The organism is Ruegeria sp. HKCCSP346, assembly GCF_017872595.1.
In the GTDB taxonomy this organism is placed as follows: Bacteria; Pseudomonadota; Alphaproteobacteria; order Rhodobacterales; family Rhodobacteraceae; genus Ruegeria.
Map to the genome: position 1 here is coordinate 1 of NZ_JAEDOT010000002.1, position 114,944 is coordinate 114,944.

Here is a 114,944-nt window from a genome sequence, read left to right on the forward strand (position 1 = left end):
GGCGACAACGAAGGCGGCGACGATAACGAAAGCGGCGGCGACAACGAAGGCGGCGGCGATAACGAAAGCGAAGGCACGGAAACCAACGCAGGAAACTCAGAAGTTGACGCTATGCAGGGTGAAAATCGCTGACCCACACAGAGCGTTCGTCTGAGCCAGGACACAATCTCAGGACAGGCTCTGACCAAGGTGCGGTCGCATAAGTCAAACACCCCAAAAAACGGAAAGGCCGGAGCGGGTCAGCTCCGGCCTTTCTGTACAACCGGGGCGATCAGTCCCGCAGCAATTCGTTGATGCCGGTTTTCGACCGGGTCTTTTCATCCACCCGCTTCACGATCACCGCGCAATACAGGCTGATGTTGTTCTTTGACGGCATCGAACCCGCGACGACCACGGAATAGGGCGGGACTTCGCCATATGTCACTTCGCCGGTTTCCCGATCCACGATCTTGGTGGATTTGCCGATGAACACGCCCATCCCCAGAACCGAGCCTTCGCGGACGATGCAACCTTCGACCACCTCGGAGCGCGCGCCGATAAAGCAGTTGTCCTCGATGATGGTCGGGCCGGCCTGCATCGGCTCCAGCACGCCACCGATACCTACGCCGCCCGACAGGTGGACATTTTTGCCGATCTGCGCGCATGAGCCGACGGTCGCCCAGGTGTCGACCATGGTGCCTTCATCCACATAGGCGCCAAGGTTGACAAAGGATGGCATCAGCACCACGCCCGGCGCGATATAGGCCGATTTGCGGACAACGCAGTTGGGAACCGCGCGGAACCCGGCCGAGCGCCATTGATCTTCACCCCAACCGGCGAACTTGCTGTCAACCTTGTCCCACCAGCCGCCGTCCTGCGGACCGCCTGTCTGAATTTCCATGTCCTTGATGCGAAAGCCCAGCAGAACCGCCTTTTTGGCCCACTGGTTCACGTGCCAGTCGCCGTTTTCCAGCTTTTCGGCAACACGCAGCGACCCGCTGTCCAGCGCGTTCAGCGTGTCTTCGATCGCTTCGCGTTGTTCACCTGCCGTGGCAGGTGTGATCGTGTCGCGCGCCTCCCAGGCGGCTTCGATGGCGGCTTCCAGTTGCGCGTTGGACATGGGGCGTCTCCCTACAGAATCTGTTCATGTTGGTTTGGCCTATACGCAAGCCGGGCCCATGGCGCAATGCGACGAACACGGGCCGTTTTGCGTCTGAAAGGCCCGCAATCAGCTGGCGCGGCGTATATGTCGGGTCAGAATACCTTTTGCCGTGCTCAGGTCCTTCCGCCTGAGTGCCTGAACAAGTGCGGCGTGATCCTTGTCAGTTTGCTGCACCCATTTCGACCGCCAGTGCGCAAACAAGTGGCGTGCGCTTGCGATATGCAGATCGTCGATGGTGTGCAACAGACGGGGCAGCCCGCAAGGTGTCAGGATGGCGCGATGGAATGCTCTGTTCAACGCCTCCCATTGGGGCATCGTCTGCGCCTCGTCACAGGCGATGCGTGCGCGATCGATCTTGTCCAACGCGACCGGAGACATGTTCTGCACCGATTGCTGCAACGCCAGTGTTTCCAGCGCCACGCGCATTTCGATGACCTCTCGCACCTCTGCCGGGTCCAGCGCCGTGACCCGCATGCCCCGGCGCGGCTCGTGCCGGGCCAGTCCATGCGCCTCAAGCCGCAACAGGGCTTCCCGCACCGGAACATGGCTGGTGTCGAAGGTGCGGGCAATATGATCCTGCCGCAGCTTTTCCCCGGCGCTCAGCTCTCCGGTTATGATTTGCTGGCTGAGGTTCTGGTAAATCGTGTCCGAGATCGTAGCGGTCATAAATTATAGATAAAATCTACGACAGCTATCCTCAACCAGATAATTCACCCCGCAAGCGGGTCCGGCGCGACATTCGCACCACACACCAGAACGGCCACGCGCTCGCCCGGTTCGGGCCGATACACGCCCGAGGTCAAGGCTGCCAACGCCGTGGCGCCCGCCGGCTCCACCAGAATACGATGCGCCTGCCACAACGTCTTCTGAGCCGCCGCGATGGCATCATCCGACACCAGGACCGACGTCATCCCCTGTGCCAGGCCGAAACAGATCTGCCCTATCCGGCGCGCGCCCAGCGCATTTGCCGCGATGCCGGATACGGAAACATCCACCGGCTCACCGGCCTGCAACGCCGCATTCAATGCACAAGAGGTCTGGGGTTCGACCGCCACGACCTTGCGCGCTCCGTCAAACCAGGCCAACGCCCCGGCGATCAGCCCACCCCCGCCCACGGCGACCAACACCGTATCTGCCTGTAGGCCCTGCGCATCCCATTCCGCAAAGCAGGTCCCCTGCCCCGCCACGGTAGCCGGCGCATCATAGGCGTGAATCTGCATCGCGCCTGTCTCCGCTTCATGCGCCTGCGCCTGTGTCAGCGCATTGGCGTATTCGCCGGGCACAACGCTCAGATCCGCGCCGGTTTGCCGGATCAATGCAATCTTGGATGGCCCCGCCAGTTCGGGCACGAAAATCTTGGCCGGATAACCAAGCGCCTGCGCCGCAAAGGCCGCCGCTGCACCATGATTGCCACCGGATGCAGCCACGACACCTGCATCGGGCACGTCGAGGCTCAGCAACGTATTGAACGCACCGCGCGCCTTGAAACTGCCCGTGTGCTGCATGTGCTCCAGCTTCAGCTCAATGGGATGGCCCGGAACTCGGCTCTCGATCACCGGCGTCACCTGCGTATGCCCGGCGATACGATCCCGCGCCGCTGATATTTCGCTCTTCCAATTCATTCTTGTCTTTCCGTGACTGGCACTCTGCCCGCGAACCCTATAGCTGTTTGGAAAACACGCAAGCAGGGATCGATCACCCATGAGAGAAGACCGCCACAATCCGTTTCGCGATGCGCAGACAGATCGTTCGACCGCGAGCGAAGTGCCGGACACGCCGCAAACGCGATCGTCCGCCTATCGCCTTGCCTTTGCCGATGACGAATTCCTGTGCCGCGACGAGCTGCGCCCGGTACGTCTGCAACTGGAACTGCTGAAACCCGAGATGATCATGAGTGAGCGCGAGATCACCTCGACCATCGTGATGTTCGGCGGCGCGCGCATCCCTGAACCATCGCAGAAACACACCGCACGAACGGAAACGCTGGCTGGTCTGTCGGCCTATTACGACGAGGCGCGCGAGTTCGCGCGGCTGATGACCGTGAAATCGAACGAGACCGGCTGCCGTGAAAACGTGATCGTCACGGGCGGCGGCCCCGGTGTGATGGAGGCAGGCAACCGTGGGGCACAGGACGCGGGCGGATGCTCGATCGGGTTGAATATCGTTCTGCCGCACGAGCAGGCCCCGAACCTTTATGTGACGCCGGATCTCAGCTTCAACTTCCACTATTTCGCCATCCGCAAGATGCATTTCCTGATGCGCGCCCGCGCCATCACGATTTTCCCCGGTGGTTTCGGCACATTGGACGAGCTGTTCGAATCCCTGACCCTGATTCAGACCGGCCGGATGGACCGCGTGCCCTTCCTGCTGTTTGGTCGCGAATTCTGGGAAAAGGTCATCAACTGGAAAGCGCTGGCCGATGCCGGAACCATCTCGGACGAGGATCTTGACCTGTTTCGCTTTGTGGACACGGCGCAGGAAGCGGTCGAGATCATTGAAAACTGGGAGCCCGCCCCGCCCCGCGACGAAATTCCGGGGCGCTGAACCATGGCGCCCAAGACCGGAGAGATGCTGCATCTGCGCGGAAATGCCCTGAGCAAGGGCGAACCCGTAGCGCTGCCACTGACCCAAAGCAGCATGTACCACCTGCCGGGCACCCCGGACGGGCAGGCGAGTTACGGCCGGGTGGACAACCCGACCTGGGTGCATCTGGAGCATGTTCTGTCGCATTTGGAAGACGCGCCCTGCCTCAGCTTTCCCTCGGGCATGGCAGCGATTTCCGCAGCACTGTTTGCCACCGTAAAGGCCGGATCACGCCTGCTGATCCCCTCCGACGGCTATTACGTGACGCGCCTATTGGCCGATCGTTTCCTGTCGCGGCTGGGCGTGATCGTTGAGGAACGCCCCACCACCGCCTTTGCCGACGGCGGTTTTGACGGGTTCGATGTGGTCTTTGCCGAAAGCCCCTCGAATCCGGGGTTGGACATGATCGATCTGACCGAGGTGGCGGATCGGGTGCGCGCTGCCGGGGGCTTAACCATTGCCGACAATACGACGATGACTCCGCTGGGTCAGCGTCCTCTCGATCTGGGCATCGATGTAGTCGTCTCGTCCGATACCAAGGCGATGGGCGGGCATTCCGACATGCTGATGGGCCATGTGGCCAGCCGCAACGGCGACATCATGGAACGGGTCGAGGAATGGCGGAAAGTCTCCGGCTCGATTCCGGGGCCACATGAAGCATGGCTTCTTCATCGCGGACTTGAAACGCTGGACGTTCGGTTCGACCGGATGTGCAGCTCGGCCGAAGTATTGGCCGAACGCCTGACGGCACATCCCGCAGTGAAACAGGTGCGCTATCCCGGGCTGGCCAACGACCCGTCGCATAAACTGGCGCAAGAACAGACCACACGTTTCGGATTTCTGCTGTCCCTGACGCTGAACAGCGAAGACCGGGCCGAAGCCTTCATCAACAATTGCCCGCTTCTGCGCCCGGCCACGTCATTCGGAGGCGTCCACAGCTCGGCCGAGCGGCGCGCGCGCTGGGGCGACGACGTTGATCCGGCCTTCATCCGCCTGTCCGTCGGATGCGAACCCGTGGAAGAATTGTGGCAAGCTATCGAAGCCAGCCTGAACGCCGTGTGATTACTTTTTGGGCTCACGCAGTTCTTTGAACACGTAGATCGGCAGCACAACGCTGGCGATCAACGCCCCCAGCCAGACCAGCAATGTTGCCGCCAGCAGGTTCGAAACCCCGCCAACGGTCAGCCCGGCTGCAATCAGGTCGGTCACGAAAAGGCCCACGAAGGTTACGATCAGGGCGATCCCACCTTTCAGGGCGGGCGCTTTCTTTTCGCCCAGTTTCAGGATCAGGGGTTCAGCCACGACCTGTACGACGGTGAAGACAATCACCACCACGATGAACGAGATCGGCTTGATCGCAAATCCCGACAATATCAGCGCGGCAAGCAACAACCCAATGGCATTCCCGGCCATCAGGGCCAGGGCGGATTTTATTCTGCGTGACATGCGGCGGTCTCCGTCATTCGACAAGTATAAATATGCATATACTATCAGGTCTTCGGGATTTTACGAGACAATTCAATCGCCTCTTCCGTTTCAACCATTGAAATCAAATGGTAGAACACCTTCATCGTGATCAGACCCGCCCCTGACCTGTGAGAGTGAGATGAGCGACGACCCCTACACCGTTCTTGGTGTCTCGAAGGACGCCAGTGCAGCCGAGATCAAAAAAGCCTACCGGCGTATCGCCAAGGATTGCCATCCGGATCTGAAACCCGGCGATGCCACGGCCGAGGCCAAATTCAAGGCCGCCGCCGCTGCTTATGATCTGTTGAAAGATCCTGAAACACGTGCGCGTTTCGACAACGGGGAAATAGACGCCTCGGGTCAGGAACGCCCGCAACAGCAGTATTACCGGGACTATGCCGAGGCTGCTGGAAACCCCTATCGCGGGCGTCAGGCGGATCCCGACGACATGTCAGACATCTTTGCCGAGTTCATGCGTGGTCGCGGCGGTTTTGGTGGCCAGCGCGGCCACCAGTTTCACGCACCGGGTCACAATCTGAACTATTCACTGCAAATCAGCTTTCTGGATGCCGTGTTCGGCGCCAGTCAGAAATTGACCTTGCCGGATGGAGACCGGATCGAGGTCAAAATCCCGGCCGGGATCACCGACGGCCAGACCATCCGGTTGCGCGGCAAAGGCGCGCCGGGATATGGCGAAGGCCCTCCGGGTGACGCACTGGTGACGGTTTCGGTCGCCAAGCACCCGGTTTTTGAACGTCAGGGCGACGACATCCATATCACGCTGCCGATCACAATCGACGAGGCCATTCTGGGCGGAAAAGTCCCGGCCCCTACCATAGACGGCGGTGTGAATGTCAACGTCCCGGCAGGCACCAGCAGCGGCAAAACGCTTCGGTTGCGCGGAAAAGGCGTGAAAAAGCGCGGCTCGTCCGCCCGTGGTGATCAGCTGATTGAGCTGACCATTGCGACACCGGACAAGATCGATGATGAACTGAAGCAGTTCATGGAAACCTGGCGTCAAAAGCACCGCTATGATCCGCGGAAAGGAATGCAGCTATGATCCTGACCGAAAAGGAACTGATCGAAACGGTCACCCGCCTGACCTCGGACCGCCTGACCGAATACCTGGCGGCGGAAATCGTGATTCCGGAACAGTCGGATCAAGGGCTGGTTTATCAAAATATCGACGTCGCCCGTCTGGAACTGGCCTGTGAGTTGCACGAACAGTACGACATGGAGGCGGATGCGCTGTCGATGATGATCTCACTGATCGACCAGCTGCATGGGCTGCGGGCCGAACTGCGCGAAGTTCTGAACGCGATCGAGGCGCAACCCGAACCTGTGCGGCAGCAACTGGTCAAGGTCATCGGTACAGCGCGATTCCGTCGCAGATAACGGGGTTTTGGACTCGAAACATTTGGATTAGAAGGCCGGCTTGATCCTTTGACAGGTGGCGCCATGACCCAGTCCAGATCCGAATTGCTGATGCCTGCGGGCAATCTGCGCAAGCTGAAACTCGCTGTCCTTTACGGGGCGGATGCGGTGTATCTGGGCACGCCCGATATGTCGCTGCGCACGAAATCCGAGTTTTCGCTGGAAGAGGTGATCGAGGGCGTCGAGTTCTGCCACAGCCATGGCCGGCGCGCCTATCTGACGCTGAACCTGTTCTCGCACAACAAGGACATCCCGAAGCTGGACGAATATATCGACACTGTCCGCAAAGTGCAGCCGGACGGGTTGATCATCGCCGACCCCGGCGTGTTCCAGTACGTGCGCGACCGCGCGCCGGAACTGCCGCTGCACATCTCGACCCAGGCCAATATCTGTTCCTGGCTGTCGGTGAAGTTCTGGCAGGATCAGGGCGCGGAACTGGTGGTTCTGGCGCGCGAGGTTTCCTACCCCGAACTGGTGGAAATCCGCGAAAAATGCCCCGACATCAAGCTCGAGGCCTTCGTCCACGGGGCCATGTGCATGACCTATTCGGGCCGTTGCCTGCTGTCGAATTTCATGGCGGAACGTGGCGCCAACCAGGGCAACTGCGCCAACTCCTGCCGCTGGAACTATGCGCTGAAACTGCGCCTGAAGGATGGCACACATCAGGAATTGCGCATCACCGAAGAAAACGCCGACCTGTTCGAATTCCTGCTGGAAGAAGGCTGCCGCCCCGGCGATCTGATGCCGATCGAGGAAGACGACCGCGGTTCCTACATCCTCAATTCGCGCGATCTGTGCATCATGCCCAAGCTGGACGAATACCTGAAGATCGGGGTCGACAGCCTCAAGGTCGAGGGGCGCGGCAAGTCGGAATACTACGCCGCCATCGTCGCGCGCGCCTATCGCATGGCCATCGACGATTACTATGCCGACCCCCAGAACTGGGACCCGAAACCCTATATGCGCGAGTTGGAGACCGTGGGAAACCGCGGCTATACGCTGGCCTTCCACGAGGGGCGTCTGACCAACTACGCCCATGATTACGAGCACACGGCGTCCATCGCGCAATGGGAATATGCCGGGATCGTCACCGAAGTGACCCAGGATGCCTTTCTGGTCGAGGTAAAGAACAAGCTGGAACCGGGCGATGTGCTGGATTTCGTCTCGCCCATCTCGCGCGAGACGGTTCTGCTGCGGGTCTATGATTTCGAACGCGCATCCGATGGTGCGCGGATGAACGCAGTGCATGGCAGCACCAAAACAGTGATCCGCCTGCCCTTCACCCTGTTCGACCACGAGGATATCGACGATCTGCGCGCCCGGTTCCCCGCCTATTCCGTTCTGCGCAAGGAACGCGCCCTGACTGACGAACACTGGAGCCGCATCCGCTTTGACAAGCTGGTGCAGGGTTTGGAAACCTCGGGCCGTGACAACCCTGGCGCCTATGCCCGCCGTCGCGACGCCTTGGTTGAAAAGATCGGCGAAGACGGCAACGAACGCCGTTTCAAAACCAACCGCATCGGCACCGAGGGTTGCTGTGGCAAAGGTTGCAACGGCTGCTTGATTTTCTGGCAGGACGACAAGTACGCGCTGGCCCGTGAAGTTTTGTCAAAGCGCAAGCAGGGCGAACAACTCAGCCGCCGTGAGGCGACGGAACTGAAGCTGCCGGGCGCACAACAAGCCTGAGCCGGCTCAGTCGCGTGTTCGATACTCTTCCGGCACGTAAAACGTATAGTCCCGATCTGCCACCTGTTCGTGGCAGACATGGCAATAGGCCACGGCACCGGCGCGGTCGCCCATAGTGTCCCCAAAGACCGAGCCGTCCGGCAAGACCATGATGTAACGCCAATCCGCCGTGTCCGGGCTGGCACTTTCTGCCAGTTTCTCCATTACGAACATGGCACCAGGATGCACGTGGCCTTCATCCGTCACGGTCATGCTGTCCTTGGCAAGAACCGACCCCATGGGAAGTTCTTCACCTTCCTGCAACGTCGCGTAGTTATGCGCCATGCGATTGGCATAGCTGTTCACATACCTTTGCCCGTGGGTTGCCGAAATATAGGGCGCATCGTTGAAAATCGGCCAGCTTTGGTAGTTGAGGATCAGGTCCAGTTGCGCCACGGCGTAGCCACGCGCCATGCGGCGATTGAGGGATCGGTAGTGTTCCAAAGCCTCTTGTTTGCTCAACTCGGCAGGGTTTTCGATTGCAATATGAGCGTCCTGGCCGTCAGCAAAGGCCAAGCCTGAACCCGAGACGATAGCAAGCGCAGCGGCACCGAAACGGATGATCGAAAAAGAACTTGCATTCATAATCGTGGCCCACCTGAAATTCAGTTCACCTGAGCGCTTTCTGCACCACTTGGAACAGTCTAGCGGAATCGCAAAAACTTGCCATCTCTGACCCGGACACCTCACCGGCTTGTGCATCGAATTGAAGAGGCAAATTCAGCGACGGGCACGAGAAATATAGCAAATCATGCATGTAGTTTCAGCATCTGAAACATTAAGTTTGAACAAAACAATTGTGACGTGCAGACAAAGCCAGAAAACACTTAAGGCGCGATCCGATCAAGCCTGGCCCAGATGGACCAAACCCTATCGGCTCAGACCCGTTTCGGCCTCGATTTGTTTGCGTGATTTGCGCGCCCGTTCGGTCGCCGACTTCAACTGACCGCAAGCCGCCATGATGTCCTCACCGCGTGTCTTGCGGATGGGCGAGGCATAGCCGGCCTGATAGATGATGTTTGCGAAGGCGCGGATGCGGTTGTTCGAGCTGCGCTTGTACGGTGCGCCGGGCCATTCGTTGAACGGGATCAGGTTGATCTTGGCTGGAATGTTGTGTCGCTTGATGTGATCGATCAGACGATGCGCATCTTCGTCACTGTCATTCACACCATCCAGCATCACATATTCAAACGTGATCCGTTCAGAGTTCGAAGCATTCGGATAGCTGGCCAAAGCGGTCAGCAGTTCCTCGATATTCCAACGTTTGTTGATTGGCACCAGAACGTCGCGAGTTTCGTCCGTAGTGGCGTGGAACGAGATCGCCAGCAAACAGCCGATTTCTTCGGCGGTGCGCGCGATCTCGGGCACCACGCCCGAGGTTGAAAGCGTGATGCGACGGCGCGACAGAGAAATGCCCTCGGGGTCCATGGCGATCTTCATCGCGTCGCGCACGTTTTCGAAATTGTAAAGCGGCTCGCCCATTCCCATCAGAACGATGTTCGACAGCAGGCGGGTTTCGTCCTTAGGTGCGCCGGGGGTTGGCCATTCTTCAAGATCGTCGCGCGCCATCATGATCTGGCCAACGATTTCGGCGGATGTCAGGTTTCGTACGAGTTTTTGAGTGCCGGTATGACAAAACGAACAGGTCAGCGTACAGCCCACCTGAGACGAGATACACAGCGTGCCGCGATCTTCCTCGGGGATGTAGACCACCTCGACCTCATGCCCGCCGGCGATACGGCACAGGTATTTGCGGGTGCCGTCCTCGGACACCTGACGTGTGACCACCTCGGGGATTTCGATCACGAAGTGCTCGGCCAGTTGAGCGCGATAAGCCTTTGCCAGATTGGTCATCTTTGCAAAGTCGCGCACGCCCCATTGGTAGATCCATTGCCAGATCTGACCGGTGCGCATCTTGGCCTGTTTCTCGGGCGTGCCGTGTTCAATCAAGGTTTCGCGCAAACGGTCGCGCGTAAGGCCGACGAGGTTGATCTTCCCGTCGGGCAGTTTGCGCGGGATGGTCATGACGTCTTGGGTGATCGGCGCTTTAGGCGACATTGGCGTATCTCGACGGAATCGGGCTTGGGATGCGCCTCTATATAGGAACCTGCGCAAAGATCAAAAGGTTTCCTAAGCCGGCAGGCCCGGCACGATGCACATGCCGGGCCTTTTTGATCAGTTTACCGGCGGCGGTGTGTAGCAATCACTGGCGTCCAGGGTCTGAACCGGATCTTCCGGGCCACATTGCTCGCCCGATATCGGATAGGAATCAGCGTTCTTCTCGCAAGCGCTCAGCACGGCGACGGATGCGGCAAGAACCAGAGTGATCCAAATTTTCTGTTTCATCACGATGTCCTCTCTAGGTGGCTGAACCACTTAGTTCACATTGCCGAGCGCGAAACTTTGATACGGATCAAAACTGGCAGATGACCAGACGTCAAAAGCCCCGCTACGAGGCGGGGCCTTTTCAACACTCGACGCGACAAGATCAGTTGGTGCAGCGCTTCTCAGCGTCTTCAATCGCTGCGGTAAAGCCCAGCAGCGAGAAGGTGTCTTTCGTCTGCGTACCGCGCTCGGACCGGGCGGTCAGAACAGCCTCGGTTCCGCGCTTCAGGGCGGTGATGATCTTGGCATCATCCGCATCCGATGCGGCCCAGGCCCATTCGCCTTCTGTGAACAGTTCGAACTCGGTCCCGTCCACATTCAGGTTCACCGTCGAACCCGCGGCAAACGGGTAGCCGCCGGTAAAGGTCAATTGGCCTTTCACCTCGGCATTCGGGCGATAGAACACAAACAGCAGGATATCGCTGCGCCGTACGGAAACCACACGTCCACCGCGGGTGTTTACGGTTTCCTTGGGTGCCGAGACGCTCCAGCATTCGGTGGGATCGTCTTCGACAAAAACGCTCCAATCCGTTTTTGCAGCAACGCGGTTGGTGCTTGTCGCCTGTTGGGCGATTGCAGATGTTGCTGCGATGCCTGCCATACACAGGCCCGCTATCGTGCGAACGAGCATTGATCCCATTTGTCCAGCCTCCTAGCTCGACCCTTACCTCATACCCATCGGACACGTCTGCGAACCCTGCCAGTTCGTCTATTCGTTTGCGTCTTCCGATGATTGCCGACATACACACACTAACGCAGATTTCGCCACAGGCGAAAGGGCGATTGGCAGAATTTTGCGCATAAATTTCGGAGGTCCAGATGACGCAGCCCGTACCCATGACAGAACTTTGGCGCGGCCCTCTGCTGGAAAGTCTGCATCTGGGTCATGCGGTTATTTGCGATGACACGGGCCAGATCGTGCGCAGTTGGGGCGACCCGCAATCCGTCATATACCCGCGGTCATCGGCCAAGATGATTCAAGCGCTTCCGTTGGTCACATCAGGGGCAGCGGCGAAATACGGGCTGACCAGCGAACACCTCGCGTTGGCCTGCGCTTCGCATAACGGGGCGGCAATCCACACGGATCGCGTGACGGCGTGGCTGGACCATCTGGGGTTGAACGAGCACGATCTTCGGTGCGGCCCACAGGAGCCCGCCGACACCGCCGCGCGCGACCGGCTGATTTTGGCGGACGACACGCCTTGCCAGATCCACAACAACTGTTCCGGCAAGCATTGCGGCTTTCTGACTCTGGCACAGCATATGGGCGCCGGGCCGGAATACCTTGAAATTGATCATCCGGTGCAACAAGCCTGCCTATCTGCCGTCGAAGAAACAACGGCCGAGACCAGCCCGGCATACGGCATCGATGGCTGTTCCGCCCCGAATTTCGCCACATCGCTTTTCGGTTTGGCACGTTCGATGGCTTGGTTTGCTTCAGCCGCAGACCGGTCCGACCGCTCCAGCGATGCAGCGATGCAGCTGGTGGCCGCGATGGTGAAACACCCGGAACTGGTTGCCGGTGAGACCCGGGCCTGCACCGAACTGATGCGCGCCATGAACGGGCGCGTCGCCATCAAGACCGGGGCCGAGGCGGTGTTTGTGGCCATCATCCCGGAAAAACGCATGGGCGTTGCGCTGAAGATCACCGATGGCACCACACGGGCCAGCGAATGCGCCATCGCCGCTATTCTGGTGAGCCTTGGTGTGCTGGAGGCCGATCACCCGGCCACCCGCAAATTCATGAACGCCACGCAATACAGCCGCCGGGGGCTGGAATGCGGCGTGATCAAACCTGCGCCGGGTTTCCCCGGCTAAGGCCACTACATCTCGATCTCGTGCACCTCGGCCACTTCAACCGAGCCTGTGCCGTTGACGACCATCGGACAGCCCTTGGCCATCTCGGTCGCAGCATCGATACTGTCAGCTTTGATCACCGTGAAGCCCGAGGCCGGGTTTGCGCCGCCGTTATCGACCACTCCGTTGTTGCTGACGGTGTAAGACTGCCCCACCGGGTTTCCGGGGATATCGAGGGCGTCTCCCATATCCTGAAACCAGGCGCCCCAGGCGGCCATGGTCGCCTCGATCTCGGCGGGGTCGGTCGGGGTGTGTCCCCCGTGATAAACAAACAAATATTGGGGCATATCGCTCCTCCCTGATGAAAACTTATTTGCACTTCGCTTCGAGTTTGCGCAGCGAAGACGTCCAGCCCTGATTGTGGTTCGCGGCTGCTTCGGCATCGGCCAGTTCGCGGTGGTCCAAAACCAGGCGCGACCCCGTGCCTGTCGCTTTGACTGTGAAGGTGACGTGGCTTTCGGCCCCGCGCTGATCCTGATCGTCATGCCAGCCCCAGGTAAACCCCACCGAGTTTGGAGGGTCGACATGCGTGACGTGGCCCGAGACCTTGTATTGCTGGCCCTCGCCGTTTTCCATGACCGAATACCACGGGCCGGTGCGCGAGAAATCCAGATTGTGTTCAGGCACGTGCATCCCTTCGGGGCCCCACCATTGCAACAACCGGCTGCCGTCACTGATCCATGCAAACAGGTCCTCTGGGCTGACGGGGAAATCCCGTTCCAGTTTCAGGTCGGCCATGAATTCTCCCTTTCGATGATATCACTGAGGCGATCAAGGCTGCTTTCCCAGAATTGCCGTTTGGAGATCGTCCAGTCGGCAATCATACGCAGCCCGTCGGACCGGATGGAGTACATCCGTTGGGTGCCCCGCACACGCTGCTGCACCAACCCGGCCTCGCGCAGCACCTTGAGGTGGCGCGAAATCGCGGCGCCGGACATGCCGCGCCCTTCGATCAGTTCACCAGCGGGCAGTTCGCCCTGCTCCATCAGTTGCTCGACAATCGAGAACCGGGTGGCATCAGACAAAGCGGAAAAGGTGGTCAGAAGCGTGCTCATGACTTCTATTTAACACAAATGTTAAATAATGAAAAGCCCTGTCAGGATTCGGCGAAATCCGCGCGACTGTACCCTTGTAGATAAAGCAGTGCCGTCAGGTCGCCGTGATTCACCCGCACATCACATTGTGCGGCCACCGACGGTTTGGCATGAAGGGCAACCCCGGTCCCGGCCCGGCCAAGCATTCCAAGGTCATTGGCCCCGTCACCCACGGCAATCACATCACTTTCCGACAGGCCCCGACGCGTTGAAATCTGCGCCAGCGCTTCGACCTTGGCCTGACGCCCCAGAATAGGACGCGCGACGTCTCCGGTCAGCTTGCCATCTTCCGCCAGCAAAGTGTTGGCGCGGTTTTCATCGAACCCCAAAAGCTCTGCCACCCGGGCGGTAAAGGCCGTAAAGCCACCGGATACCAATGCTGTATAGGCCCCGTTGGCCCGCATCGTCGCCAGCAATTCCCTGCCTCCGGGCATCAGGGTGATCCGTTCGCGCAGGACTTTGCCGATGACGCTTTCATCCAGATCCTTCAGCAAACCAACCCGCTCGATCAGGGCACCTTCGAAATCCAGCTCTCCGTTCATGGCGCGGGCGGTGATGTCCTTGACCCTTTCGCCGACGCCAGCCTCATCCGCCAGTTCGTCAATGCATTCCTGCTGGATCATGGTGCTGTCCATATCGGCCAGCAGCATCTGTTTGCGCCGCCCCTGCGCAGGCTGCAAAATCAGGTCCACGCCCATACCCTGCAAGTCTGCCCAAACGTCCCAGCGATTGTCGGGGATGGCGTTCAACTCGAATTCTGCCGCCTCATCCGGGTTGAGCCAGAAGATGTCCCCGCCACCCCACGCATTGCGCAGTGACTCGGGTAATGCGCTGTCCAGCGAAGGCGCTGCCGGATTGGTCAGCAAAGTGGCGACATACATCTTCAATCTCCAAATTTCTTGGCCGGGCGAGGTGATCTAGGGGGTCAACGACAAACGGCCCTGATCGGTCAATTCCCAGCAAGTCTGCCCTTCGAACACAGCGACACCCACCGGGCGCCCATATCCAGCACCTGTGTCCAGATTGACGCGATTTCCATAATGCGTTGCCCGGTCCACCGGAGTATGACCATGCACGATCAGCTTGGGATGCGGACCCCGATGAGCATGAAAATCCTGCCTGATCCAGACCAGGTCGTTGTCCCCCTGCGCGTTGAGCGGCACGCCCGGGCGAATGCCTGCGTGAACAAAGGCAAGCTCGGGCGTCTGATGCATCAGAACCAGATCTCGCAGAAAGGTCAGGTGCGATTTCGGCACCGCCGCCTGCGCCATCTGATGCAGATCTTCCAGACGAATCTGGCCTTCGAATTCCACGCCATAACTGCGCAGGGTCTCGACCCCACCCAGCCTTTCATGCAGCCAATGATACCCGACAAGCAAATGCGGATCGTGACGCGGCGTATCCTCCATGAACCAGGCGAACATGCGATCATGGTTGCCCAGCAAAGTGATCCAGTTCAGACCCGCGTCGCGCCCGGCAATCAGACGCTCGATCAGCCCGCGGCTGTCAGGGCCGCGATCCACGTAATCACCTAGAAACACGATCTGGGCGTCCGGGCCGCCATCACCCCGGATCAGAGACAGCGCGCGTTCCAGCTCGGCCACCTGCCCGTGCAGATCACCAACAACGTAGACAGGCTGTGTCATAGATCCTCCGACGGTAAGGTTCAGCTTGCTTGTGCCGCAGATTGCAGCCCGAGAAAACAAAGGACCCGGGCCTTCGGTCAACCGGGTCCTGAACTGTTTCTCAAACTCAACAGGCCTCGTCAGGTGACATCAAATTCCAGCGGCTTGATCTGCGTGAACAGACCCGTTTCCGCCAGCTTGGCGCGTGCCTCGGCCGGAACGGGCTCGTCGACATAAAGCAACGCAATCGCTTCTCCTCCGGCCTCGGATCGACCAAGGGTAAAGTTCGCGATGTTGACGTTGTTCTCGCCCATGGTCTGCCCCAAAGCACCGATGATGCCCGGCACGTCTTCGTTGGTGGTGTAGAGCATATGGGCACCGACCTCGGCGTCGATATTGATGCCCTTGATCTGGATGAACCGCGGTTTGCCGTCGCTGAACACGGTGCCGCCGATAGAACGCTCGCGCTTGTCGGTCACAACGGTGACTTTGATATAGCCCTCAAACGCACCCGATTTGTCCTGATTGGTGGTCGAGATCTTAATCCCACGTTCCTTGGCGACAACCGGGGCCGACACCATGTTCACCTCGGGGTTGAACTTTTTCATGATCCCGGCAACCACCGAGCAGTTCAACGCCGCCAGGTTCATTTCAGCGGCCACACCATCATACAGGATATTGATCGCCTTGACCGGCTCATCCGTCATCTGGCCGATAAAGCTGCCCAGATGGCCGGCCAGCTTGATCCACGGCCCCATCACCTTGGCTTCTTCCGCCGTTACACTGGGCATGTTCAAAGCGTTCTCGACCGCACCTGTCAGCAGATAGTTCGAGATCTGCTCGGCCACTTGCAGCGCCACATTCTCCTGCGCTTCGGTCGTTGCTGCACCAAGATGCGGCGTGCAGACCACGTTGGGCAGATTGAACAGGGGGTTGTCCTTGGCGGGTTCCTCACCGAACACGTCAAACGCGGCGCCCGCAACGTGACCGGATTGCAGCGCCTCGGCCAAGGCCTCCTCATCGACCAGACCACCCCGAGCACAGTTGATGATGCGCACGCCTTTCTTGGTCTTGGCAAGGTTCTCACGGCTCAGAATATTGCGGGTCTGATCCGTCAGCGGCACGTGCAGGGTGATGAAGTCGGCGCGGGACAGCAACTCGTCCAGCTCTACCTTTTCCACGCCCATCTTGGCGGCTTTCTCTTCGCCCAGATAGGGATCATAGGCGATGACTTTCATCTTCAGGCCAAGCGCGCGCTCGCACACGATGCCACCGATGTTCCCCGCACCAATGACGCCGAGCGTCTTGTTGGTCAGCTCGATCCCCATGAACTTGGACTTTTCCCACTTGCCCGCATGGGTCGAAGTCGAGGCCTCGGGGATCTGCCGCGCCACGGCAAACATCATCGCAATGGCGTGTTCGGCAGTGGTGATCATGTTGCCGAATGGCGTGTTCATCACGATCACACCTTTTTTCGACGCCGCTTCCTTGTCGATATTGTCAGTGCCAATTCCAGCGCGGCCGATCACCTTCAGCTTGTCGGCTTTTTCGAGAATGGTCGGCGTGACCTTGGTGGCCGAGCGGATGGCAAGACCATCATACTGGCCGATCACCTCGGCCAACTTGTCCTTGTCCTTGCCCAGATCGGGCATGAAATCCACGTCGATGCCGCGATCACGGAAAATCTGAACGGCGGTTTCGCTGAGTTTGTCGGAAACGAGTACTTTGGGAGCCATGTTTGTGGTCCTTGAATGTATTGAGAGGTCCGGGCCGATGCGGCCCGGTGGAGATGGGATGCGATCAGGCGGCTTCTGTCTGCGCCGCGATTTCGGCCTCAAAGGCCCATGCTAGCCAAGGCAGCATCGCTTCGATGTCCGAGGTCTCGACCGTACCGCCGCACCAGATCCGCAAGCCCGCAGGCGCGTCGCGATAGGCACCGATGTCCAGCGCGATATTCTCGGACTCCAGCCGCTTGGCCACAGCCTTGGCAAAGCTTGCGCCGTCCTGAATTCGGGCGTCGGTGAATTTCAGACAGACGGATGTGTTCGACCGCGTCGCAGCGTCTGCGGCCAGGTTTTCGATCCAGTCGTTCCGGTCGCAGAACGCATGCACTGCATCGGCATTGGCGTTCGCGCGGGCTGTAAGGCCCTTCAGACCGCCCACCGAGCGCGCCCAATCCAGTGCAAACAGATAATCCTCAACCGCCAGCATCGACGGCGTGTTGATCGTCGCCCCGGTAAAGATGCCTTCGATCAGCTTGCCACCCTTGGTCAGGCGGAAAATCTTGGGCAGCGGCCATGCAGGGGTGTAGCTCTCCAGACGTTCAACGGCGCGCGGCGACAGGATCAGCATCCCATGCGCGGCCTCACCGCCCAGAACCTTCTGCCAGCTGAAGGTGGTCACATCCAGCTTGTCCCAGGGCAGGTCCATCGCAAAGGCAGCCGAGGTTGCGTCGCAGATCGTCAGACCCTGACGATCATCGGCGATCCAGTCGCCATTCGGCACGCGCACGCCCGAGGTGGTGCCATTCCACGTAAAGACCACGTCATTGGCGAAATCGACCGATGCCAGATCCACGATCTGTCCGTAATCGGCGGTCTTCACCTCGGCGTCGATCTTAAGCTGCTTGACCACATCGGTCACCCAACCGGACCCAAAGCTTTCCCACGCCAGCATCTCGACCTTGCGTTCGCCCAATAGCGACCAAAGAGCCATCTCAACCGCGCCCGTGTCCGAGGCGGGAACAATGCCGATCCTGTAATCTGCCGGAATGCCAAGCACCTCGCGCGTGCCTTCGATGGCCGCTTTCAGCTTGTCCTTGCCAACGGCGGCACGGTGCGAGCGTCCCAAGGCGGCATCGGCCAGTTTGGTCAGATCAAATGTGGGGGGTTTGGCGCAAGGGCCCGAGGAAAAACGCGGATTTGCCGGCCGCGTCGCCGGTTTTTGAGTGCTCATCTGTATTACCCTTCCAGATACACGCCCCTCGTTGGGGAGGGGTGTCCCACGCACAGAGCTATGGGCCCTTCGCACCCGCAGCAAGCGAAAAAGACGCTTCGCTGGGTAAAAACGACATCCAAAGAGGGCACAAATCAGAACATGAGTTTCCGATTGGCGAAAAACCCCGCCGAAACTCGGCGGGGTTGTTGCTGTTATTCCGCGGCGTCTGCGTATGCGTCCATTGGGGGGCATGTGCAGACGAGGTTTCTGTCACCGTATGCGTTGTCGACGCGGTTGACGGGGGACCAGTATTTGTCGACGCCCATGGAACCCGGCGGGAAGCAGGCTTGTTCGCGGGTGTAGGGGCGGTCCCAGTCGCCGACCAGATCGCGCACCGTGTGGGGGGCGTTTTTCAGCGGGTTGTTTTCCGCGTCGATCTTGCCGTCGATGATGTCCTGCGCTTCCGAACGGATCGACAGCATGGCGTCGCAGAAACGGTCCAGTTCGGCCATGGGTTCCGATTCCGTGGGTTCCACCATCAGGGTGCCGGCCACCGGCCAGCTCATCGTTGGCGCGTGGAAGCCTGAATCGATCAGGCGTTTGGCCACGTCATCGACGGTGACATGCGCCTCGGCGTCCAGGGGCCGGGTGTCGAGGATGCATTCATGCGCCACACGCCCCGTTTCCGAGGTATAGAGGATCGGATAGGCATCCTTGAGCCGCGCCGCGATGTAGTTGGCGTTCAGGATCGCCACCTTGGTCGCCTGGGTCAGACCCGCGCCGCCCATCAGCAGCACATAGGCCCAGCTGACCGGCAGAATGGACGGAGACCCGAAGGGCGCCGCCGAGACCGGGCCCACGGCGGTGCCGTATTCCGGGTGCCCGGGCAGGTGCTCGGCCAGATGCGCCTTGACGCCGATCGGACCCATGCCGGGGCCGCCGCCGCCATGCGGGATGCAGAAGGTCTTGTGCAGGTTCAGGTGGCTGACGTCGCCGCCGATGTCGCCGGGGCGCGACAGGCCCACCATGGCGTTCATGTTGGCGCCGTCGATATAGACCTGGCCGCCGTGGTCATGGGTGATCTGGCAGACCTCCTGCACGGTGGTCTCGAACACACCATGAGTGGACGGGTAGGTGATCATGCAGGCGGCCAGATGATCCGAGTGCTTTTCCGCCTTGGCGCGGAAGTCGGCGACATCGATATTGCCCTTGTCATCCGCCTGCACCGGCACGACCTGCCAGCCCACCATCTGCGCCGAGGCCGGGTTGGTGCCATGGGCCGAGGTCGGGATCAGGCAGACATTGCGGTGCCCTTCGCCGCGCGCAAAGTGATAGTTGCGGATGGTCAGCAGGCCCGCATATTCGCCCTGCGCGCCCGAGTTGGGCTGCTGGGAGATCGCGTCATAGCCGGTGATCTGGCACAGCTTGTCGTTCAGATCGGCGATCATCTCGTGATAGCCCTGCGCCTGATCTTCGGGGCAGAACGGGTGCAGATTGCCGAACTCGGGCCAGGTGACCGGGATCATCTCGATCGTGGCGTTCAGCTTCATGGTGCAGGACCCCAGCGGGATCATCGCCCGGTCCAGCGCCAGGTCGCGGTCGGCCAGACGACGCATATAGCGGGTGATCTCGGCCTCGGCCCGGTTCTGGTGGAAGATCGGGTGGGTCAGATAGGCGCTTTCACGCAGCGCATAATCCGGCAGGCGGTATTGCTTGTTCGAGCTGTCATCCTTGCGGTCGATGCCGAAGGCGCCCCAGACCGCCTCAATCGTCTCGGGGCGGGTCTGTTCGTCCAGGCTGATGCCGACGCGGGTGTCGCCCACCTTGCGCAGGTTGACGCCGCGCGCCACGGCGGCCTCCATCACCGTCTTCTGCAGATGGCCGACCTCGACCGTGATCGTGTCGAAGAACACCTCGGGTTCGACCGAGAAGCCCGCCTCTTCCAGGCCGGCGGCCAGGCGCGAGGTCTTGCGGTGCACCGACTGGGCAATCGCCTTGATGCCGTCGGGGCCGTGATAGACCGCATACATCGAGGCAATCACCGCCAGCAGCGCCTGCGCGGTGCAGACGTTCGAGTTCGCCTTCTCGCGGCGGATGTGCTGCTCGCGGGTCTGCAACGACAGGCGGTAGGCCTTGTTGCCGCGGCTGTCGATGGACACACCGATGATCCGGCCCGGCATGGATCGCTTCAGCTTGTCGGTGGTGGCCATGTAGGCGGCGTGCGGGCCGCCATAGCCCATCGGCACACCAAAGCGCTGGGTCGAGCCGATGGCAATGTCCGCGCCCATCTCGCCCGGTGACTTCAGCAGCGCCAGCGACAGGATGTCGGCGGCGACGATGGCGATGGCCTTGTGTTCATGCAGCGCCGCGATCTCGGCGGTGAAGTCGCGCACATGGCCATAGGTGCCCGGATACTGGAAGATCGCGCCGAATACCGCGCCCGCGTCCAGCTGATCCGGGTCGGCGACCTGCACGTCGATGCCCAGAGGCTCGGCCCGGGTCTTGATCACCGCGATGGTCTGCGGGTGGCAGTTCTTGTCAACGAAGAAGGCCGCGTTGTTGGCCTTGGACCGGCCGCCGCGCTTGGCCATCGCCATCGCTTCGGCCGCCGCGGTCGCCTCGTCCAGCAGCGAGGCGTTGGCCACATCGAGCCCGGTCAGGTCGCTGACCATGGTCTGGAAGTTCAAGAGCGCCTCGAGTCGGCCCTGGCTGATCTCGGGCTGGTACGGCGTGTAGGCGGTATACCAGGCCGGGTTTTCCAGGATGTTGCGCAGGATCGGCGCAGGCGTGGTGGTGCCGTAATAGCCCTGACCGATCAGCGAGGTCAGAACCTTGTTCTTCCCCGCAACCTGTTTCATGTGGAAAAGCGCATCGCGTTCCGTCATCGCCGGACCCCAGTCCAGCGGCTGTTTCTGCCGGATCGCCGGGGGGACGGTGGCGTCGATCAGCTCGTCCAGCGTCTTGAAGCCGATCACCTGCAGCATGTCGCGCATCTCGGTCGGGCTGGGACCGATATGGCGACGGTTGGCAAAATCATAGGCTTCGTAGTCGGTCAGTTTGAAGGCCATTGCAGCGCTCCCATGGATAGGTCAGGGCCGGCGGAGACTGCGGGAGCCTCCGGCGGGGATATTTCTTGCCAGATGAAGGGCGGGGCCCAAATTCGGCGGCATCAATTAATTCGATGGAGCCCCATGCCGGGACTCCGTTCGGGTTTACCCGATGAAGGCTTTGTATCCGGCTTCGTCCATCAGATCCTCGAGCTGCGACGCGTCACTGATCTTGATCTTGTAGATCCAGGCCTCGCCCTCGGGGTCGTCGTTCAGCGCGCCGGGATTGTCGGCCAGCGCCTCGTTCACCTCGACGATCTCACCATCGACCGGAGCATAGAGTTCCGAGGCCGCCTTGACGGATTCGATCACACCGATCTCGCCGTCTTTCTCAAACTCGTCGCCCACTTCCTGCTGCTCGACAAACACCACCTCACCCAGCTGTTCAGCCGCGTGTTTGGTGATGCCCAGCGTGGCGGTGTCGCCTTCGACGCTCAGCCATTCATGCTCTTCGGAATAATAGGTTGCCATGCTTCTCTCTCCTGACTTCAACGCTTGTAATTCTGTTTGACGAAGGGCAGCGCCACGATCTGCGCCGGTTGCGCCTTGCCCCGGATGATCAGGTTCACCTTCTCGCCCGGCGCGCCATGGCCTTTGCTCACATAACCCATCGCAACCGGGCCGCCGACCGTGGGGCCAAAGCTGCCCGAGGTGATCTGACCGATGGTGTTACCCTCTAGGCATTGCACTTCCACGCCCTGACGCGCCGGCGCACGGCCGTCGGGCTTGATGCCCACCAGCTTGCGGGCTGCGCCCTCGGCCAGTTCGCGCTGGATACGCTCCGCCCCCGGAAAACCACCTTCTTCCTTGCGGCGCTTCTGCATCGCCCAGCCGAGGCTGGCCTCGACCGGCGAGGTGCTCTGGTCGATGTCATTGCCATAGAGGCACAGCCCGGCCTCAAGCCGCAGGCTGTCGCGCGCGCCCAGACCCGCCGGTTCGCACTCCTCATGCGCCAGGAAGGCCCGTGTGATCTCGATCGCCTTATCCTCGGGGATCGAGATCTCGTACCCGTCCTCGCCGGTATAGCCCAGGCGCGAGATACGGCATTCGACACCCAGGATGTCGGCAATCGTGGTTTCCATGAACTTAAGATCGCGCGCCGCGGGGCAGAGCGCGCCCACCACATCTTCGGCCTTGGGGCCTTGCACGGCCACCAGCGCGCGGTCGAAGATCTCGGTCACCTCAACCCCGTCCAGATTGTCGCGCATATGCGGAATGTCCTGATGGCGCAGCGCCGCGTTCACCACCACAAAGTAGTGATCCCCCGCATTCGACACGATCAAATCGTCCATGATCCCGCCTTCGGCATTGGTGAAGAACCCGTACCGCGCCTTGCCTTCCTTCAGCGTCGCATAGGCCTGCGGGCACAGAGCTTCCAGCTTCTCACCCACATTCTCACCGCGCAGGATCACCTGACCCATGTGAGACACATCAAACAACGCCGCCTTCCCCCGGCACTGCTTATGCTCTCCCATGATCCCCAAAGGATACTGAACAGGCATCTCCCAACCCGCAAAATCAACCATCTTGCCGCCAAGCTCGACGTGAAGGTCATACAAGGGCGTGCGCTTCGGTGTGGTCATTTCTTCAACCTTTCAATCAGCGGGACTGGTCGCGGACGACCATGACGGTGCAATGCGCATTGCGCACGACACGGGCCAGGTTCGGGCCAATCTCGTAGTTCGGGAAATCGCCCTTGGTCGATGCCATGACGATCAGATCAAAGCCTTCCTTGTAGGCAAGCTTCAGGATTTCGCGGTAAACACTGCCTTCTTCGACATGGACCGGCACGTCGGAAGCCTTGGCATGATCCAGAATCGCCTGAACCGCACCCCGCACGTGGTCCTTTGCGCCGGCACCATAGTTGGCGGGAAGGTTCGGCAGCTGGATGATCTCGGGGATGACGGCAACCGCATGCAGTTCGGCACCGTAGAATTTTGCCTGTTCCAAGGCGGTCGACAGGGCCAGTTTCCACGAGCGGTCGTCGGTGTGATCAATGGGCAGCAGGATTTTAGTGGCCATCACGTCTCTCCTCGAGATATTGAATTCGGTTTCAAAGGCGGGGGGCCGGGATGGCCCCCCGTTTTGGTCGGGCCGATCTTATTCGGCAGGTGTGCCGCCCGGCTCTTCGGACTTGCCGCCCGAGGCGAAGAACTCTTTCGTCAGTTTGAAGACGATCGGGCTCAGCAGCGCCAGGGCGATCAGGTTCGGGATGGCCATCATGGCGTTCAGCGTATCGGCCAGCAGCCAGATGAAGCCCAGATCCGCAGTTGCGCCGAAGTAGATCATCACGATCCACAGAACGCGGTAGGGCATCAGGGATTTCACGCCCAGCAGGAACTCGACACATTTCTCGCCGTAGAACGACCAGCCGAGGATGGTGGTGAAGGCAAAGATCGACAGCGCGATGGCGATCAGATACCCGCCGATACCCGGCAGCGACAATTCGAACGCGTGGCTCGTCAGCGCCGCACCGGATTCACCCGATGTCCATGCCCCCGACGCGATGATGGCCAGACCGGTGATCGAGCAGACGATGATGGTATCGATGAACGTACCCAGCATCGCGATCAGGCCCTGGTTGACCGGACCCTTGGTCTCGGCAGCGGCATGCGCGATCGGGGCCGAACCCAGACCGGCCTCGTTCGAAAACACACCACGTGCCACACCGAAGCGGATGGCGGCCCAGACGGCTGCACCCGCGAAACCACCTTCTGCGGCGGACGGGGTGAACGCATAGGTAAAGACCAGCGACAGCGCATGTCCGATGTTGCCGATGTTGATCAGCAGAACCAGCAGGCCCGCGATGATATAGGCAACGGCCATGAAGGGGACCAGCTTACCGGCAACCGCACCGATGCGGGTGATACCACCCAGGATAACGGCTGCAGTCAGAACCATCAGAACAACGCCGGTGACCGAGGTGTTCAGGCCAAAATTGGCTTCCAGCACCTGAGCAACACCGTTGGCCTGCACACCGTTGCCGATGCCAAAGGCGGCAACCGCGCCGAACAGGGCGAAAGCCACGCCCAGCCAGGCCCATTTCGCGCCCAGACCGTTTTTGATGTAGTACATCGGGCCGCCGACATAGTTGCCCAGCTCGTCTTTCTCGCGATATTTCACCGCGCAGACGGCTTCGGCATATTTGGTGGCCATGCCCACCAGGGCGGTCATCCACATCCAGAACAAGGCGCCTGGACCGCCCAGGAAGACAGCAGTGGCCACACCGGCGATGTTACCTGTACCGATGGTCGCCGACAGCGAAGTCATCAGTGCGTTGAACGGGCTGATCTGCCCTTCGCCCTGACCTTCACGGCCTTTGAACAACAGGCTGAAGCCTGTGCCGATGCGCAGGATCGGCATGAATTTCAGCCCGACCTGCAGGAAGAAGCCAACGCCGAGGATGAGGACCAGCATCATCGGCCCCCATACGACGCCATTGATGGCCCCTACGATTGAATTTAACGCTTCCATGGTTTCCCTCCCATTTGCGTTTGGTTATGCCCCGCTGGCGAAGGCCCGCTGACGGGCCTGCTTGAGGGCGGCAAAGTCTTCGTCCGCATGGAACGACGAACGGGTCAGCGGCGTGGCTGACACGTGCAAAAAGCCCTTGGAACGAGCGATCTGTTCCAGTTGGGCGAACTCCTCGGGCGACCAGAACCGGTCAATCGGATGATGTTTCGGCGTCGGTTGCAGATACTGCCCGATAGTCAGAAAATCGACATTGGCCGCGCGCAGATCATCCATCACCTGACGCACGTCGTTGAGGCTTTCGCCCAAGCCGACCATCAGACCCGACTTGGTGAAAATCTCGGGGTTCGAGCGTTTGGCATCGTCCAGCAGCCGCAGCGACGCATAATAGCGCGCGCCGGGACGAACCGTCGGATACAGGTGCGGGACGGTTTCCAGATTGTGGTTGAACACGTCCGGCACTGCGTCAAAGACGATATTTGCGGCGTCGCCCTTGCCCAGGAAGTCGGGGGTCAGAACCTCGACAGTGGTGCCGGGGTTCTGATGGCGTACGGCGCGGATTGTCTGGGCGATATGCTCGGCCCCGCCATCGGCCAGATCATCGCGATCAACAGATGTAATCACCACGTGGCGCAGGCCCAGTTTCTTGACCGCCGCCGCAACCCGGCCGGGTTCGAACGCGTCCAGCGCATCGGGGCGGCCGGTGGCCACATTGCAGAACGAACAGCCCCGTGTGCAGATCTCGCCCATGATCATCATGGTTGCATGGCGCTTGGACCAGCATTCGCCGATATTGGGGCAGGCCGCTTCTTCGCAGACCGTTGCCAGATCGTGATCCCGCATCAGACGTCGGGTTTCGTAATACGCGGCGCTGTCACCTTTTTTCTTGCGAATCCACTTGGGCTTACGCGGGATCACGCTGTCGGCCTTTTTGGCCTTTTCCGGGTGGCGTGGTCTAAGCTGGATTGTCATCTGGCAAACCTCGTTAAGCGTGAATCGCACGCCCCATGGCGTCGAGACAGGCTTCCTTGACCGCCTCACCCATGGCAGGATGCGCATGGCACGAGGCTGCAACATCGGCGACCGCGGCACCTTTGGACATGGCCAGAACCAACTCGGCGATCAGATCGCCGCCATGGGCACCACAGATATGAGCCCCGAGGATCTTGCCGTCGGAACCGGCCAGAACCTTGACCGCGCCATCTGTTTCACCTGTCGAGCGTGCCCGCGAATTGGCCATGAAAGCAAACTTGCCGACAACATATTCGACGCCCGCGTCTTTCAGAGCCTCTTCGGTCTGACCAACCGAGGCCACTTCGGGATCGGTATAGACCACACCCGGCACGGTGTTGTAATCGACATGACCGGCTTCGCCGGCTAGCTTCTCGACACAGGCAACACCGTCCTCTTCGGCCTTGTGGGCCAGCATCGGGCCGGGAACACAGTCACCAATGGCATAGATACCGGGCACCGACGTCTGGAATGTGCTGTCGACTTCGATGAAGCCACGCGGGTTCACGGCCACGCCCAGCTCTTCCAGCCCAAGCCCGCGCGTCACCGGGCGACGGCCCACAGCGATCAGAACCTTGTCGGCCTCGATCACTTCTTCCTTGTCCTTGCCAACACGATCCACCGTCAGCGACAAACCCGTATCGGTTTTATCGACAGACTTCAAAGCACGGCCCAGTTGGAATTTCAAACCGCGTTTTGACAGGGCCCGCTGCGCCAGCTTGGCGATCTCGCCATCGATGCCGGGCAAAACGCGATCCAGATATTCGACCACGGTGACCTTGGCGCCCAGACGCGCCCAGACCTGCCCAAGTTCCAGACCGATCACACCTGCACCGATCACAACCAGATGATCCGGCACGCGTTCCAACGCGATTGCACCGGTCGAACTGAGCACATCCTGCTCATCAATCTCGATCCCCGGCAGTGAGGTCGGCTCGGATCCTGTCGCAATCAGGATGTTCTTTGCTTCGTATGTGCTGTCGCCGACCTTGACCTGACCAGTGGCCGGGATGCTGGCCCATCCTTCAATCAGATCGACGCCGTTCTTCTTGAACAGGAATGCGATGCCCTTGGTCAGATCACCGACGATCTTGTCCTTGCGCCCCATCATCGCACTGACGTCGATGCTGGCCCCCTCGACCGCAATGCCATGGGAGGAGAGATGTGCAAGCTCGGCATATTTGGCCGAGGAGGTCAGCAACGCTTTGGAGGGGATGCACCCCACGTTCAGACAGGTACCGCCCAGTGCGCCGCGCCCTTCGACACAGGCCACTTTCAGCCCCAGCTGAGCCGCGCGGATCGCGGCAACATAGCCACCCGGTCCGCCCCCGATAACGATGAGGTCATAGGTATTCATTTCGCGTACTTTCAGTAGATCGGGTAGCTTGCGCAAAGAGCGCGAACCTGTTTGCGGGTTTCCTGTTCGACGGCTTCGTCACCTTCCGGTGACTGCGCGAGCGCGTCCAGAACATCACCGATCAGATGGCCGATCCTCCTGAATTCTTCCGGGCCAAAGCCACGGCTGCACCCGGCGGCGGTGCCCAGACGGATGCCGCTGGTGATGGTTGGTTTCTCTGGATCTCCGGGAACGCTGTTTTTGTTGCAGGTAAACCCGGCGCGCTCCAGCGCGGCTTCGGCGTCCTTACCGGTGACGCCCAAAGGTCTCAGGTCGACCAGCATCAGGTGGTTCTGGGTGCCGCCGGAAACGATATCACATCCGCGCGCCATCATGACGCTTGCCAAGGCCGATGCGCTGTCAACGACGCGCTGCATGTATTCCTTGAATTCGGGTTTCAGCGCCTCGCCAAAAGCCACCGCCTTGCCTGCGATGACGTGCATCAGCGGGCCACCCTGTAGGCCGGGGAAGACGGCAGAATTTATCTTTTTCGCCAGCGCCTCGTCATTGGTCAGGATGATGCCACCACGAGGCCCGCGCAGCGTTTTGTGCGTGGTCGAGGTCACGACATGTGCGTGCCCTACAGGCGAGGGGTGCAGGCCGGTCGCCACCAATCCGGCAATATGAGCCATATCAGCCAACAACCATGCGCCAACCTCGTCCGCGATTTTTCGGAATCTGGCAAAGTCGATCTTTTGCGAGTAGGCGGATGCGCCTGCGATGATCAGCCTGGGCTTTTCCGCCCGCGCCAATTCGGCAACCTGATCATAATCGATCAGCCCTGCATCGGTCAGGCCGTACTGCACGGGCCGGAACCATTTGCCGGACTGCGCCGGTTTCGCACCGTGGGTCAGATGGCCACCTGCGTCCAGCGACATGCCAAGAATGGTATCGCCCGGGTTCAACAACGCCAACTTGACGGCCCCGTTGGCCTGTGCGCCGGAATGGGGCTGAACGTTGGCATATTCACAGCCAAACAGCTTCTTGAGGCGTTCGATCGCCTCGACTTCGACCTCATCGACATATTCGCAGCCGCCATAATAGCGGCGGCCCGGATAGCCTTCGGCGTATTTGTTGGTCAAGACCGAACCCTGAGCTTCGATCACGGCCTTCGAGACAATGTTCTCCGAGGCGATCAACTCGATCTGTTCCGCCTGGCGTTCACCCTCGCGCGAAATGGACGCGGCAATGACGGGATCTGCCTCAATCAGCGACGTTTTGAACATGGTCTCCTCCTTTTGCCCCGAATCCTTAGTACGAAACTTTGTTTCCTATAAGGGAAATAATGCGCTTTAGGCAACAAAAATCTCTTATTCAAGAAGTTGCGTATTTACCGGGAGGCATGTAACCTTTGATAAAACAGGGGGAATTAAATGGGCGACGAAAGCAGAAATGATGTTTCCGGACAGGAAGATCTGGATGAAGGAGAGGCTCTGGGCCGGTCCATCCGCGATGCTCGGCGCGCGAAAGGGTGGACTCTGGAAGAAGCCGGCCGCGCTGCGGGTATCGGGCGGTCGACGCTGTCCAAGATCGAAAACAACCAGACAAAGCCAAGCTTTGACATCGTACGGCGTCTGACTCAGGCCCTGGATATGAGCACCCCGCAGTTGTTTCTTCAGTCGGGTCAATCCGGCATTTCAGGCCGCCGTGATTTCACTCCGAAAGGCGAGGGGGAAATCAAGAATACGCCCACTTACCTGCATGAACTGCTTTGCCCCGAACTGACCAGCAAGCGGATGCTGCCCTATATCGCGACTATCAAGGCGCGTGACCTGTCGGAATTCGAGACGTGGATCCGACATTCCGGAGAAGAATTCATGTATGTGCTCAGCGGTGAACTTATCTTCGTGTCTGAACACTACCGCCCCTTGCCAATGAAGGCCGGTGACTCGCTTTATTATGACAGCGGAATGGGGCATGGGTGTATTTCGACCAGCGAAGAAAACGCCAAGGTGCTGTGGGTTTCGCTGGAATAGCCCCCAGGGTTCTTTGGTTTTCCAGGAAAGCGGGCATCGCCATGCGCACCCCATTCAGCCGTCAGACAAGCTTCGGTGGCGAAACGCCGTCGGTGTCTGGCCGAATTCTGCCTTGAACGCTCGCGTCATGGCGCTGGCGTTTTCATATCCGCAACGACCGGCGATTTCGGCGATGGACTGCTCGGTATCTTCTGCCAGATTGCGTGCAAGGTTAAGCCTCAGCCGACGATACAGCGCCTGCGGCGTGGTTTTGAGCTCTGCCTGAACGCGCATTTCGATCCGCTTTTGTGAACACCCGATCTTGCGGGCCAGTTCCCTGATCGAAAGAGGTGTTTCAAGGTTCGCCTGCATGACAGCCAGTGCGCGATTGACCAAAGTGTCTTCGGACTTCAGAGGCAAAGGGTAATGATCCTGCCCATTTCGGCTCATCAGAAGATGCCCGACTTCCATGGACAAAAGGGGGCCGTGATCCTTGCGGATCAGGGCCGAGGCCAGATCGAACGCGGCCATCGCCCCAGAACAGGTCAGCCTGTTGCCATCGATGACAAAACGTTCCTGCACCGCATCCACGGCCGGAAAACTTTCTTCGAACCGGGAAAGCTCGTCCCAGTGAATGGTCGCCCGGTGCTCATCCAGCAAACCGGCGCGGGCCAGCAGCCAACTGCCGGTATCCAATCCGGCCACTTGCCGGTGTTTTCGGGCCGCAGCCAGCACGGTGCGCGTGGTCGATCGCGTGTCCAACTTGCGATACCCATAAGACGGCATGACCACCAGAACGTCGCCTTGCTGATCCAAGATTGAACCATTCGGTGTAACGACAAGGCCGCTGGAACTTTGAACGGGGTCTCCGTCAATGGAGCAGAAACACCACGAATACAAAACCTGCCTCGACAGGTTGTTCGCAGCCCTGAGCGGTTCGACCATGTTTGCAAGGCAATGGTTCGAAAACCCGTTGAAGAGCAGGATGTTGTATTGTCGCGTCAAAATTTTCGAATTTGGCATGATTTGATATCAACTCTGCATGCCGTGACCTTGAGCGATGGCGTTTGGTTGGTCAACCACCGATCCAGGGAACACGCGCCATGCAGTTTGGTCTGACAGAAGAACAGGACATGATCGTCTCGACGGTCCGAAGCTTTGTTGAAAACGAAATCTACCCGCATGAAGACGCGGTCGAGCGTTCGGGAACCGTGCCTCCTGAGCTGGGTGAGCAGATCAAGCAGAAATGTATCGATCTGGGCTTTTATGCCTGCAACTTCCCCGAGGAAGTCGGCGGCGCAGGTCTGTCTCATCTGGATTTCACCTTGGTCGAGCGCGAGCTTGGCCGCGGGTCAATGGCACTGACGCATTTCTTTGGGCGCCCGCAGAACATCCTGATGGCCTGCAACGACGAGCAGCGCGAACGGTATCTTCTGCCTGCCGTACGTGGCGACAAGATGGACGCTCTGGCGATGACCGAACCGGATGCGGGTTCGGATGTGCGTGGTATGAAATGCCAGGCGGTGCGCGATGGCGGCGACTGGGTTGTCAACGGATCGAAACATTTCATCTCGGGCGCGGAACATGCGGATTTCTTCATCGTTTTCATCGCGACCGGCGTGGACGAAACTCCCAAGGGCCCGAAGAAACGCATCACCACTTTCCTGGTGGATCGCGGTACTCCGGGGTTTGAAGTGCGCGAGGGCTACAACTCGGTCAGCCACAAGGGCTACAAGAACTATATCTTGTATTTCGACAACTGCCGTCTGCCTGACGCACAGGTCCTGGGCGAGGTTGATGGCGGTTTTGCCGTGATGAACGAATGGCTTTACGCAACCCGCCTGACTGTCGCGGCGTTCTCGGTCGGTCGCGCGCGGCGCTGCTTTGACTATGCGCTGAACTATGCGGCCGAGCGCAAACAGTTCGGCCAGCCCATCGGCAAGTTTCAGGGCGTCGGCTTCCAGATCGCCGACATGATCACCGAGATCGATGCCGCCGATTGGCTGACACTCGCGGCCGCGTGGCGTCTGGATCAAAACCTGCCATCAAACCGCGAGATTGCCTCGGCCAAGCTCTATGCCTCGGAAACGCTGGCGCGGGTGACGGATACCACACTTCAGATATTCGGGGGTATGGGTTTAATGGACGATTTCCCGATCGAACGGTTCTGGCGCGATGCCCGGGTCGAGCGCATCTGGGACGGCACCAGCGAAATTCAGCGCCACATCATCAGCCGCGATCTTCTACGTCCCCTGGGCGCCTGACCATGAACAAAGACCTGACCCGGCTGCTGCGCCCGAAAGCCATCGCCGTCATCGGTGGCGGCGCGTGGTGTCAGCAGGTTGTTCTGCAATCCGAACGCATGGGCTTTGCCGGTCAAATCTGGCCGGTGCATCCCAAAGCGTCGGAAATTGCGGGCCACAAGGTTTTCGGCCACATCGAGGACCTGCCCGAAGCCCCGGATGCGGTTTTTATCGGTATCAACCGCCACGCCACCATCGAGGCCGTTCGTGTCCTGTCCAGTATGGGCGCAGGTGGGGCGGTGTGCTTTGCATCGGGCTTTTCCGAGGCCGTTGCCGAAGATGACACCGGCGGGGACTTGCAGGATCAACTGATTGCCGCAGCCGGTGACATGCCCATTCTTGGCCCGAACTGCTATGGCTTCATCAACGCGCTGGATGGGGCGCTGTTGTGGCCGGACCAGCACGGGGCCACCCCTGTGGACAAGGGCGTGGCGATCCTGACGCAAAGTTCGAACATCTCGATCAACCTGACCATGCAGAAACGTGGGTTGCCAATTGCCTACATGATGGCATGCGGAAACATGGCCCAAACCAGCCAGGCCGACCTCGCCTCGGCCTTGATCGATGATCCGCGCGTAACCGCCGTGGGTCTGCATATCGAAGGGTTCAAGGACATCCGGGAATGGGAGGCGCTGGCCGCGAAGGCCCACGAAAAGGGCATCCCGCTGGTCGCCCTCAAAGTCGGTGCATCCGAACAGGCACAGGCCGCAACCGTCTCTCATACCGCGTCTCTCGCGGGCAGCGATGCAGGCGCGCAGGCGCTGCTGGACCGATTGGGCATCCCGCGTCTTTCGACGTTGCCGGATTTCCTAGAAACGTTGAAACTGCTGCACTGCTACGGGCCGCTCCCCGGGGGTAACATCGCGTCGATCAGCTGTTCGGGGGGTGAGGCGAGCCTGATCGCAGACATGGCCGTCGGCACCGGCCTGAGTTTTCCACAGTTGAGCGATGACAAAAGGGCGCGCTTGCGTGACGCGCTTGGCCCTATGGTCGCGTTGAACAATCCGCTGGATTATCACACGTATATCTGGCGCGATGAAGAGGCGATGGCACAGGCCTGGTCGGGCATGACGGGTGACGACATCGACCTGACGTTCTCGATCGTAGACTATCCGACAACGGATCCGACCGACTGGAGTTGCGCGACCCGAGCTGCGTTGAGAGTGCGTGCCGAAACCGGCGCCCGGTTTGCGATTGTTGCGACGCTGCCTGAACTTCTGTCTGAAGACGTCGCGCAAGACCTGATGGCCGGTGGTGTCGTTCCATTCATGGGATTGCGCGAAGCACTGGCGGCCACGCGCGCCGCAGGTCAGATTTCGCCCCCGTCCGCGCATCCTGTCTGGTTGCCTGGAACGGCTGAGGCGACCCAAACCCTGACCGAAGGCGAATCGAAACGGGCGCTGGCCGAATGCGGCCTGCACGTTCCGCAAAGCCGCACGGTTTGCGGCCCGGCAGAGGCCCATTCGGCCGCGCAGGACATGGAAGCCCCCTTTGTCGTGAAAGGTGTTGGGCTTGCGCATAAATCCGAACACGGCGCTGTTCGGCTGGGCATCAAGGCCGAGGATGTGGCCGATGTCGCAGCCGAAATTGGCACAGATAGCATCCTGATCGAAGAGATGATCACCGGAACCATTGCCGAATTGCTGGTCGGTGTCGTCCGTGACCCGGCGCATGGGTTTGTCCTGACATTGGGGGCGGGGGGCGTGCTGACAGAAATCCTGCGCGATACGGCGTCGGTGCTGGTGCCAAGCACGCCCGAGGACATCCGTGCCGCGCTTGGCAAATTGAAAATTGCCCCGCTTTTGGCGGGCTATCGCGGCCAACGGGCGGCTGATATGGATGCAATCATCGCCGCAGTCGAGGCCGTTCAGGCCTATGTCATGCAAAATGCCGACACGCTTGGCGAGGTCGAGATTAACCCGCTCCTGTGCACGCCGGACAAGGCCGTTGCCGTGGATGCTCTGATAAGAAAGGCCTGAGATATGGACCCGATCAAAACCCGCCGCGACGGAGCGATCCTTGAGGTGACGCTGGACCGGCCCAAGGCCAACGCCATCGATCTTGTCACCAGCCGCAGGATGGGTGAGGTATTCGCCGCGTTTCGCGACGATCCAGAGCTGCGCGTGGCCATTCTGACGGGCGGCGGAGAAAAGTTCTTTTGCCCGGGCTGGGACCTGAAAGCAGCGGCCGACGGGGATGCGGTAGACGGGGATTATGGCGCCGGAGGGTTCGGCGGCTTGCAAGAGCTGCGCGACCTGAACAAACCCGTGATCGCGGCCGTCAACGGCATCGCCTGTGGCGGCGGGCTGGAGCTGGCCTTGTCAGCCGACATGATCCTTGCCGCCGACCACGCCACGTTCGCCCTGCCGGAAATCCGCTCGGGGACTGTCGCGGATGCGGCCAGCGTCAAACTGCCCAAGCGCATCCCTTACCACATCGCGATGGAGTTGCTGCTTACCGGCCGGTGGTTCGACGCAAAGGAAGCCAATCGCTGGGGTCTGGTGAACGAGATCGTCGCCGCGGATCAACTGATGGATCGCGCCTGGGAACTGGCCCGGTTGTTGGCCTCAGGACCGCCCCTGGTTTATGCCGCGATCAAGGAAATCGTACGCGATGCCGAAGATGCCAAGTTTCAGGATGCCATGAACCGCATCACCAAGCGTCAGCTCAGAACCGTGGACGTTCTCTATGCCAGCGAAGATCAGCTGGAAGGCGCGCGCGCCTTTGCCGAGAAAAGAGACCCGGTCTGGAAAGGAAAATAGGCAGACGTTTACCATGATAGCAGAGCGTGAATTTACCATTTACTGATCCGCACGGCACGTGCACAGTTAGGCATGCCGTATTTCGAACGAAAACCATATGTTAGTGCATCTCGGGCGGTCAGCCCGATTGCGCCGCAGCCCGACAATCAACCGATTTCCGATATAGCGCGCCGCGTGCTCGAAACAGAGCGGGGCCCGCGGCAACATCTGGACGGTCCGTTCAGGTGTCGCAAATCCTGTCACCCCGGCAGCACCGCCACCATTCTGCTGTCCTTTGAAGCACCCGAAGGCGCGGCACCTGTTCAGATGCAGTTCGAACCGGGTGATCTGACCAATCCGAACGGCGACATTCTGCCGGCCAACCGCATCAGTGTGATCCCGCCACAAATCCAGCTTGAACCGGGGGCAGCAACGGATGTTGCTGTTGCGGTGACCATACCCGACCTCTCCAAACCCGGAGAATATCACGGTCGGATCGCCTGTACAGGAACGGACCAAACCTCGGTTGTGGTGATTTTCGAGGTGGCGGGCGCTCAGACCTGACGGGTCACCAGATAGTCCATGAACTGTCCCAGAAATGCGCGCGGCGCGTCTTCTGTGCCCGCGAACACCCGCGCGAACTCATTCCGGGCCGCGGCCAGCAGATCATTCGCTGCGTCCTGCGCATAGCGGATGCTGCCGTAATGGTTCATGCGCTCCAGCACCCAGGCGACATCTTGCGTCGACCGGGCATCACGCGGGTTTGACAACATCTCGGCCAACCGTGCCTGTTCAGGCTCTTCCGCTTTCAGGCCAAGCTGGCCCAGCATCAGCGTGCGTTTGCCTTCATAGATGTCGCCGCCGATTTCCTTGCCGTAACTGTCCTGTGAGCCGACGAGATTCAAGACGTCGTCCTGAATCTGAAACGCCGCACCCAGGAAAAAGCCGAAGGCGTTGAAATCATCCAGATTCAGCGCACCGGACGCGACATCATGTGGCCGCGCAATCAGGGCCCCGATGCGCATCGGGTGAATGAAACTGTACCAGCAGGTCTTTTTCAGACACATCCTCAGATAATCTGATGCATCGACGTTCAAACGATTGTCGCGGATCCAGCCAAGCTCCAGCGCCTGACCTTCGATGGATTGCTGCAACAGATGGTCGAACTCATCCACCACGCGCATACCGGTTTCCAGGCCCAACGGCCCCAGGTTCTGACGCAGCAGACGCAGGGCAAGCGATTGCATCCCATCGCCGGTATTGATCGCCAGGGGAACCCCAAGCCGCTTGTGCATACATTCGCGCCCGCGCCGGAAATCGCTTTGATCTTCGATGTCGTCGTGGATCAGAAAAGCGTTGTGCAACAGCTCAAGAACCGCGGCCGAGACCCTTGCATTCTCGCTGTTTCCGCCGAAGGCTTCGCATGTCGCCAACAGCAGGGCAGGCCTCAGGCCCTTGCCCGAGGTTTCGATGTAATCGCGCATCGGGCCATACAGATAGGCCTGAGGCTCAGCCGTCGGCAACAGGCCCAAAAGCGTTTCGCGCGCCTGATCCCCGTAGAAGGTCAGGGTTTTTAGAAAATCCTGTTTCGCCGCAGGATCCAAATGCGCGGTTCCGGATTTCACAGGCTCAGCCCTTCTGGATGATGATCACGCGGCTTTTGTTTTCCCGCGCGCCGGATCGTTCCGGACCGGCGCCAAGCGCAGAAAGCGGTTCGTCAGAAATTGGCAACGCCCTGGACAAGGCACCTGATTGACCACTGTCCCGACCCAGATCATACGCGACATCTTCCGCCAGCTCATCCCCCGGGATCGGCAGATCCGCGGTGGGCTCGTAGTTCGCGATGAGGTCGAACAGCTCTTTCGGGGGGCAGATCATTCGAAGCGCTTCGGCAATGGCTGGCTCCTCGGTGATGCCGCCGGGTTTTGAATATTCCGCCGCCGGTTCCCCTATGGCGGCAAGAGGGCCATCACCGCCACGATCAACTCCTGCCGTGTCCTGACCCATTTTCAGCGCGGCTTCGACCGCAACCGCGAACCGGTTGTCCCACGGAAGGCCAGCCTGATAGCGGGCGTAATCATAAGCGCGCAGCGGTTTCAGGATGTCGGGCTCGTGCAGGTCCCAGATCTGGCAGGGCTCGGCATCCGATCCACTGCGTTGAAGAATGGCGTTGACGGCCCGACGCGCGGCCTCGTTCGCCCCTTCCATCGTGGCAAGGTCGGTAAAAGTGCGGACGTAATCCGATGCCAGGAAGAAATTCGGGATCAATGTGGCCGCATCCGGGCGCAAGCGCCAGCTGTTGATACGGTTGACCAACAAGGGTTCGACATTGCTTTGACGCTTGGGGTCGTTCGGGTCTTGAACGATATCAGGATCGAGGAACCAGTAGTGCATATCCTCGTCCCGCAGAATGGTTTGGCCATCCACGTTGATGCTGCGCTTGAGCTGTTCCCAAACCTCTTTTGCGATCTCTTCCCGGGTGCAATCGCGCGCGGTTTTTCCGTTCAGCCCCGGCTTGTCCCATTCGGAGATATCGATTGACAGCAGGCCTTTGGTCTTTCCTTCGGCCCAGTTTTCGAAATTGATCCCCGGCCAGAACTGTTTTTGCGACACAGCCGTCAAAGCCCATGGGCTGTCGATGAAAATGACGTGGCCATGGGTCAGCGCGACATCCTTGGTCAGATAGAACTGAATGCCGTTCATCCATTGCACGTCATCGGCCAGCAAAGGCAGTTTGGCAAGTGCAGGGTCAACCGCCATCATTTCCGGGGTCACAAGCGGTGCCATGCGTTCAATCGGCATGGCGCTGATGAACCAATCCCCCGTGACCTGCTTTTCTTCACCATCCTGTTCGACCGTTGCGCCAATGATCTTACCGTTTCGGCACTCGATTCCGGTGACTTTGGAGTCAAAATTGTACACGACCCCCTTGCTTGTCAGATAATCCAGCCAAGGTTGAATCCAGACAAGATTGGTGGGCCCGTTCAGCAGCCTGTTGCAGTGGGGTTCGGGCGTGGCAATGCCCAGCTGAAGCTGAACCGCAATGTCCCCCACTGTCTTCGTGCTTGCCGTGGTGGCCTTGGCGGCCACCAACGAACGGGTCAGGCCGATGGCAAGGAACTTCTGATAGGCTTCCGAGCGGTCCTGCGCACCGATGAAATCCCACCAACCGATCCGTTCATATTCGTCGAACCGGCGTTCCTTGCAGGAGCTCGCGATCCGCCACATGCAGGCGACAAAATGCTCGACATCCTCATACGCAATCTGGTCCCTCGGCGAAAGCGCGAAGGCAATGGTCTTGAAGGCATCCGCAACATCCTTGAGCGTGCGGGGGAACCGTTCCGGGACAATGATGCCGGGCTTGTCAAACTGGCTGACCAGAACTTGCGTGGTCGGGACAAGATTGTCAAAGCATGTGCCCTTGTCGTAATACGGCGTTCGGGCCATCGTGTCGGTGATATGCCGATAAAAGTTCGGAAAGAACCTGAACCCATGTTCACCGGGCAGCCAGGGCCGTTTCACGCCGGGCGGATAATTGGCTCCATCCATCTCGGCCCATTTTTCCAGTGCCTTGATGTGTTTCGCTTTCGAGCCATGATCCCCCTCACCCTTCATTACGGGAATGCTGCGGGCTTTGCCGCCGGGGATCAGCTGGCGTTCGTGGACTTCTACCTCGAACCCGCGTTCAATCAGTTCGTGCGCGGCGCTCATGCCAGCCACGCCTCCCCCAAGAATGACAACCTTGTCAGGCATCGGAAATTCCTTTCGCGGAATAGACGTCAAAGCGCAGGGTGATGTCTGACAGGCTGGCTTCGCCAATGCCAAAACCCTGCACCCGATTCATCCAGCTGTAATGCGGATTCGAGGTCAGGTAACGCGGTGCAAGCCGTACCGGAGCCGAAGCGGGCAGATTGCCCTTGGACAATGCCGCATATCCGTCCGGGCCGAAGTCACACACACCCGTATCTTCGAATAGGATCGGGGCTTGTCCGATGGACGGTCTGATAAGCGCCTTTGCATGAAGCAGTCCCACACCATCGGGCCGCACGCGCATCCAGTCTCCTCCGATCGGCTCGATCGTTCCCTTTAGATGTGGGCCTTCGACGGTGCCCCCTTCTTTGATGGCGAAATGCAGCCAAACCCCATCCGGCGTCTCGCCCGAGGGATGAAAGCTGCTATCGAACGGCACCAGAAATTTGGCAACATGTTCCAATACCGGCGACGTCACTGTGGTTTTTGCCGGTTCCGGCGCGGCAGGTTCAATTTCTTTTTCGGGCCCGGGGTCAAACTCGCGCCCTCCCGACGTCAGCACCGGACGCCAGGACAAGGTTTTTTCCTGTTTGACCGACGGCAGAATGGCTGCGAATTGTTGAAACCCGGTTTGCGGGTCCCGCAACAAGGGCCACCCGCGAATGGCACGCTCGGGGCCGCCATCTTCCGAACAGATCAGACGTAGCGTGTCATGCGACGACACGGATGGACCGGCTTCCACCAACACCCGACTGAGACCGTCTGCGTTGATCGCCTCGGACCAACGCAGCGTCACGCCCCGATCTGAAAACTCGCGCACGACCCGATCTCCGGTCAACAGGTTATGGTGCGGACGGCCTTAGCTTCCTTGATCCTGAGATGGAACTTCTGCTGCACGCGGAAGACGTGCTCGCCCTCGGCAGAGGTTTGCAGATACTTCACGGCGATATCCGAGGGCACGACGATTTCAACCGGTGTACCCAGCAGGGACACAAGCACTGCCTTGTCCTGGGGCAGGGTGCTGGAACGCAGCAACGGCCCGTCCAGGAACGGGAGAATGCTGTCACGTGGCAGTACCATCGAATTCGGCAGCGGGGTCGTGACCGCACGGAACAGACCGTTGCCCATCACACAGGCATAGGGGCCCAGATAGCCATGCGTTTCTAGCGTGCTGATGCCCTCGACGACGGCCTCGAAAACATCGGTTCCGCTGTAGTTCTTTTTGGTCGTGGATTTGGTTTTGCCTTCGCCCGCTTCAAGCAATCCCGGATATTTGCCACCGCCGCTGATCGTATAGATCTGCGGCAATGAGGCGTGCGCGCCGCCGGCGTGTTTGGGGGCCTGTCCGGTGCCGGGTTGACCGTTGAAAATGATGTCATCCTCTACCCGTGCCACAACGGCGGCCGCTCGGCGGAACATGATCTGAGCCGCCGTCAGTTCCGGATCAGCCACCTGTGCGCCTTTCAGGTACACGTTCACCGATACGGTGGTAAGGCGCAGCGTATCATAATCGTTCACGTCAAGACGTTCTTTGGATGCACCAGATGAGTTCTCGACCAGATCCAGCTTGTTCAGCGGGACGGACTGCGTGTCAGCGGGCAGCGGTCCGTACAGGGGCAGGAAACTGGCGGCCACTCGGGCGCGAAGCGCCTCATCATGGACGGCCTTTTTCACGGCGCTCCACTGATCTTCATTCCAATCCAATGCATCGGTCATTGCAAATCCCTCTCGGTGCTGCTGCCCAATTTGGCGGGGCAGTCAATCTTGTTCATTTTTCTTCTTTCAATCTGCCCAGCAGATCGCGGGCCCGCTGCTCCTGAACAACTCCACGGCAATCCCGCGCAAGCGAAAGCGCTTTTTCCGCCTCGCTGATTGCAGCGTCCAAGTCCCCCTTTGCGGCAAAAGCCTTTGCTCGCACACGGTGATATTCAGGTTTGTTCAACGTCTCGCCGCGCTCCCAGCCGGGAATGCAAACGGTTTCCAGCCGGTCCAAAGCCTGATCAACATCTCCGTGATCAATCATCAACTCAGACAGAACAATCTGATTCTGAGGAAAAGTAAAGTTTCCACCAGATTTGGAAATCAGGTTCATGCATGTCTCGATGCGTTCCGGAACACCTGCGATATCGCCCTTTCCGGCCTGCGCGAGGCCCATATAGATGTCCTGCATCGCGTGAAGGTAAAGAAACCCTTCCTCATCCGCGACTTTTCTGGCTTCTTTCATCGTTACGTCAAGCCGGTCCCATTCCCCCGCATAGGGCAGGAACATGCTGCAAGCGCCCATCACGTAGACAAGGTTGGGTGCGTGGTTCAGCGCTCTGCTGACCTCAATGGATTCCAGACGCGCGGCCTCGGCTTTTTCGAACTTTCCTTGCTGCCACAGCAGGCATCCCTGAATGGCCAGCAATGACGCGGCCGTGGAAGACTGGGTCATGGGCATCATGGCCATATCCAGCTCGGGTGTGATCAGGGCGAATGCGCGTTCCAGCTGTTGTTCGCATTCCGAAAATTCCCCGCGGAAGTAATGAGTAAAGCTCAGCGCCCGTGCCGCCAGCACATTGGCGACGGGGTCTTCGGACATGCCGGCCATCATATCCAGCGCTTGTCCCATTTCCATCGCTCGGTTCATCTGACCGGCAACAAAGAAATGGGTCCAACGGCAGAAGGTTGCGGCAAAAAGCGTCTCGCCGTCGCCCAAAGACTGGGCCAGTTCCATCGCCCGGGCGGCAGTCTCGCCGACCTGGTCGGACGACCATCCGTAAATCGCCATATAGGCGGGCAGAATATTCATTTGAACCCGAAGTTCGAAGCCATCGCGATCCGCGTTGACGTTCATAGTTCTGATGTTGCGCAGGGCGGCCCGGAAAGCGGAAATCGCGGGCAGGTTTGCCAGTCGGGACAACGCCAGTTCTCCTGCCGTGACCCAATTCGTGACAGCCTCATCCTTCAATCCGCCAAGATCGCAATGATGCGCGACGGTATCAGGAGCCGGGCTGCCGAATGCTTTGTGACCGTCCAGCAATGCTTGGGCGATTTTCAGATGCACCTTCTGCCGGTCTTCCCGCAGTAACGAATTATAGGCCGTATCCTGAACCAGCGCGTGGTTGAACGTGTATGTGGCCGACCCTGAATCGCTGGTGATCAGCACGACGCCAGCCGCCATAAGCTGCATGAGGGCGCTTTCCACATCCATGTCTTCATGCGCCACCGCGTGGATCATCTGAGCGGTGAAACTGCGCCCGATGACCGATCCGAGCTGGGCGACTGGTTTAGCATGTTCCATACGGTCAAGACGCGACATCAGCGAGTCCTGAAGGGTGGCCGGGACGCTCAGCGCATCCAGAACCTCGGCGTTGATCGGGGCATCCTGGGGCAGCTGGTCCAGAACCGCCTTTGTCATTTCTTCGATATACAGCGGCACGCCATCCGCCTTTTCGATGATCTGCCTGATCAGGATGACAGGCAGGCTGTACGGCTCGGCCACGCGCCGGACCAGTTCGGATGCCTCGGTATTGCCAAGCGGAGACAGATCAATGCGCGCGGCTCTGCTTTCGAAATGTTCCGGAGGTTCGTATTCAGGTCGGTGCGACAGAACCACCAGTACTGGAAAGTTGCTCAAGGCGGATGCAAGCGCATCCAGTACATCCAACGTGGTCGCATCGGCCCAATGAACGTCTTCGACCACCAACAACAACGTGCCGCGCCTGTCACACAGGCTGCCCAGACTGCGCAGCATCACGTCAAGGGATTTGCGCGCCTTCTTCAACGGGTCGGATTCTGACGGGGCGCCGGTCTCGATACCTGCCAGATCCAGAAGAACGGGCAAGTCTGCGTCACTCAGCCGTGAGGCCGATTGCACGAAGTCCGAAATCGCCGCCCGGATACTGTCATTTGATTTGTCGCCGGAAACGCGCCTCAATTCTCCGACAATGGGGTGCAGCGGAAGACTGGTCAGGTGCGGGATGCACTGCAATGTAAAGGGTTTGACCCCGATTGTTTCAGACAGTGACTTGATCAGCCTCGACTTGCCGATTCCCGCAGCCCCCCCGACAAGCGCCAGCCGGCCCGAGCCTTCCTGCGCTTCGCTCCAAAGCCGGGTCAGGGTTGAAAGATCATCATGCCGGGCGACAAGATCGACCGCGGATTGACCCACCCGCGCGTCGAACCGGCTGGTGGACATGATTTCCGACACCACGCGATACACTTTGCGCTGATTGTCAAAGCCTTTCAGCTCGTGGCTGCCGCGTGGCTCGAATTCAAAGGCACCCTGGGTCAGCCTCCGGGTCTCTGATGAAATGATCACTTCACCCGGTTCGGCCAGCCCTTGCAAGCGGGATGCAAGATTCGCCGTTTCACCTACCAGAAAGTCCTGAGATCCCAAGCTTTTCGAAGAAACAACGCCCACGACAACCATTCCGGTCGCAATGCCTGCCCGCAGGTCAAGCTTTTCTCCAAACTCGTTTTCAAGGTTCTGAACGGCCTCGATAGTCTCCAAAACGGCTCGTACGGCCCGTTCGGCATCATCTTCCATGGCCTTCGGGTATCCGAAATACACCATTATGCCATCGCCCTGCCGATAGGCCAGATGGCAGCCGTGCTGTTTCAAGGTGCCGATCGCCGTATCCAGATACAGGTTCATGATCTGCATCAGGTCTTCCGGATCATATCGCTGAGCCAGCCGTGTCGACCCCACAAGATCGCAGAAAACCAAAGTCAGTTGCCGACGCTCGGCCTTGGACTGGACTTCGGGCCGCTTCGACGCTTCCTGCGATTTCAGCCTGGCCTGCGCCTTTCGAAAGCGCTTCCTTTCACCAACCGTCAACCCGAGATCACGCAGTTCCGGATCAGTCAATTCGTCCAGAATGTCGTCGTCCACGCCCTCTCTCTGAAACAGAGTGGCATAGTCATTCAGATCTGCCAGATGAAGGACTTTTGAAATGCGTGGTGATGCCTCAAGGACTCGCGTCATTGGCTTGCGACTCCTTCCATAACTGTCCCCCTGTTTTCCCCTTAGTACATAAACATAATGTATATGTATAATCCAAAAATAGAGAGGAATTCATGCTGAATCCATAGCAGGAACAGATGGCACTGTTAACTTGTTACATTGATTGATCGATTTACTTTAAAATTACCACACCGTCACGCGCTTTTCCTTGAATATCATAAGGTTCAAGTCTCAAGTTGACTTCACTGGCAAGGTTTTAGGGGACCGGATATGCCGGTCTGGCCCTGACGCCACGTCACGGCTGAATGAGGTTCAAAAGTGCCGTGGCCGACATGAGATACCGGGCAGAATAGCAGACTCGACCCCGGCACCAGCAAGAAGCCGAAGCGCGCTACGAGCAGATACACTTACGCTCCGGCGCATCCCGTATTTTGCCCGCCCGTTCTTCATTGGGATACAGGCATCAGGGAAAGCGGCTCAAAGATCTGAGATAAGCTAGGAAACATCCGGTATCCAGGGCGGATCTGGCTGTGGATGAAACCCTATTCCTCGGCCACGGCTTTTACATGGGCCGCAAAGGACGGGGCCAGCATCAGGGACTTGCACCGCTCGAACCGGTTCGTGGCATAGGCCCAGAAATCTTCGGCGGGGTTTTCATCCGCATGCTGAATCAATCCCCATAGCGTCCACAGCAGGTCGCACATGGCTTTGTATATCACCATGCGCCCGATCTGAGCCTCGTTCGGCGGGCCGTCGAAATAGGCGGTTAGCATTTCCAGTTCCTGTTCGTGGTTCAGCCCGGCTTCGACTGACAGATCACCCAGATCCCAAAGGGCATCGTTCATGCCTGAATACTCGTAATCCACGATCCACATGCGCTGGCCGTCATCCAGAAAATTCTCGCACAGCGGGTCGCAATGGCTCGGGACCAATGTCCCAGGTTTGTCCCGCAGCACCTCGCGGATCGGGGCCGCCTCGGCCACGACGTCCGCGTACCCGTCCGGCAGGGTCGCGTTTTTGACCGCAACCACCTTCATGTAGTCGTTGATCATCGAAAACAGCTCGAACCGAAACTTGAACGGCTCGGGGGCATCGTGTAACTGCCTCAGCGCCTTTCCCGCGCGGGCGGCAGACCCGGGGCGCGTCGCAAACATCTCGGGTGTCATCGTCACGATGTCGGGCACGCAATCACTGATCATCACGCCGGATGATGCGTCTGCCCACAGAACTTCGGGGCCGACCCCGGCTTTTGCGGCCACCTGCGCGTTGTGGATTTCAACCGCGCGGTCGATATAGGCTTCGGTGCCCTCGCCGGGGATGCGCACGATCACCGTCCTTGGCCCGCCTTCGACGCGGTAGACCAGATTGGTCAACCCGCCCAGCCGGTTGGTGCGAAGGCCCGCGTCGGCAAGGTTGTCAAACCCCGCCACATTGCGAAGGGCCTGCATGATCTCAAGTTTCGGCTCGTTTTGCATCGCTCTCTCCCTCAGGCTTTCAAACGGCTGTTTGCCGGGTCGTAAAGCGGTCCGTCCACATGCTGGATAGGGTGACGCTCTCCGAACACTTCCACTTCGAATTCTGACCCACCAGCCAATCCCGCAGGCAGATAACCGTAGAGGACGGTCTTGCCGACGGTAAACCCATAGCCACCACTGCACGCCAGCGAGACTGTTTTGCCGGAATGCAGTATGGTCTCTCCTCCGGTGATCGGCAGCCGCTCGTCGGTGATGAACGTGCAGAGCTGCCGCTCGGGGCCGGTCGCTTTCTGCGCCTCCAGCACCGGTCGCCCGATGAAGCCCTGTTTGGATTTCAGATGGACCCGCGCGCCAAGGCCCGCTTCGATTGGCGAATAGTCGGGGGTGATGTCGGCGCTCCAGTAGAGATAGCCTTTTTCCAGCCGCAAGGACTCGATGGTGCGGTAGCCGATGTCGCGGATGCCATGGCTTTGGCCGGCTTGCCAAAGCAGGTCATAAACATGCAGGGCGAACTCGGTCGGGATATGCAGCTCCCATCCCAGCTCTCCGACGTAACCTATGCGGATCGCGCGGACCTTTGCCGTTCCCAGGGTGATCTCTCTGGCCGTTGCAAAGGGAAACGCATGGTTCGAGACGTCTTCTTCCGCGACAGCCTGCATCACATCCCGCGCCTTGGGGCCGCAGATATTGATGACGGCGCGTGCCGACGTCATTTCGATCAGCTGCGCGCGCCCGTCGCGGGGCAGGTGACGTCGGATCCAATCCGCGTCATGCACGCCGAATCCGGACCCGGTGACGATGTAAAAATGGTCCCGCCCCAATCGGGTGACGGTGATATCGGCTTCAACCCCGCCGCGATTATTGCACAATTGGGTGTAGATCACCGTGCCATCCGGCTTGTCCATATTTGAAACGGCAAGGTTTTGAAGGGCCTCCAGTGCGCCGGGGCCGATCAGTTCGAACTTTGAGAAGCTGGTTTGATCGATCAGAACGACCCCGTCGCGCGCGGCCTTATGTTCCTGTTCGGCATAGGTTTTCCAACCCGGCGACAGGAAATCCAACTGATCCACCGGCTCTACACCGGCCGGAGCGAACCAGAGCGGCCGCTCCCAGCCATTCTTGGACCCGAACACCGCGCCATGTTGTTTCAGCCGCTCATGCAGGGGCGACAGGCGCAGGTCTCTGGCCGTTTCCGCCTCCTGCCCCGGATATCGCATCTTGTAGTGATGCGCGTAATGCTCGACCGCGCGAGGATACATGAAGGCGCGCGTGGCGTGATGAGGACTGAACCGGCGCACGTCCAGAGGCCACAGATCAAGGCTCGGGCGGCCTTCGACAATCCACTCCGCGATCATCTCTCCTGCGCCACCACCTGCCGCGATGCCGTACAGAAATCCGGTCGCCAGCATCAGGTTTCGCAGTTCAGGCGCCCATCCCATGACAAAATCGCCATCCGCGGAATAAGGGATGGGGCCGTTGATCACCTGCCGGATTCCAACCGTGTTGACGACCGGCGTAACCTGACCTGCCAGTTCGGCAAGGGGGGCAAACCGCTCCAGGTTGTCGGGCAAAAGCTGCCGGACAAACGCGCCCGGAATACCCCTGTCGCCGAATGGCAGCGTGTTGTCCTCATACCCGCCGATCACAAGCCTCCCGCCTGCATCCGGTTTGTAATACACCAGCCGCTCGGGATCCCGTAGGGTTGGCAGGCGTTTTACAAGATCGGCGTCGGGCAGGGGTTCAGTTACGATGTATTGATGCTCGACGGCACAGGCCGGAACAACGACACCGAGTTTCGCGGCCAGCTCGCGGCTCCACATTCCGGCGGCCAGAACGACAATGTCCGCTTCATAGTCCCCTTCCGATGTCATCACTTTGGTGATGCGATCGTTATGGATCTCAAAATCGGTGACCTCTACGGATTGGCGGATCCGGGCACCGTGCATCCGGGCACCGGACGCAATTGCCTGACACAAGCCTGCGGGATCGACATGACCGTCCGACGGGATGAAGGCCGCGCCTTCCAGACCTTGCGCGTCGACATAGGGGAAAAGCGCCTTGGCCTCGGCGGCCGAGATTATTTCCATCTCCAGATCAAAGCTGCGGGCCATTGTCGCCAGGCGCTTTGCTTCCAGAAGCCGTTCCTTGGTTGCCGCCAGGCGCAGGCTTCCGACTTTCTTCCAGTCGAATTCCATCCCGGTTTCTTCGGCCAGACGATCATACAGCGCCACGGACCGTTTCAGCATCCGCGTCGTGTTGCGAGATGACCGCAACTGCCCGACAAGCCCCGCCGCATGCCAAGTGGCCCCCTCGGTCAGGGATGCCCTTTCCAGAAGAACAACATCCGTTTCACCGGACCGTGCGAGGTGATACGCGATAGAGCATCCGATGATGCCCCCGCCAATGATGAGATGTCTGACCGAATGCGTTGTCATGCGCCCACCCACTTCAAATGATATGTTGTCATCAAAAGTCGCAAAACAACAAAAAGCAACAAATATGTTTAAAAAATGTTGAAGTGGGTCGCTTGAACAGCGTCAACCTTGCAAGTAACCTGATGAAATCAACAAATATCGCGGCGCTTCATGTCGAAATACGAACAAGACATCCTTAGCACGGTAAACCTGCATGGGCGAATTTCGGTCATGGAGCTGGCGCGCATTCTCAACGTGTCGGACCAGACCGTAAGGCGAATCGTGAAGCCGATGGTCGCCAAAGGCAGCCTGTCCAAGGTGCATGGTGCATTGGTCAGCACTCAAAATGTGCTGGATCCTCCGTTTCTGGCCCGCATGGCGCAGAACCGTGCCGCCAAAGTCGCGATTGCCGACGCCGTTGCGGCGCGGATACCGGACGGTTCGGCCATTGCCATCGACACGGGGTCGACCTCGGGCTTCATCGCTCAGGCACTTCGTGCGCGCAAAAACCTCACTGTGGTGACAAACTCGGCCTTCATCGCCGCCACGTTGTCGATGGAAGAGGGCAACAGGGTCTTCATGGCGGGAACGCAGTTGCGCAACCACGACGGCGCCGCTTTCGACCGGGTCGCCTATGACGTAATTGCAGGGTTCTCGGCCCGGACTGCCATATTGTCGGCGTCACTGGTGCATCCCAGCAAGGGCTTCATGGTCTATGATCAATGCGAAGCTGATATGGCCCGCGCGATGTCTGATATTGCGGACCAAACCTTTATGGCGGTTGATTCCACAAAATTCAACGAGGCCCAGACCAGCCCGGCTTTGCGCCTGCCCGGGTTGACAGAAAAAGACGTGCTCATCACCGATCGCACATTGCCCGCATCCTTCCAGTCCTTGCCCGCAGATGCGGAATTGGTGATAGCGGGCGTGAAATCACAAGAAGACAGTCATTGACTTGGTGACGACACTGCCCGGCCCGACGTAACTAGCCGGTTCCACCGAAACGGTGAAACCGGCTGTGTTTCAGGCTGTTGCGCCCTTGATGCGAATGGCAGTGCCGAGGCTGCCTGCACAGACGCCGACCACAATAGCGATGATCAGTTCCAGTGGCTCTACATGCGCAAACCGGAAGCCTGCGAAAACCAGCGTTTCGAATACGCCGACTGCGCCGCCCAATGCCACACCCAGCCACAGCTTGCGGGTCATCATGCCTAGCGCCAGACCGAGTATGCCGGGCAAGCTCAGGACGTTGCCACCGATGGTTCCAAGTAACTCTAACATCTCTGCCCCCACATCAATTCGAGCTGTTGTTCAGGAAATCGCGGATGTCGTCACCCGCGGCAGCGTGCTCCTGCACAACTTCATCTTCCAATCCAGCAGTCACCTTTTCGTATGTTTCCAGATAGTTGGGTGGCAGGCTGTGGGCGATACCCTGGTGGCAATCAATACAGGTCATACCGTTGTCGATGGCGCGTTGGTGTTCCGAGGCAGCGCGGGTTTCCTGAATGGTGAAGTCCATGTAGTCAAAGTTGTGACAGTTGCGGCACTCGCGGCTGTCAGACGCTTTCATTTTCTTCCAGACGGCCGAGGCCATCGCCAGGCGGTGATCCTCGTATTTCTCGGGTGTGCTGATGGTGCCCACCAGTTCATGATAGACGTCCTTCACGGCCATGATCTTGGCTTTGATCTTGTGGTTCCACTCATCCGGAACGTGGCAGTCTGAGCAGATCGCACGCACGCCGGAGTGGTTGTTGTAGTGGATCGTCTCGCGATACTCACCCAGGTTCGTTTCCATCGTGTGACACGAGACGCAGAACTCTTCGGTGTTGGTCAGTTCCAGGGTCCAGTGAAATCCGCCCCAGAACAGGATACCGGCCAGAAATCCGGCAAGGATCAGAAAGCCCGAGCTGAACATTACCGCCGGCGTCCAGATCGCGTTCCAAAGGCGACCCAGAAAGCTGCGTTTTTCAGGGGAGTCTGCCATGTCGGTGCTCCTTTCAATCTTGTGTTGAATCAGTTGCCGGTCGAGGGCTGGAACACGTTTTCAACAAGCGGCGGCGCGTCCGCCTGCGGAACGTGACATTGGTTGCAGAAATAACGGGTCCCGGCGACGCGATCCAATTCGCGGCCTTCGCGATCCAGATAGTGTGTCATTGAAAGGGTCGGCGCGTTACGCTCACCTGCCTTGGACCAGTCATGGCAGGACAGGCACTGATTGGTGCGCACATCAATCTGATATTGCTCGATCGAATGCGGAATCAGCGGTGGCTGCTGGCGATAATTACGTTGCATCCGTCCTTCGACATTTTTGTGAATCTGATCCAAAGGGATCGGCTCGTCTACGTCCGCGCCCCGCAGCGTTTCGACTTGAGCGGACTGGGCAAAGGCCCATCCGCTCAGCAAAACTACGGGTAGAAGGGCAATTCCGCCTGTAACGATTGATCTTTTCATCTTGGCACTCCCCTAGATAGGTCTGGCAGCGCGCGGCTCAGGCGCGGCAACTGGATCGGAAGGTTGAACGACAAGGTCGTCGAACCGGTGAGTAAAGTTGAAGACGTCGACTGCGCAGACATCGATGCAGCGTCCGCAGTTTGTGCAGTCGGGTGACAGGATCAGGGGCGAGCTTCCCGGCTTGCCTTTCAGCGCGGGTGAGATCACCTGATTTTCAGGACAGACCGCATAGCAATCCATACAGTCATCACAGGCCGTGCGATTGGCGGCACTGACCCGCAGCAGGCTTTTCGACCCGATCAACCCGTAGAACGCGCCCACCGGGCACAGATGGCCGCACCAGCCATGGCGTGAGACGAAGACGTCAAACACGAAGATGGCCGCGATCATGGCCCAGACAAAGCCCATGCCGAATACCAGCCCGCGATGCAGCATGGTGATCGGGTTGACCAGCTCCCACGCGATCACACCACTCAGGCCCGAGACCAGCAGCACGGTTGCCAGAATCCACAGCCGGGTGCCGCGCTTGGGTTGCCAGCCTTTCGGCAGGTCCAGTTTGCGGTGCACCCAGTTGGCCGCGTCTGTCACCGGGTTTATGGGGCAAACCCAGGAACAATAGACACGGCCACCAATCAGGGCATAGACCACCAGAACGATCAGCCCGCCGATCAGCGCAGTCACTTCGGGCCAATGACCTGCAACCAAGCTTTGCAACAGGATGAACGGATCGGTCAAAGGCAGCACGCCCAGCGTCAGTGATCCTGCCAAATTGCCCTCGACAATCCAGATGCCAAACCACGGGCCCAGCAGAAACAGAACCAGAAAGAACAGCTGGCTTGCGCGGCGCATCAGCAAAAAGCGATGCGCCCCGATCCACCCTTTGCCTTCAACGGCCTCCTGACCGACGGGCATGTGCGTGCGAGTACTCATTGCCCCACCCCCGGCAGATCATATTGAGGCGCAAAACCGCCGGGCGCGGCAAGATTGTCGGTTCCCGGTCCGGGCAAACGGTCCGGCAGATCGATGATCCCCTCGACCACCGGTGCGCCCTTGGCGGCCTTTTCCTCCCAGCCTTTGCGGTAATGCTCGGCCGAACTGCCGCGCGCCAGTCGGGCAGGCAGCACCTTGATGGCGGCCTCGGGCAGAACACAGCTTTTCTCGCACATGCCGCAGCCGGTGCAGCGGTCGGCATGAACGGTGGGAATGAACAAAGCATGATGACCCGACCGGGTATTATGCGCCGTCTCCAACGTGATCGCCTCGTCAATGACGGGGCAGACGCGATAGCAGACGTCGCAGCGCAGACCGAGGAAATTCAGGCAGTTTTCCTGATCGACCAGAACGGCAACACCCATCTCGGCATCGTCGATATTCTCCAGCCCGGGGTCCAGCGCCCCTGTTGGACATGCGGCGACACACGGAATGTCGTCGCACATTTCGCAGGGAACATCCCGGGCGATGAAGAATGGTGTTCCCGTCGCCACCGCATCCGAGCCAAGCTCGGCCAGTTTCAGGGTATCGTACGGGCAGTCCCGCACGCATAAACCGCAACGGATGCAGGCCGACAGGAACTCCTTCTCGGGCAATGCGCCGGGCGGGCGCAATGCATCGGCGGGCAGGGCGCGGGCGTCGCGGGCCAGATAGGCCAGCAACGATCCGGCGACCACGCAGCCGCCCGCCGCCCGCGCCGAGTCCTGCAGGAACCGGCGCCGCTGCGGCGAAAGGGGTTTATCGACAAGAGACATGGGAACGACCCGTATGATCCTTGCTGGTTACGCGCGCTCAACCTTGCAGGCGCACTTCTTGAAGTCGGTCTCTTTCGACAGCGGGCAGGTTGCGTCCAGCGTCAGCTTGTTGGTCAGCTGGTGCTCATCGAACCACGGCATAAAGACCAGACCGCGCGGCACCTTGTTCCGACCCCGTGTTTCAACACGGCTGGTGACCTCGCCGCGGCGGGTCGACAGAACAATCTCCTGACCCCGGCGCAGACCCCGATCCTTGGCGTCCTGCGGGTGCATGTAGACGACAGCGTTTGGATAGGCGCGGTGCAGTTCCGGTACCCGGCGTGTCATCGACCCTGAATGCCAGTGTTCCAGCACGCGACCGGTGCACAGCCAAAGATCGAATTCCGCATCCGGCTCTTCTGCGGCAGGTTCATAGGGCGCAAAGATGATTTTGGCCTTGCCATCCTTGTGGCCATAGAATTCCACGCCGGCACCCTCGGAAACGTAGGGGTCATAGCCTTCGCGGAAACGATAAAGCGTTTCCTTGCCATCCACGACCGGCCAGCGCAGACCGCGGGCCTGGTGGTAGGTTTCGAATGGTGCCAGATCATGCGCATGGCCGCGCCCGAAGTTGGCGTACTCTTCGAACAGACCTTTCTGCACGTAAAAGCCGAAATGCTCGGATTCGTCATTGTCAAAGCCCTCGGCAGTTTCCGACAGCGGGAACTTGTCGACGCTGCCATTGGCAAACAGAACCTCGTACATGGTCTTGCCGCGATGCTCGGGCATGGTGGCCAGCAACTCTTCGCCCCAAACCTCTTCAACGGTGAAGCGTTTCGAGAACTCCATCACCTGCCACACGTCCGACTTGGCCTCGCCCGGTGCCTTGACCTGCTGCCGCCAGAACTGGGTGCGGCGCTCGGCGTTGCCATAGGCGCCTTCTTTCTCGACCCACATGGCGGTTGGCAGGATCAGGTCAGCGGAAACCGCAGTGACCGTCGGGTAGGGGTCTGAAACAGTGATGAAGTTTTCCGGGTTGCGATAGCCGGGATAGCCTTCCTCGTTGATGTTGGGCGCAGCCTGCATGTTGTTGGTGCACTGAACCCAATAAGCATTCAGGTCGCCATCCTTCAGCTTGCGATGTTGCAGCACGGCGTGGAAACCCGGCTTGTCAGGAATGGTGCCGGCGGGCACGTTCCATGCGGTTTCGCAGATCTCGCGGTGCTTGTCGTTCATCACCACCATGTCGGCGGGCAGGCGGTGCGCAAAGGTGCCTACCTCGCGCGCCGTACCGCAGGCCGACGGCTGACCGGTCAGCGAGAAGGGCGAGTTGCCGGGTTCCGAAATCTTGCCCACCAGCAGGTGCACGTTATACATCAGCGAGTTCACCCACGACCCACGGGTATGCTGGTTGAAGCCCATGGTCCACAGGCTCATCACCTTGCGGTTCGGATCGGCATATTGCTGGGCCAGACGCTCCAGCTTGTCCGCCGGAACGCCGGACAGTTCCGAGGTGTATTCCAGCGTGTATTTCGAAACGGCTTCGGCATATTCCTCGAAGCTGATCGGCTCCAACTTGCCCGAGTTCGGGTTTTCAGCCTCTTGTTGCAGGGGGTTGTTGTCCCGCAGGCCGTAACCGATATCGGTGGCGGTTTTGGTGATGTTGACGTGGTTCTTGACGAACTCTTCGTTCACCGCGCCATTCTGGATGATGTAGTTCGCAATATAGTTCAGGATCGCCAGATCGGTTTGCGGTGCAAAGACCATGCCATTATCGGCCAGCTCGAACGAGCGGTGCTCGAAAGTCGACAGCACATGCACTTCGCAACCCGGCTTCGTCAGGCGGGTGTCGGTCAGGCGCGACCACAGGATCGGGTGCATCTCGGCCATGTTCGATCCCCACAGCACGAAGGTATCGGCGTGCTCAAGGTCGTCATAGCACCCCATCGGCTCATCAATGCCGAAAGTGCGCATGAAACCAACCACGGCCGAGGCCATGCAGTGACGCGCATTGGGATCAATGTTGTTCGACCGGAACCCGGCCTTCATCATCTTCGCGGCGGCATAGCCTTCCCAGACCGTCCACTGCCCCGAACCAAACATCCCCACGCTGGTCGGGCCCTTCTTGGCAAGGGCCTCTTTCCATTTGGCGGCCATCACATCAAAGGCTTCATCCCAGCTGACCGGTTCAAACTCGCCATTCTTGTCATACTGGCCGTTGGTCTGGCGCAAAAGCGGTGTGGTCAGGCGGTCTTTGCCGTACATGATCTTGGACAGGAAATAGCCCTTGATGCAGTTCAGGCCCCTGTTCACCGGTGCGTCGGGGTCACCTTGCGTGGCGACCACGCGGCCGTCCTTGGTGCCCACCAGAACCGAACAGCCTGTGCCACAGAACCGGCAGGCAGCCTTGTCCCAGCGAATATCGGGCGCGCCGACCTGAGCGTTGGCCTGACCTGCGGCCATGGGAATGCCCGCAGCCGAGGCAGTGGCTGCCGCTGCGGACGCTTTCAGAAATGTACGACGGGATTCAGAGATGGTCATTGCATGGGCCTCCTGCTGGACGGTTGGCTTGGAGCATCAGGACGCGGAGCCGTCTCCGCGAGATCTTCGAAATGGTGATAAGTCAGTGACAGTGAGATCACTCCGGGGATCTGGTGCAGATCCATGATGGTGTCCGAGGCCAGCTTGTCGGCCGTATCCTCGACAACAACTACAAAACGGCCGTCCTCGGCTTCGGCATGAAGCTCGACGCCCTGAGTTTCGGCCATCGCCGCGCGTGCGGCATCGGTGTAATCGGGGGCGATGTGGACCAGACAGCCACAGATGTTCATTGGGTCACCTCCGGGTGGTGTGGGACGGGGCGGTGCATCACGATCGCCCCGGCGGGGCAGGCGGCGGAACAACTACCGCAACCGATGCAGGTTTCTGTTTCAAGCGCCGGTTCCGCGCGTCCGCCCAGTTGCAGGCGAAAGCGGATGGCATCCTGTTCACAATTGTCCTGACACAGGCGGCAGCTTACGCCGTTGGTCGACAGGCAGCTTGTGTCATCGATTCGTGCGCGCCATGGCCATTCGGCAACACGTTCGGTCAGCAACGCCGGGGTCGGACAAACGTCGGCGCAGTCACCACACAAGGTGCAACCGCCTGCGGACAGGTCCAGAACGGGGAAACCGGCATCGTCGAATGTGATGATGTCTTCAGGACAAGCCGCGGCGCAGTCTTCGCAACGTGTGCATAGATCGCTGAAGCCAGTTGCTACTGCCCCCGGCGGACGGATCGCATCTGGGTCCTCCCGCAGGACACGCGCGCTTAGAAAAGCGCGTCTGCTGGTCATCTGGCTCATAGCTGGCGACTCGAAATTGGATTGATAGGTTCGCGTCCTTACTTCCTAGCTGCCTTCAGCAGCTCACGAATTGACCTATATCATACTTTTTCGGATTTTTTTGTTCAGTCTGAGATTTGTAATTCTTCATTAAACGTTTAAATCGATACGGGCGTCGGGGAAGAACGCTAGGATCTCTTTGGCTCTGTCGGCGGATGCCGCGCAAAGCGCAGTGGACAACCCATCCGCAATTGCCGCTTTCGGGGAAGAAACCGAAACGGTCCTGTCGTGGTTTGAAGGCCCATCCAAGGTAATGATGTGCCCGACGCCTTGGCCGAGCTGAGTCGCCAGCGTTGAAGATGTCGCCACTGCCCGATCGCTCAATTCAATCCGCTTCAGAACCATTTGGTCCGGCGCCGCCAATCCAACTTTCCATGGCGCACCGTCACCACGTGCACCCAGGGCGGCAACCTCTCCCATATTGACCAGAACATCACGCAGACCATAAGCACGCAGCAGGTCGGCGATCCGGTCGGTGATCGCGCCCTGCGCTATACCGTTCAACGTCAGCGCCGATTTTCCGGGCACCGGAAGGCGAATGGCCGAGGCGTCGAAAATTACCTTTTCCCAGCCTATTGCCTGTTGAACTTCAATCAGATCGTCCGGGCGCGCGCCCGCAGCCAATGCCGCCCACACGGGTTGAATGCTTGGATCAAATGCGCCACCCGATGCCTGATGCAGCGCTGTGCTGAGGCTTAGCACCTTCAACAATTCAGGAGCGGGCGCCGTCAGCACACCATCGCGGTTCAACCGGCTGAGCTGCGATTGCGGACGATACAGGCTGAAGATGTCTTCCAGCCGGGCAATCTCGGTCTCCATGGCGGCCATGATGGGTGCAGCTTCGGCGTCCGTCAGACCCACAAGGCGCAGGCTGGCGGTGGCACCCAGCGCGGTCCCGTGCCAGCGCGCGTCCGAGGCCGCAAGTGGTGTGGCCGCAGCACAAGCAGCTGAGATGATCAGAAATCGGCGGCGCGACAAGGCGGTCATACGGGGGTCTCCAACGACAGTTCAAGATCGACAGGGCCAAGCACTTCGGTGTCCGGAATGTCCGGCAGGCCCAGTGCCGTTCCGCCGTAAATCTCAATGAATGCCTGTGCATCGGCAGGATCGGCAAAAGGCACCACTTCGCGCGCACCCATGCCACCTGCCACATTGGCGCCGACAACAAAGGTCGCGCCATCCGCGGCGATCCAGTTCGAGATACCCGGCTGCCGCCAGCTTGGCGCAATACCCATGTCGCTGACATAGACGGCTGTGATGTCGGCATCACGTTCAGGGCTTTTGAGGTATGCCACCATGTCGCGCACCTGCGCAAAAAACAACGGTGCGGGATATCCTTCCAGATGGATCTGCCCCTTGGGGCCGCCATGTTCGGCGATGTTCATCTGGCAGAAATAGCTCAGCGCGTCCGGGGTCAGATCCACCGGATCGGGGGCCTCGGCCAGGTCTTCCTTGCAGGCTGCCAACGCGACCAGCGCGATCAAGGCGAGACGGTTCATGGCTCGACCCTCCGGAATGCGAGGCGGGCGAGGGCGAAGGCGATCACCGGCCAGATCAGCAAAGATACAGGCGCAGCCCAGACCGGCAGGGCCTGCGCCGCTCCGGTCATGCCGGATGCCATGGCAACGCCTTCAGTCGCCGCGATGTTCCACAGACGGAACGCGTCGGCCGGGTTGGCGACCATCACCCAGGGAAAGACGGATTGGGTGAAGCTGCCGCCCTTGTCCATGACGACGGCCCCCAACAGGCCCAGATCATAGAGGACGACAAAAACCAGCCAGAGCCCGGCCGACATCCCCGCCGCCGCCGTGGCCCCCTTTGCCAAAGCGGACAGCAGGTATCCCAGCGCCAGAAACACGGCGCCCAACAGGATCGAGGTGAGGATCAGGCGCACCAGTGCCATCAGGCTTTCCGGTCCGGCCCCGCCAAAGAACGCGGCCACCGCGCCCGCGGTGCCGAAACCGACGGTCATGGCAAAAGCGAGAGCGGCCAGATGGGCAGTGAACTTGCCCAACAGGATTTCTCCGCGTCCGGCCGGATAAGACAGCAACAGCGACAGGCTGCCGCGATCTACGTCGCCTGCGATAGCGTCGAAGGAAATCATCAGCGCCAACAAAGGCGCAAGATAGACCGACAGCGTGGTCATTGACGCGACCGATACGGTCAGCATGTCGACGCCCAGCGTGCCGGTTGGGGCGCTGCCCGCAAAGGTCAGCGCCAAGGCGAACAGCACCATGATCAGCGTTGCGACCAGCAGCCAGCGGTTGCGGCGCAAGATCAGCATTTCTGTGCGGGTGATGGCGAGGAAGCGGGTCATTGCAAATCCTCCTGTGCATAGTGGCGATAGAGGTCTTCCAGCTTGGGCGGGGTCATTTCCAAATCCGCTATCGCGTCGCCCAGCCCGGCGATCCGGCGCAGGGCCTCCATCTTGTCTTCGGGTGTGCAGAGCAATTCAACGGATGCGCCGTTGATCCGGCTGCCGCCCAGCTCAGCGGCCAAAGCGTCAGGGTTGGCACTGGCGCGTACCTTCAGGCGGATCGGTAGACCGGCCAGCGCTGACAGATTGTTCAGGGTGTCATCAGCCACCATCCGGCCCTTGCGCAAGATAGCGATCCGGTCGGTGCGCGCCTCAACCTCGGTCAGCGCATGGCTGGCAATCAGCACCGCGGTACCCTGCGCGGCCAATTCATCAATGATGGCATAGAGGTCCTGCCGCGAGATCGGGTCCAGCCCGCTTGTCGGCTCATCCAGTAACGCCACTTTCGGTTGGCCCAGCAACACCTGCGCCAGTCCCAGACGTTGCCGCATGCCTTTGGAATACGTTCCGATCCGACGGTCCAAAGCGTCACTCAGGCCGACACGATCCAGCAAACCGGGCACATCGGCTTTTGCGCCTGAAAGCTGCGCAAACAGGGTCAACTGCTCACGCCCGGTTAGCGCGGGATGAAACGACACCGCTTCGGGCAGATACGCTGTTTCGCGCCGGGCCTGAGCACTACCGGGGGTGGCGTCTCCGATCCGAATGGCTCCGCCATGGATCGGCGTCAGGCCGAGGATGGATTTGATCAGGGTCGACTTGCCCGCGCCGTTATGGCCCAGCAGCGCAACGCGCTGGCCGGGGGCAAGGGACAGGGTGATATCGTCAAGAACGCGGGTTTTTCCTCGGTCCTTGAGAACATGGTCGATTGACAGGGCCTTATCCGTCATGAGGCACCTTTTTCATAGCTGGGGGTTCAGGGGCTTGCATCAATGGGTTGCTGTCCATCACGCCGCCCGGCAACAGGGCCGGGAAGGCGGATTGCGACCAGCGCACCAGTTGCACGGCGGGGGAGCCGAGCAGTAATTTGGCTGCGGGTTGGGTCCACAGCACATGGTCCATCGAGTCGTTTGGCCGATACGGGGCATCGGCGATGCCGTTGCCATCCACGTCATAGGCGGCAAAATCGGACCAGTAGTTGCCGCGCCCGTCTTCGGACCACTCGACCCATTTGGTCGAGACGTATTTCACCTGTGTCCGGTTCCCGATGAAGGAATTGCCAACGATGCGGTTGCGTTCGCTGCCGGCGGTAAAGTGGATGCCGATGCCGCATCCCTGGAACCAGTTGTCGGTGAATTCGTTCTTGTTCGAGTTATAAAGGAAGGTGCACTTTTCCTTGGCACCGATCACCACGTTTCCGGTGATCTGACTCTTGTTGGCATAATTCAGCATCACGCCATGTTCACGGTCACCGATCGAGACATTGTCTGCGACCTTCACATTGGTCGTGAACATCACCGCATAGCCCAGATCGTTGCCGATCGAGACATTGTCGCTGACCACCGAATTGTCGGCATACATGTAATGCACGGCAAAGCGCAGATCGCGGAACAGGTTGCCGGTAAAGGTGTTCTTCTTGGACGAGTTCACGAAGATCCCGTCGCGCCCATAGCGGATGTGATTGTCCTCAACCCGCGCACCGGGCGCATTCCAGACATAGACGCCATTGCCACGGTCATTCATCCGCTGGTCCTGACGCCCTTCGATCCGGTTGCCACGCACGATACTGTCCTTGGCACCATGAATGTCGATACCGTAAAGATTGCCCAGCAGTTCATTGCCTTCGATCACCGGCGCGCGGGCCGTCTTGGTCAGCTGGATGCCACTGTCGATCCCGTCATGGCTTGAACCCGAGCCGATCACTGTCAGGCCGCGCACGGTCACGCCCGGGCCGGTCACGGTGATGACGCTGCCGGTGCCTTGCCCGTCAATGGTGGCCTGTCCCAGCCCGTCGATGGTGACGGGCCGGTCCAGAATCAGATGTTCGGCATAAACACCGGGGCTCAGGCGGAGGGTATCTCCGTCCGCCGCCTGAGCCAGTATTTCATTGATGGCCCCCGCCCGGTTGGGCACATCCCAGTCCGCCGCCCAAAGGGGCGAGCCGAGCAGGAGCGGTATGAGCAGGGGCCAGCGCATGGGTCAGGCTCCTTGCGGTTCGACCAGCATCCGGCCGCGCATTTCCATGTGCAGCGCATGGCAGAACCACTGGCAATAGAACCAGTGCACGCCCGGACGGTCGGCGGTGAAGGTGACCGAGGCGGTTGCCATCGGTGCGACTTCCATCGCGATTCCGTAGTTGCCCAAGCAGAAGCCGTGGGTCACGTCGTCCACATCATCCAGGTTGGTGATGTAAACCGTGACCTCGTCGCCCTGTTTAACGGTGAACTTCTCAAGGCTGAAGGTCGGCGCCTGCGAGGTCATGTAGACCCGCACCTTGTTGCCGTCCCGGATCGGTTCTTCCGCACCTTCTTCCAGATCGATACCATCGGCTTCGGCCTGTTTGCGGGCGTCTTCCCAGGTAACGTCGTTGCGATCCCAGACGTTGACCGGGTTCACGATGTCGCTGCGAACGATGATCGAGTCGTGCGGCTCAGCAAAGGTCGGGCCGTCGTGCACCACTTTCATCTCATCCGACGAAATGTCGATCAGCTGTTCGTTCTCGGGTTTCAGAGGACCCACGTTCAGGAAGCGGTCTTTCGAGAACTTGTTCATCGAAATCAGCCACTTGCCGTCGGCATCCTTGGTCTCACCCATGGAAGTCGAGTTGTGACCCGGCTGATAATGCACGTCAACCTTCGAGATGATCGGGTCCACGTCCTCGCCATTGTAGGCGCGGATGGCCTTGTCGATGTTCCACTTCACGATCTGGCTGTCCAGGAACAGCGTGGTGAACGCGTTGCCCTGGCCATCATAGGCAGTGTGAAGCGGGCCAAGACCCAACTGCGGTTCACCTACGATGCAGGACCGCGGGTCGGCGTCGCTTTCGAACAGGGCGTCCAGCTTGGTGACGTCCATGATCGAGACGGTCGGCGACAGCTTACCGTTGATGCAGACGTGCTTGCCGTCAGGCGCGGTGTTGATGCCGTGCGGCGAGTTCGGGATCGGGATGTAGCGGGTGTATTTCTTGTTCTGACCCTTACGTCCGTCCAGAACCTTGACGCCTTTCAGCTCCTGATAGTCACCGGCTTCGATGCCTTTTTCGATCTCAGCGAGGTTGAAGACAACGACGTGGTCCAACTCGTTCTCGGTCATCTCGGCCAGGTTCATGCCCATTTCCGAGTTGTACGAGGTCGAGTAAGCGTATTTGCCCTGATAGTCGCAATCGGTGTTGTCGAGGTTGCCCGACACGATCACCTGCCACGCCACTTCCATGGTATCGCCGTCCAGCGCGGTGAAGATGTTCACGTATTGCGACGGATCGTCCAGCACGCTGCCATCGTTGACCAGCGGTGTTTCATCTTCACCATTGGCAAAGACATAGCCGGTGCGCGGGAATTTCTGCGGACGCAGACCGTGGATCGCCTTGGCGTTCGGGATCTCGGTGATCTTGTCGCATTTCATCACGTCACAGCGGACACGCGCGACGCGGGTGTTGGCCTTGTCGTTCATGAACAGATAGCGGCCGTCATAGGTGCCGTCGGTGAACGACATGTGCGGGTGGTGAAGGTCGCCGTTGTCATAGGTTTTCATGCCGCGCTTGGCGAGAAACTCCTTGGTTTCAGGCAGCAACCCTTCGGTCATGATCTTCAGTGACTCGTTGGTCTGACCCCAGCCCGTGGCCGAGCAGCGGTTGAACACCGGCACCCGCATCAGCTCGCGCATGGACGGAAAGCCCAGAATGCGCAGCTCGCCGGTCTGACCCGAGGACCAGAAACCGTAATACTCGTCCAGTTCGCCCGGTTCGAGATTGGCATTGGCCGCGGCGCTCGCCTGTTTCGCGGTCATCAGGGTCGAGCCCAGACCGGTCCCGGCCAGCACGGCACCGGTTGCTGTTGCACCCAGCATCCCACGGCGTGTGACGGTTAGTTTGTTGTCATGTTCCGACATGTTCGTTCCTCCTTTTAGGAAACGGATTGCGGTTTGGCGTTCGGATGGTTCGCCGGTGGTTGTCCGAGTGGGGTCTTCATCTGGACCGACCCTGTCTTGGCCCGCCGTTTCAGCTGGCGGATAACGACAGGACATTTGTCCTCGGACTGGTAGAGCACCTGACAATGCAGGCAGGTGACGCACTCGTTCGGATTTATCTCACCGGTTGGGTGGATCGCCTGAACGGGGCATTCATTGGCGCAGGTCTGACAGGGCGTGCCGCAATCCTTGTAGCGGCGCAGCCAGTCGAACATGCGAATTCGGGCAGGGATCGCCAGTGCGCCGCCCAGCGGGCAGAGATAGCGGCAATAGAACCGTTCAATGAACAGCCCGATCCCCAGCAGGACCAGCGCAAAGACCACGAAAGGCCAATCGCGCATGAATTTCAGAATGATCGCCGTTTTGAACGGCTCGACCTCGGCATATTTCTCGGCCAGCGGGATCGATACGAAACTCAGGCCAAAAAGACCCAGAAAGATCATGTATTTCGCGGGCCACAGGCGTTCGTTCAGACCCCAGGGCAAAGTCCATTGCGGCACTTTGAACGCTCGCGCGATCTTGTTGGTCAACTCCTGCAACGCGCCGAACGGACACAGCCATCCGCAATAGGCCCCGCGACCCCAGAACAACAGCGCGGCGGCGACGGCGAACCATTGAATGAACACCAGCGGGTCCAGCAGGAACGCATCCCACGAGAATCCTGTGCGCAGGCTGCCTGCCAGTGCCATCAGGTTCACCACGCTCAGCTGCGCGTTGGCGTACCAGCCGATGAAGAACAGGGTCATTGTCAGGTAACCGATGCGGAACCAGTAGAAGACCCGCGCATTCATCGTCGCGTGGAACTGGAAGAAGAACGTCGCGGTCAGGACCAGCAGCATGACGCCAAGAACGGCGATTTCAACAGTGCGATCCTTCCAGATGCGCTGCCACAGGGCAGCCTTGGCGGCGGCTTCGCCGGTCGCATCCTCGACAACCTTAGAGGCTGCGACGGGCAGCAGGTAACGGTCGGGCAGTTTGTAACCCAGATCGAATGTCAGAAAGGTTTTCTCAACGGCACCCACGGCACGCTGTACCAGCAGTTGCAGGCGGAACGGCTCGGTCGGGTCGAACTCGGCATCGGCGGGGATCTTGAAGATGTCCAGCTCTGTGAAACTGGGCGCATCCGGGGCTTCAACCTTGCCAAGGCGTACTTGCTGTTTGTCGAAGAACCGGACCGAGTTGTCGCCCTGGATCAACTGGATCCGATCGAAAATTCCGCCGCGTACATAGCCTGACCCCTTGAAACTGTAGGCACCGCGCCCCAGCACCAGAATGGCCTGTTCGCCCTCGTCCAACCAGTTCACAAGGTTCTGGTACTCGGCGTCGCCCAGCAGTGACTTGCCGATCGACGGAACCGAGACAAGCGCCATATGCATGTCGATGAACGTGTCATCCGGTTCACCCGGTTCGGGCCGCTTGATCGCGCGCTGGTCTCCGGTGGCCTCGAAGGCGGCATTGACCTGCCCGACATCCAGCGTCAGCCGACGGATCGAGCCGTCGCCCGAAAGGGTTGACCAGTCATGGACCGCATTCTGCGCCATATCGACTTCGCGCTTTGGCCCGTCGGCCTGCAACGGTGACAGGCCGCCCAGACCCAATGCGCGCGCCACCTTGATACCGCCACGCACAAGGCTGTCGTCGATCACCATGATCGTGACCGTCGCGCCCGAGATGATGTCGAGGTCGTGCCCCTCACCCCCGGTTTCGGCTTCAACCTTCAGGTCAAGGCCCGCATAGCCTTCGGTCAATTCAACCATGCGGGAATTGGGGATGCCGATCAGCACGATGGGTTCCGAGTGCTTGACCAGTTGCACTCCGGTCAACACGGCATCGTTGTCGATGGCGGCAACGACGTGGATCGGTTTGCCGGAATAACCCGTCGTGCCAACAAAATCCGAGGTCAGGAATGTCCAGGCAACGGTCTCGCCGCCCTTCAGGACGGGGGCGACCTTCACGTCATCGCGCACCGGGCCAAAGGCATCGGCGCCGGGGGCCAGATCGGCAGGGTCGATGTCGGGCAGGAAACTGGCCAGGCTGTCGGCATGGGCACTGATCGCCATCAGGCAGGACAGAGCGAAAGCCAGCAGGAAATGGATTGCGCGACTTACGACCACGGCGCACCTCCGATTGCTAGGGTGGACGCCATGGACGCGCGCAGGACGCGTTCAGATTCTTCTTGGGTCGCGAACGGGGGCCCTCGGGTTTCGGGCCACAGTCGCCTTGAGTTGTACAAAATGCACAGATCCCCGATTGCAGCGGGTACTATCCGTACATTTTCGGACTGCATCAGCAGCGGCAGATCCGGCAGCGGGGCTGCCGTTGTCACCGCGCACAGCGCACAATCGGCGCATTTCGGGCAAGGCGCGGTCGGGTCATCAGTGCCTTCCTCAAGGTCCACTTCAACCCAGACCGCCCCTGCCTCCGAGCAGATCTCGATCCACATGCTGTCCCCGGGACTCGCCAGCACCGGGCCAAGCATCTGCAAAAGCAACAGGAAAATACCCACCAAACCGCACACCGCGTGGGACACGCGATCAAACAGGCTATGCGGGGGGCGGACGGTAGGCATTGAGAATCCAGCTCGGCGTTCTTTTCAAAAACTTAGGGGATTCTTCCAGGCGAAGACTTGACTTAGGTCAGGTGTCTGAAAATTTGCACCTACCCGTCGGCCTCGTCCATCAATCCGCGCAGCCACCGACCGGCCAGCCATGCCGCAGGAATGCCCAGCGGAATCGACCAGAGGATCGCCGGCACCGGTTCGATTGCGCCGAACCCGAAGCTGTGCAGGATAAGCCCGAGCAAAAACAGGTTGATGGCCACGGTCAACGCCGTGGCCGGATAAAGCAGAATGGCCAGTTTCCAAACTGGCCATTTCCCCTCAGTGGCTGGTTCCTTCCGAGAAGGTGATCTTGTTCCAGACATTGTATTTCCCCGAAGGTTTGCGCATCGGCAGGCGGCGGATTTCCTCCAGCGTCTGCGCGTCATAGACGATCACCGCGCCGTCATCTTCCCAGATCGAAACCAGCGCGTGGCTGCCATCTCTTGTGAACTCGACATGGGCTACGGTCTTGCCCGGTGCAGGGCGCAGGGTCTTTACGATTTCAAGGCTTTGCTTGTCGATGACGTGCATCGCGTCCTTGTTGGGGCCAAAGAAAACATCGGCCCAGACATAAGGCGAATTCTCATGGCTGCGCATGAAAAACCCAGGGCCTTCGGTCTTGATCCGTTTGACGGTTTCCCAGCTTTCCATGTCGATCACCGACACGGCGCCGTCTGTCAGGTGCGGCGTGGCCATCACGGTCGTATCGCCGTGTTTCCATGTGATCCCCGAGCCCAGATGCGGCATTCCGGGCAAATCCAGATCGGCCACCTTGTGCCCGATCACCAGATCAATCACTTGCCCGCCCTTGCCATCGCGGGACGCCCCCATGACATATTCATAACTCTGGTCGAAAAAGAAATCGTCCAGATAGTCAGCTGTGGTGATCTTGCGCACAGGGAATGGATCAGGGTTCTTGAACTGGCCTTCGATGCGGAAATCATGACCAAGCCCGGATTGCGGGGGATTGGCGCCGTAGAACACTTCCCAAATCTCGGGCACATCCTTCAGCGCCAGAACAAAGCTTTCCCGCGGAGGGGCCTGGTAGACCGCAGAGACGCGGCTGGGCAGGCCCTTCTTGCTTTTGACCTCGATGACCTTTGCGACGGAAAGGTCTTCGGTGGACAACACCGTCAGGCTGTTGGGCAGGTAGTTCGCCACGGCCACCCATTTGCCATCGCCCGACATGGCGATGTTGCGGCTGTTCAGGCCGGCACGCACGCGGCCCACCTGTTTCAGCGCCCAAATGTCGTACTTCTGGACCCAGCCATCGCGCGACATGATGAAAACATACCGCCCATCCGGGCTGAACTTGGGGCCGCCATGCACGGCGAAGGGGGTTTCGAACCGGTCCAAAACCTCGAACGTGTCGCCGTCCAGAACGCTGACATGGTGATCGCCGGTTTCCACAACCAAGGTGATGTTCATCGGGTCGCTGTCCCAGACGGGCGCATCCACCGGCACATATTCCTCGTCCAGCGTCCGGCTGGCCAATATCTGGGCCTCGCCCCATTCGGGGTCGGATTCCAACGGCGACTTCAACCAACCGGCCAGCTCTTCGATTTGCAGAGCATCCAGCTCGTGCGAGAAGGCCGGCATTTGTGTCGCCGCGCGCCCTTCCGCGATTACCGCAGCGACCCGGGGACCCCGCATGCGTTTGAGCGTTTCAGGGATCAGCGCGGGGCCAACCCCGCCCAGACGGTTCTCGCCGTGGCATGAGGCGCAATGTTCGGCGTAATCCGATTGGGCATCCGCCCAGGCGGTGCCCGCCAGCAACACCGAGCACAACGTACCGAATGTGAGTGTCTTAAAAGAACTGATGCGCCGGATCATGGCTTTTCCCCCGAAACGGTGTGACCTGAAGGCGTTCCCCTGCGTCATCCACACCGATTTCCTGGTTGGACAGGTAACAGGCCGGATCCTCGGCCCACGGATCACCGGTCAATTGCAGGGCGCGGATGCGGGTATTGCCGCCGCACACGTCCTTGAGTTCGCAGGCTCCGCAGCGCCCCTTCAGCGGGCGTGGGCGGGTGCGGAGCATGGCAAGCATCGGATCATCGCCGGTCCAGAGTTCGGAAAACGATTTGGTCTTTACGTTGCCCACCGTGTAGTCAGACCAGTAAGTGTCCGGGTGGACCCGGCCGAGATTGTCGATATTGGCGACTCCCAAACCGCTGGAGTTTCCGCCCCATGCGGCCAGATGCTCGCGCACATGTGCAGCTTTTTCGGCGTCGAAATGCGCGCGAATCCAGTTCAGGAAATATCCCGCATCAGCGTCGTTGTTTCCTGTCACGATATCCAACGGGCGGCCACCCGAAGCGGCTTCCCATGCGCGCTCCAGCAATAAATCCAGACCTTTGCGTGTGCGCTGATGTTCGGCGTCTTCACCCCGGTTCTTGTCACCGCGTCCGGCATAGACAAGGTGAGACAAGTAGAATTTGTCGACGCCTTCATCATCACAGAGTTTCAGCAAGTCCGGCAAATGATGCTGTGTGCCTTCGGTCAGACAAAACCGCAGGCCAACCTTGATGCCGCGTTTCTTGCATTCACGCACACCGCGCAGCGCGTCGGCAAAAGCCCCTTCGACACCACGGAACCAGTCATTCGTGGCCCCAATCCCGTCCAGCGAGATGCCGACATAGTTGAAGCCCACGTCAGCAATCATGTCGGCGGTTTCGTCGTAAATCCGTGTCCCGTTGGTGGACAGTGCCAGCATTGGCACCAAATCGCGTGCGCGATTTGCGATGTCGAAGAAATCGAACCGGTCCAGCGGTTCCCCACCCGAGAGGATCAGGGCCGGGACGCGAAATTGGCCCAGATCCTCAAGGGTTACCATGGCTTGCTCATGGCTGAGCTCACCCGGGAACGCGACATCCGCCGAGACGGTGTAGCAATGGCGGCACTTCAGGTTACAGCGCCGCGTCAGATTCCAGATCACAACCGGCTTTACCGGGCCGGGGCGGCGTTTGCGCACCGGTGTCGGATTGACCAGCTGGTGCATGTATTCGGTCAGGCGGAACATGTCTCAGCCTTTCTGTTTCAGGCGCAGCCCGGTCTTTTTCAGAATGCGCGTGGAATAGAGGATGTCGCTGCCGCAGCAGGCCGATCCCAGTATCGCGGCAATCTGGCCGCGTTTGTCTTCGACCTCATCGCGCGAGCTGCCGTGGACCATTGCGAACAGGTTGTAGGGCCAGTCGGGCAGGGCGCGGGGCCGTTCATAGCAATGGGTGACGAAAGGCAGTGCCCCGATATGAGCGCCCAGTTCGGTGATCAGGTCATCTTGCACGTCCCAGACGGTCATGCCGTTCGACGTCATGCCCAGCTTGTAATGGTTGGGGGCTGCCGCGATCCGTCGGATCACCCCGCGCGCCTTCAGCGCGGCCAGCCGGTCCAGCAGGGTGGCCTCGCTCAGGCCCAGATCGGCAGCGACCTGCGCATAGGGCGCGGCCACCAAGGGCAGTCCTCCCTGGAGCAATTCGATAATCTGTCTGTCTGTTGCGTCGATCATGCCGCCACCCGGAAGCCGATGAAAAATTCCTGAAGTTTGGGGAAACGGAGAACACGGATCCCCGTTTCCCGTTCGATGGCATCGGCGGTGGCCTCGATCCCCTCGGGCGTTTCGGTGGCCAGCACGAACCACATGTTCAGCCGATGCGTGCGTTCATAATTATGTGCCACCTCGGGATGTGCATTGACTTTGGTCAGGACGGTTTCGAATTCTTCGTCTGGAACGGCCATTGCGCAAAGGCAGAAAGCCCCACCCATGGCCGCGGCGTCAAAAAATGGACCGAAGCGCGTGATGACGCGGTCATTTTTCATGCGGCTCAGACGCGACAGCAATTCCGCCTCGGACAGGCCAAGCTCTGCGGCGACGGTTGCGTAAGGGCGCGAAGTAAGCGGCAGATCCTCTTGCATACGATTCAGGATCGCTCGATCCGTTTGGTCCAGCGTCATGCGGCGACCTCCTTTGCCTGAATCAGCGCGCCGGTCTGTTTGAAACAGCGGGTTGAGAACAGGACCTTGTTCCGTGCTCCGGCCAATTCGGGCAATGCAATCGCACCCGCCAGAACATCCAAAGCCTCATTGCGTGTACGGGCGTGGATCATGGAATACAGGCGATATGGCCAGACATCGGGAACCGGATTACGCTCATAACACAGGGTCACCCCCGGGAAGGCGGCCAAAGCCGGACCGGCGGTTTCAATCTGTTCTGCCGGCAGGTCCCAGACCACCATCGCATTGGCCGACCAGCCAAGCGCCCGGTGACGCACAATGACGCCGAGTCGCGAGATTATTCCGGCGGCATGCAGGGCTTCGACCCGCTCCATCACGTCGGTCACATCCCGTTTCAGCGAACGAGCCAGAGCGGCATAGGGTTCTGAGAATAAAGACAGCCCGGAACTCAGAGACTGTAGCAGGCAGCGATCGCCCTCGCGCATGACGGATGCATCGACCTTTCGTGCCGTGGGTACGTTTTTGACTCCGCCAGTCATGCGAAAACCAAGATCCACGTTGAAAGGGCGTACCAGCCGCAGGTCCAGCACCTGCAATCCGGTGGATCGACTGATCCGCGCAAGGGTATCGTTGACATGCGTGCGGTCCGGTCCGGTCGCAACAAACCACAGGTTCCACGCGTCTTCGCGTTGATAATTGTGATTCACGCCGGGTTCGGCATCGATCAGGGCGGCAACCTCCTCCAACCGATCTTCCGGAGCCGCCACGGCAGCCAGGGTGCTGGCCGTCACCGCGCCGGGTGTGATGGTGGCGCCAACCCGTGTAATACGGCCCGTGGCGCGCATCCGGGACAAGCGATGAATGACTTCTGCTTCGTCCAGCCCGAGTGCGTTACCCAGCATCTGGAACGGTCTCTCGGTGATCGGGAAGTCGCGCTGAAATTCGTCCAGCAGGCGACGGTCGATCGGGTCCGTGATATGTCGCATCGTTTACAGCCCCGTTCTGTGCGCACGGGCGGTGAAGAAGATGCCAGACGGGCTGTCGGCGTCGATCTCGCGCAGTTTTTCAAAACTGTGCGTGTCGTAGACCATGACCTTGTTGGCGTCGCGCACGCTGATCCAGACTTCATGCCCGCGCGGCGTGAACTCCATGTGCAAGACTGCGGGGCCGGGCTTGAATTCGTGGATGATCTGTTTGCTGACACTGTCGATCACCTGAATAGTGTCATTCAGCGGGTGGGCGAAATTCACCCAGACCTGCCGTCCATCGGGGCGGGCCATGGCAAAGACCGGTTGCCCGTGGGTTTTGGTCCGTCCCGTTTCGGTCAGAGTGTCGGCGTCGATCCACAGAACCTCGTGATGGCCGACAGCGGGCAAAACGAACTCTCGGCCCGTCAGCGCCCAGCCTTCCAGATGAGGCATCTTGTAGACCGGCATTTCTTCCTGACCACGCCCGTAATCGGGAAGAACCCGGATCGGTTCGGGTGTTTCGGCCCACAGATCCAGCGCGGTCAGGCCGTCCTCGCCAAACAGACCGGTGATATAGGTGCGGCCATTGGCAGTGATCAGCGCGTCATAGGGATTCTTGCCCATGTCTGGGATCTTGGTGATCTCTGGTGTGCCTTTTGCGAAATCGGCAATCCAGGTTTCCCCAGTGTCCCACATCGTGAAAACGAACCGCCGACCCGGCGCATCGACCAGGCCGATGGTTTTGCTGTCGGTCGGGATGTCAGCGACCATCTCAAGCCTGTCCGCATTAAATACACGCACGCCGCCGGGTTCGTAATTCGACACGGCCACAAGCTTGCCATCGTCCGAAATCGCCCCGCCGATGGCGTTGCCGGCCTGCACGACGCGGTTCACGATCTGGCGGGTCACGATGTCGATCTTGGTCAGCCCGCCGTCGCGGCCAAACACATAGGCAAACCGTTCATCAGGCGAATAGACCAAAGACGCATGCGACAGATCACCCAATCCCTCGATCCGGGCCAGAGCTGCACGGTCGGATTGATCCACAAGAAGCACCGAGCCCTTGGCGCGTTCGATGACCAGACCAAGGTCACCTGTCGCGGTCGGTTCAGCCTGCGCTGTGGTGATCATCAATGTGGCTGCAAGGCCAAGAATGAAATGTTTCATTGTGCCTCCTGTTCCAGCAGGTAACGGGCGATCCATTCGGCCTCTTCTTCACTGATCAGGGGCCGCCATGGGGGCATCGCGGTGTCGGGGATGCCGTCAAGGATGACGCTGGTCAAAACATCCGCGTCGTAATGTTCAAGTGTCACACTGCGCAGATCGGGACCAAGACCGCCTTTCAGGGACAGGCCGTGACAGGAACCGCAATCCTGATGCACAAGTCTTTTCAGGGTATCGGGATCGATGACATCCGCCGCGAAAGCAGAGGTCGCGGCCAGAACGGCAATGGTCAGACAGGTTCGCGCCGCCCACCCCGAGCGCCCCGGCGATCTGTCGGTGCATGTTTGGACAATCCCCTGATCTCGTCTTCCCAGCTTAGCCATGGGCCTGTTCCAGAAGCTCGGCCACAGGCCGTTCGGCATAAAGCGAAACCACCTTGCCAATGATAAACAGCGTCGGCGCCTTCAGGTCGGCCGCGCGAACATCCGTGGCCAGCTGGTCAAGCCGTGACACAAGACGACGCTCATCAGGTGTCGTGGCCTTGCCCACCGCCAGAACCGGCGTCGAGCCCGGCAGGTTTTCGGTCATCAACCCCATGGCGATCTGACCGATATTGGCGACGCCCATATAGACCACCAGTGTCGAGTCCGGATCGGCAAGACGTTTCCAGTCCAGATCCAGTACTTTGTCGGCCTGCCGATGCCCGGTGACATATTGAACCGAAGTCGCCAGCCCGCGATGGGTCAGCGGCACACCCGTCGAACAAGACGCCCCCTGGGCTGCCGTGATGCCCGGTGCGTATTCGACAGCGACACCGCGGGCCATCAGATAGGCAGCCTCTTCCGAGCCGCGACCAAAGATCATGGGGTCGCCGCCTTTCAGCCGGGCAACCGTGTGACCTGCGCCGGCTTCTTCAAGCAGTATTTCGTTGATGCGGTCCTGCGGAACGGTGTGGCATTTGGGGGCCTTGCCGACAGGGATCAGCCGGGCGCCTTCCGCGTGCAAGTTCAGAATGTCGGCGGACACCAGCCGGTCATAAACCACGACATCCGCTTCTTGCAGCATCCGCAGTGCGCGCAGGGTCATCAGCTCGGGGTCGCCGGGGCCTGCGCCAATCAGAAAAACCTTACCGCTCATGTGCAAACTCGCTTGGTCTGAAAGTCTTCGAGACCCGGTATCCCATGCAGATCCGCTGCGTTTGCAAGACGTTGCTGGGTGGGCCGGGCGTGTCATGGGGGAAGATTGGCCCAATCGAAAACCAACCTCCTTGACATAAGTTAAGGAGCGCGGGATTTGCGCCCGCGCTCCTTCATCTTGCCTGTATTGTGCCTTGTTTCAGGGTTCGACGGTGATCATTCCGATCATGTTCTGTGTCTCCCAATGCGGGCCGCACAGATAGTCCTGTGGGCCGGGCGTGAGAAAGGTCAGTTCAACCGATTCCTCGGGGAACAGGCGATCACTTTCAGGTTGGCTGCCATCCTTCAACAGAACGGAATGGCTGGTGCGTTTGTCGACATTCACCCATCGGACAGTTGTGCCTGCCTTCACCGTCAATTCGGATGGGCAAAAATTGTATTTGTACATCAGCACCACTTCGGCGTCTTCGACGGCCGACGAAGGCTGACCGAACAACTCGACATAGCGCTCTTCGGCCTCGGCACAGATTTCCGCGGTTTCGTCCGCCCAGGCGGGCGCGGCCAGAAGCAGCAGCGCGGGAAGAAGGCGAAGGGGTTTCATGGTCCATGTCTCCTTTCCAAAAGTGGCCGGGGCCGGATTACCCGGCCCCGATCCGTCATTGTTTGACTACTTTGATGAACGCGCTGTCATCATCCAGCGCCAGGCTGGTATTCAGCGTCACGTGGTGGAACCGTGCGGCGGTAAAATCGTCGTGGATGGCAAAGCCAACGGTATAGGTTTTGCCCGCCTCCAATGGCACATCACCGGGCGCGCCCGAATTCAGGGGGCGTGTAAACACCACGGTCCACATGCCACCGGACAGTTCGGCCGATGCGGCGATTTCACCATCATTGACCACGCGCTGCTCCAACAGATAGCCATTGGTGGCGCTTCCGTCGGCGTAGACACGCATCAGGTCAAGATAGGTGCCGTCGGCCAGATACTGCTCGATCTGTTCCTCGGCCTTCAGCTTGTCCCAGCCCCCCAGGGCCTTGCCGCGGCGACCTTTGATCTCAACATCCGTGCGGCTTTCGCTGATGTACTTGGTAACGGTGTCCGTGGCATTGAGGCGACCGGTAACATCCGCATTGGCGGCGATCGCATCCGCTTCGGGCGCAAAAGGCATATAGGTGTTGTCGGCGTGGCACGAAGCCCAGCATCCCACCTGATCGCCAAGCTCGATACCAGTGCCGGTAATCATCATGGCAACCTTGATCTGGTTGTCCGGGTCCATCTTGCCGCCATCGACGAACGGGGCAGGGTTGTGACCCGCGTCCGGCCATTGCAGGCGAATGTACAGGTTTTCGTCGTCATGCGCCGCCTGAACGGTTGCGTCGATGACACCGCGTTTGCCCGGAATCGGGGTTGGCTCAAGATCTCCACCCGCAACGATCTTGTTGCCGATGGTGTCCAGTTCCTTGGCGTGACAGGTGGTGCACTGATCCCCGCCTTTGGTCAGGGGGCGCGCGCCACCATGGAACTTGCCATTCTGGACCCATTCAAACGAGGCCTGACCAGGGTAGAAGAGTTTCAGATCCGCCGCGGCCACTGCGTTCCAGTCGATGTTGGACCCAACGTCGCTTGCTCCGCCAGAGGGCGCCGCGGCGTCTTCACCGGAGGTTTTTGCGCGTTCTTCCTCTAAAGCAGCGTCAACAGCCGCTGCGATCTGGGCTTGAACGGCCTCTTGCTGAGCCTTTTTGGCGGCTTTTTCTGCTTCTGCTTCAGCGGCCTCTTTGGCTTCGATCTTTTCGAGACTGGCCAGATATTCCGGAGGGATGGGCCGGATGAAGTCCGGGTTCGGTGCTTCAAGCTTTTCCAGATACTCTTCGTCCGCCCGGTCGCGTGCATCCGAGTGTGCAATCCCCTTGTGGCAGTCGATACAGGTCTGTCCGACAGTCATCGCATTGAGGTGCTGCTGACGGGCGCGTGGTTTCTGGAATTCGGGCATCATCGATTCGAAATCGTGACAGTTGCGGCATTCGCGCGAGTCTGTGGCCTTCATCCGCTCCCATTCGTTCATGGCCAGATGTACACGTTTGGCCTCGAACTTTTCACGGGTGTTGATGGTACCGACCATCTTGCCATACAGCTCTTTGGACGCCTTGATCTTACGGATCATCTTATGGGTCCAGTCTTTGGGCACGTGGCAGTCGGAACAGACAGCCCCCACGCCCGACCGGTTCACGTCATGGATCGTGCCGGTGTATTCTTCGTAAACAAAATCTCGCATCTCGTGACATGAGATACAGAATTCCTTGGTGTTTGTGGCTTCCATTGCGGTGTTGAACCCGCCCCAGAAGATGATGCCGGCGGCAAAGGCCCCGGCGATACCGGCCACAGGCATTCCCCATAGGAAATACCGGCGCCAGATCGGTTTTTTCTTTTCCGGTTCGGAGGTCATATCCGGGCTCCGTTTTGGCTGTATTGTCTGGCCCTTGGTGGCAGGCCGGTGAGTTTGGCTGATGACTCAAACAAGGAAAGGGCGGGCGAGGGGCCCGCCCTTTCCTGTAGTCGTCCTGACCTCGTCAGGTGACGTGGTTCGACCGGTTGTAGACGTTGAACTTGCCGGTCGGGGCGTAAAGCCCCTCAATCCGACCGATTTCTTCCAGCGTCTTCGCGTCGAAGATCACGATCTGACCGTTGGGTTCCTTCGAGTCCGACAGGTTCCACTTAGAGACCCAGACCTCGGTGCCATCCGCGTTGAATTCGAAGTGAACAGCGGCGCTGCCTTCGTCTTCGGTGATCTGGATGGTTTTCACGATCTCACCGGTCTCTTTCGAGATGACCTGCACAGATTGCTGAATCTCAGGCTCCGGGTGCTTGGTCTGGTCAGCCCAGATGTAGTCCGAATTCGGGTGGGTGCGGACAAACAGGCCGGGGCCGTCGGTTTCCACTTCGTAGCAGATCTTCCAGGCATCATCCGGGCGGTTTTCCGGATCGTTCCCCCAGACAGTCACGGTGCCAACGCCAAGGTGGGTTGTACCAGCGACAGGACCGCAGTTCGGGTCGACCCAGTTGGCGCCGGGACCGGGGTGCGGCAACGCGGCTGTGTCGATCATCGCCTCAAGCTTGTGGGTTTCGGTATCGACCACCACCATCTTGTTCGACGCGTTTGCGGCGATCTGGAAGTAACGGCCTGTCGGGTCAAAGAACCCGTCATGCAGGAACTTGGCGCTGTCGATCTTGTCGATCCGCAGGTTGTCCAGATCGGTATAATCGACCTGCCACAGCTGTCCCAGTTCTTTCACTGCAACGATCCAGGTGGGTTCGTTCGGAGTGGTGTAGATGGCAGCCACCCGAGCTTCTTCCACATACTCGCCGTCAACGTTCACGCCGCGGGTCGATACGACCTTGACCGGTTCCATGGTCTGGGCATCAACGATTGCAAAGTGCGGCGGCCAGTAGCCACCACCGATGACGTATTTACCATCGCCGGAAACGGCGACGTCACGGGCGTCATATGCAATCTTGACTTCGGATACCAACATCTTGTCCGGCGTCTGCCAAAGGTCGATCTTGGTCATCTTGCCGTCGCGACCCATGGTGTACCAGAACCGGCCAGGCTGTTCAGGCTCTTCCAGCGAGTGGTGCTCGGATGCTTTCAGAACGTGCACTGCATAACCGGTGGGGATGTGCGTCAGCACTTCTTTGGTGTCGCCGTCGATCACGGCCACCTTGCCGACGTCACGTTCGATGACGACAAAGAAGTTTTCCCAGTTGCGGCCGTGCAGCGGCTCGGTCGGATAGTCCTCTTCTTCGACATAGACCTTACGCGTCGCCATCATCTGTTCCAGCGACATTTCAGGTGGTTTTGGCGGCTCCATCATGATGTAGGTCGCCATATCCTTGATTTCCTGCTCGGTCATGATGTCCGAGAAGTTGTTCATGCCGCCTTCGGTACCCCAGGCGATAATCTTTTCAAGACGTTCCTGCCCCAGTTGGAGGGTGCCGCCTTCTGTTACTGTGCCGTCGGCTGCGGTCTTTTTCCAATGCGGTTCCAGGTTTTTACCCGTGGCACCTTTGCGCAAGACGCCGTGGCAGCCTGCGCATTGTTCGAAATAGAGCTGTTTAGACGATTCAAAGGCTTCTTCGCTCAAAGTTGGCTCTTCGGCGAAAGTCGGAGCAGCGACGCTGCCCAACAACATTGCCAATCCGACCCCGAAGGCGCGGCCGGGTTTGTTGTAGCTGATTCCAAGTGACATGATCACTCTCCATATGCGTGGTGAGGCGGTGTCGAGAGTGAAACATCACGTGGATGTCATCCTTGACCAAAGTCAACGGGAAGGGCGCAGACCAGGCACTTTGGACAGAAAACACGGATCAAAACCCCCAATAAAACTTGTGTTTTTCACACATGTTTAAGCCCGGTCTTGATTTTGGTTAAGGGCGCCGGGTCTTGTGGGCACTACACATTGTTCAACGGCGGAAAAAGCTATGGAGAGCAGGCATGACAGCTGTAATCGCGCGTGTTTTCAGTGAAGGGTTCCGGGTCTTTTTTCTTTCGGCGGGTCTTTACGGTATGTTTGCAGGGGTCGCGTGGGGCGTATGGTTGGCGTCGCTCGACGGACTGATGCCCTATATGGACCAAAGCTATGCGATGCCCCCGGTGATGTGGCATGCGCATGAGATGATTTTTGGGTATGCAACGGCCGCCTTGGGGGGATTTTTTCTGACCGCCGTGCCGAACTGGACCGGTGCGCCCGAGGCGCGGGCCCGTTTTATCACGCTTGTCGCATTGATCTGGATGGCCGGGCGTCTGGCGGTCTGGTTTTCCGGAGTGTTGCCACCCTTGTTCGTCGCTGTTGTGGACCTGAGCTTTGTCCCCATTCTGGCGCTGAAGATTGCCAGCCAACTGGTTCGTCGGCCAAAGCCCCAGAATATGGTGTTTCTGTATCTTCTGGTTCTGATGTTGGCCTCGAACGTTATGGTTCATTTGGAATGGATGGGGGTCACGGTGGATACGCTGAACACCGGCATTCGGGCCGGGCTTTTGACCTTGTGTTCGATGATCGCGATACTGGGTGGCCGGATTACGCCGGCTTTTACACGCAATGCCATGAAAAGAGCGGGTCAACCCGAAGCATCGTGGCCGGTATCCGTGGCCAGGCTGGACAGGGCGACGATGATTCTGGCGCTGTTGCTGCCCCTGCTTGTGCTTGCACTTGATGTCGGGCCTGTTGCGGGGGCCGTTGCTTTGGTGATGGGCAGTGTTCAACTGATGCGCATGGCGCGTTGGAGAACAGGCTGGGCCTTGCGTCAACCGATCCTGATCGCGCTGCATCTGGGTCTCGGGATGCTGGCGCTGGGTCTGATTCTCTGGGGGTTGGCTGCCATCGGGATGGGAAATGAGATCGGCGCGCTCCACGTTCTGGGCATTGGTTGCGTTGGCGGCATGACCCTTGCCGTAATGAGCCGCGCCGCCTTGGGCCACAGCGGCCGCCCCCTTGTCGCGCCAAAGCCCATGGCGATTGCCTATGGCTTGATGGCGGTTGCAGCGCTTGTGCGTTGGCTGGGATCCGACATGGCGGGAGGGTACATGACGGCGATGCTGACTGCGGATGGATTTTGGATCGCGGCAATGGGGCTGTATCTGTTTGCCATGTGGCCTGCCCTGACCGGCCCCCGCGCCGTGCAACAGTCCTGAAGTCTGTTCGGGCGGCGCTTATCGTTCAGCGATCAGCGGCCGCGCGTTCTTGATATGACGATGGACCAAGGCACGAGCGCGTTTCCCTTTTTCCGGTATCCGTCGTGCGGCCAGCGGAACGTAATTGCACTGATCCAAATCAGGGAACAATTCAAGAATTTCCGCCCGTGCGTCCGGGTGAACACTGGACAAGGCCTGCGCGCCGGTAAGCAGGCTTTCGGAGGGTGCGCCTTCCGCATAGATGATTTCGTGACGGTCGAACAAAAGATGGACATAGGTCACAGCACGAGTGTCATCAGCGATTGAAATGCCGGGCACGCCGACAAGAATGTGAGCAGGAACAAGAACCTCTTCGGCGTCGAACATTCTGACGGCAATCGGCGACCGGACCAGCATACGGTGTTGCGGTGACACGAAAAGATCACGCTGGGGCAAGTGATCACCCAGTGAACCGGCTTGGATCCGGATGGGCTTCAGCCTGGGACGGGCGCGAAGCGCTGCTTGGTCCAGATGCCGCGTGCCGATCCAGCGTATGTGTTGCAGTCCGTTGTCCGCGGTGACGACCGCGTTACCCACCTTCAAATCCTCGATAGTCCTCGGACCTTTTGGAGTCATTATCAATGTTCCGGCTACGAAGCACGGCACGTCAATGATAGTAGTCGGATCTGTTGTGTCAGGAGCATTGGTCGGCGTAACATTCACGATGTTCATCGAGTATGTCGTGCCGGGCACAAGGGGTTCAGAGGTTATGTAACCACCCAAAGTTCCGGCAACTTCCACACGATAAACTGTAATCGTACCCCCGCCTGGTTTGGACAGAATATAGGATTCTTCCAGGTAAATTGGGCCACTAAGAAAGGTGGTCGAGCCATCAAGGGTGGTGATGGTGCCGGTCTGCGTCAGATCATCGCCGTCTTCGTTGTCGAAGCGGTCACCGTTGAAAACATCGCCAGTATCGACAATGGGTGGTCCGCCGCCGTTTTGAATAAATCCACCGGCTGCGTCTGTCACGCTGAACAAACGACGATCCGTGTCAGGATCAAAATTGACATCCAATGTAACCGTATCCGGCCCAATCGTATTCACCGTGATTACGCCGGGCGTATAACCGATATAGGAATAGTTTGCCATTTTAACCCATCACTCTTTGACGCGGAATTTACACTTGTTCTCTCAAGCGCTTGGATAGCTCTGCCATACTAAAATGTCGACGCGACATTCCTCACGATTGGTTCAGATATCAAGGCGAACCCCAGGCTTTTTCGTGGTTCTTGCTGTTTGTCAGGCATCTGACCTCGTTCCAGAGCATACTTGAGAAGTCTTGACTTTCGTTAAGGCACTCCCGCGTCCCGCCCGTCATGTTGCTGACACTAGCTAATCTGCGCAAAGGAGAGCGCAATGCGAGACGTCATGACAAAGAGCATGGCCCGCAATATTTTTTATGGCGGGTCACTGTTCTTCATTCTTATCTTTCTGGCCCTTTCGGCCCATTCCCACTGGTATATCGTCAATTCCGAAAATGCCGCAAAGCTGGATGACAGTGTGGTCCGGGGCAAGCATGTCTGGGAAAAACACGCGTGTGTAAACTGTCATTCGATTCTGGGTGAAGGGGCTTACTTTGCTCCGGAAGTCGGCAACGTGATGACCCGCTGGGGCGTGCTGGACGACCCGGAATCAGCCTTTGAATCCCTCAAGGGCTGGATGGAAGCACAACCGACCGGCATTCCCGGTCGTCGGCAAATGCCCAATTTCAACCTCAGCGACGAAGAACTCCGTGACCTGACCAACTTCCTGATCTGGACGGACAACATCGACGCGCAGGGCTGGCCGCCCAACGAGGCAGGCTGAGAAAGGGAACGAAACAATGAAATACGAATCCCAAAAAATCGCCTATGCCTACTTTGCGGTAGCCATGGCGTTGTTCGCGATACAGGTGATCGGCGGCCTTCTGGCCGGTTTCATCTATGTATTCCCCAATTTCCTGAGTGAGCTTCTGCCGTTCAACATCGTGCGGATGCTGCACACCAACTCTCTGATCGTCTGGCTGATCCTGGGTTTCTTTGGCGCGGCCTACTTCCTGATCCCGGAAGAAGCCGAGCGCGAGATCCACTCGCCCAAGCTGGCCTATCTGCAACTGATCATCCTTGTTGTCGGCACATTGGGCGTGGTCGTCACCTATGTCTTCAACCTGTTCGAAGGCAACTGGCTGCTGGGCAAAGAAGGGCGTGAGTTCCTGGAACAGCCCAAATGGGTCAAGGCCGGTATCGTCGTGGCTGCATTGATCTTCCTTTACAACGTGTCGATGACCGTTCTGAAAGGCAAGAAGACAGCCATTACCAACATCCTGCTTCTGGGCCTTTGGGGTCTGGCGCTGCTGTTCCTGTTCGCCTTCTACAACCCGGGCAACCTGTCGCTGGACAAGCAATACTGGTGGTATGTCGTCCACCTGTGGGTCGAAGGTGTGTGGGAACTGATCATGGCCTCGATCCTGGCCTATCTGATGCTCAAGCTGACCGGTGTGGACCGTGAGGTAGTCGAAAAATGGCTATACGTCATCGTCGCCGCCGCGCTGTTCTCGGGCATCCTTGGCACAGGTCACCACTATTACTGGATCGGTACGCCTGCATACTGGCAGTGGATCGGTTCGATCTTCTCGAGCCTCGAGGTGATCCCGTTCTTTGCGATGATGGCCTTTGCCTTCGTCATGGTCTGGAAAGGCCGTCGTGACCACCCCAACAAGGCCGCGCTGCTGTGGTCGCTGGGCTGTGCTACGCTTGCGTTCTTCGGTGCCGGTGTCTGGGGCTTCCTGCACACGCTGCACGGGGTGAACTACTATACCCACGGCACGCAGATCACCGCAGCCCACGGTCACCTGGCCTTCTACGGCGCCTATGTCTGCCTCAACCTGGCGATCTTCAGCTATGCGATGCCGATCCTGAAGAACCGTGATCCCTACAATCAGGTTCTGAACATGGGCTCGTTCTGGCTGATGACCAGCGGCATGGTCTTCATGACCTTCGTGTTGACCTTCGGCGGCACCGTGCAGACACATATGCAGCGCGTGGTCGGAGACTACTTCATGGACGTACAGGACCAGATCGCGATCTTCTACTGGATGCGTCTTGGCTCTGGTCTGGTCGTTGTCCTCGGGGCGCTGCTGTTCATCTATTCGATCTGGGTTCCCCGCAAAGAGGTCATCGAACCCGGCGCGGCTGAAACCCCTGCGGAGTGATGGATATGGATGGCTCCATGAACCTGAAAGAGGGGGCGGCAAACGCCCCCTTCTACCTGGCCCAAGGCGATGAGTGCGACGTCTTCACCGCCGCTTACAAAAACGACCTGCCGGTTCTGCTGAAAGGCCCGACGGGTTGCGGCAAGACCCGGTTTGTGGCCCATATGGCCGCGAAGCTTGGCCGCCCGCTTTATACAGTGGCCTGCCACGACGATCTCGCTGCCGCCGACCTGATCGGGCGCTATCTGCTGAAGGGCGGCGAAACCGTCTGGGTCGATGGCCCCCTGACCCGCGCGGTGCGCGAAGGTGCGATCTGCTATCTCGACGAGGTGGTCGAGGCCCGCAAGGACGTGACCGTGGTGCTGCACCCGCTGACCGACGATCGGCGCATCCTGCCGATCGACCGCACCGGGGAAGAGCTTGAGGCCGCGCCCGGTTTCATGCTGGTGGCGTCCTACAACCCCGGCTATCAGAACATCCTGAAAACCCTGAAACCTTCGACCCGCCAACGGTTCATCTCGTTGGAGTTCGACTTTCCCTCGCCTCAGATGGAAGCCGAAGTGGTCGCGCAGGAAAGCGGCCTGCCGCTGGAACGCTGTAAGCCGCTGGTGCGGTTGGCGGGCAAGCTGCGCGGGCTCAAGGGTCAGGACCTCGAGGAAGGCGTGTCCACCCGGCTGGTCGTCTATGCTGCGACGCTGATCGCGCAGGGCATGTCCACCGACCGCGCCATCCTTGCCGCCATGATCGAACCTCTGACCGATGACGAGGATATCAAACGCGGGCTCCTCGATCTTGTCACCGCCGTCTTTGGGTGAGGCCGGCGATGGTCAGGATCGACTTTGAGCCATGGGAACCCGAAGAAACCATCGGGAAACTGTGGCACACCCTTGCCAGCCGCCTCGATGCACCCCAGGTGCATGTTGGAGCCGCGGTCGACCTTTCCGAGGTCGCGGGGCGGCTGGCAGTCCTCTTTCGGGGGCTTGGGGGTAGTCCGGGCGTTGAATTGCGCCCGGTCTCACCCGAGGTTTCGCGCCACCGCCTGAGTTGGCGCCGCAAACTTGCAACCGAAGTGGAATTGATGCCGCGCGCCTCGTTCGACGGAGAGATTTTGCGTCTGCCCGACCGTCTGGCAGTATTCCCCGCGCGCGAGGCAAACGGCGCGCTCTATGTCTGGTTGGCCGCCGCCGCGGCCCATGCCGGAACCCGAATTGACGAAGAAGATCCTCTGCGTGCCGACCTGCGTGCCTTGATCGCCGCCCGGCATATGGTCGAGGCGACTCTGGACGATGCGCCAGGCTTGCGTCCGCTGTATACCGAGCTGTGCAAGGGTGTGCTGTATCAGCGCGACATCCCCAGCCTGCCGCCTGCCGAGGCCGCGGTCGAAGAACTGATCCGTCATATGCTGGGCGATCCCAAGCCCCTGTCGGATCAGGCCGAGCACCTTCTGGCACTTGACGACGACCTGATCGCCCCGCGCGGCTATCAGCCGTTGCGCCCGGTTCCCCTGTGGCCGGAGTTGCGCGCAGTTGGGTTCTCGGAACACAACGAGGTTGAAAACCCCGATACCGAAGGCCCGCCAGAGGAATCCGGCGAAAAGACACACCGTGCCCGGCGCCGCAAATCGGATCAGGCCGAGCGCAGCGACAGTTTCATTCTGCACAAGTTCGAAGCCATCCTCAGTTGGGCCGAGTTTCTGAATATCAACCGTCGCATCGATGACGACGATCCCGACAACGCCAAGAAGGCGGCTGACGATCAGGAAGAGATCGGTCTTGGTCAGATCTCAAAGGCGCCGCCTACCAGATTGAAGCTTCACCTTGATCTGGCGCCCGAAGACGTCAACCGCGAACGCCTGTCAGGCCGTATTCTATATCCCGAATGGGACGTGCGGACGGGTCAATACCTGCCGGATCATGTGAACGTTCTGCTTTCGGATGCCGATATCCGCGACGATGCTGCCGAGTTCGGCAAGGATCCGGCCACTGCGCGGCGCATTCGTGCCGTCAAGCGCCAATTCGAGGCACTGCGCCCGGGGCGCGTGATGACCCGGGGCCATCTGGACGGGGACCAGCTGGATATGGAAGCCGCCGTTCGGGCGCAGGTTGACCGCTGCGCAAATGGTGAAGGGACGGAACGCGTCTGGATGCAATCCCGCCCAGAGGCCCGCGATCTGGCGGTGTCGATCCTTCTGGATGTCAGCCGATCCACCGAAAGCGCGGTCACAGGCCGCGCCGTGATCGATATCGAACGCGAGGCGCTGGCGGCCTTGGCCTGGGGCCTGAACGCTTGCGGTGACGATTTCGCCATTCATGCGTTCAGCTCCCTCAAGCGTCAGCGCGTCTATGTGCAGCGTTGCAAACGGTTTGACGAACCGATGGGAACCAAAGTTGAACAGCGCATCGCGTCGCTGCGCCCCGGACATTATACAAGGTTGGGCGCGGCAATCCGACACTGTTCAGCAGATCTGGCCAGCCAGTCCCGCAAGCGCCGATTGCTGCTGGTCATTACCGACGGAAAGCCAAACGACCTGGATCACTACGAGGGGCGCCACGGCATCGAAGATACCTGCATGGCCATACGCGAGGCGCGCCGGGCCGGACAGTCGGTGTTCGGCGTTACCATCGATAAAACCGGCAAAAGCTGGTTTCCGCGCATGTTCGGGCAAGGCGGTTTCGCCGTCATTCCAGATCCGCATCGCCTGACCATGGCCCTGCCGCAGATCTATCGCCAGTTGGTCGGCGCATGAGTGATGCCCCTCTGATCGACGAACTGCCGGGCGAGTTCCTGATGTGGGTTCTGATCATTTCGGAACTGCTGGTCTTTGGCGCGGGGATGATCGCCTTCATGGGGGTACGTCTGACCGATCCGGCGGGCTTTGCCGAGGCGCAGTCGCATCTGCATCGCACGGGTGCGGCCTTGAACACGGCGGTATTGGTGACATCCGGTTATCTGGCCGCACAGGCGTTGCATTGGCGGCGGAGCATGCAACGTTTGCGGGCCCGTTTGGCGTTGATCTTTGCCGCGCTTCTGGGTGTCGTGTTCCTGATCATCAAGGGTGCAGAATACGCCGACAAGGCGTCTCAGGGGATAGGATACGAAACGCATCCATTCTTTCTGTTCTACTATATGCTGACCGGCTTTCATGCCGCGCATGTCCTCGCCGGGGTTGGAATTCTGTTGCTGGTGGCTTGGCGCGACGACCCCAGTAGCGTCGAAGCGGGCGCGCAGTTCTGGCACATGGTGGACCTGGTCTGGATCATGCTGTTTCCAGTGATCTATCTGCTGGGATAGTCGGATGGCCCAACCTTCATCTTTGACGAACAGTTCACGTCAGAGGTCGCCGAACTCTCTGACCCAGGCTTGGCTTGGGCTTTTGGCACTCAGCGCGGGATCCGCGCTGCTGACCCTGATTGAGGCGCCCACCGCGATTATTGCTGGCGGTATCCTGTTGCTGGCGCTGATCAAGGCCCGCGTGATCCTGAAACACTATCTGGATTTGGAGAACAGCCAAAGCTGGCTGCGTGGGTTCACCATGGTGTTGACGGGATTTTCCGTTGTAATTTTTGCGCTCTATCTGGTCTGAGGCAAAAAAATGCCGCCCCGAAAGGCGGCATAAGTCAAGCAAAGGGGGGTCGATTACTGAGCGGCCTGTGGGATCCGCGCGATCTGACAACGCTGCCAGAGCGCCGACAAAGCACCGACCAGATGATCGATATCCTCATCTGTGTGGACCGGGGACGGCGTGATCCGCAAACGTTCGGTGCCTTTGGGGACAGTGGGATAGTTGATCGGCTGGATATAGATGCCGAATTCTTCAAGAAGCGTATCCGAGATGAACTTGCACTTCACCGGGTCGCCCACCATCACCGGGATGATATGGCTGGGGTTCGGCAGATGCGGTATCCCTTCCGCATCCAGACGGGCGCGCACCTGATCCACACGGGCTTTTTGCAGATCACGCTCGGCGCTTGACTGCTTCAGATGCCGGATAGATGCGGCAGCACCGGCCGCGATCGAAGGCGGCAGGGCCGTGGTGAAGATGAAGCCGCTAGCAAAACTGCGAACGAAATCGCACAGCGCTGCGGAGGCTGCGATGTAGCCGCCAACCACGCCGAAGGCCTTGCCCAGCGTGCCTTCGATCACGGTCAGGCGATCCATCAGGCCCTCACGCTCGGCAATGCCACCACCGCGCGGGCCATAGAGGCCGACGGCGTGAACTTCGTCCAGATAGGTCATCGCGCCGTATTTCTCGGCCAGGTCGCAGATTTCCTTGATCGGCGCGATATCACCATCCATGGAATAGACGGATTCAAAGGCGATCATCTTGGGCGCGTCGGGGTCGGCGGCGGCCAGTTTGGCCTCCAGATCCGCAAGGTCGTTATGTTTCCATATCACCTTCTGCGCCCGTGAGTGGCGGATGCCTTCGATCATCGAGGCATGGTTCAGCGCATCAGAGAAAACGATCAGACCGGGGATCTTCGCAGCCAGCGTTCCCAGAGCGGCCCAGTTTGATACATAGCCCGAGGTGAACAGCAAAGCGGCCTCTTTGCCATGGAGATCTGCCAATTCTGCCTCAAGCAGAACGTGGTCATGCGTCGTGCCCGAAATGTTGCGCGTTCCGCCCGCACCGGCGCCACAACGCTCCAGCGCATCGTGCATGGCGTTGATGACCGCAGGGTGTTGCCCCATTCCAAGGTAGTCATTCGAGCACCAGATACGCACATCCCGCTGGATCGAACCATCGGTCTGGCGAGCGTTCGGGAAGGCTCCGCAACGTCGCTGCAAGTCGATGAAAACCCGATAGTTCCCTTCATCTTTCAAAGCGTCGAGGCTCTGGCTGAAAAATCGCTCGAAATCCATCTGACATGCTCCCCGGATAACTGGCTGTGAACCGAACCTAGGACAGCGACGGGCCCCGTGACATGACAATTGTCAAGTTGATCTTCAAGAAAAAGGCTGGCACTGCCACGCCGGCTTTGGCATAGCAGGGCATTGGGGATGATATCCCGGGCCATCGCCCGGACTGGATGAAGAAGGGAGTGCCTTCATGTCACACGAGGCACAAAAGGCGATTGCGCGGCAGTCTCTGCTTCTGCGCAGCTTGCCGGATCAGCATGTGGATACATTGCTGCGGCAAGCGATTTGGCGGCAATATGACCGTGGCGAGACGATCTTTCTGCAAGAGGAAGAAGCCAAGGCCGTGCACGTCGTGCTGGCGGGTTGGGTCAAGCTGTTCCGTATCTCTCCGACCGGGGCAGAAGCGGTGGTGAGCGTTTTCACCCGCGGAGAAAGCTTTGGTGAGGCCGTTGCGCTGCGCAACGTGCCGTATCCCGTGTCCGCCGAAGCCGTCTCAGCCTGTGAAGTGATGCATATTCCCAGCCCGGTGTTGCTGTCCCTCATGAAAGAAGACCCGGAAATCGGCGTTTCAATTCTGGCTGCGACGTTCACGCATCTGCATGCTCTGGTGGCGCAGCTGGAGCAATTGAAGGCGCAAACCGGGGCGCAACGCGTTGCAGAGTTTCTGTTGAACCTGTGCGATCGCGAGTCCGGTCGCTGCGAGGTGGAACTGCCTTACGACAAGATGCTGATCGCCGGACGTCTGGGGATGAAGCCCGAAAGCCTGAGCCGCGCGTTTTCGCGGTTGAAACCCGTTGGCGTCAAGATCAACAGGAACCACGCGGATATCGCCGACATGGACGATTTGCGCAACTACGCCGAAAGCGACACCAGCGAGAGGTGATTGATCACCGTCGACCGGACCCTTTGACGTTGCAAATTCACGGAAAACCCGTGATCCGAAACTGGCCCGCTTCAACGGGGGCTCCAGTCGGACGCTTTTGCGCGTGACCGGCTGTCTTCCACGCTTTCCAAAACCTCACTATCCTGATCAGCAGTGCCATCCATCGGCACGAGTCTTTTGCATGAAAATGAAGGGCACCTGGTCCATGATAGACGCAGCGCTTTCAAACTATCCCCGCGCAAGGTTGATGACATCGGTCACACCGGTCGAACGGCTTGAGCGTCTTTCTGACCAACTGGGGCTGGACCTGTGGATCAAGCGCGACGACCTGACCGGGCTCAGCTTCGGCGGAAACAAGACCCGCCAGCTGGAATTTTATATGGGCGAGGCGCTGAGGCAGCGGGCGGACACCATCCTGATCACAGGTGCCGTGCAATCCAATTTCGTGCGCACTGCGGCAGCTGCGGCGGCAAAGCTGGGAATTTCATCCGTTCTTCAATTAGAGGACCGCGTGACGAATATGGGCGAATACTACCATCGATCCGGAAATGTTCTTCTGGCACAGCTTCTGGGGGCGGAACATATTGGCTATCCCAGGGGTGAGGACGAGGCGGGCGCTGACGGCGCTCTTCACGAACGTGCCGAGGATCTGGTTGCTATGGGTCGAAAACCATACGTGATCCATCTGGGCATCGATCACCCTCCGCTGGGGGCATTGGGCTATGTGGCGGGGGCGGCCGAGTTGCATACTCAGATCAGCGATTTCGACGCCGCAGTGGTGCCGTCTGGAAGCGGGGCAACCCATGGCGGGTGCCTAGCCGGATTGCGTTTAGTCGGGCAGTCTGCGCCGGTCTACGGCATATGCGTGCGTCGCGATCAGAACCAGCAGCACGCGCGTCTGCAAAAGGTCCTGAGGCGATTGGCGACCATGATGGGTTTCGACCCTGCTATGGTCATGGAAGACATCTGTACCTGGGACGGCGCTTTGGCACCCGGATATGGGCGGGTCGGTCGAGCAACCCGCGAGGCGTTGACCCTGATGGCGCGCTCCGAAGGCATCTTTCTTGACCCTGTTTATTCTGCCAAAACCTTTGCGGGGCTTCTTGGACTGCTTGAACAAGGCATCATCAAAAAAGGTCAGAAAGTTGTTCTGCTGCACACGGGTGGTCAACCTGCGTTGTTCGGATACCAGGACGAGTTGCAACCGAGTTGAAACAGCGCAGCATTTCGCCTTTGGTCCTGCGGGGCGACAGGATGAACGGAAAGGTGTTGCCCGCAGAACTGGCCGGGTAAGTACTCTACGACACTTTCGATTGATTGAGCAAAGACATGGCCCGCGCGACATCGCGGGTCTGCGCGCCGCCAACGATCATAGCCAGAATCTTTCCAAGATCCGGCGGCGAGGCCGGCGTGCAGCCAAAGCGGTCGCAGGTTTGCACGTAATCCACCGCTGTGCGCAGTTCGAACATTCTTGCCTGTTGTTTGCGTGCGGTTTCCAGAGCCTCCGTGAACAGATCGTCTGCGGCAGTGCCCATGGAGCGCACCAACGCCTGTATCCGATCCGTCTCGGGCTGAGCCCAGGCTTCATTGGTCAGAACCTGCTGTTCACGGGCTTCATCCAGCAGGCGCTGAGCCGCCTTCGGGTCGTTCGCCTTCAATGAAGCTTCAGCAAGGGCCGTCAGGAACACCGGTTTGTAGTTTCCGGCCCCGCTGGCCCACCAGGCTTCGGACGCGTCGCGCATTGCTCGGATCGTTTCCGGGCCTGGCTTGATCTGCGCGTCCGCCCAACACCGCCAGACATTCGCCGTCAGTGTCATGAAGGGGAAGGTGTGTTTGGTTGCCAGTTCCTCAAGGCGCGCGGCAACGTCGTAAACCTGTTCAGGTTCACGCCGCAACAGGTGCAACATACACAGATATGTCAGCGTCTGTGCCAGGCTATGAGCGTGATTGAGTTTCTGCGCCGCCGAGATCGCCTGATGCTGGATCTCGAGCGCGCGGTCGGGTTCTCCGCGCAACCAGACCGTCATGCTCAGGAAGCAGGATGTAATGGCAGCATGATCCGTGCCGTAGACATAGGCAAGACGGCTGTGCTGCTGAGGATCATACAAGTGCAACGCTTGTCGCAGATGTGCATAGGCGGCGTCCTGCTGCCCGATATGCAACAAGACGGCACCCATGGCCCGATGGGCAATCATTATGTGATGCGTTTCGTCGGTCAGCTTGGACAGGTCCAGCAACTGCGCCGCGACGTCCTTGGCAAGGTCGTATTCGCCGCGGACCAGATGATACGCATAGAGACCATTGAGCACAGGGAACAATTGTTCGGTTTCGCCCAGCCGATTGCACAGGTCGCGGATCCGGGCATACACCGCCCCCGTTTCATCGGCCGCGATGCCAGCGGTCGAGCGCAGAACGCCGGCCCGCAAGGTCTGGATCTTGGTTTCCATGCGGTCGCGGTCAACCGAGTCTTCCTGCTGTTCAAGCAACGCCAACGCACGCCCCAGCTGAGTGGCTGCTTCAATCCCGGCCGAGCGTTCCACGGCACGTTGTCCGGCCAGATACCAGTGTTCTATCGCTTCGTCCGGCATATCTGCCATCGTGTAGTGATGAGCCAGAATTTCCGGGCCGGCAGAGTTTTCGTGCAACGAGGCAGAGTTCAGTGCTTGGACCACACGCGCATGCAGCGTTCGCCTCTCGCGTTTCAGCAGGCTGTTGTAAGCGGTGTCGCGAATGAGAGCGTGACGATAACTGAACGTTTCCTCGGGCTCTGAGTCTGAAACGATCACGATCCCGGCATCCACCAGCAAATCCAGACCGGAACGCAACGCCCGTTCATCAAAACGGGACACGCTTGCAATCATCGGATAAGAGAATTGCGGGCCAATGACAGCGCCGATCTGTGCCACTTCCTTGGCCGAGCTCAGTCGATCAAGACGAGCCATCAAGGCGTCATGCAGTGTTTTCGGCACAGTTTGTGATGGCGTGGACCGGTCCATCGTATAGGCGTCGGCGCGTTCGGTCAGAAGATCGGATTCCAGCAGATCCTTCGTCACCTCTTCTACGAACAGCGGGACACCGTTGGATCTGGCGGCAATCAGATGGTGAACTTCGTCCGGGACGGTCTTGCCCTTGGCAACATCGTTCACGATCTCTTTGACCTGCGCGAAATCCAGTTGTTGAAGCGCGACGTGCATCAAGGTGTGTGACTGCGGCCAGCCCGGATCAAAGCCTGTCCGATAGCTCATGACCATCAGCAGGCGCGCGTCCTCTATCCGGGTTACAAGCTGATCAAGCAGAGTCTTTGTCGTTGGATCGATCCAATGTGCATCTTCAAACAGCAACAGGGTCGGGGTTTCCTGCGCCATGCCGATCACATGGTTGACCAGCATGTCCAGCGTCTGCTTCATGATCTGCTCTGGGGTCAGATCCAGCGGGCCAAGCCTGTCTTCAAACGGGACCGACAACAGTGCCGCAGCCAGTTTCAGTGACCCTTCAGAAGGATCGCCCAGAACGCCGTGGATCTTGTTCAATTTTTTGTCCACACTGTCACCGGCCCGAAGTTCGGCCGCGTTTTCAAGCTGGCGTATGATCGGATACAACGCGCTTGCGTCATGAAAGGGCGAACACTGAAATCGAAGCTGTCGGTGTTTTGCATCCGGGATCGTGCGGCGAAGCTCTTCGATCAGCCTGGACTTTCCTATGCCCGCCTCGCCCGAGACCAGCACCACCTGACCTTGACCCTGACGGGCCAGCTTCCACTTGCTTTGAAGGGTTTCATGCTCCTGCGCGCGCCCGACCAATGAACTCATCCGGGCGTCGTCTGCCGCAAGAAAACGGCTGAGAGTCTGGCGCGTGCCGGTGACTTGCCAGGCTTCGACCTCTTTGGCAAAGCCTTTCAATTGAAACGTGCCCCGGCGCACATATTCGAACGCATCACCCGCCAGTTCCCGCGTCGTCGGCGCGACGATCATTGTCCCCGGATCAGCCATCGATTGAAGCCGTGCGGCTAGGTTCGGGGTCTCGCCCATGGCGGTGCCATCCTCGAACATCTTCTCTCCACGCAGGTCACCGACGACAACCAGGCCGGTCGCGATCCCTATGCGGACTTCAAGATGTGCATGCGTGCGGAGTTCCGGAATTTCGCGAACGATCCGAAGACCTGCATGAATGGCGCGTTCCGGGTCGTCTTCATGCGCATGCGGAAAGCCAAAAAACACCATGATACCGTCGCCATAGTAACTGGCGATATGCCCGTCAAAAGCGGCGACAGCAGCGGCGCAGGTCTCTTTGAACAGCCTCAGAACCTCGGCCAGATCTTCAGGATCCAGCTTTTGCGATATCGCCGTCGATCCAACAAGATCAATGAACATGACCGTCAGCTGTCTGCGCTCTGCAATGATGTTGGGTTCTTGATGCGCGCGATGTGATCCCGCAGGCTGCCCGGTTTCATCCCGTATTGCTTTCAGAAAGCGGCGTCTGGGTCCAAGGGGCAGGCCGATCGTGACAAGGTCATCGTCGCTCAGTTCCGGCAGATCACCCAGTTCGACCTCGTGCCGGGAGAAGGCATCGACATATTTGGACAAGCCGTTTCGGATCAGCCATTCATCAATGTCAGCCATTTGACCACCATGCATGACCGCAACCAGGCGGATCCAAGCATTCCCCATTTCCCTATGGTTAAAAGGACCAGCCCCGGGCATACTCCGGGAAAACACAGTTCTATCAAGGACGACCCGCGAATTCCGGTCAAGTGTTCAATTTAAGGGTGAGGAAATTTCATTGCACGAAACTGTATCGGAGCCTGCCATCTCTATTCGTCGGTCCGAAAATCGATGTGAATGTGATTGCCGTCCGGATCCCAGACGTTCAACTGAACGGTGTCGATCGCCGTCAGTTCTACACGGCGATAGGAGACGCCATTTGTTTTAAGATGCGCTTCGAACCGATCCAACCCTGTCGCCGAAAAAGCGAAATGCTCAAGCTTTAGGTCTGCGTCCGAACCCGTGGCCTCGGCCTCGACACCGACCAGATGCACGAAAGCGTTTTCTTCGACATAAAGCCAGGCTCCGGGAAAAGGGAAGGGCGGGCGTGGCCCGACCCGCATCCCCAGCAAGTTGCAGTACCAATCGATCATCTCGTCCAAACGCGTGGTGCGGAGGTTGACATGATCCAGTGACGTGATCTCCATAGCCTAGCCTCGGGTCCATTTGATCGAACATCCCATTGATGGAATCTGGTCCTGGGGGCCTTGCCCGGTCTCGGCAATTTGCAGCATCGCATTGACCAGTTCTGGTTCGCGCTTGCCTGTCTGGCCGCGGCCCAGATTGTCCAGACGGCCCCGGTACTGCAACTTTCCATCCGCATTCAATCCGAAGAAATCCGGAGTGCAAACAGCACCATAAGCCTTTCCTACGGATTGATCCTCGTCCACGAGATATGGAAAGTTGAAGCCGTTCTGCCGTGCGAATTCCAACATGTTTGGCGGCGAATCTTCGGCGTAATCGCGATAGTCGTTCGACATGACCGCCAACACGCCGATCCCCTTGGACATCAGCAGGTCCGTGTCCTGGGCAAGCCGGTCCGTGATCGTTTTGACATAGGGGCAATGATTGCAGATGAAGGCGATTAGCAACCCGTTTTGCAGGTGATCGGACATCTTGAAGGCCTGACCGTTCGGGTCCTTGAGCGTGAAGTCCGGGGCTTCCCAACCGAAATCGCAGATCGGAGTGTCGAGCAGCATGATTGTCCTTTTTGTGACCAGTTGGCATGTTCAGGCCAGCTTAGCTTACGGGCGCAAACAAGTAGAGCGTGATTTCCGGCACCATGTTTGCGACGGAATGCGCCTGCAAACGTATCTGGTTCAGATCAGCAGCGTTGACAGGCTTGGGTAATAGCTTAGCAGAAGCAACACCAAAGTTACTGCGATCAGGAAAGGCCAAAGCGATTTCAGGATTGAACCGGGCGATGTGTCGCTCATGGACGAGGCGATGTACAATCCGATCCCGACCGGGGGCGTCAGCAGCCCAAGCACAAGGTTCAGGCAGGCAACAATGCCGAACTGATAGGGGCTGATATCGTATGAACCGGTTGCAATCGGCAGCAGGATCGGAGTGATCAGGATGATCGCGGCGATGCCATCGATCACCATTCCAACCAGCAAAAGCGCAAGGTTAACGATCAGCAGGAACACGAACGGGTCCGAGGTGACCGAGGTGATTAACCCAGCCAGTTGCTGCGGTATTTCCTCATAGATGATGACCCAGCCGAACACGCTGGCGGCCGCGATCATGAACAGGATCATCGACGCATTGGCCGCCGTGCGTTTGAACATCTGTGCCAGGTTGCTCGGCTTCAGGTCCCCGTAAACCAACCAGCCCACCAGAAACGCGATCAGGGACGCGATTGCAGCGGATTCGGTCGGTGTGGCGATCCCGAACAGAATGCCGCCTATGATCGACATCGGAATCAGCAGGGCAGGGGCCGCGCTGATCAAGGCCTGGACGGCTTCGGCACGCGTCATCCAATGCCCTTTCGGAAAGCTCTGCCACCACCCGATCAGGGTGATGACCGATGCAAACGCCCCGGCAAGGATCAAACCGGGCAGGATTCCTGCAATGAACATGTCACCAATCGGGATCTGAGCCAGAACACCGAAGATGACAAACATCATCGACGGCGGGATGACCGGAGCCAGCAGCCCGCCTGCGGCCGTCGTGGCAGCGGCGAAACCCTTGTCATAGCCCTCCTCCTCCATCGCGGGGACCATGGCGCGCGACATCACCGCGATCTGCGCCGTCGCAGACCCGATGATGGCCGCCATGAACATGTTTGCCAGCAAGTTGATATAGGCCAGCCCGCCGCGAAACCCGCCGACAAATACCCGGGCCAGCGCGACAAGGCGCCGGGTCATGCCGCCTTCGTTCATCAATTCTCCGGTCAACATGAACAGAGGAATTGCCAGCAGGCCGTAATTCTCAAGACCGCCGAACATTTTCTGCGCGAAGCTGTCATAAAGAACCGTGTTGCCGCTTTCCCAGATGTACCAGATGGCCGTGATCGCCAGCACGATCGCCACGGGCACGGACAGAAGTAAAGTGGCCAGAAAGACGATGGGGCTCATGGCTGTGCCCCTTTGCCCGGGGCGCTCAGCAGATGCATGGTGGAATGCAGCGTCGCGCCCACTGCGAAAAGCCACATCACCAACCAGAACAGGTACTTTGGCAGGCCCAGGGTCAGCGTTGGCTCGGCGTAGATGAAATTGAATGTCTGACCTTGAAACGCCGCCACGTCAAATCCGCTGCTGGCGATGTCCAGCGGAAGGAACCAGCGCCAGCAGAACCACAGCATCGCAAAGGAAAAAGCAAACACGACCACGTCCACACCCTTGCGGATCAATGGTTTCGCGCGTTCGGGCACGTTGTCGGAAACGATGGAGATCGACACAGAACTGCGATGGTGCAATGCGGAAGACGCGCCCAGAAAGGTCATCCAGACCATCGCGTAGATCGCCAGTTCATCAACCCAGAACAGGGCGTTGCCCGCCGTTCGCGTTACGACATTCAACAAGATCAGAATCGTTATGCAGACTGCCAGAAAGGCAGCGCACCACAACTCGACCCGCGCCAAGCCTGCCGACAGCCGATACAACATCGCTGTTCTCCCGTGAAAAAGGGCGCAGGATCGAGCTGCGCCCCTTTCGTCATGCCGTTTTCGTTATTTTGTTTCTGCCGCAGTCTGCCGCAAAGCGTCAAGGGAAGAGGTCTTCTGGGACCAGATCCCGTTCCACTCTTCTATCGCGTCGCCAAAGAACGAGGCATCGACCTTTTTGTAGGCTTTGCCAGTGCCCTCGATCTGCTCCAGCCATTTGGCATCGTTTTCGACGTAGGCATCAATGGTGCTGTCCACATGCTTGGCCATGAGTTCCGCGATCATCGCGCGGTCTTCTTCGGACAAACCAGCCCAGACCTTGGCCGATACCAGCCCGACCATCGGGAACATCATGTGATCCGACTGCACGATCGTGTCGGCGTGTTCATAATATTTCAGAACCCAGATCAGCTCGGCGTCCATGTCGATGGCGTCAACCTGACCATTGGCCAGCGCATCATAGACGGCAGGCAAGGGCATGGGCGTGGGTGCTGCCCCCACCGCGTTGTAGAAATCCAGAATCGGTGTGAAGGGCGTGATACGCAGTTTCAGGCCTGATAGATCTTCGGCGGAGGAAACCTCGCCCCGGCTGACGATCTGGCGCAATCCTGCCATCCCATATCCCAGTCCAACGACACCAACCTGCCCCGGCAAGGGTTCCAGCATGGACTTGGCCGTATCGGATCGCAGGATGCGCCCCGCGTGCCCAATGTCATCAGCCAGATAGGGCGCATAGAACGCCCCCAACTCGGGCGCGCGGTTGGAAACCTCGGCCACCGTCATGAAAGCCATGTCCAACGCGCCGGTCTGCAATTGTTGCAGCATTTCTGCCTCGTTCCCCAACTGGCGGGCCGGGAAGACCGATACCGAATGCGCGCCACCACTGGCCTCATTCAACTCGGCCCCAAACGCTTCGGCGGCTTTGGTCCAGATATGCGGTGGCGGCGTGATCAGACCCAACCGAAACTCTTCGGCGTGAGCGGCAACAGACGCCAGTGCCAACGCAGCCGCAGAGGCGGCGATTTTTGCGAAATGTCTCATTACTTCCCCTGTTTGATCTTGTTTTACAACGTGACCCAGCCCTCGGGCGGTTCCTTTCCCGGGTGCACAGCCTGACAATTGGGGCAGGTGCGGTCTTGTTCCGAGGCATAGAACTTCTGATAAACCGGAGGCAGGTCATCAACGATGGACTTTAGCTGCATTTCCGCTCGATGCACCAGTGATCCGCATTCAAAGCAATACCATTCGATGGCGTCCAGCTCTCCGGTCTGGCGCTTGGGTTCAATCACAAGCCCGATCGAGCCTTCCTGAGGGCGCTGTGGCGAATGGCGTACATGCGGAGGCAGCAGAAAAACCTCGCCCTCACGGATCGGAACATCATAGAACTCCTCTCCGTCATAGATTTTCAGCACCATGTCGCCTTCAAGCTGGTAGAAGAATTCTTCCACCGGGTCATCGTGGTAATCGGTTCGCTTGTTCGGGCCACCCACAACGGTGACCATCAGATCGGCGTCTTCCCAAACCTGACGATTCCCTACGGGCGGTTTGAGCAGATGGCGATGCTCGTCGATCCAGGCCTTAAAGTTGAACGCTTTCAGTTTTGACATGTCCCACTCCCTATCCCTGAAAGTTTGGCGCGTTTTTGCATGACCGCAAAGAAATTATCAGCATCTCGCTATCCGATTTCCTTATACTGCCCGGCCTCACCCAGCTCAGACGCGCAGCCCGCATTCGTCGAACGCTTTGCGAATGATCGCTTTTTCCGCTTCGGTCAGTTCCAGCATCGGCGGGCGTACACGGCCACCGACCTGACCCAGCAACTCTTGCCAGTACTTTCCGAATGCAGTGGGTTTGCCCGCAGGACGCGCGCGTTTCATCGCATCGCGGACCGGGTTCAGACTGTCAAAGACACGCCGCGCTTCATCGGCCTTTCCCGCAAAGGCCAGACGCGTGTATTCGTTCATCCGCTGATCAACCTTGCTTTGCAGCTGATAGGGCGGGGACGAGCAGAGATACAACTTCCAGTCCAGTTCCAATATGTTGTCCAGCCATTCATGTTCGGCCGAGGTCGAGACATGGATCCTGTCGCCCACCATGTGGGTCAGCTTCACGTACATCTCACGCGGGACCGAGTATTTTATCGCAACGATATTGGGTAAGTCCGCAATGCGGGCGCATTCTTCGGGCTGCATCAAATAGCCACTGTCTGGATGGCTCCACATGGCGATGCCGATATCCAGTTCGTCACAAAAACGCTTGTAGTACTGGTACAAAACCTCTCCGCGATCCTGCACAAAGCTCAGAACCGGCGCGTGCAGAACGATGTAATCCGCGCCGCAATTCTGTGCGTGATGCGCCAGGTCCAAGGCCGTATTCATGTTCTGGTCCGAGACCGAGACGATGACACCGGCTTTGCCTGCGCATTCATCAACGGCAATTTCGAAGTTGCGCTTGCGCTCTTCGATGCTCATCGAAAAGAACTCGCCCTGTTTGCCGGCGACGAAAAGGCCCTGGATGTCCAGATCGTCGATCCAATGGCGGATGTTGGCGCGCAGTCCCGATTCATCCAGAGACAGGTCATCATTGAACGGGTTCAGTGCCGCTGCCCATATTCCAGTCATATGTTCGCGGGCATAGGCCTTCGCGTCGTGTTTTGAGTATTTCATTTCCAACGTGGTCCCCGTGGCTTCAACAGGAACAAAACACACCAGGCGGGTCGGTCCAGTGCCATTTCAGGGAAATGGATATCTGAAAAAAATATACCACAAACTTACCAATTCAGATTTTTTCAATGCTGGTCTAGGGTCCAGACATGAAGATCGCAGTCATCGGAACCGGCGCAATCGCGCAGTTTGTGCAGCGCATGTTGCCAGAACATGGGCATGAGTTGGCAGCCATTCTGGTCAGACCACACCGCGTTGATCCAAAATCGCCCAAGTCAATTGGTTCGGTTGATGACCTGCCGGCCGGAATCGAAATGGTTCTGGATTGCGCGGGGCACGAGGCACTGGCCGGTTTGGGTCCGGACATTCTGGCACGAGGGCTGGATATCATCAGTGTCTCTGCCGGCGCACTTGCGGATCAGCAGGTCAGTGATCGGCTGGACAGGGCCGCGCGAAAGGGCGGGGCGCGGCTGCATCTGGCAAGCGGTGCCATAGGTGGGCTGGACTGTCTCAGCGCCGCAGCGGTCGGGCCGCTCAAATCCGTCACATATGTGGGGCGCAAGCCGCCGGCGGGGTGGAAGGGATCCCTTGCCGAACACAGTCTTGACCTCGGCAATATCACCGCGGCTGAAACCCATTTTCAAGGTTCCGCAAGAGAGGCGGCGCTGGCTTACCCAAAGAACGCAAATGTCGCCGCCGCCGTCGCCTTGGCGGGCGTGGGGTTCGATAACACACAGGTTCGTCTGATCGCCGATCCGACGATCCACAAGAACATTCACGAGGTCGAGGCCGAAGGCGATTTCGGCACGTTTCAGTTCCGGATCAGCGGTACCGCGCTGCCCGACAACCCGCGAAGCTCGGCGCTTGCGGCCATGAGTGTGCTGTCCAAGCTGGATCAGCTTTGCAAGCCGATTGTGCTGTAGCCATGGTTGGGCGTCACTCTCGCATCGTTGACCGCGCCTTGACCCGCCTGAAGCTGCGGCAGCTGCGTCTGCTGGTTGCAGTTGGCGCGCATGGAAACATTCAGAATGCTGCGCGTGAGCTGGGAATATCTCAGCCAGCGGCAACCAAGATGATTCAGGATCTTGAACTGGATTTCGAAGTCAAGCTGTTCACGCGCACCAACCGAGGCGTTGTGCCAACGGTTTTTGGCGAAACTCTCATACGTCACGGGAAACTGATATTTGCTCAGGTTTCCAATGCCGCGCAGGAACTGGACGACCTGAACGAAGGAAATTCCGGCCGTGTCGTGGTGGGAACACTGCTTGCGGCGTCAACCAGCCTGCTACCTGCCGCCATTGAACTGCTGCTGGAAGACCGCCCGAACGTTGCGGTCAAGATCAGCGAAGGGACAAACGAGGTGCTCATGCCCCGGCTGCTGTCGGGTGAGATCGACATGGTTGTAGGACGCCTGCCGTCGCACCGGCATCGCGACAAGATTCGACAGGAAAAACTGTTCGAGGATCGGATATTGGCCATTGTCGGCCCTCAACACCCGCTTGCTGAGCGGGACGCCGTGACCTTTGCGCAAACCAAGCCGTTTGGCTGGATTCTTCCCCCGCAAGAGACCACGTTGCGACGTCAGGCGGATCATTTTTTCGTCGGCCAGCAGCAATACGTGCCACCGGTCGCCATTGAATCCGTGTCCTACCTGACGAACCGGGCGCTGCTGCAATCCCGCGACCTGATCGGCCTTATGCCGGCCGAAGTCGTCGTCCAGGATATCGAAAACAACCATCTTGCCCAGCTCACCTGGGAGGTTCCGTTCGGGCAGGGACCAATTGGAGTGTCTTTCCGCGCCGACGACGATCTGTCGCCCGCTGGGCGCGCTTTCAAAACGGCCCTGCATCGGGCGGCGCAGAGCAGACAGACCAGATATCCGCCAATTTGATATCCGTATTCGCGCAATGCGCTTGAACTCATGCGAGGCATCGCGCGATCAAAAATCAAGGCAAATGGAGGCGCCAGTTTCATGTATCCAGAGCTCAGGCTGTTCATTGGCGGCACGTGGCGAAAAACCGGGCGCGATATCCCGGTTGTCAACCCGGCAACCGAGGAAGAACTCGGTCGGTTGCCTTGCGCATCGGCGAAAGACCTGGACGACGCGCTGCAAGCGGCCGTCGAAGGCTTTCGACTGTGGCGCCGCACATCGCCGCGGGAACGCGCGGATACGATTCTGCGGGCGGCAGCCCTCATGCGTCAGCGGCAGGAAGAAATCGCGCATTCCATTACTCTGGAGCATGGCAAGCCTTTGAAGCAGGCCCGGCTGGAGGTCATTCGAGGCGCCGAGTTCTTTGAATGGGATGCGGGCGAGGCGATGCGGACCTATGGCAGGATCATTCCGGCGGCGCAGGGTCACAAATTTGCAGTTCATCACCAGCCTGTCGGCGTTGTCGCGGCATTTTCGCCGTGGAACTTCCCCATGAGCCAACCTGCCCGGAAAATCGCGGGTGCTTTGGCCTCGGGCTGTTCAGTGATCCTGAAAGCGGCAGAAGAAACGCCTGCCGGCGCCTTGCACATAGCAAAAGCGTTCGAAGATGCCGGTCTGCCGGCAGGGGTTCTGAATTTGGTGTTCGGTGAACCATCCGAGATATCCGGTCATCTGATCCCGCAGGACTCTGTTCGCTTGGTGGCCTTCACCGGATCGACAACCGTCGGGCGTCATTTAACCACTTTGGCGGCCCGGCACGACACCCGAGTGCTTATGGAGTTGGGTGGCCACGCGCCGGTCATCGTTTGCGAAGATACGGATGTGCAATCGGCGGCCGTTTCAGGCGCGGTCCGCAAAATGCGCAATGCCGGTCAGGTCTGCACATCCCCAACCCGTTTCTTCGCGCATGAGAGTATTTTTGACGCCTATGCGGCCGGATTTGTTGCGAGGGCCAAGGCCACAGTTGTCGGCAATGGGCTTGACGCAACCGTTGAAATGGGCCCAACGGCCAACGACCGGCGCGTGCCAGCCTTGTCAGAGCTGGTTGAAGACGCAGTGGCGCAGGGCGCAACGCTTGCCACAGGTGGATCGCGGCTGGGTGAGCGGGGATATTTCTTTGAACCCACGGTGTTATTGAACGTTCCTAAAGCGGCGCGGATCATGCGCGAAGAGCCGTTTGGACCGGTTGCGGTGATCAACCCGGTGGCTTCGCTGGATGAGGCGATCGCTCTGGCGAATTCAGTTCCCTACGGGCTGGCGGGGTACGCTTTCACCAATCGGGCGGATTACATCGACCGTCTGATCGACGAGGTCGAGGTCGGCAATCTGTCGATCAACACACTTGAAGCATCCATGCCGGAAACGCCCTTTGGGGGCGTGAAATCCAGTGGCTATGGTCGGGAAGGCGGAACCGAAGGCCTTGAGAATTACATGACGGTCAAGAACGTCTGGCATTCGGCTAGGATCTGCTGAAAAAGATCCCGACACCTGCACTTGTCGACTTTTCGCGACCAAGCCAGCCTTTTTCCTTTCGAAATCGACCAAAGGGCCAGCGCTGCGATTGTGATTTCATTACTTGCGGAACCGAAAGACGCGACAATGTGCCCTTTCTGATGGGACGCCCGAACGCGGATCATGACCTATGTCAATGACAGTAAACCCGCCTTGCTGTCCATTGGCCGGGAATTTCTGGCCGGACCGTGCGACAAAACCATCGCGTCCTTTTGCCGGTGATGATCAGCGTTTTGGCTGACCTGCGGGGGGTTTCCCGCCGGGTGGCCTGAGCTCCGGAGGGACGGATGAACACTTGGCTGACGCTATCTGCACCAATCCCTGCCAAGGATACCGAGGGCTTCGAGAGAATGGCTGGGCTGCCCACCGTAACGTCCACCTTTGGCATGAACTCTGACTGCGCGCGCGTGTCTGAGCTTTGCGGCCAACCCGAGCAGGATTTGTCGTCCGTGAAAGAAGGCGATGACGGCACAGGTCGCGCCGCACATGGTCGGCATAACGTGGGTACGCTGCCGGTCGTTGCTGATCCCAGCTCGGATTTGGAAAAATTCAACGACGGCCTGCCCAATCTGGATCCGGACGAACAGCCGGGATTTGCAGGACGCTTAATATTTTCGGAGATTCAAAATGGCTGATGGATGTGCCTGTGACCGCCACGCCGACATGTATCTGACTGTCGAGGACGCCCTTGAACGCGGTCTTTCCGTCGCCGATCCTGTTGCCGAAACCGAGATTTTGCCGCTGGAACAGGCTATAGGCCGGGTTCTGGCCGAGGATTGCGCCAGCAAGGTTGATATGCCTGCCTTCGACAACTCGGCCATGGATGGCTATGCCATCCGCACCGGTGATCTGGGTGACGGGCCGGTGTTCGAGCTGCCCATCGCCGGGCGCGTGGCTGCGGGTGACTGCGGCGACCATGATGCACCCGAAGGCAGCGCTTTGCGCATTTTCACGGGCGCTCCGGTGCCACCTGAATTCGATGCCGTGCTGATGCAGGAAGATTGCGATCTTTTGATCGACAGGATTCGATTCAGCCGCCGCCCGAAACCCGGCCAGCATATCCGACGCGCAGGGGAAGATCTTTGTGCCGGGGGTCCGATCCTGCGACGCGGCTGTGAAATTGGACCGCGCGAGATGGCCGCCCTGGCATCCGCCGGGTATGGTGAGGTCCTGGTGTTTCGAAAACTGAAGGTCACGATCTTTTCGACAGGCAGCGAACTGCGTCAACCGGGCGAACCCCTCGACCCCGGCCAAATCTACAACTCGAACCGTTATATGCTGCTGGCGCTGTTGCAAAAACCCTGGATCGAACTGATCGACCGGGGACCGGTCGTGGATGACCCGACCCGTCTGGAACAGGTTCTGCGCGAGGCATGCGTTGCCTCGGATCTCATCGTCACGACCGGGGGCGTGTCCGTCGGGGATGAAGATCACATGCCCCGGCTGTTCAGCGCGATTGGCGGCGAAACCGATGTCATGAAAGTGGCGATGAAGCCCGGTAAACCGGTCATGTTCGGGCGGCGCGAGCGTGCTCTTTACGTTGGCCTGCCCGGCAACCCGGTGTCAGCCTATGTGACATGGCAGATAATCGGGTCGCAGATGATGGCGCGGCGCGCAGGCTTGTGCCACAGACCTCAGGTACCTGTTCAGGCCGTGCTGGCCGAACCGGTGCAGCGTCGCGCGGGTCGGCAGGAATATCGTCCGGTCCAGATTGACGGTACCTCGCCGCGTGGCCTTCCCAATGTACGTCTGATGGCGCCCTCCTACAGTGGCCGTGTTGCCTTGCTGGCGCAGGCAGATGGGTTGGCGATCATACCGGCCGAGATCGAAGACCTGCCCGCCGGGCATTCGATTGAATTGTTGAGGTTCTGATCTTCGCACCAGGTGCGTTGCTTTTTATCCTGCAACCTCAACGCTGCGGTCATGGTGGGCACCCGGAAAATTGCCCGGTCGCGCGCCAATCAATCCCAATACCGACCTGAAAATTGTCGCAACCGATAAACTCCGTGACGGATTACGTCGTGACTGGGGCTTTCCCGGCGGCACATGATGCTTCGGCGCACTGAGGGTTAAGGACACAAATTCATGCGGTATTCGGCACTCGCGATCATGCGGCAGGTTTTGCAAGGGCACCGGGGCTGGACACCGGCTTGGCGTGATCCCGAGCCTCAATCAAGCTATGATTTCATCGTGATTGGCGGCGGCGGCCATGGCCTTGCGACGGCATATTATCTGGCCAAGGAACACAACGCCGCCAAGGTGGCCGTTTTGGAAAAAGGCTGGATCGGTGGCGGCAACGTCGGGCGCAATACAACGATCATTCGCGCCAATTACCTGTTGGATGGCAACCAGCCATTCTATGAGCTGTCGCTGAAACTGTGGGAAAATCTTGAACAGGACCTGAACTACAATGCGATGGTCAGTCAGCGCGGTATTCTGAACCTCTGTCATACGGACGCCCAGCGTGACGCGTATCGTCGTCGTGGCAACGCGATGATGTTCACCGGCTCTGGGGCCGAACTGTTGGATGCAGAGGGCGTTCGCGCGATGTATCCGTTCCTGAACTTTGACGATGCGCGCTTTCCGATCAAGGGCGGTCTGTTGCATCGCCGCGGTGGTACGGCGCGTCATGACGGTGTCGCTTGGGGCTATGCCCGTGCCGCGGATCAACGGGGGGTCGACATCATCCAGAATTGCGAAGTCACCGGGTTCCGCATCGAAAACGGAAAACTGCTGGGCGTTGAAACCACAAGGGGTTACATCGGCGCCAAGAAGGTGGGCGTGGCGGTTGCCGGGTCTTCCGGGCGCGTGATGGCACAGGCGGGGATGCGCCTGCCGATCGAAAGCCACGTGCTACAGGCCTTTGTGACCGAAGGGCTGAAACCGGTGCTTGACGGGGTGATTACGTATGGCGCCGGACATTTCTATGTCAGCCAATCGGACAAGGGCGGTCTGGTCTTTGGCGGCGATATCGACGGCTACAACACCTATGCACAACGCGGCAACCTGCCTGTGGTCGAGGACGTGGCCGAAGGTGGCATGTCCCTGATGCCGATGATCGGTCGCGCGCGCCTGCTGCGGATGTGGGGCGGCGTGATGGATATGTCGATGGATGGTTCGCCGTTCATTGGTCACACCGGAATTGAAGGGCTCTATTTCAATGGTGGCTGGTGCTACGGCGGGTTCAAGGCAACGCCAGCATCTGGTTTTTGTTTCGCGCATCTGATGGCCACCGACCGACCGCATGACGTTGCAACTGCCTATCGTCTGGACCGGTTCAGAACCGGGCGGATGATTGACGAAAAAGGCGTGGGCGCACAGCCCAACCTGCACTGAGGAGGCCCGGACATGATCATCAATCATCCACTGCTTGGCCCGCGTGACGCGTCCGAATTCACCTATCTGGGCGACGCGAGTCTGATCAATCGGCCCGACTGGCAATCCGACACGGCCGCCGCCGAGTTTCACGACTATGTCTACCTGCGCGACAACCCGGCAGGAACCCACCGAGAGCTGTGGTTTCACGAGCAGGGCGACCGCTCGTGGCTGGTTGTGACACGCGACACGCTGACCCATGAAATTCTGGCTACAGAACTGGCGCGGGATGTAGCCCGCAAGACGGGACGGGGAAAATGACCCAGAACAATCGTTTGCAGGGCGGTCTGATCGACCGGTCCAAAAAGCTGCGTTTTTCCTTCGATGGCAAATCCTACGAAGGCTATCAGGGTGATACGCTGGCCTCGGCGCTGCTGGCCAATGACGTGCGCCTGGTTGGCCGTTCGTTCAAATACCACCGTCCACGCGGTGTGCTGGCCTCGGGTTCGGAAGAACCCAACGCGCTGGTCGAGCTGCGCACAGGCAACAGGCAGGAGCCCAACACACGCGCGACAACGGTCGAACTGTTCGACGGGCTCGAGGCGACATCGCAGAACCGCTGGCCCTCGCTCGCCTTCGATGCGCTGTCGATCAATGATCGGCTCTCGCCCTTTTTGACGGCGGGTTTCTATTACAAGACCTTCATGTGGCCTAAGGCGTTCTGGGAAAAGCTATATGAGCCGATGATCCGCAAGGCGGCCGGTCTGGGCAGCCTGACGCAGGAGGCCGACCCGGATATCTACGACAAGGGCTATTTGCATTGCGACGTCCTGGTTATCGGCGCCGGTCCCTCCGGCCTGATCGCGGCGTTGACGGCGGCGCGGTCTGGCGCGCGGGTCATTCTGGCCGACGAAGACAGCCGGATGGGTGGGCGTTTGTTGTCTGACTGTGACCGGTTCGAGGGCATTTCGAATGCCGATTGGGTCGCGCAGACACTGGGAGAGCTGGCATCGATGGACAACGTGCGCCTTCTGACGCGCACCACCGTGTTCGGCGCCTATGATCACGGCATTCACGGCGCGCTTGAGCGGGTCTCGGATCACCTTGCGGTGCCCGAGGCGGGGAAACCACGCCAGATTCTGTGGCGCATCTACGCGAAGCACACGGTGCTTTGTGCCGGCTCTACCGAACGTCCGATTGCTTTCGAAAACAACGACCGACCGGGCATAATGCTGGCGGGCGCGATGCGGGCCTATGCAAACCGCTGGGCCGTGACACCGGGCCAGCGCGTGGCGATCTTCACCAACAATGACGAAGGACACCGCGCCGCACAGGATTTGATCAAAGCCAGGATCAATGTTGTTGCCGTGATCGACCCGCGCCACGATGCACCGCGCATTGCCGAATGTGAATTGCTGGCCGGGGCGCAGGTCACGAATACGCAGGGCCGGTTGGGGCTGAAATCGATCACCGTGCAGATGGCCGATGGTCAAACCCGCCCCATCGAAGTAAGCGGTCTGGGCGTTTCGGGTGGGTGGAATCCGAATGTGCAACTGACATGCCATCAGCGCGGCCGCCCGCAATGGTTCGAACCGCTTGCAGCCTTCATCCCACCTGCCGAACTGACTAAGGGTATGAGTGTCGCCGGTGCCGCCGCTGGCAACCTGACCAGCCACGGGGCGATCGCCTCGGGCACCAATGCGGCACTTGCGGCGCTTGACGGGCTGGGGATCAGGGCCTGCCCGGTCGACCTGCCGAAAGCCGAGGATGATGAGATCCGCATCACCCCGTTGTGGCATGTGCCCGGCAAAGGCCGCGCCTGGCTGGATTTCCAGAATGACGTGACCGTCAAGGATGTCAAACTGGCCGAACAGGAAGGCTTCCGCAGTGTCGAGCATCTGAAACGCTATACCACCCTTGGCATGGCAACCGATCAGGGCAAAACCGCGAACGTCGGCGCGCTGGCCGTGATGGCCGAGATCACCGGCAAGAGCATTCCAGAAACCGGCACGACCATCTTCCGGCCACCCTACACGCCCGTGGCGATGGGGGCCTGGGCCGGGCGCTCGGTCGGAAAAGAATTCAAACCCACGCGACTGACGCCCAGCCATCAATGGGCCGAAGAACAGGGCGCGGTATTCGTCGAGGTGGGCCCCTGGCTGCGTGTGCAATGGTTCCCCAAGGCTGGTGAGACCCATTGGCGCGAATCCGTGGATCGCGAAGTTCTGGCCGTACGCAGCGGTGTCGGCGTCTGCGACGTGACCACGCTGGGCAAAATCGACGTGCAGGGCGCGGATGCCGCGGAATTCCTCAACAAGATCTATTGCAACGGCTTTGCCAAACTGCCGGTGGGCAAAACCCGTTATGGCTTGATGCTGCGCGAAGACGGCATAGCCATGGATGACGGCACTGCCGCCCGCTTGGCCGAAGATCACTTTTTGGTCACCACCACAACCGCAAACGCGGTTGGTGTCTATCGCCACATGGAGTTCGTGCATCAATGCCTGTTTCCGGACATGGATGTGCAGATGATCTCGACCACCGACGCCTGGGCACAATATGCCATAGCGGGCCCGAAATCCCGTGAGTTGCTGCAAAGGGTCGTTGATGACGGCCATGACATCAGCAACGAAGGTTTTCCCTTTATGGCGTGTGGCGAGGTGACCATTGCCGGGGGGGTCCCGGCGCGGCTGTTCCGCATCTCGTTCTCGGGTGAGTTGGCCTATGAGCTGGCTGTTCCTACCCGGTACGGTGACGCGCTGATCCGACATCTGATGGCGCTTGGAGAGCCCTTTGGCGTAACGCCGTATGGCACCGAAGCGCTTGGCGTTCTGCGGATTGAAAAGGGCCATGCCACCGGAAACGAACTGAACGGAACCACCAGCGCCCACAATTTGGGCATGGGGCGCATGGTCTCAACCCAGAAAGACAGTATCGGTGCGACGCTCAGCGCACGCGAAGCTCTCACCGATCCGGATGGTCTGGCTTTGGTCGGCATTCAGCCGGTCAACAACGCCGATGCCGTGCTGGCCGGAGGCCATGTGTTCGACGAGGATGCGCCACACCTGCCGGAAAACGATCTGGGCTATGTCACATCGGCTGCCTATTCGCCGCACCTGTCCAGCAGCATCGGACTGGCCTTTGTAAAACGCGGGGCGCAGCGATTGGGCGACACCGTGCAGATTGTCAGCCCGGTGGATGACACCAACATCAAAGCGACGCTTGTCAGCGCGCATTTCGTTGACCCCGAAGGAGAACGGCTCCGTGCGTGATTTTGTTGCCAAGACCGCCATTGGCGGCAGTGAACCCAAACGGGACGTGGTCGGAACTCTGACCTTTCAGGAACGAGAGGATGTGGCACTGGCATCCGTCTCAGCCAGGCTGGGACACGAGGAAACCGTCAAAACCAAACTTCAAACCGTTTGCGGAATCCCTGTGCCTGAGGCGGGGCGGTGGGAAAAGGGCGAAACCAGCAGCCTGCACTGGCTGGGCCCGGATCAGTACCTGTGCGAAGAAGCTTTTGCAGGCCCGTTGGAGTTGGCCAGGCGTATGGAAACCGAGCTGGTCGGCATGGCGTCGGTGACCGATCAGTCGGACGCGTTCACACGCATCGACATGACCGGGCAGGGTGCCACCGTCTTGCTGCAACGCCTGACCGTTCTGGATGTCGAGCAGATGCAGGCCGGAGCCTTCAACCGCACCGCAATCCATCATGTGGGGTGCCTGCTGCGCTGCAATGAGGCGAGAACGGATTTTTCGATCTACGCGCCACGCAGCTATGCGATTTCAGTTCACCACATGCTGATTGAGGTGGCCAGGGCCCTGTGAAGGACGGTGTCCTAAGGACAAAGCCGCGTGTCTGGCGCCGCGGCTTCGTTCCTTGCGCTCCTGAGCTGGCGGCAGACCGAATGCGCGCCGATAGTTGCTTGAAAACGAACTGGCGCTGTCATACCCGACCGAAAGCGCGATTTCCTGCAAAGGCTGATCGGTGTAAAGCAGCTTCTGCCGCGCCGCATCCAGTCGCAGTCTGCGATAGTACCCTCCGGGGCTGATCCCGGTTTCCTTCTTGAAATGCCGCTCCAATTGCCGGATGGACATGCCAACGCGTTTCGAAACCTGCTCGATCGAGATCTTGTTTTCGATGTTGTTTGCAAACAACTCGATGGCCCGCCGCACCGGGCGCGGCAGGGCATTGCGGGTCTGATTTTTGCTGTAGCCCGGCAAAACCTGCAACGTATCCGCATCACGCAAAGTCGCGTATTGGAACCAGCAGGCCGTTTCGACGGCAACCGCATCGGACACCTCATCCGAAATCACGCCCAGCATGAATTCAAAAACCGCTGAAGTCCCGGCAAAGGACATTCGGTTGCGATCTATCGTATAGAGCGTGTCGCACAGGTTCACCCTGTCGAATTGTTCCTTCAACGCAGCGGTATAGCAGAAATGCGCGCTACAGCTGTAACCATCGAAGAACTTTTCTTCCGCCAGCGCAAAAAGTGAACCGCTGACCGAACCGATCCGCGCGCCACGGGACAAAAGCCGTCGCAGCGCTCCGCCCGAAGCCTTGCGATCCTTCAACCGGGCTGAGGCCCCGGCAAAGACCAGCACGACGTCGGTTTCCTCCACCTCGGACAATGCCTTGTCAGGGTTGATGCTGAGGCGTGAGCTGGACATGATCTGTTGTCCATCTTCCGAAACGACAGTCCAGCCAAGACCATCGCTGCGGCTGATCTCATTGGCCACGCGCAGCGGGTCGATGGCCATGGACAGGGCAGCAAGCGGGAAATCTTCGAGGCACAGAAAGGTAAAATGGGTCATGCTTTGTCTCTTTGCCAGCACGATACCCCAACTACACCGATTTCGTCAGAACACCAAACGATGGGCGCGGCCGCGCTCGTATAGTTTTCGGTTCAACTCATCCGCTTCGGGCGCGCCGTATTCCAGCGCGAACACAAACGCATGTGTAAGGTAAAAACAAGCAGCGTCGAGATCCTGGTTTTGCTCGGCCCGGTCGGCTGCCTCGTGGTACAGCCGGATCAGCCCAGGCACATCATTATCCGCGTGAGCCTGCAACAGGTGCTTGTCGAGTTCTTGCAGATCCAAGGTCAGCCTCTTACCGGAAACGCGAAGTGTGTTGGCCTGTACGCAATCATACGCTTTCTACCTTTTTGCGCCTGAATCCTGATTTCCCAGCGCCGTCAACGATGCGGACCGGCCCTTGATGAACCCATCACACGCATCCGCACGCGTCTTTGCGCAATCTTGGAACATCGCCTGCATCTGCGATGTTCCTGATTGCAAATGACCGCGCAGGATACATCCGTGGCGCCCTCAGCCCATGATCCGGCCGGAAAGCCGCCTATGCCTCGGCACGGGCTTGTTCGATCTGAGTGGCCACCCAGTGGTGGAAACAATGCGTTGGGCCATCCATCGCGGGCGAGAAACGGCCGCCGTCGAATTTGACACCGTGACGGCCTTTCTGCATGCCCTCGACCACGAACACATCCTCTTCGAAAACGGTTTTCCAAAGCTGCGCATTCTTTGCGCGCAACGCTTCGTGCTCGGGTGCGTCTTCCGGTTTTTTGGCGTAGTACAGCTCGATCCTTTCGTTTGACCGTTCATGCGTGATCGGATCGATGATGAAGGCAAATCCATGGTCGCGTTGAACACCCAGCAAGGTGTTCGGGTACACGACGATGTATTCCGCCCCTTCGTTCCACTTTTCGCTGAGATTCTGGAAGTCATCCAGTTTTTCGCCATCCTGACCTTCGAACTGGCGATAGACATAGGTGCCCTGACCCGAATACTTGCCCGGTTCATTGATGTTGTAGTGGTCTTCCAGGCGCGAATAGCTGTTGAGACCCGGGTGAACCCAGGGCAGGTGATAGCTTTCGCAGAAATTCTCGACCGCCAGTTTCCAGTTCGACTTCAGCTCGAGCCGGACAGACGCGCCGGCACCGCCATGATACATGGGCTGTTCAAAATCTTTCCAGCGTTCCATCAGCTCGCCATGAACCTCTTCGAACTCCGGGGCGTTGCCATCCACATTCACGAAGACAACATCGCGCCAGACATAGGAACGTATGCGGATCAGGCCCAGTTCAGCAAAGTCCAGATCTTCATGCGTGTTCTGTCCGGGGCCTCCGACATGCGGCGCCGTGCGCAGCTCGCCATTCAGGCCGTAACACCAGCTGTGATAGGGGCAACGGATCGCGCCGCGGATTTTCTGCGGCTTGTCGACCAAGATCATTCCGCGATGGCGGCAGGTGTTCTGGAAAACGCCGATCTGTCCGTCACGGTCGCGCACCATCAGAAGCGGCACGCCGAGAAAGTCGATCGGAAAGGCATCACCCGCTTCGGGAATGTCCTTGCCAAAACCGATGCCCGACCAGTTCGCGAACAGGACCGCCTCCCGTTCCTCGGCGAAGATATCGGGATCGATATAATGCTCGTTCGGCAGGCCCTTGGCGGTGTTTACCGGGGTCAGAACAGACGAAAGCGCTGAATGCTTGTTCATCGGTTGCTCCTGAGTAATTCGGAATGTGTTGAACGTTACCCCCATTGGCCGGTCGAGCCGGCTTCATTCAATATCAAAAAACCTCATGGCCGATTGAGGCAGACTAAACCGAACCGCCGGACAATTCATCCAGCAACCAGTTTTTCAGCGCCAGGGCACCTTCTGTCAGCTGGTCGTCCGGGCGACCGACGAGGTAAAAGTTGTTCGGGGCAGGGATGCTGAATTCTTCTAGCACAACAAGTTTTCCTGATGCCAGCATGGGCTGGATCAAGCGTTTCCACCCCAATGCAAGCCCGGCCCCTTTGCGGGCCAACTGCAAGGCCAGCGCATAGCTGTTTACGCGCGACTGTACCGGTACAACTCCGGTATATCCGAGGTCGTGAAACCAAGATGGCCAGGTGGTCCAGGTGTTGTCCTGCGTTTCAAGGTGGATCAGGCGACGTTCGACCAGGTCTTCCAGGCTTGCCCCCTTCAGTTCCAGGGCCATCTCGGGGCTACAGACCGGCGTCAGAGTATCGCGGTACAGTTTAGTATGGTTCAGCTGCGAGTTCACGTCACGACCGTAGCGGATGAAAAAGTCGATATCCGGCCTGTCCGAGAATGGCTTGTCCTGTGCCATCTGGTTCACTTTCACGTGCGGGTAGTCCTGCCAGAACCGGATGACCGACGGAGAAAGCCACAACGCCGCCACAGCGGTAGTGGACCCGACCGTCACTGGATTTTCTGAATCGCCGCTGCGAATCTTTTCGAGCACCTTCGATATCTGCCGGAACGACGAACCGAGCACCTCGAACAGGTCCTGGCCATCCTCGGTCAGTTCCACGCCCCTGTGCTTTCTGACGAACAGCGCCGAACCCAGTTCACTTTCCAGCGCCTTTATCTGGTGGCTGACAGCGCCCGGCGTAACCGACAGTTCGCTGGCCGCTTCTTTGAAGCTGAGATGCCGCGCGGCGGCCTCGAAGGCCGACAAGGTCGTGAGAGGTGGAAGATTATAGTGGCGTCGTGACATGGTTGCTGCGTTGCTCAAAAGGTAGAGGTGAGTTACATTCATCCGAATGTGAGAAATTTTGCAATTGAAATCTATGTTTTTTCCTGCTGTTTGCGATCGGGTACAGGACCAAAGTCGACCGAGAACGAACAGGATGTGTGATGGATACACAAGTTGCCCGCCTCGTGCGCAAAACACGGCTAAGCCCGGACACGTCCGATTTTTGCTTTGAAATCGAAAACGGCCGCTTCACAAGCCTTCAACCCGGCGCACATGTCGATATCCATCTGGCCGACGATCTGGTGCGGCAGTATTCACTGTGGAGCTGGAGTCAGGACGGCTGCGTAATCAATGTCGCCGTCAAACGCGAAGATGAAGGGCGTGGCGGCTCGGTGGCCATGCACTCGCTTCAAGAAGGGGCGATGGTCGAAATCGGCGGGCCGCGGAATCACTTCAAACTCGAAAACCACGATCGGCATGTCACGTTGATCGCAGGCGGCATCGGGGCAACTCCGCTGGTTGCAATGGCGCGGGAATTGATGAACCGCGGGCAGGATTTTCGGGTCTACTACCTTGTAAGGTCAAGAGAATTTGCAGCGATGGACGCGCAGTTCAGGGCCCTTGGGCTGGATGAATGGTATCATTTGCATTGCGATGACACAGACGGCTGGTTTGATCTGGCATCGGTCATGCAATCGATGCCCGTCGGTGCGGATGTGTATACCTGCGGACCTGAACCGATGCTGAACGCTGTTCTGGAAGCAGGTGCATCCTTGCGTGGCGGGGCAATCCATTTTGAACGATTTGCACCCGCTTCTGACATCGACCACGATCCAAACGCGGAATTTCAGATCGAAATTCAGTCAACCGGCGCGGTCTACCCGGTCGGAAAAGAGGAAACTATTCTCGGAGTATTGCAAAACAACGGCGTGCAGGTCGATTTCGGCTGCTCTGAAGGGTTGTGCGGGTCATGCATTGTTGACGTAGTGTCAGGGCAGGTCGATCACCGCGACGGAATACTCACACCGCAAGAGCAGGAAAGCCACGAATTCCTGTGCACCTGCGTTTCGCGGGCCAAGTCCGATAAACTGGTCCTGAAGCTGTGAAGGACGCAGTGGTCACAACAAATCATGTCGTCGCATTGTTCTCGCTAACATCGCAATCGAGTGAATTCGGTGGTCGCTTCATGTGATCGAAGTGTCGGATTCTCAGGTTAGAACATCTCACCCTTGCTATAGGTTTTCCGAAACTGGAAACCCAATAACCACTTAAGATGCTGCGACGACATTCAACCACAGGCTGACTTATCACCGGGATCGGTGATGACAGCAGGCAGCGAGCAATCGGGAGGAAATTTGCAGTAAGAGACGTAATGGGAGCACGCGTTGTTACTGCAAGCCCAAGTTTGGGCTGAACACAACTCAACATCGGTTCGTGCATCGTGCATGATTGTCCACGTCGTGCAACGCGATGTTTTCCAGCATTTTTTCAGAAGAACAAAGAACGACACACTCGAGGAGGAACGTGCGATATGTCGATACCCGAACCTTTCACGGACGTTGAAATAGAAACGGCTGATTCCGGATTCTATGAAAACTACAGCGTCCCAATTGCCCTGATCAGCAAAGCCATCATGGTCGGGCTGGTGCTGTGGGCCCTGGTTTTCCCAGCGAATGCAAACAGCACATTGGGCAGCCTGAACAGCCAGTTGCTGGAAGTCTTCAACAGCTTCTACATCGTTATTGTCGGTTTTTTCTTCTTTTTCCTTGCGGTTGTTGCGATCATTCCGTCCACGGGTCGTAGGATCATGGGAACGCCGGGGGAAAAGCCCGAGTTTTCGAACTTCTCATGGTTCTCCATGATGTTTGGTGCCGGTCTTGGTGTGGGGCTCATGGTTTTCGCCACAGCAGAACCGCTGGGCCTTTGGGGGTCTAACCCTGTGGTTTTGTCGGGTGAAGTTGCAGGAAATGACCCTGAATCCGTTCAATCGGCTTATCGTTTCACTTTCCTGCACTACGGCTTTCACGCCTGGGCGATCTATGTGGTAACCGGCCTGTCCCTGGCCTACTACGCCTATACACGCGACATGCCTCTGACGATCCGCTCTGCGCTGACACCGTTGTTTGGCCGTTTCGTCAACGGCTTTTTCGGCCACGTGGTTGACGTTTTGGGCGTTGTCGCAACGATCCTCGGCGTGTCCGTAACCATCGGCTATGGCGTCAGCCAGTTCATCGACGGCCTTTATGCCATCACCGGCATGCAGTGGATCATGGATCTGGGCGGCGAGGTGCCGACCCCCAGCAAGGTCGGTCTGATTTCAGGCTTGGTCGTTATCATGGGCCTGTCGATCATTTCGGCGGTTTCCGGTGTCGGCCGGGGTGTCAAGTACCTGTCCAACCTGAACCTGGTGCTGTCGATCATCCTGCTGGGCACTTTCGTGGTCTTCGGTTCGTTTGTCTTTGCCATGACCACTTATGGCACTGCGATGATCGACTACATCCTGCACTTCCTGTCGCTCAGCTTCAATGCCTATGGCCCGCTGTCGGCCGAAGCATTCGCAGCGGCTCTGCCGGCCGAGGCGCAAGCACATGCCGCAGATCTGATGGGTGGGGCGACCAATGCCTGGGGTAGCTTCGACGGCTTCAAAAGCGGTCTGGAAGGTGCAGCGGCCGAGTTGGACGAAGCAACCTTGGCCGCGGCCTACGCTGCGGGTGAGCAAGGTCGTCAGTTTGGCTGGCAGGCAGGCTGGACCACCTTCTACTGGGCGTGGTGGATCGCATTCTCGCCCTTCGTGGGGCTTTTCCTGGCGCGCATCTCCAAGGGTCGGACCGTCCGCGAGTTCATCTTGGGCTGCGTGTTCGCGCCTGCGCTGGTGTGCTTTGCCTGGATGACCGTTTTGGGCGGCACAGCGATCGATCTGGAACTGGCAGGCGCGGCAGAAGGTGCGATCATCGGCGCATCGAACACCAACAAGCTGTTCACGACATTGTCCTTCATGATCGATGGTGGGCTGCTGTCCATGCTGAACGTTATGTGCGTGATCCTGATCATGACCTTCCTGGTAACCTCGGCGGACTCGGGTATTCTGGTGATGAACACCATCATGTCGGGTGGTAGCCAGGAAACCGGTATCAAGCACCGCATCATCTGGGGTGTGATCCTGACGGCAGTGATCGGCGCGCTGATCCTGGCGGCGGGTGAAAACAACCCTATGGATGCGCTGCGCAATGCCATGATCATCGGTGCGCTTCCGTTCACCATGGTGATGGGCCTGATGTGCGTATCGCTGGCCAAGGCGCTGTTCCGCGACAGTCAGCGTGACAAGCACTCTGCCAACAGCGCGCAGGCAGCCGAGTAAGGCGTAGGCACAAGAAAAAACCTGGTCAGGCCGCCCTAACTGGGCGGCCTGTTCTTTTTCGGTAAAGCGTCGCCCTTGACGTGAAAAACTCCAATATCACCCCGGGGCTAATGCCGTAATGAACGGCGAACCAGGTCTGCCCCCTACCGACCGGCCGAATACCCCGTACTTCCGCCACCTCTGGCTGCTGAGGTGACGGTTTGCGCACCGGACCGGCGAGGGCCGCATCACCAGTCACGGTCGATTTCCTTGCGGCTGCAACTTTGGATGCAGGACTGCCTTAGGGCCGCGGGCAGGGACTTAGAACTTTCGTCGAATGTCCCTGCGAAGGGTGGAAAGTTAGTCTTTCGATCATGCGCGTACTCACAGGCATTCTGATGCTGCTTTTCGGCGGCCTAGTGATTTTGGCCGAACCTGTGTCGCGCGATGATATCGAATCCTACATCCGCGCGCCGTTCGCATTGGGGGCGGCGTTGTACGAAAACGGCGTCTACAGTCTGCTGAACTCCGGCGGGGCCGATGCAGGCTATGTCTTTGAATCGAACCCATGGCGCCATTGCCCGGTTTTTCAGGCGCACCAATCAACATGTTGATCGTGCTGGATCTTGAAGGGCGTTTTCTTGACGTGCAGTTGATTGAACATAACGAACCGTTCTTTGTTTAAGGGCTCGGAGAGCCCCTTTCCACAAATTCTTCGAGCAATACAGGGGCCTTTCGATCTCGGATTCCATCGTTGTTGGAACCCCGTACGGCGGTGCAGCAAGCGGGTCGTCATTGGTCTATCTGGACGGGGTTACAAAGGCGACGGCAAGTTGTGCGGATCGTGCATGAATCGGTCATGGGCGCTGCTTTGACAGTCGCGCGCGAGAAAATGCAGGGATTGGCAACCGCGCCGCCTGCATTTCCGGATCCCGATTATCAAGAAGAACTCAACTGGCAGGATCTGATCGATCAGGGCATCGCCACATGCAAGGTCTACACGAATGCGCAAGTTGACGCTCTGTTCAATGGCTCCCTTTGGGAAGATGACGATCCCGAGCCGCAGTACAGTCCCGACGACCCTTATCTGGATCTGTGGGTCGTGGATGTGGGCCCAAAAGCCATCGCTCGCGCTGCCTTGACCACGGACAGTTATGAAGAGGTGCAGCGCTTCATGGAAATTTCGGACAATGACGAGCCGATCCTTGTGATCGAAACGGTGCGCCATGGTCCGGTCAGCGAAGACTTTGTACGCAATACCGCGCCGGACTGGATTTCGGCCGAGCAGAGCGGATTGCCGGTCGCTCTGCGTGATGCCGATCTGCTGGTCGAGTTGGCGGATAACATGCCAGATGGCGTTGCCATGATCCTGCGCACCGACCGGCGCCTGGGGTTCGAACCTTCCTGAGAATGGGTGTTGAAGGTTCTTGCAGTTCGCGAACATGGCATGTTCCAGCCTGAAACAGGATCCGTCACTTTGGATGGTGCACATATCTCACCTGAAAGGTTCTTTGATCGACCAGAACAGATTGTTCCGGCACAGCCCTGGCTTGAAGCGCTGCGAAATCGCCAGTTGGATCTGGTTTTCCTGGGTGTGTTTCTGGCAGCACTGTTGGCCGTTTAGGCCCTGCGAATGAATGCCCTTGCGGCGCGACCATTGTTCACTCCCGTACGTCTTGGCGTTCTTGCCCTTGTCACAGTTTTCGTGGGTTGGTGGGGGCAAGGGCAGCTATGGATCGT

109 protein-coding genes (1 of these 109 running past the window's edge) are annotated in these 114,944 nt (G+C 59.1%); 36 read left to right on the top strand and 73 right to left on the bottom strand.

The annotated features are described in order from the left end of the window. Positions 1-271: 271 nt before the first annotated feature. The 3 genes from dapD to I9185_RS08625 form a co-directional block, all read right to left on the bottom strand. A complete protein-coding gene (gene dapD / locus I9185_RS08615; RefSeq protein WP_171119955.1) occupies positions 272-1,099 on the bottom strand; it encodes a 2,3,4,5-tetrahydropyridine-2,6-dicarboxylate N-succinyltransferase in 828 nt (275 codons plus the stop codon). Between the two features lie 108 nt (positions 1,100-1,207). Continuing rightward, complete coding sequence (locus tag I9185_RS08620; protein ID WP_171119956.1) at positions 1,208-1,807, bottom strand: GntR family transcriptional regulator; 600 nt, start codon at positions 1,805-1,807, stop codon at positions 1,208-1,210. A 44-nt stretch (positions 1,808-1,851) separates the two neighbouring features. Next, on the bottom strand, positions 1,852-2,763 hold the full coding sequence (locus I9185_RS08625; RefSeq protein ID WP_210092819.1) for a threonine/serine dehydratase: 912 nt from the start codon (positions 2,761-2,763) through the stop codon (positions 1,852-1,854). 79 nt (positions 2,764-2,842) lie between these two features. Here I9185_RS08625 and I9185_RS08630 point away from each other — a divergent pair, with 79 nt between their 5' ends. Together I9185_RS08630 and I9185_RS08635 are read left to right on the top strand one after the other, a co-directional pair. Next, positions 2,843-3,685 (top strand): TIGR00730 family Rossman fold protein, encoded by an 843-nt coding sequence (locus I9185_RS08630; RefSeq protein ID WP_171638604.1) that lies wholly within the window; start codon positions 2,843-2,845, stop codon positions 3,683-3,685. Between the two features lie 3 nt (positions 3,686-3,688). Next, entirely contained in the window at positions 3,689-4,786 is a 1,098-nt protein-coding gene (locus I9185_RS08635) for a cystathionine gamma-lyase (RefSeq protein ID WP_210092820.1), read from the top strand. Here the strand turns inward: I9185_RS08635 and I9185_RS08640 are convergent, their stop codons facing one another. Beyond that, positions 4,787-5,170 carry a hypothetical protein gene (locus I9185_RS08640; protein WP_171638607.1) on the bottom strand — a complete coding sequence of 128 codons (384 nt, stop codon included), beginning with the start codon at positions 5,168-5,170 and terminating at the stop codon, positions 4,787-4,789. Between the two features lie 160 nt (positions 5,171-5,330). On the opposite strand from I9185_RS08640, the gene I9185_RS08645 reads away from it, so the two are divergent. The 3 genes from I9185_RS08645 to I9185_RS08655 all read left to right on the top strand — a co-directional run bounded on the left by I9185_RS08645 (position 5,331) and on the right by I9185_RS08655 (position 8,311). Then, positions 5,331-6,251, top strand: coding sequence for a J domain-containing protein (locus I9185_RS08645; protein WP_171638609.1), 921 nt, complete (start codon positions 5,331-5,333; stop codon positions 6,249-6,251). Then, positions 6,248-6,586 (top strand): hypothetical protein, encoded by a 339-nt coding sequence (locus I9185_RS08650; protein ID WP_171638611.1) that lies wholly within the window; start codon positions 6,248-6,250, stop codon positions 6,584-6,586. The genes I9185_RS08645 and I9185_RS08650 overlap by 4 nt, the downstream gene beginning before the upstream one ends. A gap of 63 nt (positions 6,587-6,649) precedes the next feature. Further along, positions 6,650-8,311: a U32 family peptidase gene (locus I9185_RS08655; protein WP_210092821.1), complete on the top strand. Its 1,662-nt coding sequence runs from the start codon at positions 6,650-6,652 to the stop codon at positions 8,309-8,311. A gap of 6 nt (positions 8,312-8,317) precedes the next feature. Here the strand turns inward: I9185_RS08655 and I9185_RS08660 are convergent, their stop codons facing one another. From I9185_RS08660 to I9185_RS08675, 4 genes are all read right to left on the bottom strand, one after another. Next, positions 8,318-8,935 carry a cytochrome P460 family protein gene (locus I9185_RS08660; protein ID WP_210092822.1) on the bottom strand — a complete coding sequence of 206 codons (618 nt, stop codon included), beginning with the start codon at positions 8,933-8,935 and terminating at the stop codon, positions 8,318-8,320. A 285-nt stretch (positions 8,936-9,220) separates the two neighbouring features. Continuing rightward, positions 9,221-10,408, bottom strand: coding sequence for a 23S rRNA (adenine(2503)-C(2))-methyltransferase RlmN (rlmN, locus tag I9185_RS08665; protein WP_171638614.1), 1,188 nt, complete (start codon positions 10,406-10,408; stop codon positions 9,221-9,223). Positions 10,409-10,525: 117 nt separating this feature from the next. Further along, entirely contained in the window at positions 10,526-10,696 is a 171-nt protein-coding gene (locus I9185_RS08670) for a hypothetical protein (RefSeq protein WP_210092823.1), read from the bottom strand. A gap of 142 nt (positions 10,697-10,838) precedes the next feature. Next, complete coding sequence (locus I9185_RS08675) at positions 10,839-11,375, bottom strand: invasion associated locus B family protein (RefSeq protein WP_171638616.1); 537 nt, start codon at positions 11,373-11,375, stop codon at positions 10,839-10,841. 179 nt (positions 11,376-11,554) lie between these two features. Here I9185_RS08675 and I9185_RS08680 point away from each other — a divergent pair, with 179 nt between their 5' ends. Beyond that, positions 11,555-12,553 carry an asparaginase gene (locus tag I9185_RS08680; RefSeq protein WP_171638617.1) on the top strand — a complete coding sequence of 333 codons (999 nt, stop codon included), beginning with the start codon at positions 11,555-11,557 and terminating at the stop codon, positions 12,551-12,553. Between the two features lie 5 nt (positions 12,554-12,558). Here I9185_RS08680 and I9185_RS08685 read toward each other — a convergent pair whose 3' ends face one another. From I9185_RS08685 to glyA, 15 genes are all read right to left on the bottom strand, one after another. Beyond that, positions 12,559-12,879 (bottom strand): YciI family protein, encoded by a 321-nt coding sequence (locus tag I9185_RS08685; RefSeq protein WP_171638618.1) that lies wholly within the window; start codon positions 12,877-12,879, stop codon positions 12,559-12,561. 22 nt (positions 12,880-12,901) lie between these two features. Next, entirely contained in the window at positions 12,902-13,330 is a 429-nt protein-coding gene (locus I9185_RS08690) for an SRPBCC domain-containing protein (RefSeq protein ID WP_171724872.1), read from the bottom strand. Then, positions 13,318-13,647 (bottom strand): metalloregulator ArsR/SmtB family transcription factor, encoded by a 330-nt coding sequence (locus I9185_RS08695; RefSeq protein ID WP_171724871.1) that lies wholly within the window; start codon positions 13,645-13,647, stop codon positions 13,318-13,320. Before I9185_RS08695 ends, I9185_RS08690 begins: the two co-directional genes overlap by 13 nt. A 41-nt stretch (positions 13,648-13,688) precedes the next feature. Beyond that, a complete protein-coding gene (serB, locus tag I9185_RS08700; protein WP_171638621.1) occupies positions 13,689-14,567 on the bottom strand; it encodes a phosphoserine phosphatase SerB in 879 nt (292 codons plus the stop codon). A gap of 36 nt (positions 14,568-14,603) precedes the next feature. Next, a complete protein-coding gene (locus I9185_RS08705; RefSeq protein ID WP_171638622.1) occupies positions 14,604-15,332 on the bottom strand; it encodes a metallophosphoesterase family protein in 729 nt (242 codons plus the stop codon). 119 nt (positions 15,333-15,451) lie between these two features. Next, positions 15,452-17,047: a phosphoglycerate dehydrogenase gene (gene serA, locus I9185_RS08710; protein ID WP_171638623.1), complete on the bottom strand. Its 1,596-nt coding sequence runs from the start codon at positions 17,045-17,047 to the stop codon at positions 15,452-15,454. Positions 17,048-17,111: 64 nt separating this feature from the next. Then, entirely contained in the window at positions 17,112-18,266 is a 1,155-nt protein-coding gene (locus tag I9185_RS08715; protein ID WP_171638624.1) for a phosphoserine transaminase, read from the bottom strand. Between the two features lie 194 nt (positions 18,267-18,460). Next, positions 18,461-21,316: an aminomethyl-transferring glycine dehydrogenase gene (gene gcvP / locus I9185_RS08720; RefSeq protein WP_210092824.1), complete on the bottom strand. Its 2,856-nt coding sequence runs from the start codon at positions 21,314-21,316 to the stop codon at positions 18,461-18,463. Between the two features lie 144 nt (positions 21,317-21,460). After that, a complete protein-coding gene (gene gcvH / locus I9185_RS08725) occupies positions 21,461-21,826 on the bottom strand; it encodes a glycine cleavage system protein GcvH (RefSeq protein ID WP_171638644.1) in 366 nt (121 codons plus the stop codon). Between the two features lie 17 nt (positions 21,827-21,843). Next, positions 21,844-22,938 carry a glycine cleavage system aminomethyltransferase GcvT gene (gene gcvT, locus I9185_RS08730; protein WP_210092825.1) on the bottom strand — a complete coding sequence of 365 codons (1,095 nt, stop codon included), beginning with the start codon at positions 22,936-22,938 and terminating at the stop codon, positions 21,844-21,846. Positions 22,939-22,954: 16 nt separating this feature from the next. Continuing rightward, on the bottom strand, positions 22,955-23,377 hold the full coding sequence (locus I9185_RS08735; RefSeq protein WP_171723662.1) for a universal stress protein: 423 nt from the start codon (positions 23,375-23,377) through the stop codon (positions 22,955-22,957). A 78-nt stretch (positions 23,378-23,455) separates the two neighbouring features. Further along, on the bottom strand, positions 23,456-24,829 hold the full coding sequence (locus I9185_RS08740) for a sodium:alanine symporter family protein (protein ID WP_171119391.1): 1,374 nt from the start codon (positions 24,827-24,829) through the stop codon (positions 23,456-23,458). Between the two features lie 24 nt (positions 24,830-24,853). Continuing rightward, positions 24,854-25,798, bottom strand: a complete 945-nt coding sequence (lipA, locus tag I9185_RS08745) for a lipoyl synthase (protein ID WP_210092826.1) — start codon at positions 25,796-25,798, stop codon at positions 24,854-24,856. A 13-nt stretch (positions 25,799-25,811) separates the two neighbouring features. Next, positions 25,812-27,194 carry a dihydrolipoyl dehydrogenase gene (gene lpdA, locus I9185_RS08750; RefSeq protein WP_210092827.1) on the bottom strand — a complete coding sequence of 461 codons (1,383 nt, stop codon included), beginning with the start codon at positions 27,192-27,194 and terminating at the stop codon, positions 25,812-25,814. Between the two features lie 11 nt (positions 27,195-27,205). Beyond that, complete coding sequence (gene glyA, locus I9185_RS08755) at positions 27,206-28,459, bottom strand: serine hydroxymethyltransferase (RefSeq protein WP_171635837.1); 1,254 nt, start codon at positions 28,457-28,459, stop codon at positions 27,206-27,208. A 147-nt stretch (positions 28,460-28,606) separates the two neighbouring features. On the opposite strand from glyA, the gene I9185_RS08760 reads away from it, so the two are divergent. Further along, positions 28,607-29,209 carry an XRE family transcriptional regulator gene (locus I9185_RS08760; protein ID WP_171635839.1) on the top strand — a complete coding sequence of 201 codons (603 nt, stop codon included), beginning with the start codon at positions 28,607-28,609 and terminating at the stop codon, positions 29,207-29,209. A gap of 54 nt (positions 29,210-29,263) precedes the next feature. Here the strand turns inward: I9185_RS08760 and I9185_RS08765 are convergent, their stop codons facing one another. Further along, on the bottom strand, positions 29,264-30,211 hold the full coding sequence (locus tag I9185_RS08765) for a GlxA family transcriptional regulator (protein ID WP_209834074.1): 948 nt from the start codon (positions 30,209-30,211) through the stop codon (positions 29,264-29,266). An 80-nt stretch (positions 30,212-30,291) separates the two neighbouring features. Between I9185_RS08765 and I9185_RS08770 the strand changes: the two genes are divergently transcribed. The 4 genes from I9185_RS08770 to I9185_RS08785 all read left to right on the top strand — a co-directional run bounded on the left by I9185_RS08770 (position 30,292) and on the right by I9185_RS08785 (position 34,796). Continuing rightward, positions 30,292-31,452: an acyl-CoA dehydrogenase family protein gene (locus I9185_RS08770; RefSeq protein WP_152460401.1), complete on the top strand. Its 1,161-nt coding sequence runs from the start codon at positions 30,292-30,294 to the stop codon at positions 31,450-31,452. A gap of 2 nt (positions 31,453-31,454) precedes the next feature. After that, positions 31,455-33,470: an acetate--CoA ligase family protein gene (locus I9185_RS08775; protein WP_210092828.1), complete on the top strand. Its 2,016-nt coding sequence runs from the start codon at positions 31,455-31,457 to the stop codon at positions 33,468-33,470. Between the two features lie 3 nt (positions 33,471-33,473). Continuing rightward, the gene (locus I9185_RS08780; RefSeq protein WP_209834070.1) at positions 33,474-34,253 is read left to right on the top strand and encodes a carnitinyl-CoA dehydratase; all 780 of its coding nucleotides are present in this window, start codon (positions 33,474-33,476) and stop codon (positions 34,251-34,253) included. Positions 34,254-34,325: 72 nt separating this feature from the next. Then, positions 34,326-34,796, top strand: coding sequence for a hypothetical protein (locus I9185_RS08785; RefSeq protein WP_210092829.1), 471 nt, complete (start codon positions 34,326-34,328; stop codon positions 34,794-34,796). On the opposite strand, the gene I9185_RS08790 is transcribed toward I9185_RS08785, so the two are convergent. From I9185_RS08790 to I9185_RS08820, 7 genes are all read right to left on the bottom strand, one after another. Next, positions 34,787-35,857, bottom strand: a complete 1,071-nt coding sequence (locus I9185_RS08790; protein WP_210092830.1) for a polyprenyl synthetase family protein — start codon at positions 35,855-35,857, stop codon at positions 34,787-34,789. The two genes, I9185_RS08785 and I9185_RS08790, sit on opposite strands and share 10 nt — an antisense overlap. 4 nt (positions 35,858-35,861) lie before the next feature. Further along, on the bottom strand, positions 35,862-37,985 hold the full coding sequence (locus I9185_RS08795; RefSeq protein ID WP_210092831.1) for an FAD-dependent oxidoreductase: 2,124 nt from the start codon (positions 37,983-37,985) through the stop codon (positions 35,862-35,864). Next, positions 37,978-38,802, bottom strand: a complete 825-nt coding sequence (locus I9185_RS20565) for a DUF3237 domain-containing protein (protein WP_210092832.1) — start codon at positions 38,800-38,802, stop codon at positions 37,978-37,980. The genes I9185_RS08795 and I9185_RS20565 overlap by 8 nt, the downstream gene beginning before the upstream one ends. A gap of 14 nt (positions 38,803-38,816) precedes the next feature. Next, the gene (locus tag I9185_RS08805) at positions 38,817-39,698 is read right to left on the bottom strand and encodes a family 1 encapsulin nanocompartment shell protein (protein WP_210092833.1); all 882 of its coding nucleotides are present in this window, start codon (positions 39,696-39,698) and stop codon (positions 38,817-38,819) included. A gap of 52 nt (positions 39,699-39,750) precedes the next feature. Beyond that, on the bottom strand, positions 39,751-42,951 hold the full coding sequence (locus tag I9185_RS08810; protein WP_210092834.1) for an adenylate/guanylate cyclase domain-containing protein: 3,201 nt from the start codon (positions 42,949-42,951) through the stop codon (positions 39,751-39,753). 521 nt (positions 42,952-43,472) lie between these two features. Next, a complete protein-coding gene (locus I9185_RS08815; RefSeq protein WP_210092835.1) occupies positions 43,473-44,405 on the bottom strand; it encodes a choline/ethanolamine kinase family protein in 933 nt (310 codons plus the stop codon). An 11-nt stretch (positions 44,406-44,416) separates the two neighbouring features. Continuing rightward, positions 44,417-46,840 (bottom strand): FAD-dependent oxidoreductase, encoded by a 2,424-nt coding sequence (locus tag I9185_RS08820; RefSeq protein WP_210092836.1) that lies wholly within the window; start codon positions 46,838-46,840, stop codon positions 44,417-44,419. 150 nt (positions 46,841-46,990) lie between these two features. Between I9185_RS08820 and I9185_RS08825 the strand changes: the two genes are divergently transcribed. After that, positions 46,991-47,773, top strand: a complete 783-nt coding sequence (locus tag I9185_RS08825; protein WP_210092837.1) for a DeoR/GlpR family DNA-binding transcription regulator — start codon at positions 46,991-46,993, stop codon at positions 47,771-47,773. Between the two features lie 69 nt (positions 47,774-47,842). Here I9185_RS08825 and I9185_RS08830 read toward each other — a convergent pair whose 3' ends face one another. The 28 genes from I9185_RS08830 to I9185_RS08965 form a co-directional block, all read right to left on the bottom strand. After that, positions 47,843-48,100, bottom strand: a complete 258-nt coding sequence (locus tag I9185_RS08830) for a hypothetical protein (protein ID WP_210092838.1) — start codon at positions 48,098-48,100, stop codon at positions 47,843-47,845. Between the two features lie 13 nt (positions 48,101-48,113). Continuing rightward, entirely contained in the window at positions 48,114-48,803 is a 690-nt protein-coding gene (locus I9185_RS08835) for a NapC/NirT family cytochrome c (protein ID WP_210092839.1), read from the bottom strand. Positions 48,804-48,832: 29 nt separating this feature from the next. After that, positions 48,833-49,270, bottom strand: a complete 438-nt coding sequence (locus I9185_RS08840; protein ID WP_152460388.1) for a nitrate reductase cytochrome c-type subunit — start codon at positions 49,268-49,270, stop codon at positions 48,833-48,835. Between the two features lie 12 nt (positions 49,271-49,282). After that, on the bottom strand, positions 49,283-50,200 hold the full coding sequence (gene napH, locus I9185_RS08845) for a quinol dehydrogenase ferredoxin subunit NapH (protein WP_171635859.1): 918 nt from the start codon (positions 50,198-50,200) through the stop codon (positions 49,283-49,285). Then, positions 50,197-51,015, bottom strand: a complete 819-nt coding sequence (gene napG, locus I9185_RS08850; protein ID WP_171723679.1) for a ferredoxin-type protein NapG — start codon at positions 51,013-51,015, stop codon at positions 50,197-50,199. The genes napH and napG overlap by 4 nt, the downstream gene beginning before the upstream one ends. Positions 51,016-51,042: 27 nt before the next feature. Then, complete coding sequence (gene napA / locus I9185_RS08855) at positions 51,043-53,535, bottom strand: nitrate reductase catalytic subunit NapA (RefSeq protein WP_210092840.1); 2,493 nt, start codon at positions 53,533-53,535, stop codon at positions 51,043-51,045. Further along, complete coding sequence (locus I9185_RS08860; protein WP_171723681.1) at positions 53,532-53,825, bottom strand: chaperone NapD; 294 nt, start codon at positions 53,823-53,825, stop codon at positions 53,532-53,534. Before I9185_RS08860 ends, napA begins: the two co-directional genes overlap by 4 nt. After that, positions 53,822-54,337 carry a ferredoxin-type protein NapF gene (gene napF / locus I9185_RS08865; RefSeq protein WP_171635864.1) on the bottom strand — a complete coding sequence of 172 codons (516 nt, stop codon included), beginning with the start codon at positions 54,335-54,337 and terminating at the stop codon, positions 53,822-53,824. Before napF ends, I9185_RS08860 begins: the two co-directional genes overlap by 4 nt. 129 nt (positions 54,338-54,466) lie before the next feature. Beyond that, positions 54,467-55,363, bottom strand: coding sequence for an FAD:protein FMN transferase (locus I9185_RS08870; RefSeq protein ID WP_210092841.1), 897 nt, complete (start codon positions 55,361-55,363; stop codon positions 54,467-54,469). Continuing rightward, on the bottom strand, positions 55,360-55,875 hold the full coding sequence (locus tag I9185_RS08875; RefSeq protein ID WP_210092842.1) for a nitrous oxide reductase accessory protein NosL: 516 nt from the start codon (positions 55,873-55,875) through the stop codon (positions 55,360-55,362). The genes I9185_RS08870 and I9185_RS08875 overlap by 4 nt, the downstream gene beginning before the upstream one ends. Further along, a complete protein-coding gene (locus I9185_RS08880; protein ID WP_210092843.1) occupies positions 55,872-56,693 on the bottom strand; it encodes an ABC transporter permease subunit in 822 nt (273 codons plus the stop codon). Before I9185_RS08880 ends, I9185_RS08875 begins: the two co-directional genes overlap by 4 nt. Beyond that, positions 56,690-57,583, bottom strand: coding sequence for an ABC transporter ATP-binding protein (locus I9185_RS08885; protein WP_210092844.1), 894 nt, complete (start codon positions 57,581-57,583; stop codon positions 56,690-56,692). Before I9185_RS08885 ends, I9185_RS08880 begins: the two co-directional genes overlap by 4 nt. Then, a complete protein-coding gene (locus I9185_RS08890) occupies positions 57,573-58,829 on the bottom strand; it encodes a nitrous oxide reductase family maturation protein NosD (protein WP_210092845.1) in 1,257 nt (418 codons plus the stop codon). Before I9185_RS08890 ends, I9185_RS08885 begins: the two co-directional genes overlap by 11 nt. Before the next feature lie 3 nt (positions 58,830-58,832). Beyond that, the gene (gene nosZ, locus I9185_RS08895) at positions 58,833-60,740 is read right to left on the bottom strand and encodes a TAT-dependent nitrous-oxide reductase (RefSeq protein ID WP_171635877.1); all 1,908 of its coding nucleotides are present in this window, start codon (positions 60,738-60,740) and stop codon (positions 58,833-58,835) included. A gap of 14 nt (positions 60,741-60,754) precedes the next feature. Next, positions 60,755-62,878 (bottom strand): NosR/NirI family protein, encoded by a 2,124-nt coding sequence (locus I9185_RS08900; protein WP_245223521.1) that lies wholly within the window; start codon positions 62,876-62,878, stop codon positions 60,755-60,757. 44 nt (positions 62,879-62,922) lie between these two features. Continuing rightward, positions 62,923-63,387, bottom strand: coding sequence for a DUF2946 family protein (locus tag I9185_RS08905; RefSeq protein WP_245223500.1), 465 nt, complete (start codon positions 63,385-63,387; stop codon positions 62,923-62,925). Between the two features lie 89 nt (positions 63,388-63,476). Further along, positions 63,477-63,740, bottom strand: a complete 264-nt coding sequence (locus I9185_RS08910; RefSeq protein WP_210092847.1) for a hypothetical protein — start codon at positions 63,738-63,740, stop codon at positions 63,477-63,479. After that, positions 63,697-65,250 (bottom strand): nitrite reductase, encoded by a 1,554-nt coding sequence (locus I9185_RS08915; protein ID WP_171635881.1) that lies wholly within the window; start codon positions 65,248-65,250, stop codon positions 63,697-63,699. Before I9185_RS08915 ends, I9185_RS08910 begins: the two co-directional genes overlap by 44 nt. Continuing rightward, positions 65,225-66,439: a heme d1 biosynthesis radical SAM protein NirJ gene (nirJ, locus tag I9185_RS08920; protein ID WP_210092848.1), complete on the bottom strand. Its 1,215-nt coding sequence runs from the start codon at positions 66,437-66,439 to the stop codon at positions 65,225-65,227. The genes I9185_RS08915 and nirJ overlap by 26 nt, the downstream gene beginning before the upstream one ends. A gap of 3 nt (positions 66,440-66,442) precedes the next feature. Then, complete coding sequence (locus I9185_RS08925) at positions 66,443-66,925, bottom strand: AsnC family transcriptional regulator (RefSeq protein WP_171635885.1); 483 nt, start codon at positions 66,923-66,925, stop codon at positions 66,443-66,445. After that, on the bottom strand, positions 66,922-67,371 hold the full coding sequence (locus I9185_RS08930; RefSeq protein ID WP_210092849.1) for an AsnC family transcriptional regulator: 450 nt from the start codon (positions 67,369-67,371) through the stop codon (positions 66,922-66,924). The genes I9185_RS08925 and I9185_RS08930 overlap by 4 nt, the downstream gene beginning before the upstream one ends. Further along, positions 67,368-68,357 carry an AsnC family transcriptional regulator gene (locus I9185_RS08935; RefSeq protein WP_210092850.1) on the bottom strand — a complete coding sequence of 330 codons (990 nt, stop codon included), beginning with the start codon at positions 68,355-68,357 and terminating at the stop codon, positions 67,368-67,370. The genes I9185_RS08930 and I9185_RS08935 overlap by 4 nt, the downstream gene beginning before the upstream one ends. Positions 68,358-68,360: 3 nt before the next feature. Further along, on the bottom strand, positions 68,361-69,506 hold the full coding sequence (locus tag I9185_RS08940) for a cytochrome D1 domain-containing protein (protein ID WP_210092851.1): 1,146 nt from the start codon (positions 69,504-69,506) through the stop codon (positions 68,361-68,363). Beyond that, positions 69,503-69,886 carry a cytochrome c gene (locus I9185_RS08945; RefSeq protein WP_210092852.1) on the bottom strand — a complete coding sequence of 128 codons (384 nt, stop codon included), beginning with the start codon at positions 69,884-69,886 and terminating at the stop codon, positions 69,503-69,505. The genes I9185_RS08940 and I9185_RS08945 overlap by 4 nt, the downstream gene beginning before the upstream one ends. After that, on the bottom strand, positions 69,879-70,640 hold the full coding sequence (cobA, locus tag I9185_RS08950; RefSeq protein ID WP_210092853.1) for a uroporphyrinogen-III C-methyltransferase: 762 nt from the start codon (positions 70,638-70,640) through the stop codon (positions 69,879-69,881). The genes I9185_RS08945 and cobA overlap by 8 nt, the downstream gene beginning before the upstream one ends. 198 nt (positions 70,641-70,838) lie before the next feature. After that, on the bottom strand, positions 70,839-71,240 hold the full coding sequence (locus I9185_RS08955; protein WP_171635896.1) for a plastocyanin/azurin family copper-binding protein: 402 nt from the start codon (positions 71,238-71,240) through the stop codon (positions 70,839-70,841). A gap of 55 nt (positions 71,241-71,295) precedes the next feature. Beyond that, positions 71,296-73,080: a NapC/NirT family cytochrome c gene (locus tag I9185_RS08960; RefSeq protein WP_210092854.1), complete on the bottom strand. Its 1,785-nt coding sequence runs from the start codon at positions 73,078-73,080 to the stop codon at positions 71,296-71,298. A 124-nt stretch (positions 73,081-73,204) separates the two neighbouring features. Further along, complete coding sequence (locus I9185_RS08965; RefSeq protein WP_171635900.1) at positions 73,205-74,881, bottom strand: cytochrome D1 domain-containing protein; 1,677 nt, start codon at positions 74,879-74,881, stop codon at positions 73,205-73,207. Positions 74,882-75,126: 245 nt separating this feature from the next. On the opposite strand from I9185_RS08965, the gene I9185_RS08970 reads away from it, so the two are divergent. Next, the gene (locus I9185_RS08970; RefSeq protein WP_210092855.1) at positions 75,127-76,323 is read left to right on the top strand and encodes an NnrS family protein; all 1,197 of its coding nucleotides are present in this window, start codon (positions 75,127-75,129) and stop codon (positions 76,321-76,323) included. 18 nt (positions 76,324-76,341) lie between these two features. On the opposite strand, the gene I9185_RS20390 is transcribed toward I9185_RS08970, so the two are convergent. Next, complete coding sequence (locus tag I9185_RS20390; RefSeq protein WP_245223501.1) at positions 76,342-77,454, bottom strand: Hint domain-containing protein; 1,113 nt, start codon at positions 77,452-77,454, stop codon at positions 76,342-76,344. A 267-nt stretch (positions 77,455-77,721) separates the two neighbouring features. On the opposite strand from I9185_RS20390, the gene I9185_RS08980 reads away from it, so the two are divergent. Genes I9185_RS08980 through I9185_RS09005 form a run of 6 tightly spaced genes read left to right on the top strand, consistent with a single transcriptional unit; the run spans position 77,722 to position 83,138 of the window. After that, the gene (locus I9185_RS08980; protein WP_152460362.1) at positions 77,722-78,171 is read left to right on the top strand and encodes a cytochrome c; all 450 of its coding nucleotides are present in this window, start codon (positions 77,722-77,724) and stop codon (positions 78,169-78,171) included. A 16-nt stretch (positions 78,172-78,187) separates the two neighbouring features. Continuing rightward, a complete protein-coding gene (locus I9185_RS08985) occupies positions 78,188-79,555 on the top strand; it encodes a cbb3-type cytochrome c oxidase subunit I (protein WP_152460361.1) in 1,368 nt (455 codons plus the stop codon). Beyond that, positions 79,555-80,370: a CbbQ/NirQ/NorQ/GpvN family protein gene (locus I9185_RS08990; RefSeq protein ID WP_171205193.1), complete on the top strand. Its 816-nt coding sequence runs from the start codon at positions 79,555-79,557 to the stop codon at positions 80,368-80,370. Before I9185_RS08985 ends, I9185_RS08990 begins: the two co-directional genes overlap by 1 nt. 8 nt (positions 80,371-80,378) lie before the next feature. Beyond that, positions 80,379-82,301: a VWA domain-containing protein gene (locus I9185_RS08995; RefSeq protein WP_210092856.1), complete on the top strand. Its 1,923-nt coding sequence runs from the start codon at positions 80,379-80,381 to the stop codon at positions 82,299-82,301. Then, the gene (locus I9185_RS09000; RefSeq protein ID WP_171635908.1) at positions 82,298-82,846 is read left to right on the top strand and encodes a cytochrome c oxidase subunit 3; all 549 of its coding nucleotides are present in this window, start codon (positions 82,298-82,300) and stop codon (positions 82,844-82,846) included. The genes I9185_RS08995 and I9185_RS09000 overlap by 4 nt, the downstream gene beginning before the upstream one ends. A gap of 4 nt (positions 82,847-82,850) precedes the next feature. Beyond that, positions 82,851-83,138, top strand: coding sequence for a cytochrome C oxidase subunit IV family protein (locus tag I9185_RS09005; protein ID WP_210092857.1), 288 nt, complete (start codon positions 82,851-82,853; stop codon positions 83,136-83,138). A gap of 53 nt (positions 83,139-83,191) precedes the next feature. Here the strand turns inward: I9185_RS09005 and hemA are convergent, their stop codons facing one another. Then, positions 83,192-84,415, bottom strand: a complete 1,224-nt coding sequence (gene hemA, locus I9185_RS09010; RefSeq protein ID WP_210092858.1) for a 5-aminolevulinate synthase — start codon at positions 84,413-84,415, stop codon at positions 83,192-83,194. Between the two features lie 187 nt (positions 84,416-84,602). On the opposite strand from hemA, the gene I9185_RS09015 reads away from it, so the two are divergent. Next, positions 84,603-85,295, top strand: coding sequence for a Crp/Fnr family transcriptional regulator (locus tag I9185_RS09015; protein WP_171228829.1), 693 nt, complete (start codon positions 84,603-84,605; stop codon positions 85,293-85,295). Between the two features lie 181 nt (positions 85,296-85,476). After that, positions 85,477-86,508: a D-cysteine desulfhydrase family protein gene (locus I9185_RS09020; RefSeq protein WP_245223502.1), complete on the top strand. Its 1,032-nt coding sequence runs from the start codon at positions 85,477-85,479 to the stop codon at positions 86,506-86,508. A gap of 85 nt (positions 86,509-86,593) precedes the next feature. On the opposite strand, the gene I9185_RS09025 is transcribed toward I9185_RS09020, so the two are convergent. The 8 genes from I9185_RS09025 to I9185_RS09060 form a co-directional block, all read right to left on the bottom strand. Then, positions 86,594-89,914 (bottom strand): adenylate/guanylate cyclase domain-containing protein, encoded by a 3,321-nt coding sequence (locus I9185_RS09025; RefSeq protein WP_210092859.1) that lies wholly within the window; start codon positions 89,912-89,914, stop codon positions 86,594-86,596. A 191-nt stretch (positions 89,915-90,105) separates the two neighbouring features. Continuing rightward, entirely contained in the window at positions 90,106-90,483 is a 378-nt protein-coding gene (locus I9185_RS09030; RefSeq protein WP_171635920.1) for a VOC family protein, read from the bottom strand. Between the two features lie 3 nt (positions 90,484-90,486). Then, entirely contained in the window at positions 90,487-91,035 is a 549-nt protein-coding gene (locus tag I9185_RS09035) for a thioredoxin family protein (RefSeq protein ID WP_171723701.1), read from the bottom strand. Between the two features lie 120 nt (positions 91,036-91,155). After that, positions 91,156-92,415 (bottom strand): TRAP transporter large permease, encoded by a 1,260-nt coding sequence (locus I9185_RS09040; RefSeq protein WP_210092860.1) that lies wholly within the window; start codon positions 92,413-92,415, stop codon positions 91,156-91,158. Beyond that, on the bottom strand, positions 92,412-92,945 hold the full coding sequence (locus I9185_RS09045) for a TRAP transporter small permease subunit (RefSeq protein ID WP_171635926.1): 534 nt from the start codon (positions 92,943-92,945) through the stop codon (positions 92,412-92,414). The genes I9185_RS09040 and I9185_RS09045 overlap by 4 nt, the downstream gene beginning before the upstream one ends. Before the next feature lie 63 nt (positions 92,946-93,008). After that, positions 93,009-93,983, bottom strand: a complete 975-nt coding sequence (locus tag I9185_RS09050; protein ID WP_171169737.1) for a TRAP transporter substrate-binding protein — start codon at positions 93,981-93,983, stop codon at positions 93,009-93,011. Positions 93,984-94,006: 23 nt separating this feature from the next. Further along, positions 94,007-94,549: a 3-hydroxyanthranilate 3,4-dioxygenase gene (locus tag I9185_RS09055; RefSeq protein ID WP_152460347.1), complete on the bottom strand. Its 543-nt coding sequence runs from the start codon at positions 94,547-94,549 to the stop codon at positions 94,007-94,009. A 105-nt stretch (positions 94,550-94,654) separates the two neighbouring features. Further along, positions 94,655-95,608 (bottom strand): dihydrodipicolinate synthase family protein, encoded by a 954-nt coding sequence (locus tag I9185_RS09060; RefSeq protein ID WP_171723704.1) that lies wholly within the window; start codon positions 95,606-95,608, stop codon positions 94,655-94,657. Positions 95,609-95,754: 146 nt separating this feature from the next. Here I9185_RS09060 and I9185_RS09065 point away from each other — a divergent pair, with 146 nt between their 5' ends. From I9185_RS09065 to I9185_RS09105, 9 genes are all read left to right on the top strand, one after another. After that, on the top strand, positions 95,755-96,528 hold the full coding sequence (locus I9185_RS09065) for an aspartate dehydrogenase (protein ID WP_210092861.1): 774 nt from the start codon (positions 95,755-95,757) through the stop codon (positions 96,526-96,528). Between the two features lie 2 nt (positions 96,529-96,530). Further along, positions 96,531-97,496 (top strand): LysR substrate-binding domain-containing protein, encoded by a 966-nt coding sequence (locus I9185_RS09070; protein WP_171635933.1) that lies wholly within the window; start codon positions 96,531-96,533, stop codon positions 97,494-97,496. A gap of 81 nt (positions 97,497-97,577) precedes the next feature. Further along, positions 97,578-99,008, top strand: coding sequence for an NAD-dependent succinate-semialdehyde dehydrogenase (locus I9185_RS09075; protein WP_210092862.1), 1,431 nt, complete (start codon positions 97,578-97,580; stop codon positions 99,006-99,008). A 326-nt stretch (positions 99,009-99,334) separates the two neighbouring features. Then, the gene (locus I9185_RS09080; protein ID WP_171723706.1) at positions 99,335-99,682 is read left to right on the top strand and encodes a hypothetical protein; all 348 of its coding nucleotides are present in this window, start codon (positions 99,335-99,337) and stop codon (positions 99,680-99,682) included. After that, positions 99,675-100,919, top strand: coding sequence for a gephyrin-like molybdotransferase Glp (gene glp / locus I9185_RS09085; protein WP_210092863.1), 1,245 nt, complete (start codon positions 99,675-99,677; stop codon positions 100,917-100,919). Before I9185_RS09080 ends, glp begins: the two co-directional genes overlap by 8 nt. A gap of 213 nt (positions 100,920-101,132) precedes the next feature. Beyond that, the gene (locus tag I9185_RS09090) at positions 101,133-102,383 is read left to right on the top strand and encodes a sarcosine oxidase subunit beta family protein (protein WP_210092864.1); all 1,251 of its coding nucleotides are present in this window, start codon (positions 101,133-101,135) and stop codon (positions 102,381-102,383) included. 12 nt (positions 102,384-102,395) lie between these two features. Beyond that, positions 102,396-102,683, top strand: coding sequence for a sarcosine oxidase subunit delta (locus tag I9185_RS09095; protein WP_152460339.1), 288 nt, complete (start codon positions 102,396-102,398; stop codon positions 102,681-102,683). Further along, on the top strand, positions 102,680-105,634 hold the full coding sequence (locus I9185_RS09100; protein ID WP_210092865.1) for a sarcosine oxidase subunit alpha family protein: 2,955 nt from the start codon (positions 102,680-102,682) through the stop codon (positions 105,632-105,634). Before I9185_RS09095 ends, I9185_RS09100 begins: the two co-directional genes overlap by 4 nt. Next, on the top strand, positions 105,627-106,190 hold the full coding sequence (locus I9185_RS09105; protein ID WP_171723710.1) for a hypothetical protein: 564 nt from the start codon (positions 105,627-105,629) through the stop codon (positions 106,188-106,190). Before I9185_RS09100 ends, I9185_RS09105 begins: the two co-directional genes overlap by 8 nt. Here I9185_RS09105 and I9185_RS09110 read toward each other — a convergent pair. The 4 genes from I9185_RS09110 to I9185_RS09125 form a co-directional block, all read right to left on the bottom strand. Beyond that, positions 106,149-107,180, bottom strand: a complete 1,032-nt coding sequence (locus I9185_RS09110) for a GlxA family transcriptional regulator (protein ID WP_171723711.1) — start codon at positions 107,178-107,180, stop codon at positions 106,149-106,151. The two genes, I9185_RS09105 and I9185_RS09110, sit on opposite strands and share 42 nt — an antisense overlap. Before the next feature lie 45 nt (positions 107,181-107,225). Further along, on the bottom strand, positions 107,226-107,465 hold the full coding sequence (locus tag I9185_RS09115; protein ID WP_210092866.1) for a hypothetical protein: 240 nt from the start codon (positions 107,463-107,465) through the stop codon (positions 107,226-107,228). A 256-nt stretch (positions 107,466-107,721) separates the two neighbouring features. Continuing rightward, entirely contained in the window at positions 107,722-108,879 is a 1,158-nt protein-coding gene (locus tag I9185_RS09120; RefSeq protein ID WP_210092867.1) for an aromatic ring-hydroxylating dioxygenase subunit alpha, read from the bottom strand. A 103-nt stretch (positions 108,880-108,982) separates the two neighbouring features. Then, complete coding sequence (locus tag I9185_RS09125) at positions 108,983-109,888, bottom strand: LysR substrate-binding domain-containing protein (RefSeq protein WP_209834007.1); 906 nt, start codon at positions 109,886-109,888, stop codon at positions 108,983-108,985. A gap of 140 nt (positions 109,889-110,028) precedes the next feature. Between I9185_RS09125 and I9185_RS09130 the strand changes: the two genes are divergently transcribed. The 6 genes from I9185_RS09130 to I9185_RS20585 all read left to right on the top strand — a co-directional run. Further along, the gene (locus I9185_RS09130; protein WP_210092868.1) at positions 110,029-110,973 is read left to right on the top strand and encodes a PDR/VanB family oxidoreductase; all 945 of its coding nucleotides are present in this window, start codon (positions 110,029-110,031) and stop codon (positions 110,971-110,973) included. Positions 110,974-111,398: 425 nt separating this feature from the next. Next, entirely contained in the window at positions 111,399-113,225 is a 1,827-nt protein-coding gene (locus I9185_RS09135) for a BCCT family transporter (RefSeq protein WP_171723715.1), read from the top strand. A 353-nt stretch (positions 113,226-113,578) separates the two neighbouring features. Next, complete coding sequence (locus I9185_RS20570; RefSeq protein WP_348539724.1) at positions 113,579-113,818, top strand: hypothetical protein; 240 nt, start codon at positions 113,579-113,581, stop codon at positions 113,816-113,818. A gap of 245 nt (positions 113,819-114,063) precedes the next feature. Beyond that, positions 114,064-114,612, top strand: a complete 549-nt coding sequence (locus tag I9185_RS20575; RefSeq protein ID WP_348539725.1) for a hypothetical protein — start codon at positions 114,064-114,066, stop codon at positions 114,610-114,612. A 9-nt stretch (positions 114,613-114,621) separates the two neighbouring features. Continuing rightward, the gene (locus tag I9185_RS20580; protein WP_348539727.1) at positions 114,622-114,828 is read left to right on the top strand and encodes a hypothetical protein; all 207 of its coding nucleotides are present in this window, start codon (positions 114,622-114,624) and stop codon (positions 114,826-114,828) included. Positions 114,829-114,837: 9 nt separating this feature from the next. Further along, positions 114,838-114,944, top strand: the beginning of a protein-coding gene (locus tag I9185_RS20585; protein WP_348539728.1) for a 4Fe-4S binding protein. It continues 226 nt past the right edge of the window; 107 of the gene's 333 nt are visible here — the first part of the coding sequence; the start codon lies at positions 114,838-114,840; its stop codon lies beyond the right edge, outside the window.

Bases quoted from the DNA above. Each gene is read 5' to 3' on its own strand.
- I9185_RS08925 (WP_171635885.1), bottom strand. From the start codon at position 66,925: ATGATCGACGCAACAGACAGACAGATTATCGAATTGCTCCAGGGAGGA.
- napH (WP_171635859.1), bottom strand. From the start codon at position 50,200: ATGAGTACTCGCACGCACATGCCCGTCGGTCAGGAGGCCGTTGAAGGC.
- I9185_RS08875 (WP_210092842.1), bottom strand. From the start codon at position 55,875: ATGAACCGTCTCGCCTTGATCGCGCTGGTCGCGTTGGCAGCCTGCAAG.
- hemA (WP_210092858.1), bottom strand. From the start codon at position 84,415: ATGGATTTCGAGCGATTTTTCAGCCAGAGCCTCGACGCTTTGAAAGAT.
- I9185_RS09125 (WP_209834007.1), bottom strand. From the start codon at position 109,888: ATGTCACGACGCCACTATAATCTTCCACCTCTCACGACCTTGTCGGCC.
- I9185_RS08935 (WP_210092850.1), bottom strand. From the start codon at position 68,357: ATGCGACATATCACGGACCCGATCGACCGTCGCCTGCTGGACGAATTT.
- I9185_RS08655 (WP_210092821.1), top strand. From the start codon at position 6,650: ATGACCCAGTCCAGATCCGAATTGCTGATGCCTGCGGGCAATCTGCGC.
- rlmN (WP_171638614.1), bottom strand. From the start codon at position 10,408: ATGTCGCCTAAAGCGCCGATCACCCAAGACGTCATGACCATCCCGCGC.
- I9185_RS08780 (WP_209834070.1), top strand. From the start codon at position 33,474: ATGGACCCGATCAAAACCCGCCGCGACGGAGCGATCCTTGAGGTGACG.
- I9185_RS09135 (WP_171723715.1), top strand. From the start codon at position 111,399: ATGTCGATACCCGAACCTTTCACGGACGTTGAAATAGAAACGGCTGAT.
- I9185_RS08965 (WP_171635900.1), bottom strand. From the start codon at position 74,881: ATGTCACTTGGAATCAGCTACAACAAACCCGGCCGCGCCTTCGGGGTC.
- I9185_RS08740 (WP_171119391.1), bottom strand. From the start codon at position 24,829: ATGGAAGCGTTAAATTCAATCGTAGGGGCCATCAATGGCGTCGTATGG.
- I9185_RS08910 (WP_210092847.1), bottom strand. From the start codon at position 63,740: ATGTCTGGAACAAGATCACCTTCTCGGAAGGAACCAGCCACTGAGGGG.
- I9185_RS09090 (WP_210092864.1), top strand. From the start codon at position 101,133: ATGCGGTATTCGGCACTCGCGATCATGCGGCAGGTTTTGCAAGGGCAC.
- I9185_RS09045 (WP_171635926.1), bottom strand. From the start codon at position 92,945: ATGTTGTATCGGCTGTCGGCAGGCTTGGCGCGGGTCGAGTTGTGGTGC.
- I9185_RS08775 (WP_210092828.1), top strand. From the start codon at position 31,455: ATGAACAAAGACCTGACCCGGCTGCTGCGCCCGAAAGCCATCGCCGTC.
- I9185_RS08990 (WP_171205193.1), top strand. From the start codon at position 79,555: ATGGATATGGATGGCTCCATGAACCTGAAAGAGGGGGCGGCAAACGCC.
- I9185_RS09005 (WP_210092857.1), top strand. From the start codon at position 82,851: ATGGCCCAACCTTCATCTTTGACGAACAGTTCACGTCAGAGGTCGCCG.
- I9185_RS08735 (WP_171723662.1), bottom strand. From the start codon at position 23,377: ATGGCCACTAAAATCCTGCTGCCCATTGATCACACCGACGACCGCTCG.
- I9185_RS08620 (WP_171119956.1), bottom strand. From the start codon at position 1,807: ATGACCGCTACGATCTCGGACACGATTTACCAGAACCTCAGCCAGCAA.
- I9185_RS09075 (WP_210092862.1), top strand. From the start codon at position 97,578: ATGTATCCAGAGCTCAGGCTGTTCATTGGCGGCACGTGGCGAAAAACC.
- I9185_RS09100 (WP_210092865.1), top strand. From the start codon at position 102,680: ATGACCCAGAACAATCGTTTGCAGGGCGGTCTGATCGACCGGTCCAAA.
- I9185_RS09080 (WP_171723706.1), top strand. From the start codon at position 99,335: ATGAACACTTGGCTGACGCTATCTGCACCAATCCCTGCCAAGGATACC.
- I9185_RS08805 (WP_210092833.1), bottom strand. From the start codon at position 39,698: ATGACCGATGCATTGGATTGGAATGAAGATCAGTGGAGCGCCGTGAAA.
- I9185_RS08670 (WP_210092823.1), bottom strand. From the start codon at position 10,696: ATGAAACAGAAAATTTGGATCACTCTGGTTCTTGCCGCATCCGTCGCC.
- I9185_RS09020 (WP_245223502.1), top strand. From the start codon at position 85,477: ATGAAAATGAAGGGCACCTGGTCCATGATAGACGCAGCGCTTTCAAAC.
- I9185_RS08945 (WP_210092852.1), bottom strand. From the start codon at position 69,886: ATGGCTAAGCTGGGAAGACGAGATCAGGGGATTGTCCAAACATGCACC.
- I9185_RS09030 (WP_171635920.1), bottom strand. From the start codon at position 90,483: ATGGAGATCACGTCACTGGATCATGTCAACCTCCGCACCACGCGTTTG.
- I9185_RS08820 (WP_210092836.1), bottom strand. From the start codon at position 46,840: ATGACAACGCATTCGGTCAGACATCTCATCATTGGCGGGGGCATCATC.
- I9185_RS08760 (WP_171635839.1), top strand. From the start codon at position 28,607: ATGGGCGACGAAAGCAGAAATGATGTTTCCGGACAGGAAGATCTGGAT.
- I9185_RS09095 (WP_152460339.1), top strand. From the start codon at position 102,396: ATGATCATCAATCATCCACTGCTTGGCCCGCGTGACGCGTCCGAATTC.
- lpdA (WP_210092827.1), bottom strand. From the start codon at position 27,194: ATGAATACCTATGACCTCATCGTTATCGGGGGCGGACCGGGTGGCTAT.
- I9185_RS08810 (WP_210092834.1), bottom strand. From the start codon at position 42,951: ATGACGCGAGTCCTTGAGGCATCACCACGCATTTCAAAAGTCCTTCAT.
- gcvH (WP_171638644.1), bottom strand. From the start codon at position 21,826: ATGGCAACCTATTATTCCGAAGAGCATGAATGGCTGAGCGTCGAAGGC.
- I9185_RS08685 (WP_171638618.1), bottom strand. From the start codon at position 12,879: ATGCCCCAATATTTGTTTGTTTATCACGGGGGACACACCCCGACCGAC.
- nosZ (WP_171635877.1), bottom strand. From the start codon at position 60,740: ATGTCGGAACATGACAACAAACTAACCGTCACACGCCGTGGGATGCTG.
- dapD (WP_171119955.1), bottom strand. From the start codon at position 1,099: ATGTCCAACGCGCAACTGGAAGCCGCCATCGAAGCCGCCTGGGAGGCG.
- I9185_RS08930 (WP_210092849.1), bottom strand. From the start codon at position 67,371: ATGACGCTGGACCAAACGGATCGAGCGATCCTGAATCGTATGCAAGAG.
- I9185_RS08825 (WP_210092837.1), top strand. From the start codon at position 46,991: ATGTCGAAATACGAACAAGACATCCTTAGCACGGTAAACCTGCATGGG.
- I9185_RS09035 (WP_171723701.1), bottom strand. From the start codon at position 91,035: ATGCTGCTCGACACTCCGATCTGCGATTTCGGTTGGGAAGCCCCGGAC.
- I9185_RS09110 (WP_171723711.1), bottom strand. From the start codon at position 107,180: ATGACCCATTTTACCTTTCTGTGCCTCGAAGATTTCCCGCTTGCTGCC.
- I9185_RS08765 (WP_209834074.1), bottom strand. From the start codon at position 30,211: ATGCCAAATTCGAAAATTTTGACGCGACAATACAACATCCTGCTCTTC.
- I9185_RS08985 (WP_152460361.1), top strand. From the start codon at position 78,188: ATGAAATACGAATCCCAAAAAATCGCCTATGCCTACTTTGCGGTAGCC.
- I9185_RS08905 (WP_245223500.1), bottom strand. From the start codon at position 63,387: ATGCCTACCGTCCGCCCCCCGCATAGCCTGTTTGATCGCGTGTCCCAC.
- I9185_RS08695 (WP_171724871.1), bottom strand. From the start codon at position 13,647: ATGAGCACGCTTCTGACCACCTTTTCCGCTTTGTCTGATGCCACCCGG.
- I9185_RS08970 (WP_210092855.1), top strand. From the start codon at position 75,127: ATGACAGCTGTAATCGCGCGTGTTTTCAGTGAAGGGTTCCGGGTCTTT.
- napF (WP_171635864.1), bottom strand. From the start codon at position 54,337: ATGAGCCAGATGACCAGCAGACGCGCTTTTCTAAGCGCGCGTGTCCTG.
- cobA (WP_210092853.1), bottom strand. From the start codon at position 70,640: ATGAGCGGTAAGGTTTTTCTGATTGGCGCAGGCCCCGGCGACCCCGAG.
- gcvP (WP_210092824.1), bottom strand. From the start codon at position 21,316: ATGGCCTTCAAACTGACCGACTACGAAGCCTATGATTTTGCCAACCGT.
- I9185_RS09065 (WP_210092861.1), top strand. From the start codon at position 95,755: ATGAAGATCGCAGTCATCGGAACCGGCGCAATCGCGCAGTTTGTGCAG.
- I9185_RS08660 (WP_210092822.1), bottom strand. From the start codon at position 8,935: ATGAATGCAAGTTCTTTTTCGATCATCCGTTTCGGTGCCGCTGCGCTT.
- I9185_RS08980 (WP_152460362.1), top strand. From the start codon at position 77,722: ATGCGAGACGTCATGACAAAGAGCATGGCCCGCAATATTTTTTATGGC.
- I9185_RS08870 (WP_210092841.1), bottom strand. From the start codon at position 55,363: ATGACCGCCTTGTCGCGCCGCCGATTTCTGATCATCTCAGCTGCTTGT.
- I9185_RS08915 (WP_171635881.1), bottom strand. From the start codon at position 65,250: ATGATCCGGCGCATCAGTTCTTTTAAGACACTCACATTCGGTACGTTG.
- I9185_RS08680 (WP_171638617.1), top strand. From the start codon at position 11,555: ATGACGCAGCCCGTACCCATGACAGAACTTTGGCGCGGCCCTCTGCTG.
- I9185_RS08880 (WP_210092843.1), bottom strand. From the start codon at position 56,693: ATGACCCGCTTCCTCGCCATCACCCGCACAGAAATGCTGATCTTGCGC.
- I9185_RS08900 (WP_245223521.1), bottom strand. From the start codon at position 62,878: ATGGCGATCAGTGCCCATGCCGACAGCCTGGCCAGTTTCCTGCCCGAC.
- I9185_RS08675 (WP_171638616.1), bottom strand. From the start codon at position 11,375: ATGGGATCAATGCTCGTTCGCACGATAGCGGGCCTGTGTATGGCAGGC.
- serA (WP_171638623.1), bottom strand. From the start codon at position 17,047: ATGGCTCCCAAAGTACTCGTTTCCGACAAACTCAGCGAAACCGCCGTT.
- I9185_RS08955 (WP_171635896.1), bottom strand. From the start codon at position 71,240: ATGAAACCCCTTCGCCTTCTTCCCGCGCTGCTGCTTCTGGCCGCGCCC.
- napG (WP_171723679.1), bottom strand. From the start codon at position 51,015: ATGTCTCTTGTCGATAAACCCCTTTCGCCGCAGCGGCGCCGGTTCCTG.
- I9185_RS08785 (WP_210092829.1), top strand. From the start codon at position 34,326: ATGCCGTATTTCGAACGAAAACCATATGTTAGTGCATCTCGGGCGGTC.
- I9185_RS08840 (WP_152460388.1), bottom strand. From the start codon at position 49,270: ATGAAAAGATCAATCGTTACAGGCGGAATTGCCCTTCTACCCGTAGTT.
- I9185_RS09070 (WP_171635933.1), top strand. From the start codon at position 96,531: ATGGTTGGGCGTCACTCTCGCATCGTTGACCGCGCCTTGACCCGCCTG.
- I9185_RS09060 (WP_171723704.1), bottom strand. From the start codon at position 95,608: ATGAAATACTCAAAACACGACGCGAAGGCCTATGCCCGCGAACATATG.
- I9185_RS08885 (WP_210092844.1), bottom strand. From the start codon at position 57,583: ATGACGGATAAGGCCCTGTCAATCGACCATGTTCTCAAGGACCGAGGA.
- serB (WP_171638621.1), bottom strand. From the start codon at position 14,567: ATGTATGTCGCCACTTTGCTGACCAATCCGGCAGCGCCTTCGCTGGAC.
- nirJ (WP_210092848.1), bottom strand. From the start codon at position 66,439: ATGTTCCGCCTGACCGAATACATGCACCAGCTGGTCAATCCGACACCG.
- I9185_RS09000 (WP_171635908.1), top strand. From the start codon at position 82,298: ATGAGTGATGCCCCTCTGATCGACGAACTGCCGGGCGAGTTCCTGATG.
- I9185_RS08770 (WP_152460401.1), top strand. From the start codon at position 30,292: ATGCAGTTTGGTCTGACAGAAGAACAGGACATGATCGTCTCGACGGTC.
- glyA (WP_171635837.1), bottom strand. From the start codon at position 28,459: ATGTTCAAAACGTCGCTGATTGAGGCAGATCCCGTCATTGCCGCGTCC.
- I9185_RS09055 (WP_152460347.1), bottom strand. From the start codon at position 94,549: ATGTCAAAACTGAAAGCGTTCAACTTTAAGGCCTGGATCGACGAGCAT.
- glp (WP_210092863.1), top strand. From the start codon at position 99,675: ATGGCTGATGGATGTGCCTGTGACCGCCACGCCGACATGTATCTGACT.
- I9185_RS08650 (WP_171638611.1), top strand. From the start codon at position 6,248: ATGATCCTGACCGAAAAGGAACTGATCGAAACGGTCACCCGCCTGACC.
- I9185_RS08795 (WP_210092831.1), bottom strand. From the start codon at position 37,985: ATGCCTGACAAGGTTGTCATTCTTGGGGGAGGCGTGGCTGGCATGAGC.
- I9185_RS09130 (WP_210092868.1), top strand. From the start codon at position 110,029: ATGGATACACAAGTTGCCCGCCTCGTGCGCAAAACACGGCTAAGCCCG.
- I9185_RS08860 (WP_171723681.1), bottom strand. From the start codon at position 53,825: ATGAACATCTGTGGCTGTCTGGTCCACATCGCCCCCGATTACACCGAT.
- gcvT (WP_210092825.1), bottom strand. From the start codon at position 22,938: ATGACCACACCGAAGCGCACGCCCTTGTATGACCTTCACGTCGAGCTT.
- I9185_RS09025 (WP_210092859.1), bottom strand. From the start codon at position 89,914: ATGGCTGACATTGATGAATGGCTGATCCGAAACGGCTTGTCCAAATAT.
- I9185_RS08815 (WP_210092835.1), bottom strand. From the start codon at position 44,405: ATGCAAAACGAGCCGAAACTTGAGATCATGCAGGCCCTTCGCAATGTG.
- I9185_RS08705 (WP_171638622.1), bottom strand. From the start codon at position 15,332: ATGACACAGCCTGTCTACGTTGTTGGTGATCTGCACGGGCAGGTGGCC.
- napA (WP_210092840.1), bottom strand. From the start codon at position 53,535: ATGACCATCTCTGAATCCCGTCGTACATTTCTGAAAGCGTCCGCAGCG.
- I9185_RS09120 (WP_210092867.1), bottom strand. From the start codon at position 108,879: ATGAACAAGCATTCAGCGCTTTCGTCTGTTCTGACCCCGGTAAACACC.
- I9185_RS08625 (WP_210092819.1), bottom strand. From the start codon at position 2,763: ATGAATTGGAAGAGCGAAATATCAGCGGCGCGGGATCGTATCGCCGGG.
- I9185_RS08630 (WP_171638604.1), top strand. From the start codon at position 2,843: ATGAGAGAAGACCGCCACAATCCGTTTCGCGATGCGCAGACAGATCGT.
- I9185_RS08690 (WP_171724872.1), bottom strand. From the start codon at position 13,330: ATGGCCGACCTGAAACTGGAACGGGATTTCCCCGTCAGCCCAGAGGAC.
- I9185_RS08960 (WP_210092854.1), bottom strand. From the start codon at position 73,080: ATGACCTCCGAACCGGAAAAGAAAAAACCGATCTGGCGCCGGTATTTC.
- I9185_RS20575 (WP_348539725.1), top strand. From the start codon at position 114,064: ATGGGCGCTGCTTTGACAGTCGCGCGCGAGAAAATGCAGGGATTGGCA.
- I9185_RS09015 (WP_171228829.1), top strand. From the start codon at position 84,603: ATGTCACACGAGGCACAAAAGGCGATTGCGCGGCAGTCTCTGCTTCTG.
- I9185_RS08830 (WP_210092838.1), bottom strand. From the start codon at position 48,100: ATGTTAGAGTTACTTGGAACCATCGGTGGCAACGTCCTGAGCTTGCCC.
- I9185_RS20570 (WP_348539724.1), top strand. From the start codon at position 113,579: ATGCGCGTACTCACAGGCATTCTGATGCTGCTTTTCGGCGGCCTAGTG.
- I9185_RS20390 (WP_245223501.1), bottom strand. From the start codon at position 77,454: ATGGCAAACTATTCCTATATCGGTTATACGCCCGGCGTAATCACGGTG.
- I9185_RS09040 (WP_210092860.1), bottom strand. From the start codon at position 92,415: ATGAGCCCCATCGTCTTTCTGGCCACTTTACTTCTGTCCGTGCCCGTG.
- I9185_RS08940 (WP_210092851.1), bottom strand. From the start codon at position 69,506: ATGAAACATTTCATTCTTGGCCTTGCAGCCACATTGATGATCACCACA.
- I9185_RS08995 (WP_210092856.1), top strand. From the start codon at position 80,379: ATGGTCAGGATCGACTTTGAGCCATGGGAACCCGAAGAAACCATCGGG.
- I9185_RS08835 (WP_210092839.1), bottom strand. From the start codon at position 48,803: ATGGCAGACTCCCCTGAAAAACGCAGCTTTCTGGGTCGCCTTTGGAAC.
- I9185_RS09050 (WP_171169737.1), bottom strand. From the start codon at position 93,983: ATGAGACATTTCGCAAAAATCGCCGCCTCTGCGGCTGCGTTGGCACTG.
- I9185_RS08890 (WP_210092845.1), bottom strand. From the start codon at position 58,829: ATGCGCTGGCCCCTGCTCATACCGCTCCTGCTCGGCTCGCCCCTTTGG.
- I9185_RS08715 (WP_171638624.1), bottom strand. From the start codon at position 18,266: ATGAGCACTCAAAAACCGGCGACGCGGCCGGCAAATCCGCGTTTTTCC.
- I9185_RS08635 (WP_210092820.1), top strand. From the start codon at position 3,689: ATGGCGCCCAAGACCGGAGAGATGCTGCATCTGCGCGGAAATGCCCTG.
- I9185_RS08645 (WP_171638609.1), top strand. From the start codon at position 5,331: ATGAGCGACGACCCCTACACCGTTCTTGGTGTCTCGAAGGACGCCAGT.
- I9185_RS08640 (WP_171638607.1), bottom strand. From the start codon at position 5,170: ATGTCACGCAGAATAAAATCCGCCCTGGCCCTGATGGCCGGGAATGCC.
- lipA (WP_210092826.1), bottom strand. From the start codon at position 25,798: ATGACAATCCAGCTTAGACCACGCCACCCGGAAAAGGCCAAAAAGGCC.